Source organism: Sorangium sp. So ce128, assembly GCF_051525245.1.
GTDB lineage: Bacteria > Myxococcota_A > Polyangia > Polyangiales > Polyangiaceae > Sorangium > Sorangium cellulosum_B.
In genome coordinates, this window is sequence record NZ_CP150313.1 from 12,917,288 (window position 1) to 13,031,673 (window position 114,386).

The 114,386-nt window shown below is 72.4% G+C and carries 89 protein-coding genes (2 of these 89 running past the window's edge); 47 read left to right on the forward strand and 42 right to left on the reverse strand.

All coding sequences use genetic code 11. The annotated features are described in order from the left end of the window. Window positions 1-248: the beginning of a hypothetical protein gene (locus WME82_RS49030; protein ID WP_438040947.1), read on the reverse strand. 1,780 nt of this gene lie to the left of the window's left edge; only the first 248 of its 2,028 coding nucleotides appear in the window; it begins with the start codon at window positions 246-248; the stop codon falls past the left edge of the window. Between the two features lie 215 nt (window positions 249-463). Beyond that, window positions 464-2,383: a molecular chaperone DnaK gene (dnaK, locus tag WME82_RS49035; RefSeq protein WP_437743277.1), complete on the reverse strand. Its 1,920-nt coding sequence runs from the start codon at window positions 2,381-2,383 to the stop codon at window positions 464-466. A 566-nt stretch (window positions 2,384-2,949) separates the two neighbouring features. On the opposite strand from dnaK, the gene rpmE reads away from it, so the two are divergent. The 5 genes from rpmE to WME82_RS49060 all read left to right on the forward strand — a co-directional run bounded on the left by rpmE (window position 2,950) and on the right by WME82_RS49060 (window position 6,686). Continuing rightward, complete coding sequence (rpmE, locus tag WME82_RS49040; protein WP_012241637.1) at window positions 2,950-3,156, forward strand: 50S ribosomal protein L31; 207 nt, start codon at window positions 2,950-2,952, stop codon at window positions 3,154-3,156. Window positions 3,157-3,477: 321 nt separating this feature from the next. Further along, window positions 3,478-4,596 (forward strand): DUF1385 domain-containing protein, encoded by a 1,119-nt coding sequence (locus WME82_RS49045; protein ID WP_437914144.1) that lies wholly within the window; start codon window positions 3,478-3,480, stop codon window positions 4,594-4,596. 60 nt (window positions 4,597-4,656) lie between these two features. Next, window positions 4,657-5,751, forward strand: coding sequence for a peptide chain release factor 1 (prfA, locus tag WME82_RS49050; protein ID WP_437743279.1), 1,095 nt, complete (start codon window positions 4,657-4,659; stop codon window positions 5,749-5,751). Beyond that, window positions 5,751-6,338 (forward strand): hypothetical protein, encoded by a 588-nt coding sequence (locus WME82_RS49055; RefSeq protein WP_438040948.1) that lies wholly within the window; start codon window positions 5,751-5,753, stop codon window positions 6,336-6,338. Before prfA ends, WME82_RS49055 begins: the two co-directional genes overlap by 1 nt. Before the next feature lie 9 nt (window positions 6,339-6,347). Continuing rightward, window positions 6,348-6,686, forward strand: coding sequence for a histidine triad nucleotide-binding protein (locus WME82_RS49060; protein ID WP_438040949.1), 339 nt, complete (start codon window positions 6,348-6,350; stop codon window positions 6,684-6,686). Window positions 6,687-6,735: 49 nt separating this feature from the next. On the opposite strand, the gene WME82_RS49065 is transcribed toward WME82_RS49060, so the two are convergent. The 3 genes from WME82_RS49065 to asd are packed head-to-tail and all read right to left on the reverse strand — an operon-like array spanning window position 6,736 to window position 11,905. After that, window positions 6,736-8,790, reverse strand: coding sequence for an FAD-binding protein (locus WME82_RS49065; protein ID WP_438040950.1), 2,055 nt, complete (start codon window positions 8,788-8,790; stop codon window positions 6,736-6,738). Between the two features lie 20 nt (window positions 8,791-8,810). After that, the gene (locus WME82_RS49070) at window positions 8,811-11,183 is read right to left on the reverse strand and encodes a methyltransferase domain-containing protein (RefSeq protein WP_438040951.1); all 2,373 of its coding nucleotides are present in this window, start codon (window positions 11,181-11,183) and stop codon (window positions 8,811-8,813) included. Next, a complete protein-coding gene (gene asd, locus WME82_RS49075; RefSeq protein WP_437873965.1) occupies window positions 11,180-11,905 on the reverse strand; it encodes an archaetidylserine decarboxylase in 726 nt (241 codons plus the stop codon). Before asd ends, WME82_RS49070 begins: the two co-directional genes overlap by 4 nt. A gap of 546 nt (window positions 11,906-12,451) precedes the next feature. On the opposite strand from asd, the gene WME82_RS49080 reads away from it, so the two are divergent. After that, a complete protein-coding gene (locus WME82_RS49080) occupies window positions 12,452-13,294 on the forward strand; it encodes an MBL fold metallo-hydrolase (RefSeq protein WP_437743285.1) in 843 nt (280 codons plus the stop codon). Between the two features lie 56 nt (window positions 13,295-13,350). Beyond that, window positions 13,351-14,832, forward strand: a complete 1,482-nt coding sequence (locus WME82_RS49085; protein ID WP_437743286.1) for a sigma-54-dependent Fis family transcriptional regulator — start codon at window positions 13,351-13,353, stop codon at window positions 14,830-14,832. A 93-nt stretch (window positions 14,833-14,925) separates the two neighbouring features. Here the strand turns inward: WME82_RS49085 and WME82_RS49090 are convergent, their stop codons facing one another. From WME82_RS49090 to WME82_RS49105, 4 genes are all read right to left on the reverse strand, one after another. After that, window positions 14,926-15,531 (reverse strand): hypothetical protein, encoded by a 606-nt coding sequence (locus WME82_RS49090; RefSeq protein ID WP_438040952.1) that lies wholly within the window; start codon window positions 15,529-15,531, stop codon window positions 14,926-14,928. A 143-nt stretch (window positions 15,532-15,674) separates the two neighbouring features. Further along, window positions 15,675-17,240 (reverse strand): hypothetical protein, encoded by a 1,566-nt coding sequence (locus WME82_RS49095; RefSeq protein ID WP_438040953.1) that lies wholly within the window; start codon window positions 17,238-17,240, stop codon window positions 15,675-15,677. Continuing rightward, complete coding sequence (locus WME82_RS49100) at window positions 17,237-20,101, reverse strand: DUF4175 family protein (RefSeq protein ID WP_438040954.1); 2,865 nt, start codon at window positions 20,099-20,101, stop codon at window positions 17,237-17,239. Before WME82_RS49100 ends, WME82_RS49095 begins: the two co-directional genes overlap by 4 nt. A 78-nt stretch (window positions 20,102-20,179) precedes the next feature. Continuing rightward, complete coding sequence (locus tag WME82_RS49105) at window positions 20,180-21,466, reverse strand: GNAT family N-acetyltransferase (protein ID WP_438040955.1); 1,287 nt, start codon at window positions 21,464-21,466, stop codon at window positions 20,180-20,182. A 170-nt stretch (window positions 21,467-21,636) separates the two neighbouring features. Between WME82_RS49105 and WME82_RS49110 the strand changes: the two genes are divergently transcribed. The 3 genes from WME82_RS49110 (at window position 21,637) to WME82_RS49120 (ending at window position 26,468) form a co-directional block, all read left to right on the forward strand. Then, window positions 21,637-23,631 carry a DsbA family protein gene (locus WME82_RS49110; protein ID WP_438040956.1) on the forward strand — a complete coding sequence of 665 codons (1,995 nt, stop codon included), beginning with the start codon at window positions 21,637-21,639 and terminating at the stop codon, window positions 23,629-23,631. Window positions 23,632-23,792: 161 nt separating this feature from the next. Further along, the gene (locus WME82_RS49115) at window positions 23,793-25,001 is read left to right on the forward strand and encodes a hypothetical protein (RefSeq protein ID WP_438040957.1); all 1,209 of its coding nucleotides are present in this window, start codon (window positions 23,793-23,795) and stop codon (window positions 24,999-25,001) included. Between the two features lie 135 nt (window positions 25,002-25,136). After that, window positions 25,137-26,468 (forward strand): phosphoribosyltransferase family protein, encoded by a 1,332-nt coding sequence (locus WME82_RS49120; protein ID WP_437743293.1) that lies wholly within the window; start codon window positions 25,137-25,139, stop codon window positions 26,466-26,468. An 80-nt stretch (window positions 26,469-26,548) separates the two neighbouring features. Here the strand turns inward: WME82_RS49120 and WME82_RS49125 are convergent, their stop codons facing one another. Further along, window positions 26,549-27,982, reverse strand: coding sequence for a hypothetical protein (locus WME82_RS49125; RefSeq protein WP_438040958.1), 1,434 nt, complete (start codon window positions 27,980-27,982; stop codon window positions 26,549-26,551). 361 nt (window positions 27,983-28,343) lie between these two features. Here WME82_RS49125 and WME82_RS49130 point away from each other — a divergent pair, with 361 nt between their 5' ends. The 5 genes from WME82_RS49130 to WME82_RS49150 all read left to right on the forward strand — a co-directional run bounded on the left by WME82_RS49130 (window position 28,344) and on the right by WME82_RS49150 (window position 36,568). Continuing rightward, window positions 28,344-28,886, forward strand: a complete 543-nt coding sequence (locus tag WME82_RS49130) for an inorganic diphosphatase (RefSeq protein ID WP_272096779.1) — start codon at window positions 28,344-28,346, stop codon at window positions 28,884-28,886. A gap of 672 nt (window positions 28,887-29,558) precedes the next feature. Beyond that, window positions 29,559-31,292 (forward strand): DUF1592 domain-containing protein, encoded by a 1,734-nt coding sequence (locus WME82_RS49135; RefSeq protein WP_438040959.1) that lies wholly within the window; start codon window positions 29,559-29,561, stop codon window positions 31,290-31,292. Between the two features lie 51 nt (window positions 31,293-31,343). Next, the gene (locus WME82_RS49140; RefSeq protein ID WP_438040960.1) at window positions 31,344-32,666 is read left to right on the forward strand and encodes a DUF1552 domain-containing protein; all 1,323 of its coding nucleotides are present in this window, start codon (window positions 31,344-31,346) and stop codon (window positions 32,664-32,666) included. A 100-nt stretch (window positions 32,667-32,766) separates the two neighbouring features. Beyond that, window positions 32,767-34,056: a DUF1552 domain-containing protein gene (locus WME82_RS49145; RefSeq protein WP_438040961.1), complete on the forward strand. Its 1,290-nt coding sequence runs from the start codon at window positions 32,767-32,769 to the stop codon at window positions 34,054-34,056. Window positions 34,057-34,192: 136 nt separating this feature from the next. Continuing rightward, window positions 34,193-36,568: a methyltransferase domain-containing protein gene (locus WME82_RS49150; RefSeq protein ID WP_438040962.1), complete on the forward strand. Its 2,376-nt coding sequence runs from the start codon at window positions 34,193-34,195 to the stop codon at window positions 36,566-36,568. Window positions 36,569-36,580: 12 nt separating this feature from the next. On the opposite strand, the gene WME82_RS49155 is transcribed toward WME82_RS49150, so the two are convergent. Continuing rightward, the gene (locus tag WME82_RS49155; protein WP_437743299.1) at window positions 36,581-37,033 is read right to left on the reverse strand and encodes a nuclear transport factor 2 family protein; all 453 of its coding nucleotides are present in this window, start codon (window positions 37,031-37,033) and stop codon (window positions 36,581-36,583) included. Between the two features lie 502 nt (window positions 37,034-37,535). On the opposite strand from WME82_RS49155, the gene WME82_RS49160 reads away from it, so the two are divergent. Beyond that, window positions 37,536-38,267 (forward strand): hypothetical protein, encoded by a 732-nt coding sequence (locus tag WME82_RS49160; protein ID WP_437856827.1) that lies wholly within the window; start codon window positions 37,536-37,538, stop codon window positions 38,265-38,267. 69 nt (window positions 38,268-38,336) lie between these two features. On the opposite strand, the gene miaA is transcribed toward WME82_RS49160, so the two are convergent. The 3 genes from miaA to WME82_RS49175 all read right to left on the reverse strand — a co-directional run bounded on the left by miaA (window position 38,337) and on the right by WME82_RS49175 (window position 41,985). Beyond that, window positions 38,337-39,215, reverse strand: a complete 879-nt coding sequence (gene miaA / locus WME82_RS49165; protein ID WP_438045013.1) for a tRNA (adenosine(37)-N6)-dimethylallyltransferase MiaA — start codon at window positions 39,213-39,215, stop codon at window positions 38,337-38,339. A 62-nt stretch (window positions 39,216-39,277) separates the two neighbouring features. Further along, a complete protein-coding gene (gene mutL / locus WME82_RS49170) occupies window positions 39,278-41,317 on the reverse strand; it encodes a DNA mismatch repair endonuclease MutL (RefSeq protein WP_438040963.1) in 2,040 nt (679 codons plus the stop codon). After that, window positions 41,314-41,985 carry a hypothetical protein gene (locus tag WME82_RS49175; protein WP_437856841.1) on the reverse strand — a complete coding sequence of 224 codons (672 nt, stop codon included), beginning with the start codon at window positions 41,983-41,985 and terminating at the stop codon, window positions 41,314-41,316. The genes mutL and WME82_RS49175 overlap by 4 nt, the downstream gene beginning before the upstream one ends. A 145-nt stretch (window positions 41,986-42,130) precedes the next feature. On the opposite strand from WME82_RS49175, the gene WME82_RS49180 reads away from it, so the two are divergent. Further along, window positions 42,131-43,414: an RNA polymerase factor sigma-32 gene (locus tag WME82_RS49180; RefSeq protein ID WP_438040964.1), complete on the forward strand. Its 1,284-nt coding sequence runs from the start codon at window positions 42,131-42,133 to the stop codon at window positions 43,412-43,414. Between the two features lie 3 nt (window positions 43,415-43,417). Continuing rightward, window positions 43,418-44,296 carry a 16S rRNA (cytidine(1402)-2'-O)-methyltransferase gene (gene rsmI, locus WME82_RS49185; RefSeq protein WP_438040965.1) on the forward strand — a complete coding sequence of 293 codons (879 nt, stop codon included), beginning with the start codon at window positions 43,418-43,420 and terminating at the stop codon, window positions 44,294-44,296. A gap of 5 nt (window positions 44,297-44,301) precedes the next feature. Here the strand turns inward: rsmI and WME82_RS49190 are convergent, their stop codons facing one another. Further along, on the reverse strand, window positions 44,302-45,444 hold the full coding sequence (locus WME82_RS49190; RefSeq protein WP_438040966.1) for a mannose-1-phosphate guanylyltransferase: 1,143 nt from the start codon (window positions 45,442-45,444) through the stop codon (window positions 44,302-44,304). 79 nt (window positions 45,445-45,523) lie between these two features. Next, window positions 45,524-46,348 (reverse strand): undecaprenyl-diphosphate phosphatase, encoded by an 825-nt coding sequence (locus WME82_RS49195; protein WP_438040967.1) that lies wholly within the window; start codon window positions 46,346-46,348, stop codon window positions 45,524-45,526. Window positions 46,349-46,516: 168 nt separating this feature from the next. On the opposite strand from WME82_RS49195, the gene WME82_RS49200 reads away from it, so the two are divergent. The 4 genes from WME82_RS49200 to WME82_RS49215 are packed head-to-tail and all read left to right on the forward strand — an operon-like array spanning window position 46,517 to window position 49,327. After that, entirely contained in the window at window positions 46,517-47,038 is a 522-nt protein-coding gene (locus WME82_RS49200) for an NADH-quinone oxidoreductase subunit A (RefSeq protein ID WP_438040968.1), read from the forward strand. Then, window positions 47,035-47,583, forward strand: coding sequence for an NADH-quinone oxidoreductase subunit NuoB (nuoB, locus tag WME82_RS49205; protein ID WP_012241670.1), 549 nt, complete (start codon window positions 47,035-47,037; stop codon window positions 47,581-47,583). The genes WME82_RS49200 and nuoB overlap by 4 nt, the downstream gene beginning before the upstream one ends. Before the next feature lie 32 nt (window positions 47,584-47,615). Then, window positions 47,616-48,164, forward strand: coding sequence for an NADH-quinone oxidoreductase subunit C (locus tag WME82_RS49210; RefSeq protein WP_438040969.1), 549 nt, complete (start codon window positions 47,616-47,618; stop codon window positions 48,162-48,164). Then, window positions 48,161-49,327 (forward strand): NADH-quinone oxidoreductase subunit D, encoded by a 1,167-nt coding sequence (locus WME82_RS49215; protein WP_438040970.1) that lies wholly within the window; start codon window positions 48,161-48,163, stop codon window positions 49,325-49,327. The genes WME82_RS49210 and WME82_RS49215 overlap by 4 nt, the downstream gene beginning before the upstream one ends. 96 nt (window positions 49,328-49,423) lie before the next feature. On the opposite strand, the gene WME82_RS49220 is transcribed toward WME82_RS49215, so the two are convergent. The 4 genes from WME82_RS49220 to WME82_RS49235 all read right to left on the reverse strand — a co-directional run bounded on the left by WME82_RS49220 (window position 49,424) and on the right by WME82_RS49235 (window position 52,797). Next, window positions 49,424-49,852: a hypothetical protein gene (locus WME82_RS49220; protein WP_438040971.1), complete on the reverse strand. Its 429-nt coding sequence runs from the start codon at window positions 49,850-49,852 to the stop codon at window positions 49,424-49,426. Then, complete coding sequence (locus tag WME82_RS49225; protein WP_438040972.1) at window positions 49,846-51,045, reverse strand: hypothetical protein; 1,200 nt, start codon at window positions 51,043-51,045, stop codon at window positions 49,846-49,848. The genes WME82_RS49220 and WME82_RS49225 overlap by 7 nt, the downstream gene beginning before the upstream one ends. 118 nt (window positions 51,046-51,163) lie before the next feature. Beyond that, window positions 51,164-52,174 (reverse strand): hypothetical protein, encoded by a 1,011-nt coding sequence (locus WME82_RS49230; protein WP_438040973.1) that lies wholly within the window; start codon window positions 52,172-52,174, stop codon window positions 51,164-51,166. After that, window positions 52,174-52,797 carry a hypothetical protein gene (locus WME82_RS49235; RefSeq protein WP_438040974.1) on the reverse strand — a complete coding sequence of 208 codons (624 nt, stop codon included), beginning with the start codon at window positions 52,795-52,797 and terminating at the stop codon, window positions 52,174-52,176. Before WME82_RS49235 ends, WME82_RS49230 begins: the two co-directional genes overlap by 1 nt. A gap of 6 nt (window positions 52,798-52,803) precedes the next feature. On the opposite strand from WME82_RS49235, the gene WME82_RS49240 reads away from it, so the two are divergent. Further along, window positions 52,804-52,977, forward strand: a complete 174-nt coding sequence (locus WME82_RS49240; protein WP_437983453.1) for a hypothetical protein — start codon at window positions 52,804-52,806, stop codon at window positions 52,975-52,977. 123 nt (window positions 52,978-53,100) lie between these two features. On the opposite strand, the gene WME82_RS49245 is transcribed toward WME82_RS49240, so the two are convergent. Beyond that, on the reverse strand, window positions 53,101-54,558 hold the full coding sequence (locus WME82_RS49245; RefSeq protein WP_438040975.1) for a fibronectin type III domain-containing protein: 1,458 nt from the start codon (window positions 54,556-54,558) through the stop codon (window positions 53,101-53,103). Between the two features lie 163 nt (window positions 54,559-54,721). After that, complete coding sequence (locus WME82_RS49250; protein ID WP_438040976.1) at window positions 54,722-56,788, reverse strand: hypothetical protein; 2,067 nt, start codon at window positions 56,786-56,788, stop codon at window positions 54,722-54,724. Window positions 56,789-57,203: 415 nt separating this feature from the next. Here WME82_RS49250 and WME82_RS49255 point away from each other — a divergent pair, with 415 nt between their 5' ends. The 11 genes from WME82_RS49255 (at window position 57,204) to WME82_RS49305 (ending at window position 72,462) form a co-directional block, all read left to right on the forward strand. Beyond that, entirely contained in the window at window positions 57,204-57,560 is a 357-nt protein-coding gene (locus WME82_RS49255; protein ID WP_438040977.1) for a hypothetical protein, read from the forward strand. Window positions 57,561-57,648: 88 nt separating this feature from the next. Further along, window positions 57,649-58,965 (forward strand): YcaO-like family protein, encoded by a 1,317-nt coding sequence (locus WME82_RS49260; protein ID WP_438040978.1) that lies wholly within the window; start codon window positions 57,649-57,651, stop codon window positions 58,963-58,965. Next, on the forward strand, window positions 58,943-59,683 hold the full coding sequence (locus tag WME82_RS49265) for a hypothetical protein (protein ID WP_438040979.1): 741 nt from the start codon (window positions 58,943-58,945) through the stop codon (window positions 59,681-59,683). The genes WME82_RS49260 and WME82_RS49265 overlap by 23 nt, the downstream gene beginning before the upstream one ends. Then, the gene (locus WME82_RS49270; RefSeq protein WP_438040980.1) at window positions 59,680-61,497 is read left to right on the forward strand and encodes a SagB family peptide dehydrogenase; all 1,818 of its coding nucleotides are present in this window, start codon (window positions 59,680-59,682) and stop codon (window positions 61,495-61,497) included. Before WME82_RS49265 ends, WME82_RS49270 begins: the two co-directional genes overlap by 4 nt. After that, entirely contained in the window at window positions 61,484-62,263 is a 780-nt protein-coding gene (locus tag WME82_RS49275; protein ID WP_438040981.1) for a nitroreductase family protein, read from the forward strand. Before WME82_RS49270 ends, WME82_RS49275 begins: the two co-directional genes overlap by 14 nt. Beyond that, entirely contained in the window at window positions 62,260-64,809 is a 2,550-nt protein-coding gene (locus WME82_RS49280; protein WP_438040982.1) for a lantibiotic dehydratase, read from the forward strand. The genes WME82_RS49275 and WME82_RS49280 overlap by 4 nt, the downstream gene beginning before the upstream one ends. Further along, the gene (locus WME82_RS49285; protein ID WP_438040983.1) at window positions 64,806-67,415 is read left to right on the forward strand and encodes a thiopeptide-type bacteriocin biosynthesis protein; all 2,610 of its coding nucleotides are present in this window, start codon (window positions 64,806-64,808) and stop codon (window positions 67,413-67,415) included. Before WME82_RS49280 ends, WME82_RS49285 begins: the two co-directional genes overlap by 4 nt. Before the next feature lie 55 nt (window positions 67,416-67,470). Further along, complete coding sequence (locus tag WME82_RS49290) at window positions 67,471-68,754, forward strand: YcaO-like family protein (protein ID WP_438040984.1); 1,284 nt, start codon at window positions 67,471-67,473, stop codon at window positions 68,752-68,754. Further along, window positions 68,751-70,157, forward strand: a complete 1,407-nt coding sequence (locus WME82_RS49295; protein WP_438040985.1) for a TfuA-like protein — start codon at window positions 68,751-68,753, stop codon at window positions 70,155-70,157. The genes WME82_RS49290 and WME82_RS49295 overlap by 4 nt, the downstream gene beginning before the upstream one ends. After that, window positions 70,154-71,116, forward strand: coding sequence for an ABC transporter ATP-binding protein (locus WME82_RS49300; protein WP_438040986.1), 963 nt, complete (start codon window positions 70,154-70,156; stop codon window positions 71,114-71,116). The genes WME82_RS49295 and WME82_RS49300 overlap by 4 nt, the downstream gene beginning before the upstream one ends. Then, window positions 71,113-72,462 (forward strand): ABC transporter permease, encoded by a 1,350-nt coding sequence (locus WME82_RS49305; RefSeq protein WP_438040987.1) that lies wholly within the window; start codon window positions 71,113-71,115, stop codon window positions 72,460-72,462. Before WME82_RS49300 ends, WME82_RS49305 begins: the two co-directional genes overlap by 4 nt. Before the next feature lie 48 nt (window positions 72,463-72,510). On the opposite strand, the gene WME82_RS49310 is transcribed toward WME82_RS49305, so the two are convergent. The 4 genes from WME82_RS49310 to WME82_RS49325 all read right to left on the reverse strand — a co-directional run bounded on the left by WME82_RS49310 (window position 72,511) and on the right by WME82_RS49325 (window position 75,080). Beyond that, window positions 72,511-73,005 (reverse strand): SRPBCC family protein, encoded by a 495-nt coding sequence (locus tag WME82_RS49310; protein ID WP_437857006.1) that lies wholly within the window; start codon window positions 73,003-73,005, stop codon window positions 72,511-72,513. Next, the gene (locus tag WME82_RS49315) at window positions 72,989-73,321 is read right to left on the reverse strand and encodes an ArsR/SmtB family transcription factor (protein WP_438040988.1); all 333 of its coding nucleotides are present in this window, start codon (window positions 73,319-73,321) and stop codon (window positions 72,989-72,991) included. Before WME82_RS49315 ends, WME82_RS49310 begins: the two co-directional genes overlap by 17 nt. A 226-nt stretch (window positions 73,322-73,547) precedes the next feature. Continuing rightward, a complete protein-coding gene (locus WME82_RS49320; protein WP_438040989.1) occupies window positions 73,548-74,015 on the reverse strand; it encodes a hypothetical protein in 468 nt (155 codons plus the stop codon). 132 nt (window positions 74,016-74,147) lie between these two features. Then, window positions 74,148-75,080: a LysR family transcriptional regulator gene (locus WME82_RS49325; RefSeq protein ID WP_438040990.1), complete on the reverse strand. Its 933-nt coding sequence runs from the start codon at window positions 75,078-75,080 to the stop codon at window positions 74,148-74,150. A gap of 102 nt (window positions 75,081-75,182) precedes the next feature. Here WME82_RS49325 and WME82_RS49330 point away from each other — a divergent pair, with 102 nt between their 5' ends. Then, window positions 75,183-76,067 carry an NAD-dependent epimerase/dehydratase family protein gene (locus WME82_RS49330; RefSeq protein ID WP_438040991.1) on the forward strand — a complete coding sequence of 295 codons (885 nt, stop codon included), beginning with the start codon at window positions 75,183-75,185 and terminating at the stop codon, window positions 76,065-76,067. Between the two features lie 176 nt (window positions 76,068-76,243). Here the strand turns inward: WME82_RS49330 and WME82_RS49335 are convergent, their stop codons facing one another. The 6 genes from WME82_RS49335 to WME82_RS49360 form a co-directional block, all read right to left on the reverse strand. Further along, window positions 76,244-76,759, reverse strand: coding sequence for a hypothetical protein (locus tag WME82_RS49335; RefSeq protein ID WP_438040992.1), 516 nt, complete (start codon window positions 76,757-76,759; stop codon window positions 76,244-76,246). A 229-nt stretch (window positions 76,760-76,988) separates the two neighbouring features. Next, the gene (locus WME82_RS49340; RefSeq protein ID WP_438040993.1) at window positions 76,989-77,447 is read right to left on the reverse strand and encodes an MmcQ/YjbR family DNA-binding protein; all 459 of its coding nucleotides are present in this window, start codon (window positions 77,445-77,447) and stop codon (window positions 76,989-76,991) included. A 131-nt stretch (window positions 77,448-77,578) separates the two neighbouring features. Further along, entirely contained in the window at window positions 77,579-78,094 is a 516-nt protein-coding gene (locus WME82_RS49345) for a hypothetical protein (RefSeq protein ID WP_438040994.1), read from the reverse strand. Window positions 78,095-78,363: 269 nt separating this feature from the next. Beyond that, entirely contained in the window at window positions 78,364-79,230 is an 867-nt protein-coding gene (locus WME82_RS49350; protein WP_438040995.1) for a helix-turn-helix domain-containing protein, read from the reverse strand. A gap of 62 nt (window positions 79,231-79,292) precedes the next feature. After that, a complete protein-coding gene (locus WME82_RS49355) occupies window positions 79,293-80,429 on the reverse strand; it encodes an SUMF1/EgtB/PvdO family nonheme iron enzyme (protein WP_438040996.1) in 1,137 nt (378 codons plus the stop codon). A gap of 83 nt (window positions 80,430-80,512) precedes the next feature. After that, window positions 80,513-81,058: a TlpA family protein disulfide reductase gene (locus WME82_RS49360; RefSeq protein WP_437743330.1), complete on the reverse strand. Its 546-nt coding sequence runs from the start codon at window positions 81,056-81,058 to the stop codon at window positions 80,513-80,515. A gap of 228 nt (window positions 81,059-81,286) precedes the next feature. Between WME82_RS49360 and WME82_RS49365 the strand changes: the two genes are divergently transcribed. From WME82_RS49365 to WME82_RS49395, 7 genes are all read left to right on the forward strand, one after another. Next, window positions 81,287-83,977 (forward strand): HEAT repeat domain-containing protein, encoded by a 2,691-nt coding sequence (locus WME82_RS49365; protein ID WP_438040997.1) that lies wholly within the window; start codon window positions 81,287-81,289, stop codon window positions 83,975-83,977. 281 nt (window positions 83,978-84,258) lie between these two features. Further along, window positions 84,259-84,639: a hypothetical protein gene (locus tag WME82_RS49370; RefSeq protein ID WP_437548004.1), complete on the forward strand. Its 381-nt coding sequence runs from the start codon at window positions 84,259-84,261 to the stop codon at window positions 84,637-84,639. Beyond that, entirely contained in the window at window positions 84,636-86,810 is a 2,175-nt protein-coding gene (locus WME82_RS49375) for a M20/M25/M40 family metallo-hydrolase (RefSeq protein WP_438040998.1), read from the forward strand. The genes WME82_RS49370 and WME82_RS49375 overlap by 4 nt, the downstream gene beginning before the upstream one ends. Next, window positions 86,807-87,997, forward strand: coding sequence for an SUMF1/EgtB/PvdO family nonheme iron enzyme (locus WME82_RS49380; RefSeq protein WP_438040999.1), 1,191 nt, complete (start codon window positions 86,807-86,809; stop codon window positions 87,995-87,997). The genes WME82_RS49375 and WME82_RS49380 overlap by 4 nt, the downstream gene beginning before the upstream one ends. Before the next feature lie 200 nt (window positions 87,998-88,197). After that, complete coding sequence (locus WME82_RS49385) at window positions 88,198-88,677, forward strand: hypothetical protein (RefSeq protein ID WP_437743334.1); 480 nt, start codon at window positions 88,198-88,200, stop codon at window positions 88,675-88,677. A gap of 705 nt (window positions 88,678-89,382) precedes the next feature. Beyond that, the gene (locus WME82_RS49390; RefSeq protein ID WP_438041000.1) at window positions 89,383-90,006 is read left to right on the forward strand and encodes a hypothetical protein; all 624 of its coding nucleotides are present in this window, start codon (window positions 89,383-89,385) and stop codon (window positions 90,004-90,006) included. A gap of 473 nt (window positions 90,007-90,479) precedes the next feature. Then, window positions 90,480-93,833, forward strand: coding sequence for a protein kinase domain-containing protein (locus WME82_RS49395; protein WP_438041001.1), 3,354 nt, complete (start codon window positions 90,480-90,482; stop codon window positions 93,831-93,833). 272 nt (window positions 93,834-94,105) lie between these two features. On the opposite strand, the gene WME82_RS49400 is transcribed toward WME82_RS49395, so the two are convergent. The 6 genes from WME82_RS49400 to WME82_RS49425 all read right to left on the reverse strand — a co-directional run bounded on the left by WME82_RS49400 (window position 94,106) and on the right by WME82_RS49425 (window position 101,987). After that, entirely contained in the window at window positions 94,106-95,428 is a 1,323-nt protein-coding gene (locus WME82_RS49400; protein ID WP_438041002.1) for a hypothetical protein, read from the reverse strand. A gap of 411 nt (window positions 95,429-95,839) precedes the next feature. Continuing rightward, on the reverse strand, window positions 95,840-96,952 hold the full coding sequence (locus WME82_RS49405; protein WP_438041003.1) for an RHS repeat-associated core domain-containing protein: 1,113 nt from the start codon (window positions 96,950-96,952) through the stop codon (window positions 95,840-95,842). A gap of 1,148 nt (window positions 96,953-98,100) precedes the next feature. Next, window positions 98,101-98,391: a KGG domain-containing protein gene (locus WME82_RS49410; protein ID WP_438041004.1), complete on the reverse strand. Its 291-nt coding sequence runs from the start codon at window positions 98,389-98,391 to the stop codon at window positions 98,101-98,103. 401 nt (window positions 98,392-98,792) lie between these two features. Then, window positions 98,793-99,200, reverse strand: coding sequence for a kelch repeat-containing protein (locus WME82_RS49415; protein ID WP_438041005.1), 408 nt, complete (start codon window positions 99,198-99,200; stop codon window positions 98,793-98,795). Window positions 99,201-99,338: 138 nt separating this feature from the next. Then, window positions 99,339-101,306: a RecQ family ATP-dependent DNA helicase gene (locus tag WME82_RS49420; RefSeq protein ID WP_438041006.1), complete on the reverse strand. Its 1,968-nt coding sequence runs from the start codon at window positions 101,304-101,306 to the stop codon at window positions 99,339-99,341. A 108-nt stretch (window positions 101,307-101,414) separates the two neighbouring features. Then, the gene (locus WME82_RS49425; RefSeq protein WP_438041007.1) at window positions 101,415-101,987 is read right to left on the reverse strand and encodes a hypothetical protein; all 573 of its coding nucleotides are present in this window, start codon (window positions 101,985-101,987) and stop codon (window positions 101,415-101,417) included. Between the two features lie 387 nt (window positions 101,988-102,374). On the opposite strand from WME82_RS49425, the gene WME82_RS49430 reads away from it, so the two are divergent. The 3 genes from WME82_RS49430 (at window position 102,375) to WME82_RS49440 (ending at window position 106,019) form a co-directional block, all read left to right on the forward strand. Continuing rightward, on the forward strand, window positions 102,375-102,857 hold the full coding sequence (locus WME82_RS49430; protein ID WP_438041008.1) for a hypothetical protein: 483 nt from the start codon (window positions 102,375-102,377) through the stop codon (window positions 102,855-102,857). A 417-nt stretch (window positions 102,858-103,274) separates the two neighbouring features. Then, a complete protein-coding gene (locus WME82_RS49435) occupies window positions 103,275-104,576 on the forward strand; it encodes a trypsin-like serine protease (protein ID WP_438041009.1) in 1,302 nt (433 codons plus the stop codon). Window positions 104,577-104,906: 330 nt separating this feature from the next. Then, window positions 104,907-106,019 carry an ABC transporter substrate-binding protein gene (locus WME82_RS49440; protein WP_438041010.1) on the forward strand — a complete coding sequence of 371 codons (1,113 nt, stop codon included), beginning with the start codon at window positions 104,907-104,909 and terminating at the stop codon, window positions 106,017-106,019. Between the two features lie 65 nt (window positions 106,020-106,084). Here WME82_RS49440 and WME82_RS49445 read toward each other — a convergent pair whose 3' ends face one another. Together WME82_RS49445 and WME82_RS49450 are read right to left on the reverse strand one after the other, a co-directional pair. Further along, a complete protein-coding gene (locus WME82_RS49445; protein WP_438041011.1) occupies window positions 106,085-107,443 on the reverse strand; it encodes an ADYC domain-containing protein in 1,359 nt (452 codons plus the stop codon). 155 nt (window positions 107,444-107,598) lie between these two features. Continuing rightward, entirely contained in the window at window positions 107,599-109,962 is a 2,364-nt protein-coding gene (locus WME82_RS49450; protein ID WP_438041012.1) for a hypothetical protein, read from the reverse strand. 381 nt (window positions 109,963-110,343) lie between these two features. Between WME82_RS49450 and WME82_RS49455 the strand changes: the two genes are divergently transcribed. Next, a complete protein-coding gene (locus WME82_RS49455) occupies window positions 110,344-111,783 on the forward strand; it encodes a sigma 54-interacting transcriptional regulator (protein WP_438041013.1) in 1,440 nt (479 codons plus the stop codon). Window positions 111,784-111,862: 79 nt separating this feature from the next. Here the strand turns inward: WME82_RS49455 and WME82_RS49460 are convergent, their stop codons facing one another. After that, window positions 111,863-112,714 (reverse strand): ketopantoate reductase family protein, encoded by an 852-nt coding sequence (locus WME82_RS49460; RefSeq protein WP_438041014.1) that lies wholly within the window; start codon window positions 112,712-112,714, stop codon window positions 111,863-111,865. A 227-nt stretch (window positions 112,715-112,941) separates the two neighbouring features. Here WME82_RS49460 and WME82_RS49465 point away from each other — a divergent pair, with 227 nt between their 5' ends. Next, the gene (locus WME82_RS49465) at window positions 112,942-113,517 is read left to right on the forward strand and encodes a TetR family transcriptional regulator (protein WP_438041015.1); all 576 of its coding nucleotides are present in this window, start codon (window positions 112,942-112,944) and stop codon (window positions 113,515-113,517) included. Between the two features lie 108 nt (window positions 113,518-113,625). On the opposite strand, the gene WME82_RS49470 is transcribed toward WME82_RS49465, so the two are convergent. Further along, window positions 113,626-114,386 carry the 3' portion of a hypothetical protein gene (locus WME82_RS49470; RefSeq protein ID WP_438041016.1) on the reverse strand. 1,675 nt of this gene lie beyond the right edge of the window, so the window shows 761 of its 2,436 coding nt (coding positions 1,676-2,436); its start codon lies beyond the right edge, outside the window — the gene reads right to left on this strand; the stop codon is at window positions 113,626-113,628.

Here is a 114,386-nt window from a genome sequence, read left to right on the forward strand (position 1 = left end):
GGAGGCAGCCCCGCGCACGTCGCGATGCTCGACAGCGTGGCGGCGGGGTTGCTCCAGCGGAGCACGCCGACGATGTCGGCCGGCTCGGCGACCGGGGATAGATCGAACGCTGGGCTGGCGGCGACCTGGGCAGGCCCGGCCTTGACCTCGCCTTGTCCTGCGGTCGGCGCGACAGGCGCGGGGGACGGCCCGCAGGCGAGGGAACCGGCCATCAGGACCAGGGGGGCGATCGGCAGGAGAGTTCGCATGAGCGCCGGTTATACGGCTCCCGGACATCCGAGTCGACGCCCAAGGGAGCGCGCCGCGCAGGCGACGGTTGCATGCGCCGCGTCCCGCGCGGCGGCCGCTCCAAATGCGAACGAGCGCGGACGAATCCGCGCTCGTTGCGCTTGGCCCTTGCCGAACGCGCGCGGAGGAATCCGCGCTCGTCGCACACCGTCGAGGAGCGGGCTCCTCGCGGCGATCAGTTCGACTCTTCGAACTCCGCGTCGATGACCGAATCCTTCCCCTTGCCGCCGGCGGGGGGCGGCGGCTGGCCTCCCGGAGCGCCGCCGGGCGCGGCGCCGCCGCCGTCCTGCGGCGGACCGGCCTTCTCGTACATGACGCTCGCGATGCGGTGCGCTTCCTTCTCGAGCTTCTCCAGCGCCGCGCTCACGGCCGCGTCGTCCTGCTTCTCGATGGCCGACCGCCCCTCGGCGATGATCCCGTTCAGCGCCGAGACGTCGCCCTCCGGCAGCTTGTCCTTGTTCTCGCTGATCGTCTTCTCCAGCGTGTAGCAGAGGTTATCGAGCTTGTTGCGCCGCTCGATCTCCTCGCGCCGGCGCTTGTCCTCGGCCTCGTGCGTCGCCGCCTCGTTGACCATCCGGTTGATCTCGTCCTCCTTCAGGCCGCCCGACGCGGTGATCGTGATGCGCTGATCCTTGCCGGTGGCCGTGTCCTTGGCGTGGACCGAGAGGATGCCGTTCGCGTCGATGTCGAACGTCACCTCGATCTTCGGCACGCCGCGGGGCGCCGGCATGATCCCCTCGAGGTGGAAGCGGCCCAGGGTCCGGTTGTAGCGGGCCTCGGTGCGCTCGCCCTGGAGCACGTGGACCTCGACGCTGGGCTGGCTGTCGGTCGCGGTCGAGAAGATCTCCTTCTTCTGGGTCGGGATCGTGGTGTTCCTCGAGATCATCACGGTCATCACGCCGCCGAGCGTCTCGACGCCGAGCGAGAGCGGCGTGACGTCGAGCAGCACGAGGTCCTTCACGTCGCCCGAGAGCACGCCCGCCTGGACCGCGGCGCCGACGGCCACGACCTCGTCCGGGTTCACGCCCTTGTGGGGCTCCTTGCCGAAGAACTTCTTGACCGTCTCCTGGACGAGCGGGATGCGGGTCGAGCCGCCGACGAGGACGATCTCGTCGATCTGCTGAGGCGACTTCTTCGCGTCGGCGAGCGCCTTGCGGGTCGGCTCGAGCGTGCGGTCGATGAGCGGCCGGATCATCTGCTCGAGCTTCGCCCGGGTGAGCTGCTTCTGGAGGTGCTTCGGCCCCGAGGCGTCCGCGGTCAAGAACGGCAGGTTGATCGTCGTCTCCTGCACGTTCGACAGCTCGATCTTCGCCTGCTCCGCGGCGTCCTTGAGCCGCTGCACGACCATCTTGTCGTTCGAGACGTCGATGCCGGTGTCCTTCTTGAACTCGGCCGCGAGCCAGTCCATCACGAGGTGGTCGACGTCGTCGCCGCCGAGGTGGGTGTCGCCGTTGGTCGAGATGACCTGCACGACGTTGTCGCCGACCTCGAGGATCGAGATGTCGAACGTGCCGCCGCCGAAGTCGTAGACGGCGATGACCTGCTCGTTCTTCTTGTCGAGCCCGTACGCGAGCGCGGCGGCCGTGGGCTCGTTGACGATGCGCTTCACGTCGAGCCCGGCGATGCGGCCCGCGTCCTTGGTCGCCTGGCGCTGCGAGTCGTTGAAGTACGCCGGCACGGTGATGACGGCCTCGGTGACCTTCTCGCCGAGGTAGTCCTCCGCGGCCTTCTTCAGCTTCTGGAGGACCTTCGCGGAGACCTCGGGGGGCGACATCTGCTTGCCGCGCACCGCGATCGAGGCGTCGTTGTTCTTGCCCTTGCTGACCGTGTACGGGACGCGCTTCGCCTCTTCCTGCACCTCCTCGTAGCGGCGACCCATGAAGCGCTTGGCCGAGTAGATGGTGTTGGTGGGGTTCGTGACCGCTTGGCGCTTGGCGATCTGCCCGACGAGCACCTCGCCCTTGTCGTCCCAGGCCACGACGGACGGCGTGAGGCGCGAGCCCTCCTCATTCACGATGACCTTGGGCTCTTTGCCCTCCATCACCGCGACGACGCTGTTGGTCGTGCCGAGATCGATGCCGATGATCTTGCCCATGACGTTGAACCCTCCGAGAACTGTTTGCGCGACGGCCTGATGACCACGGGGGGCGAGAAGACCCGACCGGCCAGCAGGGCTCAGCTGACAGCTGCCGCGAGCCGCCGCTCCAGAGCCGTCAAAACCGCTGGGAATCCGGATACTTTCGCCGAGTTTTCGCGAGCTCGCTGGCTCGCGACCGCGAAACTAACCATGTGCGCCCGAGCGTCAACGCCGCCCCTAGCAATTGCCGTGCGCGCGGGCTGGGGCTGCCCGCACCTTGACCGGAGCCCGGTCGCGCCGCACCTAAGGTGTCCGCGCTTCGCACCGCCAGCGTCTCGAGCCGGGGGCCTAGCTCCTGGGGGAAGCGCGGCGGGCTCGGCCGGCAACGTCAGGGCCGCCTCGCTGCGCGGCTTCGCGCAAACCCGGCGCGAACTCGCGCAAACTCGTGCAAACGATGTCGAGCGGGCCGGACGAGAACCGGACGAGACGAGAGATAGAAGAGCGGGCGCGTCTGAGGGGCTTCTTGCGGTCCAAGACGCGCTGAGCTATAGGCGCCCTCCCTCGCAACACCCGAAGGACTCACCATGAAGCCCGGCATCCACCCCGAGTACAAGGCCTCCACGATCACCTGCGCGTGCGGCGCCGTCGTCGAGACCCGCTCCACCCGCGGCAGCTTCACCACCGACGTCTGCTCCGCCTGCCACCCGTTCTACACGGGCAAGCACAAGATCATGGACGTCGCCGGCCGCGTCGACCGCTTCCGCAAGAAGTACGCGACCGCAGGCAAGTAGCCGGGCCGATCGTCCCTCTACGCCCGATATCCCTTCTTTCACCGGATTCGCCCGTCACGCCGCGCCCGCCCGGGGCGTGGCGGATGGGTTCGTTCGCCTAGCGCCCGCTAGCCCTGCGCGGAGCGTGAGCGGCCGAGACGTCGCGCGCGGCGGACCGCGCGGCGGACGCGGACGCGAACATGACAACGTCGGCACATTCACCTGTGCGGCGCTGGTCGGTCGGGCCGATGCGCTGGCCGTGTTATGCGCTAGATTGGAACGCGTATGAGCGATCAGCCTGCACGTCCGTATATCGGTGGCCAAGCGGTCATCGAAGGGGTCATGATGCGGTCGCCGAGCTCGGTCGCGATCGTCTGCCGGCGCCGCTCGGGAGAGCTCGTCGTGCGCGAGCAGCCGATGACCGCCGTCTCGAAGGGGCCGCGCACCTGGCCGTTCGTGCGGGGGGTCGCGACCCTCGTCGAGTCGCTCCGCCTGGGATCCCAGGCGCTCCGCTGGTCCGCGGACCTCTACGAGCAAGATCTCTCAGCCGAGGAGGCGGGCTCGGCCAAGGGGCCGGAGTCGAAGCGCCCGAGCGCAGGGCAGGCGGGCGGGGTGAACCTCACCTCCCTGGCGCTCAGCATGGCGGCGATCGCGGCGCAGGACGTGGAGCCCGCGCAGGTCACGGGCAGCCCCGCGCCGGGCGGCGGCGCAGAGGGGAAGAAGCGGGGCGGAGGGATGGGCATGATCCCGATCCTCTTCGCGGTCCTGCTCTTCGTGGCGGCGCCCCAGGCCGGCGCCGAGCTGGTCAACAAGCTCCTGGGCCTCGGTCTCGAGGTCACGTCGCCGGCGTTCCAGGCGATCACCGGCGTGGCGAAGCTCGCCATCGTCGTCGGCTACCTCCTGCTGATCCGCCAGATCCCCGAGGTTCGACGCGTTTTCCAGTACCACGGCGCCGAGCACAAGGCGATTTCCACCTACGAGGCGCACGAGGTCCTCGAGGTCGAGAACGCGCGCCGGAAGACGGCCATGCACCCCCGCTGCGGGACGACGTTCCTGGTCATGGTGGCGCTCGTGTCGATCGTGGTGTTCTCGGTGGCCGGGGCGTCCCTGGGCGCGCTCCTGCCCAAGCTGCCTGGTGGCCGGCTCGTCGAGAGCGTCACGTTCTTCCTGATGAAGCTGCCGTTCCTCCCGCTGATCGCCGCGGTCACCTTCGAGATCCAGCGGATCTTCGCGCGTTATTGCACCACCGGCCCGCTCCGCGCGCTGCTCTGGCCGGGGTTCCTGGTCCAGAAGATCACGACGGCGGAGCCCGAGGATGCGCAGCTGGAGATCGCCCTCGCGTCGCTCCGTGCGACGCTCTGGCGCGAGGCCTCGGTGGCCGCTCCAGTCCAGCCCGATCGGGTGTTCGCCGACTACTCCAAGCTGCTGGCCGACCCCGGCTACGCAGGCGCCCACGGCTAGCGCGCCGGCTCCGCCGGGCCCCTCGCCGCCGTCCAACCCCGCGTCGTCTTCGGATTGCAGATGCTACCTATCGCGAAACTCGAGGCGGTTCAGCGCCGCTTTCAGGAACTCGAGCACCTCATGTGCAGCCCGGCGGTGCTCTCCGCGCCGGCCGAGCTCCAGCGGCTCAACCGCGAGCGGACCGAGATCGAGCCCGTCGTCGCCGCCTTCGCCCGGCTGCGGGACGTCGAGCGGCGCATCGCCGAGGATCGCGAGGCGCTGAGCGATCCCGACCTGTCCGAGCTCGCGCAGGCGGAGCTTCCCGAGCTCGAGATCGAGCGCGAGCGGCTCGCCGCCGAGCTCGAGGTGCTCCTCCTCCCGAAGGACCCCAACGACACGCGGAACACCGTGATCGAGATCCGCAGCGGCGAGGGTGGCGAGGAGGCGGCGCTCTTCGCCGCCGATCTCTTCCGCATGCTCTGCCGCTACGCGGAGACGAAGCGGTGGAAAGTCGAGGTGCTCAACCTGAGCGAGGCCTCCGCCGGCGGCTACAAGGAGGTCGCGGCGCTGATCACGGGGCAGGACGTCTACTCCCACCTCCGGTACGAGGGCGGCGTCCACCGCGTTCAGCGGGTCCCCTCGACGGAGACGCAGGGGCGGATCCACACCTCGACCGCGACGGTGGCCGTGCTGCCCGAGGCCGACGAGGTCGACGTGCACATCGACGACAAGGACCTGGAGATCTCGATCGCCGCGTCGGGCGGCCCCGGCGGCCAGGGCGTCAATACGACGAACAGCGCCGTGCAGATCAAGCACCTGCCGACGGGCATGATCGTGAAGTGCCAGGACGAGCGCTCCCAGCTGAAGAACAAGGCGAAGGCGATGAAGGTGCTCCGGAGCCGGCTGCTCGAGCTCGAGCAGCGCCGGCAGGAAGAGGCCCAGAGCGCCGAGCGAAGGACCATGGTCGGCACGGGGGAGCGGGCGCAGAAGGTGCGGACCTACAACTTCCCGCAGAACCGAGTGACGGATCATCGGATCGGCCTCACGCTGCACAAGCTCGACAAGATCATCGAAGGGGACCTCGACGAGCTCATCGGCGCGCTGCGCACGCACCGCCAGGCAGAGCTCCTGCGGCGCGGCGGCCTCTCGGGGCCCGCGCTGGAGCCCGCCACGTGATGGGGGCGCCGTCCATCGATAGAGGGGCGCCGCCCGTCGATCTGGAGGCGCTGCTCGTCGCGCTCGTGCTGGCGCCGTCGACCTTCTCGCGAAACCGCTTCTTCTCGCTGTACGCCGATCCGGAGGCGCGCCGGGTGCGGCGGCGGGCGGCGCTGCTCAGGAGCATCGTGCGGCAGCTGGTCGCGGGCGCGGACCGCGCCGGGCTCGCGCCCGCCGCGAGCGGCGGCGCGCTGCTCACCTACGACGTGCCGTCGCTCGGGTTGAAGCGCACCGCCGCGCTCGACGCCCTGGAGCTCGCGGTGCTCCGCATCGCGGTCGCGCGCGGGGCGGTCCCGCGGGCCGAGCAGCCGGGCGGCGGGGGCGCCGCGCCGAGCTCGGCGACAGGCGCCGCCTTGCCGCATGAGCTCCTCCCCGAGCCGGCGGACACGTCGCGGATCGAGCGCGCGCTCGCACGGCTGCTGCCCGAGGGGAAGGCCGGCGCAGCGCTGGAGTCTCCTGGCGAGGGGGAGCCGGGAGAGCCGGACCCCGGGACCAGGGCGCTGCCGCGTGACCGGGCGCGGCGTGACTCGCAAGCACCCTGGGAGTAGGAGGCGGCCATGTGCATCTTCTGCAAGATCGCGAACAAGGAGATCCCGTCGAAGGTCGTGTTCGAGGACGAGCACGTCATCGCCTTCCACGACGTGAACCCGCAGGCGCCCACGCACGCGCTCGTCATCCCGAAGCGCCACATCGCGGGCATCGCCCAGGCCACGGCCGAGGACGAGGCCGTCCTCGGCCGGCTGCTCCTCGCCGCGCGGCGGGTCGCAGAGCTCACCGGCATCGCGGAGGGCGGCTTCAGGACCGTGGTGAACAGCGGCGCGAACGCCGGCCAGACGGTCTTCCACATCCACGTCCACGTGATGGGTGGAAGGCCGATGGCCTGGCCTCCCGGCTGAACGCCGTCCGCGCCGTCCGCGCTCCGAGTGAGCGTCGCGCCGACCGCGCTCAGCGGACGCCGCGGGCGGCGCTCACCGCCGCGTCGAGCCACGCCGCCTCGTCGTCACGGAGCGACGGCTGCCTCGGCAGCGCGGTCGGCAGGGCGCGGGACCGCGACGCGCCGTGGGCGCGGAGGTGCGCGGACGTGATGGCGCCGACGCGCCCACCCACGCCGAGGAACAGCGCGAAGAGATCGGGGCCCACCGCGCGCCGCGGGGCGGGCCGCACCGCGAGCTCGGCGCCGGACGCGAGCCGCGCGGTGAACCCGGCGACGAGGTGATCGACCGGATCGCTCCACGGATCCGGGGCGCCGGGGGCGCCCGCCGCGATCCACGCGTCGAGCGTCAGCTCGGGCGAGGTCGCGCTGAAGTCGATCGCCAGCGTGAGGCCGCGCTGCTCGAGGGTGCGCTCGATGTCGCCGAGGCGATCGGTACCGGCGGCGTGCACGAGCATGGAGTCGCCGTCGAGCACAGGCGCCGCGGGCGGCGGCGGCAGCGGGCGGCGCGCGGCGGGGGACGCCTCGCGCGGGAGCAGGTTGCCAGGGTTCATGACGCCGGCGGGGTCGAAGACGCCGCGGAGCGCATGGATGACGTCGACGCCGAGGCCGAGCTCGGCGCCGAGCCGCGGCGCCTTGCTCCGGCCGACCCCGTGGTGATGCGAGAGCGTCCCGCCGGCGTTGATCGCGGCGTCGAGGGCCGCCCGCCAGGCCGCGTCGTACTTCGCCTCGGCCGCCGCGACGCTCGGCGCGCTGCCAGCGAAGGTGAAGTAGATGCTGCAGCCGTCCGGGTACGCGTGGGACAGGTGAGCCATCACGAACACGTGGCGCCCGAGCGCGCCGCGCACCGCGCGGTAGAGCCCGTCGAGGCGCGACCAGGGCGCGGCGACCTCCATGGTGTCGCTGAACGCGCCCGCCATGAACACGGGCGCCTGGCGGTAGCTCACGCTGTAGCGGTGCGCGAGCCAGTGGCGCGCGGGCTCCTCGCCGAGCGGCCTGGCCCCGCCGCGCTCCGCGATCGCCGCGGCGCGGGCGAGGTCGTCCGCGCTCGCGCGCGCCGTGCCCTCGAAGATGAGGATGAGCGTCGCGCCGCGGAGCACGCGCGACCCGACGCCGTCGACGATCTGGTTGAGGAGCCCCGGCGCGCGCAGCAGGCCGCGCAGCACCGCGGCGCCGGCCCCAGGGCCGCGCGCGCCGTGCCCCCGAGCGGCCGCCCCCTCGGAGGATTCATCGACTGCGCCGGCGTGGGCGCGCTGCCGGCGCACGGCGCCCAGCCGGGCCATGAAGGAGTCGAACGGGTCGTAGAGCCGCGAGACCGCCGGGCGGAGGCCGGCCTGGAACATCGCCCGCATCGCGTCCCATCCGGCCTCGACGCCGGGGAACGAGAACGCGGCGAACGCGCGCGCCGGCGGCGCCGGGTGCAGCCGGAGCGTCGCGGCGGTGACCACGCCGAGCACGCCCTCGCTGCCGATGAGGAGCGGCGTGAGATCCGGGCCTCGCGCGCGCCGATCGAAGCGGACGATCTCGCCGCGGCCGACGACGCACTCGAGCGACGCGACCATGTCCTCGATCTTGCCGTAGAGCCCGGAGCACTGGCCGGCGCTGCGCGCCGCGACCCAGCCCCCCACGGTCGAGCAGAGGATGGACGACGGGAAATGGCCGAGCGTGAAGCCCTCGGCGTTGAGCTCCTCCTCGAAGCGGATGCCGAGCGCGCCGGCCTCGACCTCGACCGACGGGGCCTGACGATCGAGCGAGCGGCGGCGGGAGAGCCGCTTGAGGTCGAGCACGACCGTGCGCTCGTCCGGCAAGACGCCGCCGCACACGCCCGAGCCCGCCCCGAAAGGCACCAAGGGGAGCCCCTCGTCCGCGCAGAAGCGCACCACCTGGGCGACCTCCTCCGCGGAGGACGGCCAGACGATCATCCCGGGCCGGTGCTCGGCGATGCGGCCCTCCGTCACCGCGAGGTGATGCCGCGGCCAGAGATCGCGGGCGTAGGCGATCTGATCGACGGGGGAGGCGCTGCGCGGGATCCCCGGCAGCGCGCGCGCGATCGCGGCCTCGAAGCTCATTCGCGGGGAGCCCTAGCGCCTCAGCTCCGCTCGGCAAGGACGATGAGCCGTGGCGACTCGGAGCCGAAGAAGACGCCGGGGTGCGCAGGGTGTCCGGTCACCTCGGTGACCTTGAAGCCCGCTTCGTGGAGCACCTTGCCGAGCTCGTGCAGCCCGTAGAGGCGGAGCGAGTAGTCGAGCTCGCGCGAGCGGCCGTCCTCGAACATGACGGTGCGCTTCACCTTGAGCCTGCTCGTGAAGAAATCCACATGCATTTCATCCATGCAGACGCAGCCGTCCCCCTCGAACCAGACAAGGCTCGGCTGGCGGGACGCCACATAGTCGCGGTTGACGATGTCGAGCAGGAGCATTCCGCCGGGGCGGAGGGCGCGGCGGATGCGGGCGAGGACATCCGCGTTCTTCTCGTCGTCGAAGTAGCCGAAGCTCGTCGACCAGCAGTAGACGCCGTCGAAGGTCTCCTCGAACGTCATCTCGCGCATGTCGCCCTGGAGGAAGTTCAGCTTCTGGCCGCGGTCCTGCGCTTCGTCGGCGGCGCGGGCGAGCATGGCGAGCGACAGGTCGTAGCCGACAACGCTGTAGCCGCGGCTGGCGATCTCGATCGCGTGGCCGCCTGCGCCGCACGCGAGATCGAGGATCACCGCGCCCTTCTCGACGCCGAGCCGCTCCTCGATGAAATCGACCTCGCGGCGAACCACCTTGCTGTCGATCTTGTCGAGCGTGCGCAGGAAGTCGTCGCCGAAGAGCTCCTCCCACCACGGGCGTTTCCGGCGCGCGGCGGGCTCGGTCGAGGGGCCGGAATCGTGCTCGACCTGCTTCGCCGCGGGCGCCGCGGCGGGCGCCGCGGGCCGCGCGGACGCGGACGGCTCGCCGTGCGACGAAGGCGCCGAAACGGGCGGCGCCGACGCGGGCGGCGGCGGCACCGAGCTCGTGAACGTCGCGAGATCCGGCGATGCCAGCGCCTGCGCGCGCGGGCGCCGCGGCGGCAAGGGAGGCGGCGGTGGCTTCTTGGGGTGCGTGGCGTGCGGATCGGCCTGCGCGGCCGAGCCCGGGTCGGCGAGCTCGGCGTCGCGCTCGGGCTCGACCTCCTCGAGCTCGACCTCGGTGCTCCTCGGCGGCACGGTGATGCGCGTCGCGTCGCCCTGCGCCTGCTGGCCTTCGCCGCCCGCGGGAGAAGCGCCCGACAGCTCGGCCTTCGCCTCGGCGACGGGCTCGGACTCGGGCTCGAGCTCCGCGACCTCGTCCGCGCCCGCCCCCAGCGGCCAGTCCAAGGGGTGCGCGTCGATCTCCGGCGCAGAGGCCTGCCTCCTGGGCCGCCTTCGAGGCTGCGGCTGGAGGGCGTCGAAGGCGGCGTCGCGCGCCGTCGGCGGGCCCTCGGAGAGGCCTTCCGGGAACGACTCGAGGCCCATCCCGGTCGGGACATCGTCCGGCCGGATCCTGAACTGGAGCGGCGGCCACTCGTGCTCCGCCGGATCGGTCAAGAGCGGCGGTCTGGCGGGCTCGATGGCCAAGGTGACCGGCGGCACCGGCGGCAGGTCCGACTCGATGTTGACAATCTGCAGCGGCCGGATCACCGCGACCGAATCGGGATCGATGATGAGCCCGCTCGGCGCCGGCGTCGGCGGCATGCTCGAGGATTTCGGTGACGGGCGCGGGACCGCACGGGGCGCGACCAGCTCGGCCAGGTTCGCCGCCGCCGCCGTCGCCGCCGCCGGCTTGCTGGGGGGCCTGGATCCATCCAGCGCGGGCTCGCTGGGATGCCTGGGGGCATCGAGCGTCGGGTAGCTGGGCCGCCTCTCGGAGGCGCTAGGCCACCCGTCGTCGTCCGCCTCGTCGCGCGAGCGCTGCGCCGCGGCATCCTCGGGCACGGTGGCGCGGTCGTGCGTGGCGACCTGATCGTCGCCCTGCTGCGCTGCGTCTCCAGACACGTTCACGAGCCGCCGCGAGCGCCGTCGCCCGGTCTTCGCGCCCTCGCCGCGCTCCACCTCCGCCGCCCGCTCCACCTCCGTCGCGAGCGACTGCCAGGACCGCCTGGAGCTGGGGTTCGTCGGCAGGGGAGCGCCGTGCCGCGAGCGCTCCGTGGGCGGTCCGGCGATCCGTGGGTCGAGATCGAGGTCCGGGATCTCCGCGATCTGCCCGCCGGAGCTCCCGTCCGCGATGCCCGCGATGACATCGAGGCGCGGCAGCGGCGTCGTCGTCGCGAGCTGCGGGCGCGCGCTGGGCGAGCGCTCGGGCCGTGGAGCGGACGCTCGCGCGAGGAGCGAGCCCTGCTCTCCCTGCGGCGCCGGTGCGGCCGCGTTCCCTGCCTCGCCCGGCAGCGGCGCGCCGGGCTCTCCGGAGGCGCCGCCTTCCTGGGCGGGCGTAGCCAGGGGGTTGCGCGGCCGCTCGCTCGTCATCGCTGGCCCCCTCCGTCCAGCGGCTCGCCGTAGAGGATCGGCCCAGGAGCCCTGCTCCAGGGGGGCGCCACCCCGCGCTCCACGAACATGACCGCGGTGGATCCGAGGTGGAACTTGCCGATCTCCTCGCCGCACGCGACCGGAAGTGCCGGCGAGATCGTGTGCAGGCCGAGCGGCACGTCGCGCGCGTCGACGGCGCTCACCGTGATCCGTCCGACGATCATCGCGCCCACCATCACCACCGTAACGCGCCCCTGGCGCTCCGTGTCGATCACGATCGCGACGCGCCGGTTGCGCGCGAAGAGGCCCGGGACGTGGCGTTCGCCGATCGCGTTCACCGGGAACAGCTCCCCCGGCATCGAGCGGATGAGGCTCACCCGCCCGGCGACGGGCGAATGGACCCGGTGGTAGTCGCGGGGCGACAGGTAGACGATCGCGAACTGCCCGCCGTCATAGCGCGTGGCTTCTGCGGGGTCGCCCACGAGGTCTTCCACGCGGTAGGGCTGCCCTTTGATGGTCAGCCGCCCGCCCTCGGTCACGGGGCCGATCGCTTCGACCCGTCCGTCGGCAGGGCTGGTGATGGCTCCGGGATCGGAGCAGACAGGGCGCATCCCCTCGCGGAGCTTGCGCGTGAAGAACGCGTCGAAGCTCTCGTAAGGGCTCGTCAGCACCTCGGCGGCGTCCATGTCGACGCGGTACGCGCGCGCGTAGAGCTTCACCACCGTGCTCAAGACGGCGGCGGGTGCTCTGGCGTCGCAGAGGCGGCCAACGGCCCGGGTAATGCGCTCTCGCGGAAGCACCCGCAACAGCTGTGCGGCGGCGTAGGTGGCAACGGTCATTGTGCGGAGCAGCGGTAACGATGCGGGAAAGAGAGCGGTGCAGGAATGCTAGGCCTCAGGAAGGACCTTGGTCAACGCTCGGGTCAGACGAACCTTCCAGCGTCGGCGCGGTCCCCAACCAGCGAGGGAGCTCAGCCTTGACGCGACGCACAGCGCGATCCGAGGCGCGACGCCAGGCCCGTCCCCCGCGCCCCACGTTTCTCCACGTCGCTGCGAGCGCGTCAATCGCGAAGCGCCGCTCCGCGCAAATGGGGGCGCGAGGGCCCGCGGGCCGTCGGCTCGACGCGCTCCATTCTGAAGCGGCGATCCGGACCTCGCGCTGCAACTTCGATCGACCTCCGCGGGCGCAGCAGAAAAGCGGAGCGATTTCAAGGGCCTGCCTCCTGGCACGCCGCTCGCTGAAGAGGGCCGAGGAGGCTCGCAACAACGATGGAGATCAAGTTCTGGGGAGTTCGCGGGAGCATCGCTTCGCCTGGGCCGGAGACGGCTGCGGTGGGCGGAAACACAAGCTGCGTGGAGGTTCGCTGCGGATCGTCGCGGATCATCCTCGATGCAGGGACGGGCGTACGCAAGCTCGGAGATGCCCTGCTCCGGGAGGGACCGGTCGAGGCAACGGTGCTGCTGTCGCACCTGCACTGGGACCACATCCAGGGCCTGCCGTTCTTCGTGCCGGCGTACCTGCCGAGCTCGCGGCTGTCGTTCGTGGGCAGCGCGCACGGGGTCGGGAGCCTCCGCGAGGTGCTCTCGACGCAGATGGCCGCGCCGAGCTTCCCCGTCCGCATGGACGAGCTCTGCGCGCAGATCGCCGTGCGGGAGGCGCGGCCGGGCGAGGCGTTCGATGTGGGCGAGGTGCACGTGCGGATCGCCAAGCTCAACCACCCGGGCGGCGTCCTCGCCTACCGCGTCGAGCACGAGGGCCGCAGCGTCGTCTACGCGACCGACACCGAGCACTACGCCTGCGTCGATCCGGCGCTGCGCGCGCTCGCGGACGGCGCCGACGTGCTCATCTATGACGCGCAGTACACCCCGGAGGAGTACCGCGGCGACGGCGGGCGCTCGAAGGTCGGCTGGGGGCACTCGACGTACGTCGCGGGCGCGGAGATCGCGCGGGCGTGCGGCGCGCGGAAGCTCGTCCTGTTCCATCACGACCCGCAGCGGACGGACGCCGGCGTCGCGGAGATCGAGCGCCTCTCCCGCGAGCTCTTCCCTGGCTCGGTCGCCGCGCGCGAGGGGCTCTGCATCCACGTCGAGGCCCTCGCGCGGGCCGCGTGATGACGCGGATGACGACAAGCGCGGCGCCCTCTATGCTGGACGCTGCTCCGCTATCCATGTCGCGCCTCTCGCTGCTCGTCGATCTCGCCTCCCTCCTCGCCCGGGAGGTCGACTTCGACGCCCTCCTCGGCACGGCGTGCGAGCGGCTCGCGAAGGCGCTCCGCGCCGACCGCGCGACGATCTGGCTCGTCGACGCCGAGCGCGGCGATCTCGTGACGCGCGTCGCCCTGCTGCCCGAGCTCCCCTCGCTCAGGCAGCCGCTCGAGCGCGGCATCGCCGGGCACGTGGCCACGACCGGACAGGTCGTGCGTGTCGATGACGCCTCGCGCGACCCGCGCTTCGATCCGTCGGCGGACCGGGCGACGGGCTACACGACGCGCTCGATGCTCGTCGCGCCCATCCGCGAGGACGGCGCCGCGCCGGTCCGCGGCGTCGTCCAGCTGCTGAACCGCGCTGGCGCGCCCTTCGACGAGGAGGACCAGCGCTACCTCGTCGCCCTCGCGACGCAGCTCGCCCGCGCCCTCTCGCTGACGACGCTCCGCGCTGCCGAGGGCGGCGGCCCGGGGGTCGTGCTGCAGGGGCCGTTCAACCGGATCGTCGGCCGGAGCGAGCGGCTGACCGCCGTGTACGAGAAGGTCCAGCTGGCGGCCCAGACCGACGCGACCGTGCTGCTCCGCGGGGAGACAGGCACCGGCAAGAGCCTGTTCGCCCGGGCGATCCACGTCAACTCGCGGCGCCAGACGAGGCCCTTCGTCACCGTCGACTGCACGACGCTGCCGGCGCAGCTCGTCGAGAGCGAGCTCTTCGGCCACGAGCGGGGGGCGTTCACCGGCGCGGACCGGCGCGTACCGGGCAAGGTCGAGCTCGCCGAGGGAGGCACGCTGTTCCTCGACGAGCTCGGGGACCTGCCGCTCGACATCCAGGGCAAGCTCCTTCGCTTCCTGCAGGACCGCTCCTTCGAGCGCGTCGGCGGTCGCCAGTCGCTCCGCGCCGACGTCCGCGTCGTGTGCGCCACGCACTGCGACCTCGAGCGCGCGGTCGCCGAGGGGCGCTTCCGGAAGGACCTCTACTACCGCGCGCGCGTCGTCGAGATCGATCTGCCGGCCCTGCGCGAGCGCGGCCCCGACGACGTCGAGACGCTGGCGCGGCACTTCGCGGACGTCTACGCGACGAGGTACGGCAGGCCGTCGCCGCGCTTCGATCCGGACGCGCTCCGCCACCTCCGCGCTCATACGTGGCCAGGCAACGTGCGCGAGCTCGAGCACTGGGTCGAGAGCGCCATCGCCCTCGCGCCGGACGGCCGCATCTCCGCGGGGCACCTCCCGACGCGCCGGGGCGAAGGCGCCCCGCCGCACGCCGCCGCGGCGCCCGAGGGCGACGCGCGGGTGGCGCTGCCGCTGGGGCTCACCCTCGACGAGGTGACGCGGCGCTACGTCGAGGCGATGGTCCGGGCGTGCGAGGGGAACAAGACGGAAGCGGCGAAGCGGCTGGGCGTCGGCAGGAACACCCTGGCGCGCGCGCTCCGCGCGAAGCACTGAGGCCGCGCTGTGCGCGCGACCTCCTCCGGCCCGACGCCCGCGCCGCGCGAGGCCGGCGGAGACGCGGGCCGCGGGGCGCAGGCGCGACCCTTCTCACCCCGGGTCCACCGGGAACGTCAGGCCGATCCCGGCGATCGCCGCGACGGCCGATGTCTTCCACCGCGCGGCCGCGCCGGCCGTGAGCAGAGGGCGCGCCAGGACGACGTGCAGCTCGAGGAAGCTGCGCAGCTGGAGGTACCGCGCGATGCGCCACTCGGCGCCGCCGCGCGCGCCGGAGGTGAGCAGCCAGAGGACGTCGTCTTCCGCCTGGGTGACGCTCTCTGAGACGGGCGCGCGGACAGCGCCCAGCTGGAAGACGTTGCACAGGAAGACGTCGTCCCGGTGCCTGCAGAGCGACATGACCCCCAGCCCGACGCTGATGCGCCGCGGCCCGGCGCTCGGCAGATCGCTCGGAGGGCCGCCCAGCGCGACGAGCGCCCGCGCCTCGAGCGACACGGACACGTCGGACCAGCGGAGAGCGGCAGCGGGCGAGAGGCCGAGGCCCGCCGTCGGTGTCAGGCCAAATGCCAGCACGGACGACGCGCTGAACTCGCTGTGCACGCGCGGCTGCGGCGCGCGCTGCGCGCCGTGGGCGTAGGCCGGAGCCGGCAGGGCGAGGCCCAGCGCGATCATCAAGGGGATGCGACCAGGGTTCGGCATCCCGCGCACCGTAGGAGCGCGCTCCGGCGCGACGGAATCCGGAGCGGGCGCCCTCGCGAACAAACCGCCGCTCGCGCGCCATTGCGTCGAGCGGCGCTATTTCCTCGGCTCGCCGTCTTTTTTTGGATCTCGGACGCGACGGGCTAGCGCGCCCTGCGGCGCGCGGCCTCGCAGAGGGCCGAACGGAGGGGATCGCCGGGGAGATCGGGCGGCAGCTTCTCCTCGCAGGCCACGTCGGGGTTCAGCGGATCGAGCGCCGTGCCCGCCGAGAAGGCGCGGTCCCCGTCGGGGCCTCCGTGGAGCAGCCCGTGCAGCGACCACCACCGGCCGTAGCGGCTGTGCACGTCCTCCACCCGCTCGACGAGGGGCGACGCGCTCGCGCGCTCGCCCGACGCCAGCAAGGCGGCGGCGAGGAAGCAGCGCACCGCCGGCTCGTGCGGCGCGAGCGCCTGCGCGCGCGCGTGCTGGACCGCGGCGGCGGCGTGGTGGCCGCGGTCGTGGAGCAGCTGGCCGAGCCGCACCCGCTTGCTCACCTCCTGCCGGTGCGGCATGTCCGCGCCGGGCGCGAGGTCGAGCGGCACGTCGGCCGGCACGCTGGCGAGGTAGGCGCGCCAGCGCTTGTCCCAGGCCGCGAGGTCCGCGCCGGAGATCTCGGCGATCGCCCGCTCGAGGTCCGCGTCGCTGCTCGCGTCCTTGAGCCGGCGCAGGAGCTGCGGCAGCGCCGTGTCGCCCGCCTCCCTCGTCCAGTAACGGATGAAGCTCGCGACCTCGGCGAACACGACCGCCGCCTCCTCCGCGCTCGGGAGCATCGCGATCGAGGGGCCGATCTTGTCGAGCGGACGCCCGAGGCCCCTCTGGATGCCCAGGAAGGCGATCGCGTCCGCGGACGGTACGTCGTCCAGCGGGTCGGGCTCGCGCCAGCGGACCTCCTCGCGCTTGGCCACGCCCTCCTGCAGCCACAGCGGGGCGTTGTCGCGCGTCCCGCGCGACAGGGCGAGGTGGGTTATCTCGTGCGCGAGCGTGTCCAGCCAGGGGTAGCCGCTCGGCGTGGCGCGCGGCGAGAGCATCGTCACCCGCCCCCACTTGGCGATGGCGACCGTGCCCGTCGTCCGCGCCGCGTCCTCGGGCAGCCCCGTCATGGCGGAGAGCGTGAACTGATCGCGGACGAGATCGATCCGCAGCGGCCGGAGGAGCTCGACGCCGAGGTCCTTCGCGAGCACGTCGCGCGTCCTCGCCGCGACGTCGACGAGGAGCGGCACGAGCGCGCGATCGTCGTCGTCCTGGAGCCGCACCCAGACGCCGCGCTCCTCGTCGTTCACGACGACCGTCGCCGCGGTGGCTCGGGCGCAGCCGCGCGCGATGTCCCCGAGCGCCGCGCCCTCGGCCGTCGCCGCGAGATCGGGGCGCGCGAGGATCGCCGAGGCGGCGTCGCAGTCGCCCTCGTAGATGGCGAGGCGGCCGCGCTCGAGCGCGAGCGCGAGGTCCGCCGGATCCGCGTCCTTCAGGGCGTCCCGCGCCGCGGGGACGTCGATCTCCAGGATCGCGGCCCGGGCCCGCGCCGCGCGATCGAGATCGCCGACCGTGAGGCGTCCGGACGCGGTCGCCGACGCCGTCGCGAGCGCGGCGAGGATCGCCGCCCGGAGGCCGCGCCTCGCGATCGCCGTCGCCCCGCGCCGAGCCGTGGCCGCCCCACCGCCTGTGCGCGTCATTTCAGGAGCCCCTCCGCGTAACGCTTGACCGCCTCTCGCAGCCGCGGCTCCGAGGTCCCCCCGAGCCCCTCGAGCACGCGACGGCGGAACTCCTCGGGGCCCTTGTGCTTGTCCTTGTCCGGGATGTCGGCCTTCCTCGCCATGTTTCGATCCCCTTCCGACTCGGCGTCGCCGTCCTGACCCTGGTCCTCGCTGCGCGACATCTCGAGCAGCCGCTGCGCGTCGCGCTGGCGCTCGTTGCCGCCCTCGCCGTCCCCCTCGGCGAGGGCGCGCTGGGCGTCGCGCATCGCCTGCTCGGCCTCGTCGAGGCGATCGAGCATCTCCTCGGGCATGCGGCCGTCGCCGCGCTCGCCCCGCTTGCGGAGATCGCGCGCGCGGTCAGCGAGCGACCCCTCGCGCTGGCTCGACTTTCCAAGGCCGTCCCGCGCCCGCTCTGCCGCCGCCTGCCGCAGCTTGCGCAGCGCCTCCTCGGCCCAGGCCAGCTCCTCGGCGAGCGCCTGCTGCGCCTCGCCGGCCTCGCGAGCGGCGCGCTCCTCGGGGAAGAAGCTGCCGGCTTGCGCGCCGAGCCGCTTCGCGTCGCCCAGCGAGCGCATCGCGCCCCGGCCGCTCGTCACCGCTTCCTCGGGGCGGCCCTGCTCCAGCGCGCCGGCCATCGCCTCGGCCTGCTCCCTGCCAGCCGCCGCGGCGGACTCGGCCGAGCCCGGCGCCGCGCCCGGCTGCGGCAGGTCCCGCACGGCCTCTCGGATCGCCTCCGCGTGCTTCTTCGCCTCCTCCCGGAGCGCCGCGATGTCCTCGGGCCGCGACGCGCGCGAGAGCTCCTCGGCGACCGCGTTCGTCTCGGCGGCGTGATCGCGCGCGAGCTCCTCGAGATCCCGCTCGCTCTGGGCGACGCTCTCGTCGGCGTTCGACGCGTCCCCGGGGTCAGGCCCGCGCGGCGCGCCCGACTCCACCCCGCCGCGGCCGCCGCCGCCGAACGAAGGCTCCGGCCGCCTGAGCCGCGCTGCGAGGTCGCGCGCCGAAAGCTCGGCGTGCAGCCAGTCGCTGGCGCCGCGGGCGCGCGCGATCCGGCGCAGGTCGTTCGCGACGATCTCGCCGAGGTCGAGGCCGAGCTCGCCGAGCTTGCCGAGCTCGACCCCCCCGCCGCCCAGCACCGCGACGGCCGCCTCCAGGCGGACCTCGCCGCCCTCGCGGTCGCCGCTGCCCAGGAGCTCGGCCGCCGCCGCCGCCTCGTCCGCGACGTCGGCGAGCCGCTGCGCGACGGCCCGGGCGTCGCGGTGGCCCAGGCCGCGCAGGCCGGCGTCGAACGCGAGCAGCGCGCCCTCGGTCTCGTCGAGCAGCTCCTGGTGCGCCGCCCGGGTCGTCGACTTCCGCTCGGCGGCGAGCGCCGTGTCGAGCCGGGCCAGCTGACCTCGGGCGAGCGACGCGACGCGCCCCCGCACCCGCAGCCCGCCGTGATCCGCGGAGAGCGCCGACTCGACCGCCGCCTTGGCCGTCGCCTGCACCTCGGCCTCGTGCGCCGCGTGTGCCGCGTGCGCCGCGGCGCCGCCCGCCTCCGGCGTCCTCTGGTCGATGCGGTCGGCGAGCAGATCCGTGAGGGCGTCGCGCGCCTTCACGAGCGCGGCGTAGCGCCGCGCCTCGGGCTCGCCCACCTGCGGCGGGACGACCAGGATGGCCTCGCTCCTGCCCCACTTCGGGCCCTCGATAGGATCGTTGTCCCGCGCCTCGATCCGCACCTCGACGGGCACGTACGTCCTGCGGAAGAAGGGATCGCGCGCCCGGAGCTCGTAGCCTCCGCGGTCGACCTTCGCGTCCGCCGCCGGCCGCGAGAGCACCCGCCGCTCCTCCTTCGCTCCGGCGCGCAGGACGAGATCGACCTCGCGCAGGCCGTGATCGTCGGTGATCTCGTAGCGGAGCGGGATGCTGGGCTCGTCGAGGAGCTTCACCGTGCGCGGCGCGCCCTCGAGCGTGACGCGCGGCGCGTCGTCCGGGATCGACACGACGCGCTGCGCGTCGGCCTGCCGGACGCGCACCTGCCCGAAGCGCGCGGCCGCCTGGAGGGTCGTCGACTCGCCGAGCGTCCAGCGGGCGACGACGCTGCCCTTGCCGTCGTCGACGAACGGCACCTCGGCGCCGCCGTCCGTCAGCACGAGCGCGCGCCCCGCGCGGACGGGGCGGCCGCGCACCGTGATCACGGTCCCTCGGGGCTGCATCGTCGGGGCGAACGGCAGGAGCTCCTCCGCGCCCTGGTGCAGGTACTCGGGCGGCGCCGCCGTCATCTCGACCTCCTCGATCCACGGCAGATCGAGGGGAGCCTCGCCGCCGCGGGCGGCGAGGACGTCCAGCCCCTCGACGACGCGCGACGGCTCGATCGCCGCCGCCGCGAGCGCCGCCGCGCCGAGGGCGAGGCCCGCGCTCGCCCACCGCGTCGCCGCCTGGCGCGCGCGCTCGACGACGCGCGCCTGCGAGGCACGGCCGAGCAGCCGCCGGAGGTGCAGGCCGGCGAGCTCCGGCGAGCCGACGCGATCGTCGGCCGCGGCGCGATCCGCGAGCGTGAGCGCCCGCAGGGTGGCGGCGCCGAGCGCCTCGTCTGTGCGACCGATGATCTCGCGCACCGTGCGCCGGGCGTCGCCGCGCCGCCGCCGCACGAGGATGGCCCGCGCGGCGATCGCCGCGAGCAGCAGCGCGAGCCCGGCGCCGGCGAGCCCGCGGGCGAGCGGCGACCCCACGCGCGCCACGTGCGCCGCGCCGAACAGCCCTGCGCAAGCGGCCGCGGTGAGCGCGCGGCGCGCGGAGGGGCCTACCTCCGCATCCCAGACGGAGCGCAGCCGCGCGATGGACAGGGCCGGCGCCTCGTTATCCATGAAGAGGCAAGGGTAACCGGCGGGAGGAGGTGGTCCAGCGGATCGGTGGGATCCCCCGGGAAGCGGGAGCCCGGGCGATCAGACGTCGAGCTCGCCGTCGGTCATGAACCAGCTCTCCGCGTCGAGCAGCACGCGCCGCAGCTCGTCGGGGAAGGCGGGATCGAGGTGGACGATGAGCCACCGCGAGCCGACGTTCGGCGGGTGGGGGCGGGAGAAGAACCCGAGCGCCCGCAGGCGGGCGCTGAACGAAGGGGGCGTCACGAGGAGCATGCCCACGGAGACGTGCCCCTCTCGCCGCATCGCCTGGCAGAACTCGAGCAGCAGGGCGTCCAACGTGGGGCCGTTGTCCTCGCAGAACAGGTCGCTGATCTCGACCTTGTTGTTCCGCACCGAGTAGACGGCGTAGCCGAGCAGCCGCCCGTCGTGCCGGTCGAGCATGCAGAAGAAGCGGTATCGGACGTTGCCGAGCTGCGCATAGCGCCAGTTCAGGAACTGGGCGCTCCGCTCGCCGACGACCGGCCAGGGCTTCGCCCGCGACCACAGCGCGTCGAAGCGGTGATCGGCGGCGTCCACGAGCTCGGTGCGCACGCGGCTCCCCTTCGCGAGCAGCGCGGCGGTGTCCCGGAGCGCCATCGAGGCATCGAGGGCGCTGCCCGCGGCCCGGACCAGGAGGTTGTCCGGCTTCACCGTCGCCCGCTGGATGGCGCGCTCCGCCGCGGTCGACAGCGCCTGCGCGAGCGGGGCGGGCGGGGCGCCCGGCTCCGCCGCCTCCCAGAGCGCGCGCCAGCGAGGGTGGGGGACCGCCGACGCGGCCCGCTCGGCGACCCGCTGCACCACCGCGCTCACGATGTTCCGCTGCTCGCCTGCCGACGAGGCAGCGAGCTCGTTCAGCTTGTACGCGGCCATCAGGGGCCGGACCCAGATGATGGAATCGGCGATCTTCTTGTAGCCGGCGCGCTGGAAGATCGGGAATGAGGCCTTGTTGGGGAAGCCGAACACGAAATCGACCCCGGCGTCACGGCAGCCCCTCGCGAGCTCTCGCTGGATGCTCATGGCGGCCCCCGCGATGCGGTGCGCCTTGGTCACGCCGAAGTCGCCGAGCACGCCGGCCTTGAGCTTGCGCCCGTCGACAACCAGGTCGCGCGGATAGAACGAGCCGCTCCCGATGATCTCCCGCTCCGGTCCGTGAAAGCCCATCCAGGTCCGCGGGGGGCCGGCCGGGTTCTGCTCCTGGAACCAGCGCATCCGCCGCTCCACGAGCTCCTGCGATACCTCGCCGTGGGCGAGGTTCTCTTTCCAGAGCTGCGCGAGGACGTCCCTGTGCTCTTCCGGCTGGACGCGGGCGGCGCTGTAGACCTTCTCCATGGCTTTCCGGTGCGCTCTCCTGGCGCGGCAGAGCGGCGCGCCGCGCCCGTCATGGCCGAAGGCGGCGAGGGCGTCAATCGCGCCTGGCGGCGCGGCGAGGCGTTCCGCGCTGGGCACAGCGACGCCCGCGCGGCGAAGGCGTCATCGCGGAACCGGAGTACACTCGCGCGATGTCTCGCCGCGCCATCGCCGCCGTCGCCTGGCTCTCGTTGCTGTTCGCCCTGGCTTGCAGCTCCGCGCTGCCGCCGCCCCCTCCAGACGCCTCGCAGGCGAAGAGCAGCGGCGCCCCCGCGCGGCAGCCGGGCCCAGCCGCTGATCCGGGAGCGACGTTCGACGACGAGGTGATGGTCGCGGACGGCGACCCCGGTCCGGTGCCGGTGACCCGCGCGGATCCGGCGCGCGGCAGCCGGCTCGCGCCCGTGACGATCGTCGTGTTCTCCGACTTCGAGTGCCCCTTCTGCAAGCACCTGGGCGGCACGCTGAGGCAGCTGGAGCAGCGGTACGGCGCGGAGCGGCTGCGGGTCGTGTGGAAGAACTTCCCGCTCGCCTTCCACAAGCAGGCTCGGCCGACGGCCGAGGCCGCGATGGCGGTGTTCGCGCACGCCGGTCCCAAGGCCTTCTGGGCGTTTCACGACGCCATCTTCACGGCCGACGAGCGGCTCTCGCCGGAGGTCCAGGCCACCGCGCTCCGGCGGGCCGGCGTGACCCCCGGCCAGATCCCGCAGCTCGTCCAGCAGAGCAGGGCGGCGCAGAAGGTCGACGGGGACATGGCGCTCGCCGGGCGGCTCGGCGTGAACGGCACGCCGGCGGCGTTCATCAACGGCGTCCTCCTCGTCGGCGCGCAGCCGGCGGAGCGGTTCGCGGAGATCATCGACGCGCAGCTCGCCGCGGCGCAGGCGCTCCGCGCCGAGGGGACGCCGCCGGAGAAGATCTACGCGGCGCTCGCGAAGAAGAATTTCGCTCCTCCTGCCGAGGAGCCCGACGACGCCGAAGAGGAAGGCGACGGCGGCGTGGTGCACCTCGTGCCCGTCGGGGACTCGCCCGTGCGCGGCGCGGATACGGCGCTCGTCACGATGGTGCTGTTCAGCGACTATCAGTGTCCGTTCTGCAGGCGGGTCACGCCGACGGTCGAGAAGCTCAGGGCGCAGTACGGCGACAAGCTGCGCGTCGTCTGGAAGGACCACCCGCTCCCGTTCCACCCCCGGGCCGAGCCCGCTGCAGAGCTCGCGCGCGAGGCCCGCGCCCAGAAGGGAAACGACGCCTTCTGGCAGGCCAACGATCGCCTCCTCGCCGGCGAGGCCGCCCTCGACGACGCCGCCCTCGAGGCCGTCGCCGCGGACCTCCGGCTGAACGTCAACGCGGTGAAGCGCGCCGTCGCCTCGCACAAGCACGCCGCCAAGATCGAGGCCGACGTGGATCTCGCCGACGATCTCGGCGCCCAGGGGACCCCGCACTTCTTCATCAATGGCCGCAGCCTCGTCGGCGCGCAGCCGATCGAGAAGTTCCAGGCGATCATCGACGAGGAGATCGCCAAGGCGGAGGCGATGGTCGTGGCCGGGACGCCGCGCGCGAAGGTGTACGAGGCCATCCAGAAGCAGGCGGTCCCGCCGGCGCCGCCGCCGAAGGTGTCCGTCCCGCCGGCGCCCAAGGGCCACCCCAGCAAGGGCGCGGCTGCGGGCAAGGTGGTCATCCAGGTGTTCTCCGACTTCCAGTGCCCTTTTTGCGCGCGCGCCACCGCCACGATGGACGAGCTCATCAAGGCGTTCCCGGGCAAGGTCCGTGTCGTCTACCGCCACCTGCCGCTCCCCTTCCACCCGGAGGCGCAGCTGGCCGCCGAAGCGGCCATGGAAGCGCTCGCGCAGAAAGGGCCGGCCGGCTTCTGGAAGATGCACGACCTGCTCTTCAAGGCTCACGACGCATCGAACCTCGACCGCGCGGCCCTGGAGCAGCACGCCGCGAGCCTCGGGCTCGACGCGGCGCGCTTCGCAAAGGCGCTCGACGAGCACACCCATCGCGCCGCCGTCGAGGCCGACGCGCAGGCCGCGCGGAGCGCCGGCATCACCGGGACTCCCGGGTTCGTGATCAACGGTTACCTGGTCAGCGGAGCCCAGCCGCTCGCGAAATTCAAGAAGGTAGTTCGGCGCGCCCTCGGCGAAGCGAACTGAACACGACCTGAACACGCGCGACACGCGCGTCCCGGCGGCGCGCGCTCCGGCTCCGGGCTCCAGGACCTGCGCTCCGAGCGATCTGGCGCTCGGCTCACCATGTGCGTTTCCCGGGGCGCCTCCATCGATATTGCGCTTCGAGCTCGTGATAGCCTGTCGCAATGCCCAAACCGCGCGGTCGAGGGACATCGGCCGAACCCAGGCGCACCGTCAAGGCATCGAGCGGATCCGCGCGCGCGCGGCGTCATGGCAAGGCGGGCGAGCGCGGGGGCGCGAAGGCGGGCCCGCCGGCCGCGCTGCGCGACGGGCAGGAGCGGGGGGCGCCCGCAAGCTCGCGCGCCAGGCCCAGGAAGGCGAAGGGCGCGACCTCGCTCGTGGAGGCCGCCGTCGCGAAGCGACCGGCAGCGCCGGGGAAGCGCGCGGCGGCCGAGCCACCGGCGGCGCCGAGGATGCGCCCCCCGAGAGCGCGCGCTGGCGAGCAGGCCAGCGCCGCGCCGCCGAAGCGCCGACCCCGGAACGCGAAGGCGAAGAGCGGAGCGGATGACGCGGAGTTCTCGCCGCCCCGGCCGCCTGAGCTCGACTGGGACGACACGCCCTCTGAAAGCGCCGAGGAGGTCCTCGCCCAGCGCTGGGCGGCGCGGGGGGAGGAGCTCTTCCAGCAGCTCGAAGGCCACGGCGCCGCGCTCCACGAGTACCGCGCCGATCTCAAGGAGGGGCGCTTCGTCTGGATCGCGCCGAGCGGGCGCGTGTCCGCCGAGGCGAGCGCGCGCCTCCTGTGCAGCTGGTCGTGCGCGACCTCGGTCCTGGTCATGGCGTGGGCCGACCCGCTCGCCAGCGGCGCCGGGATCGAGCGCATCGACGGGATGCCCGCGGAGCAGGACGGCATCGACGAGCAAGGCGCCTGGCAGATCGCGATGAGGGCGGCCGACGCCTGCAACGCCGCATACCTCTATCGCGTGTCCTCGCCGCAGGCCTGGTACTTCCTTGCGCTCGACGGGCTGACGTTCTCACCGAAGCGCACTTCGTTCCATCCGGGCGCGCCGGTCTGCCTCGTGCTGCGCGCCATCGGCGAGGTGCGCGAGGCGATCGCGTCCCGCGCCGAGCCCGCCGACGTCGTCCGCGACAGGATCTCGGCGCTCAGCGACTCGCTGTTCCACCAGGCCAGGTATGCCTATCGCGACACCGATTGGGTCGCGCGCCTCGATCGGACCGGCTCGTGCCTCTCGCACCTCGCGAAGCGCATCCCACGCGCGGGCTTCAGCGCGATCGCCGCGGGCCAGCGCATCGACGAGTGGCTCGAGCGCGAGCTCGCGGTCGAGCTGATCAACGCGCTCTCGCTCATCGAGGACGAGTGGAGCCTGTTCGGTTGATGGGGCGCTGACGGGCGCGGTCGAGCCGTATCGCGGTCAACCCCCCGCCCCTCGTCGCGTCGCGCGCGGCCGAGCCCGCGCCGCGCGGCACCGCTCTTGAAGGGGTCGCAGGAGCGGACGTGAGGGGAGGGGGCGATGGGGCGAGCGAAGCTGTTCGAGGATCGCAGGGACGCGGGGCGCAGGCTCGCGCAGCTGCTCTCGGGGTACAGGAGCGAGGCGCCGCTCGTGCTCGCCCTGCCGCGCGGCGGCGTCGAGGTGGGCTACGAGGTGGCGCGCGCGCTGGGCGCGCCGCTCGATGTGTGGATCGTGCGCAAGCTCGGCGCACCCGGGCAGCCGGAGCTCGGCGTGGGCGCGATCGCCGAGGGCGGCGAGGTGTACATCGATCGGGGCCTCGTCGCGATGCTGGGGATCTCCGAGGCGGAGCTCGCCGAGATCGCGGAGCGGCAGGCCGCCGAGGTGGAGCGCGGGGTGCGCCGGTACCGGGGCGACAGGCCGATGCCCCGCGTCGAGGGGCGGACGGTGATCGTCGTGGACGACGGCATCGCGACCGGCGGGACCGTGCGGGCCGCGCTGCGCGACCTGCGCAAGCGCTCGCCGAGGCGGCTCGTTCTCGCCGCGCCGGTCGCCGCGCCGTCGAGCCTGTCGTCGCTCAGCCGCGAGGTCGACGGCATCGCTTGCATCGAGGAGGATCCGGGCCTCCAGGCGATCGGCGCCTACTACGAGGATTTCTCGCAGACGTCGGACGACGCCGTCGCCACGCTGCTCGCCGAGGCGCGGCGCGAGGTCCCGAGGCCGGAAGGGGCGGAGCGGCCCCTCTTCGTCGAGGCAGGGACGGCGGCGCTGCCCGGGGACCTCGCGATCCCCGAGAGGGCGGGCGGCCTCGTGATCTTCGCGCACGGCAGCGGCAGCAGCCGCAGGAGCCCTCGCAACCGCTCGGTCGCGGAGGCGCTCTGGCGGTGGGGGCTGGCCACGCTGCTCTTCGACCTGCTCACCGACGAGGAGGAGGCGGAGGATCGCCGGAGCGCCCACCTCCGCTTCGACGTCGATCTGCTCGCGCGGCGGCTGCTCGGGGCGACGGACTGGGCGCTCGCGCGCCCCGAGCTCCGTCACCTCGCGGTCGGCTACTTCGGCGCGAGCACCGGCGCGGCGGCCGCGCTCATCGCCGCGGCGGCGCGGCCGCGCGTCGTGGGCGCCGTCGTGTCGCGCGGCGGCAGGCCCGACCTCGCGGGCGCGGCCCTGGCGATGGTGCGCGCGCCGACGCTGCTCATCGTGGGCAGCGCGGACACCGAGGTGCTGGCGCTGAACCAGGCTGCCCTCGACGACCTCGCGGGCCCGCGCCGCCTCGCCGTCGTGCCTTCCGCGACGCACCTGTTCGAGGAGCCGGGCGCGCTCGCGGCGGTCGCCCGGCTCGCCGGCGAGTGGTTCGCGCAGCACCTGATCGCGCGAGGAGCCGAGGCGAGGGCGTGACGCGCCGCCGGCGGCCTGCGCAGGCCGAGGCGAGCGCGCCGCCGGCCGGCGCCCGGCGCGAGCGCTGGCCGGCGCGGCGCCTACCTGGAGAGCCAGACCGTGTACGCGTGCGGCATGAACGGCGCGTCGTCGGGATCGAAGGGGAGGCTGCGGATCATGCTCCCCGCGTTGACGCCCACGACGAGCAGCCCCGAGAGCCCGTCGAGCCCCACCACCGTGCGCTGCGCGCGGCTGCTGCCGAAGACGCCGGCCACGTCGACGCGGCCGGCCTCGGCGCCGTGCGCGTCGACCTTCACGATCGCCCAGCGGAACAGCGCGGGCAGCTCCCAGTCGGCCACGAAGGTGATCTCGGCCGTCCTGAGATCCGGCCGAGCGGCCGCGTTCTCCGCCGAGAGATCGAGCCAGAGATACGTCGCGCCGGTCGGCTCGATCGGGCGCAGGGGCGCGACCCGCCGCGGGAGAGTGGCGTAGGGCAGCGACCACTCGAAGCGAACCCGGCCGAAATCGCCGAAGCGCTCGGCGTCGGAGAGGTGCGCGCCGTCGCTGCGGCTGCCCAGGAACGCTCGCGCGATGGCGAACTCGAGGAGCAGGTCGTCGAGACCCTCGCCGCGCGATCGCAGGGACGCCCGGAGCGCATCGAACGTGTCGGGCTCGGCGTGGAAGCGCGCCGCGCCCGCGGGCGTGGACTGCGCCGCGATGGCGAGCAGCGACGTCGCGACCTGCGCCGGCGTCCCGGTGCCGTACGCGTCGTCGAGGTACCACGGAAAGAGCAGGCCGCCGTCGAGCGCGCCGAGCGCCGCGCCGGTGAGCGCCCGCTCGGGCGCCCGCTGGAAGGCGTCGACCGCGGCGAGCTCCTCGGCCGCGCAGGGCGCCGCGATGGCGGCGAGGTAGCTCGCCGTCATGGCGATCGCGCCCTCCTCCGCCCCGGCGTCGAGGCGCATGGCGACGGCGGCTCCGAGCGCGTAGGCCGCGTCGGACGCGCTCGCGCACCCGCCGCGCCCCGGCGCTGCGATGATGGCGAACGCGCTCGCGGCGTCGAACCGCTCCCCGAGCGCCCGCAGGTCGTGCCCCACGCGCGTCGGGCCGCGGCGCGGGCCGCGCTCCAGGTAGAGATCGTACGCTGGGCCGCCGCCCCGCGCGCCATCGGGGAGCGGGCGCGGCAGACCGAGCGCGTCGTAGGCCCGCATCGCGGCCTCCAGGTGGGTGAGGCTCTCGAGGAGGGCGGCGCCGGGGACGTCCGCGGGCGCGTGCACGCAGACGGGCAGCGTGAAGGAGCAAGCGCGTTGTTGGACGTCGCGGACATCGCGGAGGTCGCGCTCGTCCGGGCGCTGCACCGGCGAGACCACGGGTCGGCCCTCGGCCGGCGGGGCGGCGGCCGCTGAGGCGCCGTCGTCGGAGGGCGCCCCGGCCTGCGCGCTCGCGACGGGCGAGGGCGGCTTGGCCGACGTCGCGTCCGGCGCGCGCGCCGCTGCCGCGGGGGGGCCGCCGAGGGCCGCGCCCAGGGCGAGGACCACCAGCGCCCTGGGCGCCGTGCGTCGCAGCGCGGGCGCTCGCTCTGGTCGCGCGGCTGGGGCGCGTGTGGGGAACGGTCTCATGGGGAGCGCACTTGGTATCCGGAGATCCGCCGGCGAGTCTGACCCGGCGGCTTCGCGCTAGCTCATCGCACGAGCGACCGCCCTTGCCCATGCTCGCCAACGTCGGTCCTGCGCCCCCCGCCGGCCCGCGCCGGGAGGGCCCCGGCGGCGGCGTGGCTCATCTCGTCCCAGAGCGGGAATGCGGGGGTGTCTGGACCCCGATCTCACCGGATCGAACTCCTGGTATCGTGTGCGCCCCTCGCCCGCCTCCCGGGCGGGGGCGAAAGCCCAGGACGATTCAATGACCCATCCGCTTCACGACATCTTGCTCCCCGACAGCCGACACGACTTCTTCCCCGTGGTGATCGAGATCCCGAAAGGATCGAAGTGCAAGTATGAGCTCGACAAGAAGACGGGGCTCTTGATGCTCGACCGCGTGCTCTACTCGTCAGTGCACTACCCGGCCAATTACGGCTTCATCCCTCAGACGCACGCGGGCGACGGCGACCCGCTCGACGTCCTCGTCATCATGCAGGAGCCGGTCGTGCCGCTCACGATCGTGAGGGCGCGCGCCATCGGCGGCTTCTTCATGCGCGACGACAAGGGCGTCGACGACAAGATCATCGCGGTCGCCGTCGACGACCCCTCCGTGGCCCATTACCTGACCCACGAGGAGCTGCCGCCGCACGTGACCAAGGAGCTCATGCGGTTCTTCATCGACTACAAGACGCTCGAGAACAAGCTCGCAGAGGTAGATACGATGTACGACAGGAACCGCGCCCTGGAGGTCATCGAGGAGTCCGTCGCGAGCTATCGCTCGATCAGCGCCTGGTCCAAGGGCTGACGCGGCTGGCCCTGGGGGCCCGGTTGCAGCGGCGCACGGATGGATCGCGGAAGCGGTGGATCGCCCTTCCTGGACCCCTCGGCGTCCACCCCTCGCAACCTTCGAAAAAATCCAGAAACCGGGCATAGCGGCGCGAGGTAACCCCGCGAGAACACTCGGCACGAGGGTTGCTTTACCGCCCGCCGTGGATCGCTTCTCGACGCTCATGGACGACGAAGGCCTTGCCCAGCGGCTCGCCCAGAGCCCTGAGGTCGAAACGCGCCTGGCGATCCAGCGGCTCCGGCTCGGCCTCGGATCCGGTGGGGGGTCGAGCTCTCTGGCGTGGCGGGTGACACCGTGAGTCGGCTCAACGCGGAGCGTCGAACTCGACTTCGCTCCGGGGAGAGCCGCCAAGGGCCCACCATGACGCATACAGGCGAGCGGGCAGGGCAAAGACGCTGAAAACGACGCTGAAAACGATTCGAACGCGGCGAACGCAATCAACGCAAACAACACAAATGACGCGGACGATTCGGTGACAGGCCATTGAAGCGCGCGGGTATGCGCATGGATTATCGAGGCGACACCGCTTGATCGGGGCTTGACAACATGAGAGACATCAGCTTTTCTCAAGCAATGATGAGCACGCTTAATAGCTTAGTTTCGGCGAAAGCGTGTCGCCGCTACTCCGCAGTGGCGCTTCTCCTCGCCGGCCCGCTCGGTTGCCTGGGCAACCTCGGAAATCCCGACGGGACGCCCTCCGAGACCAGTAGCAGCGGCGACGGCACCGGCAACGGCAGTAGCAGCAGCGGCGGCGACGGCGGCGGCCCGCCGATCGGCGACCCGCCGGATGTGCCCCCGGAGATCCCGGAGGTGTCGGAATGCGAGGTCGCGGACAAGAGCACCCCGGGCCCGCGCGTGGTGCGTCGCCTGACGGTGGATCAATTTGAAGCCACTGTCCGCGATCTGTTCAAGGACCAGTCCGTCGCGCTTCCGAGCATCTTCAACGATCCGCAGGTGCTCGGGTTCACGGCCGACGCGAACGCGCTGGTGATTCGCGACCTGACGGCCCAGCAGATCATGGATTGGGCCGAGACGACCGCCGACTGGGCGGTGACGAACAAGCTCGCCAGCATCACCACGACGACGTGCAGGACCCTGGATGCGAGCTGCCGGACCGAGTTCATCCGCGACTTCGGCCGCCGCGCGTTCCGCGACAAGCTCACGGACGAGCGCGTCGCGTCCTACGACGCGCTGTTCGGGGCGGAGACGTCGTTCGAGGACGGCGCCAAGGTGGTCGTGGGCGCCATGCTGCAGTCGCCGTACTTCCTCTACCGCCACGAGATCGGGACCGAGGCGAGCGGCTCGGGCGTCTACGAGCTCACCCCGCACGAGATCGCGAGCAACCTCTCGTACTTGCTGACCGGGACCATGCCGGACGAGGCGCTGCTGCAGGCCGCCGACGCGGCTGCCGCCCAGGGCGCCAACCTGACCAGCGAGCAGATCGCCCAGCACGCGCTGCGCCTGCTGGAGGACTCGGCGACAAGGCCGCTCGCCGAGAAGGAAATGATGCGGTTCATGCGCGGTTGGCTCCAGCTGAACCGCCTCGTCACCGCGGTGAAGGACAACACGCTCTTCGATCTCACGGACGCCATGCGCAAGGACATGATGGCCGAGACGCAGGCGCTCGTCGTGGACACCGCGTTCAACCAGAACGGCACGTTCGCCAACCTCCTGCAGGCGGACTACACGTTCATCAACTCCAGCCTTGGTTCGCACTACGGCATCAACGGCGCCGGGGGCACCGAGCTGACGAAGGTGACGCTCACCCCAGGGCAGCGCGACGGGGGCATCCTGGCCCACGGCAGCTTCCTGACGGGGCATGGCAGCGCGAAGCTGTCCTCGCCGACCCAGCGCGGCAAGATGGTCCGCACGCGGCTCCTCTGCCAGCCGCTCGAGCCCCCGCCGCCCGGCGTGGATCCGAACGTCAAGCCCCTGGAGACCCCGGCGACCACGCGCGAGATGGTCGAGCAGCACACGAAGGCCGAATATTGCGCGGGCTGCCACAAGTTGACCGACAAGATCGGCGTCGGCTTCGAGCACTACGACACGTTCGGTCGATGGCGGAACGATGAGAACGGGATCCCCGTCGACGTGACCGGCACGGTCGTCGAGCCGCCCACCGGCGAAGACTTCAATTTCAGCGGTGTCACCGAGCTGGCCGACTACCTCGCGGCGAGCGAGGACGTCAAGGCGTGCATGGTCCGTTACTGGTCGTACTACGCGTTCGGCGGCACCTGGGAGCAGGACGGCTGCACGTACGAGAAGGTCCAGGAGGAGGCCGCGGCGGACGAGTTCCGTCTCAAGAGCGTGTGGCTCGCGCTGACGCGCGCGCCGCACTTCACCCGCAGAGTTCAAGGTCCGTGACCCCACGGCTGCAACCCAAGAACAGATCGGTAGCGAGTGAAAGGATCGGTCATGCGCAGCCACAGTCGTAGGAAGTTTCTCAAGGGTGTCGGGGCCAGCCTCGGGGCCAGTCTTCTGTTCTCTCCCTTCTATGATTCCATCGCCAACGCGGCTCCCGGGAAGAAGCCGAAGCGGCTCCTGATCTTCTTCACCATGGGGACGGCCCCCTCGATCTGGAAGCCCAAGAGCGTCTCCGGCGAGACCCCCACGTTCAGCGAGTCCACCTCGCCGCTCGAGGAGGTGAAGGAGCACATCGTGATGCTGGACGGCCTCCCCAGCGGGAGCCCCAGCAACAACCACGGGTCCGCCGACGGCCTCACCGGGATGGGCTATTACAGCAACGGCCCGTACGGGCTGATCTCGGTCGACCAGTACATCGTCGAGAAGCTGAAGGGCAGCGGGCTGTCGACGCCCATCCCCTCGCTCCTGCTCGGCGCCGCCGTCGAGGGCGGCAAGACGGGGTTCTACAAGGGGACCAACCTGTCGCCCATCGGCTCCCCCACGTCCGCGTACTCGACCGTGTTCACGGGCTTCACGCCGTCCAACAACCAAGGCAGCAACGACAACAGCGCCGCCGAGGCCCTGCTGAAGCGGCGCAAGAGCGTCCTCGACAACCTCACGAAAGAGCTCACGTCGCTCAAGGGAAACCTGGGGAAGGAGCAGCAGTACAAGCTGGATCTGCACCTCGAGTCGATCCGCCAGCTCGAGCAGCGGCTCTCGAACACCATGACCCCGGGAGGCGGAGGAGGGACGGGCACCTGCTCCGTCCCGGGAACGCCGAGCGGCGACATGACCAATGGCTTGAAGGCCAACCAGCTCCATCTGGATATCATCGTCGGCGCGTTCGCGTGCGATATCACCCGCATCGCCGCGATCCAGTGGGGCTCGGATCAGATGATGAACGCGAACCTGAGCGAGATCGGGCTCAGCGGTGAGGAGCATAACGGCATGATCCACACCGGCGCCCCTGCGCACCTCGACCTGATCAAGCTCGAGAAGTGGCTGCACCAGCAGTTCGTCGGCGTCATCAAGAAGCTGAAGGCGACGCCCGAGGCCGACGGCTCCGGGACGCTCCTCGACAACACGCTGGTCGCCTGGTGCCGTGACATGGGCGACGCGCCGAACCACACCCAGAACGAGATGAAGTTCGTCCTGGCGAGCGGCAACGGCGGCTATCTGAAGACGGCCCCTGGCGGCCGGTTCATCAAGAGCGGCGAGCGGCACGAGCGCGTTCTGCTCAGCCTGTGCGACGCGATGGGCGTCACGGACTTCTCCGGCTTCGGGGATCCGGCTCTGGGCAGCAAGTCGCCGCTCCCCGGCATCGCCGCGACCTGACACCGAGGGCGCGAGGCCGCTCGCCGCGACAGGTGCGCCCCCACGCACCTGTCGCGGCGAGCTCCGTTGGCGCGAGATCGGTAGCGTGAAAGGGTCGTTCATGCGCAGCAGTCGTCGTAGAGATTTCCTCAAGGGGCTGGGGGCCAGCGTTGGTGCCGGCTTCTTGTTCAACCCATTCCTCGACTCCATCGCCGAGGCGGCGCCCGGGCGGAAGCCCAAGCGGCTCCTTTTGTTCTGCACGATGGGGACCGCGCCATCGATCTGGAAGCCCACGAGCGTCTCGGGCGAGACCCCCACGTTCAGCGAGTCGACGTCGCCGCTCGCGGACGTGAAGCAGCACGTCGTGCTCGTGGACGGCCTCCCCAGCGGGAATCCGGGGAACAACCACGGCGCGCCCGACGCCCTGACGGGGCTCGGCTTCAGCGACCCCGCCAAGCTGATCTCCGTCGACCAGTTCATCGCGGACAAGCTGATCGCCGCCGGCACGAAGACGCAGATCCCCTCGCTCTTGCTGGGGGCCGAGAGCACGGTGAACGGCGGGAGATCGCCGTATTATCGCAAGGACAACCTGCCGGGCATCGCCTCTCCGACGTCCGCCTACTCCACCCTGTTCGGCTCGGCGATCCCGTCGAACACGTCGTCAGACGATCTCTTGCGCCGTCGCAAGAGCGTCCTCGATCACCTCAAGAACGAGATCAAGGCGCTCGAGGGGAACCTCGGCTCAGAGCAGAAGTACAAGCTGGAGCTGCACATCGACTCGATCCGGCAGATCGAGGAGCGGCTGTCCAACGCGTCGTCCGGCCAGACCGGCGGCTGCAGCGTGCCGACCAAGCCCTCCACCGATCCGGCCAACCCGCTCCAGGCCAACCTGCTCCACATGGATCTCCTCGTCGGCGCGTTCGCGTGCGACATCACCCGCGTCGGCGCGATCCAGTGGGGCTCGGATCAGGCCATGAACGTCGATCTCCCGGACATCGGGCTGAAGGGCGACGAGCACGGCGCCATGATCCACACCGGCGCACCGGCGCACCTCGACCTGATCAAGCTGGAGAAGTGGCTGTCGCAGCGGTTCGTCGACCTCATCAACAAGCTGAAGGCGATCCCGGAGGCCGACGGCTCCGGGACGCTCTTCGACAACACGCTGATCGCGTGGTGCCGCGACATGGGCGACTCGCCGAACCACAACCAGAACGAGATGAAGTTCGTCCTGGCGAGCGGCGAAGGCGGCTATCTGAAGACGGCCCCTGGCGGCCGGTACATCAAGAGCGGCGAGCGGCACGAGCGCGTGCTGCTCAGCCTGTGCGACGCGATGGGCATCACGGATTTCGCCGGCTTCGGCGATCCGAACCTGCGGTCCAAGTCGCCGCTCCCGGGCCTTTCGGCCAGCTGAGGCGGCCGGCGCGCCGCTTCCCGGCGCGCGCGCGCTCCGGTTCCCCGCGACCGCCGCGTCGCGCCCGGGCGCCTGCGCTCTCCCGGGCGCACGCCGCCGTCGACCCCCGTCCCGCGCCCGGCGTACACTCGTCACCATGACGACGCGCGCGCCGGCAGGATACGAGGCAGATCAACGGCGAGACGACCTGTCCGCGTACGCGCGGTACCTGTCCGCGATGGACGCGTCGATGCGCCAGAAGGTCGCGCTCACGGCAGCGCACCTCCTGTGCGAGGGCCGCGTCGCCGACATGGGCATGGGCTCGGGGCAGGGCAGCGCCGCGCTGGCCCAGCTCTACCCGCGCCTCGAGGTGATCGGCGTCGACATCGATCCGACGGTCGTCGAGCTCGCGCGCCGCGCTCATCAGCAGCCGAACCTGGGCTTTCAGCTGGGCGACATCGCCACGACGGTATTCCCGCCCGAGAGCCTCGACGGCGTCTTCGACTCATCGGTGCTCCACCACGTCACCTCCTACGGCGGTTACCGCCACGCGAACGCCGCGGAAGCGCTGGCGGCGCAGGTGGAGCAGCTCTCGCCGGGCGGGGTGCTCGTGGTGAGGGACTTCGTCGATCCCGGGCCGGAGGCGGTGTTTCTGGACGTGCCCGCCGAGGACGGCGACGACGGCCGCGATCCCCGCAGCGCCTCGACGGCGGCGCTGCTCGAGCGGTTCGCGGGCGAGTTTCGCTCGCTCTCGCCGGAGCCGGGGTTCCCGCTGGCGCGCGCCCCGCGCGAGCCCTCCGGCGCGCTCCCCGCGCCGCGCCCGGGGTGGCGCCGGTACCGGCTCGCCCACAAGCATGCTGTCGAGTTCGTGTTGAGGAAGGATTACCGCGCTGACTGGGAAGCCGAGGTCAAGGAGGAGTATACCTATTTCTCTCAAGCGCAGTTCGAGGCGCTCTTTGCCCGGCTCGGCCTGCGCGTGCTGTCGTCGACGCCGCTGCGCAACCCCTGGATCGTGCGGAACCGATTCGTCGGTCGCTTCGAGCTCCGGGACACCACGGGCGCCTGCCTGCCTTATCCGCCCACCAACTACCTGATCGTCGGAGAGAAGGTGAAGGCCGGTCAAGGGGTCGCGTTCCGGCTCGCGCCCGCGGAGGGCGCCCGGCAGTTCTTGCGGATCGAGCACCACCAGGATCGGGCGACAGGGCAGGTGTTCGACCTGGCGGCGCGGCCGCACCCCACGCTGGACATCGTGCCGTTCTTCTTCGCGGGGGAGACGGCGTATGTGCTGGCGCGGACCAGCTATCCGCGGCCGATCGCGCGCGCCTGCCGCGAGGAGACGCCTCCCCTCGACGGCAGCGGGCCGGCGGACTATCTGGCCGAGCCGATCGCGGTCGTGCAGACCGAGTTCCCGGTCGGGCACACGGTCGAGCATGCGCTGGAGCGGGCGGCCGGGGTGCGGGCGGCGGCGATCCTGCGCATGATCCCGGGCACGACGTACTACCCGTCGCCGGGCGGCATCCTCGAAGAGGTGCGCTCGATGCTGGTGGAGGTCGAGCCCACGTATGTGAACGCGCCCTCGGAGAACGTGTCGGGGTTCGGCACCTCGGGGCGCATCCGCGCCATCGAGGCGCGCCAGCTCCTCCGCGCCGCGCAGGTCGGCGGCCTGCCCGACGCGCGGCTCGAGCTGAACGTCTACGACCTCCTGGCGCGCTTCGGCCTGCCGTTCGGGCCGTGGATCGGCGACGAGATCCCGCTCGCGGCGGCCGGCGCGGGCGCTGCAGGCGTCCCTGGCGGTGCCGGCGCCGGCGACGACGCCGACGACGGCGGCGTGGCCGCCGTGCAGCCGACGTCGCTCGCCGCGCTGCTCGGGCGCCCGAGCCGCCGGAGGTTCTCGCGGGTGGACCCGAGCGCCAGCGCGGGGTTCCTCGAGGTACGGCGGGCGCGCTTCGAGGAGCTGACCGCAGACGGCGACGTCGTGGCCGCGCGGGAGCTGGAGTACGTGGTGCCTCGGCCGCTCGGGGTGCTCACGGTCTCGACGGCGCTGCTCGCGCGGGCGCCGTCGGGGGAGGTCGTGCTCGGCGTGGACGACCACGATCTGCCGGCCGCCCAGAGCTTCTCGGGCGACAGCGGCATCCTGGTCGCGCCGGCGTGGCGGCTGCCGCGGAGCGTGAGCGCGCTTTCGGCCGCCGAGGCGTTCGTGCGCGAGCGGCTGCAGGCCGAGTACGGCGTTCGGGTGGGGGCGGCCGTCGAGCTCGGCGGGGCCTACCGCCCTTCGGCAGGGCTGACCCCGGAGCTGGTCCAGCCGCTCGCCTTCGTGGTCACCGCGGCGCCTGCCTCGGCCGGCGCGCCCGCCTCGGCTGCCGCCGTGCCCGACCTCGCGCCTGGGTCCGATGCCGCTCGGCGGCTCTCGTGGGTGCCGCTGATCGAGCTCGTCGCGGGGCGAGAGCGCCTGCCGGACGGCCACCTCCGCGTCGCGGCCCTGCGCGCGGCGCACGCGCTCGGCCTGGCGATCGCGCCGCAACACCCGCGGTGACCCGCGGCGGGCTCACCTGAGCGCTTCCTCGAACATGTTCGTGTTGCCGGTCTGGTACGACATCTCGAACCTGACCTTGGAGATCTTCCAGCCGCCGGCGTGCCTGGCGAGCTCATAGCGGTAGTGGCCCGCGACCAGCCAGTCCTCGCCGCCCGGCGCGCGCGCGAACCGATGGTGGGCGCGGACATGGCACTCCACGGAGGCGTGCTCTCCTTTCACCTCGATATCGAGGGGGCCGAGGAAATGTTGTGATGCGTCGATCGCGTCGTGAAACTTGCTCCAGCCCGCGAGCAGATCGTCCGTCTTCTGCTCCTGCGGCTCGCCCCCGAAGACCGACGTGAAGTCGGCCACCACGACGTCGGCATAGAGGCCGCGGAGCTCGGTCCAGCGCCGCTTATCGATGTGGTGGGCGATCCGGACAACGACATTCTGGATCGCCTGCACGTCATTCAACTCTCGCGTCATGGTCGTCCTTTTTTCGCGTGGAGCAGGAGGCGCCGTGCTCCGTGGTGAGCTCTCTCGATCCGTTCCTTGTCGGAGGAGAGATGCGGTTAGCATGGACGTAAAAAGGCGAGAAGGGCCCCGCCCTCTCGCCCTCTGGGGTTCGACATCGTCCGAGGGAGGCTGTCGACCCGGAGCGGCGCGGCGCGGCGCGGCGTTGGGCGCGCGCGCGCGCCCGCGCCGCCGGGGTGAGCCCATGAAGCCCAGCGAGCTGCGGTGTCGATGACGCGCTGGTGGCCCACTGATGCTTGGACCCCGCAACCGCGCTCGGCGGACGGCGGTTTCGAGGCCTCAGCGGCGCCGCCGGCGCGCGCGAACATGCCGTTTCTGCGCGCGCCGCATGCGCGCGCGAGGAGATCCGGGCCTCCGCGGCGGCTGGCACGCCGGGCGCTTACCGCGCCGCACATCGCCGGTTCGCCGGCCGCTCCCCGCGGCGCACAGCGGGGCGGAAGACCCCATGGAACTCATGAGCAATTCCCTGAAGATCCCAATGGCCGGCGCCGCGCCGACGGACCTCGCGAGCCGGAGCAGGAGGCTCGGGTGGAGCGCGCGCGCCGATGCCGGGAGGGCCCGGTCGTTCGTCGCCCTGCGCGGGCGCATGCTCGCGAGCCCGAGCCTGGCCGGGGCGCTCCAGTTCATGCAGGTGACGACCCGCCCCTGGGAGCCGCATGAGCTCAGGGCGTGGCTCGGCGAGCACGTGATCGCTCCGGGGTGGATGAGGCCCCCGCGCGCGGTGCGCGAGCCGGGCGCGGAGACCGTGGCGCTCGGCGAGCTGGACGAGCGGCCCGAGGCGGTCGCGGCGCTCACCGCGCGCGCGCGCCGGCGCGTGGGGAGCGCGCTGCTCGACTTCGTTGCACCGGACCCCGAGGGGAAGTTTCTCCGTGCAGCGCTGTACAGCGCGCGCGTCCGCTGGACCGTGGTGGGCGACCGATCAGGCTGGCTGCCGGCGCCGTGCGAGAGCGACTTCCTGAGCGACGTCGTGCTCAGCCTCTTCGCCGCGGCGATCCTCTCGGGCCCGGACATCTATCAGCGCCACATGACCGTCTGCTCGCACTGCGGGCGCGTCGCGTTTGCCCAGGAGGCGCGGCCGTCCACCGCGGCCTGCCCGCGCTGCGACGGCGAGGTCCGGTGGCGCGTTCCCCTGGCCGGAGCGGGCCGGCGCCGCGGCGGCGGTGGGACCGGCGAAGAGCGCGCATGAGCGGCGCCCGCGGCGCCTCGCCGGCGGGTGGTTCTGGTGTAAGATATTGGAATTATTATGGTTTATGGCTCATGGCAGCGCGACGTACGCGATTGCCTGGTCCCTCAACCACGTGCGTTGCCGGCGCACGAAGGTGCGTGTGGCGCGCACGATCGCCGGCGCGAGCTCGTCGGCCGGCAGGCGCCCTTCCAGGTGCTCCCGCACCTGCCGGTAGCCGACGGAGCCCATCGCCCGCGCGTCGCCGTAGCCCCGGGAGAGGAGCGAGCGGACCTCGTCCACCCAGCCCTGCTCGAGCCACCCGGCGACGCGGGCCTCGATGCGGCGGTCGAGCTCGGCGCGGTCCCGGTGCACCGCGAGCAGGCGCGCGGCGTGCCGGCGCTCCCGGAAGCCGTGCTCCGCGTGCCACGCGCTCTGCGTCCGGCCCGAGCGCTCGTAGATCTCCAGCGCCCGGCTGACCCGCACGAGGTCGTTGGGCGCGAGGCGGGCCGCGCTCTCCGGATCCACGGCGGCGAGGCGCGCGTGGAGCGCGGCGCGCCCCTCGGCGTCGGCGATCGCGCGGTGGCGCGCGCGCACCTCGGGATCGGCGGGCGGCGCGGGCGACAGGCCGAGCACGAGCGCCTTCACCCAGAGGAACGTGCCGCCGCAGACGACGGGGACCCGGCCGCGGCCGCGGATGTCGTCGATCGCCGCCTCCGCGAGCTCCGCGAAGCGCTGGGCGTCGATCGCCTGGAGCGGATCGACCGCGTCGACCAGGTGGTGCGGCGCGCGCGCCCGCTCGGCGGGCGTCGGCTTCCCGGAGCCGAGGTCGAACTCCCGGTAGATCTGCACGCTGTCGGCGCTCACCACCTCGCCGCCGAACCGCTCCGCGATCCGGATGGCGAGCTCGGTCTTGCCGCTCGCGGTCGGGCCGACCACGACGAGCAGCTCACCCGGCGCCGGCGGCGCGATCGTCTCCCACGACGGCGGCGCGGCCGCGCCGGCGTCCGGGGCGAGGTCGAGCGCCGCCTCGCTCACCGCCTCCCCACGCGGTGCTCCAGCTCCGGCCAGCCGACGCGCATCACGATGGGCCGACCGTGCGGGCAGTGGCCGGCGAAGTCGACCTCGTCGAGCGCCGTGAGCAGCGCCCGCGCCTCCTCCGGCGCCACCGGGTCGCCCGCGCGCAGCGAGCCGTGGCAGGCCATCGTCGCCAGCGCGAGGTCCACCGCGCCCGAGAAGGCGCGCTCGCCCGAGTGGCTGAGCTCGTCCACGAGGTCGCGCACGAGGCGCTCGGGCGCCGCGCGGCGGAGCAGCGTCGGCACCGCGTGCACCGCGAGCTGCGCCGCGCCCGCCGGGCGCACGTCGAGCCCGAGCCGCGCGATCGCCTCCTGCGCCTCCTCGACGAGCGACACCTCCGCGGGGGCCGCCTGGACGATCACCGGGAAGAGCAGCTTCTGCGTCGCGACGTCGCGCCCGTCGTACGACGCGCGCAGGCGGTGGAACGTCACGCGCTCCGCCGCCGCGTGCTGATCGAGGAAGTAGATGCCGTCCGGCCCCTCGCACACGAAGAAGGTGTTGCGCACCTGGGCGAGGAAGCGCAGCGACCCCCAGGCGACCACGCGCTCGGCCGCGGCGAGCACCGGCGCACCGCGCGCCGGTAGATCCGGGTAGGGGACGGGCGGCGACCCCGGCGCGGGCACCGGCGGCTCGCCCGGCCCGCCGCGCGCCGGGAAATCGAGCGCAGCGATGTCGGCCCACGCCCCGAGCTGCGCCGGCGCTGCCGGCCCGGCTGGCGCAGCGTGAGGACGTGCCGGCGGGACCCCGCCGAGGTCGCCGCCGAGGCCCCATGGATCGCCCGGCGGCGCCTGCGGCTCGCCCGATGCGCCCGCCGTGGGCGTCGACGCGCCCGCCGCGGGCGCCTCCGCCGCGGGGCCGCTCGACCAGACCCAGGCGTCTCCGGGCGGGGACGCCGCGTCCTCGAAGAGCTTGCCCTTGCGGCCCTGGAAGCCGCCGGGGGCCGGCGCGGGCAGGCCGAACGCCGCGGCCACCTGCGCGGCGACGATCTTGTAGAGCGCGTCGGCGACGGCGCGGCCGTCGGCGAAGCGGACCTCGGCCTTCTGGGGGTGGACGTTCACGTCCACGAGATCGGCGGGCAGATCGATGAACACCGCGCCGATGGGGTACCGGCCCGGCTCGAGGACGCTGCCGTAGGCGAGCGCGATCGAGCGCGCCAGCGAGCGATCGCGCACGTGTCGGCCGTTCACGAACATCCACAGCCAGCTGGCGCCCGAGCGGGCGCGCTCCGGCCGCGACACGAACGCCTCGACCGTGAGCGGCCCGCGCTGGCCAGCGCACGTCGCGAGCTCCTCGCCCGCGAGCATCGCGCGCGCCCGCTCCGCGCGGCTCGAGGTGCGCAGCCACTCCCGCGCGACGCGCCCGTCGCGCGAGAGGATCAGCGTCACGCCCGGCTCGCCGAGCGCGACCGCCTGCGCGATCTCGGACACGTGCGCCGACTCGGTGCCGACGGCGCGCAGGAACTTGCGCCGCGCGGGGACGTTGAAGAAGAGATCGCGCACCTCGACCACGGTGCCGGCGGCGCACCCGCAGGGGATGGCCTGCGCCGCGCCGCCGCCCTCGATCCGGATCTCCGTCCCCTCGGACTCGCCGTCGCGCCGCGTCCGCAGCGAGAAGCGGCTCACCGAGGCGATGCTCGGGAGCGCCTCGCCGCGGAAGCCGAAGCTCTGGATGCTGCGGAGGTCGTCGAGCCGGGCGATCTTGCTCGTGGCGTGGCGGAGCACCGCGAGGGAGGCGTCCTCGCGGCTCATCCCGCGCCCGTCGTCCGCGACGCGCACCAGGCCGACCCCGCCCCCCTCGATGTCGACGCGGATGCGGCGCGCGCCCGCGTCGAGCGCGTTCTCGACGAGCTCCTTCACCACGCTCGCCGGCCGCTCGACCACCTCGCCCGCCGCGATCTGGTTGGCGAGGTCGTCCGGGAGGATGGCGACTTTCCGCTCCTCGGCCTGCGTGAGCGTCGATCGAGGATCCGCGCCGGCGATCCTCTCCGCGGAGCTCATGGCTCGTCGCCGGGGTCGACCGTCCGGGCGATCGCCTGGAAGTACATCTTGGTGCGCTCCCGCGTCAGCGCCACCGCGGCGGAGCCGAGGACGGCCAGCTCGAAGATCACGAAGCGCACCCGCTCGGCGGTCCACCAGAGGCCGGTGTTCGTGAGGCCCGCGCGCTCGGGGATGTCCGGCGGAAGGAGCGCCCCCGCCTGCGCCACCATGTCGATCCAGGCGCCGCGGACGCCCCGCGTGAGCGCGTACTCGACCGCGGCGAAGGCCAGGTTGGCGACGAGGACCTGGAGGACGAAGCCGCGCGTGCCGGGCCGCCCGCCGAGCGCCAGCCCGCTCGCGACGACGAGCAGCCCGCCGAGGAGCAGCTTCCCGATGCTGAGGGGGAAGGAGACGTCCTGGTACAGGCTCAGCGCGCGCGCCTGCGCGGCCTCGAGCACGAGGAACGTGAACTGGAACGGATCCCCCTGGTCGCGCGCTTGCTCGGCCACGGCCATGACGTCGGGGGCCATGCCGGCGCGCAGGTACATGGCCGTCCCGCACCCGGCCATGAAGCCGCGCACGCCGATGAGCCAGGTGAGCAGCATGGTGGCCACCAGGTACCAGGGGCGCAGCGAGCGCGGGCGCGGAGGGCGGTGCGAGTCCACGTGGAGGAGGCTGGCGTGTAGCACGTTCTCCGATCTCGCGCGCTCTCTTCCTTACCTGCGGATCGCGGAGCGGGTAGCCTCCGGATCGCGAAGCGCCCGCGCGCCTGCGCGCCGGCACAGGTGGCGCGGTGCGGCGGGGCTGTACTAGAACTTCGAGGACGAGGTCCGGGTGGCGAAGAGCAAGAGCGAGCCGCGAACGAAGCGAACGAAGGGGACCGGAGCGCCCCAGCCCGACGGGGTGGCGAAGGCGGGGCCCGAGGCCGGAGCGGACGATGAAGGCGCGGACGTCCGGCCCGACTCGGACGCGGCCCCCCGGCCTGCCGCAAAGCGCCGCGCGCGCTCCACCGCGAAGGACGGCGGGCGCGCGGGCGGCGAGGCGCAGCCCGCGGCGAGCGACGACGAGGGCGCGCGCGAGGATGACGACGAGGCGGACGGCGCGCCCGAGAGCGGCGCCGCGAGGGCGGGCGACGTCGACGAGGGCGATGTCGTGGAGGTCGTCGGCGAGGTGATCGACGACGCGAGCGTCGATCTGAACGACATCGAGCTGCCGCGCTCCGCGCGGGCCAGCGGCGGCGAGGGTCGCGGCGGCGGCGACGCCGCGCTGTCGCGCACGGACCCGCTGCAGGCTTACCTGCGCGAGGTGCAGCGCCACGCGCTGCTCACGCCGGACGAGGAGAAGGAGCTGACGATCAGGTACACGAAGACGCAGGACGTCGCGACCGCCGCGCGGCTCGTGACGGCGAACCTGCGGCTCGTGGTCAAGCTCGCGTACGAGTACCGGCGCGCCTACAAGAACATCATGGACCTCATCCAGGAGGGGAACATCGGCCTGATGCAGGCCGTGAAGCGCTACGACCCGTACCGCGGCGTGAAGCTCTCCTCCTACGCGGCCTGGTGGATCCGCGCGTACATCCTCCGCTTCATCCTCAACAACTGGCGCCTCGTGAAGCTCGGCACGACGCAGGCGCAGCGGAAGCTCTTCTTCAACCTCAACAAGGAGAAGGCGAAGCTCTCGGCGATGGGCATCGAGCCCACGGCGGCGGAGATCGCGAAGCGCCTGTCGGTCGAGGAGAAGGAGGTCGTCGACATGGACCGCCGCCTCGCGAGCGGCGAGGCCTCGCTCGACGCCCCGGTCGGCGACCTCGAGGGCCGGACGATCCCGCGCGTCGAGCTGCTCGTGTCGTCGGGGGCGAGCCCGGACACCGCGTACGAGGCGAGCGAGATGGGCAGGCTCGTCCACGATCGGCTCTCGAAGTTCCGCGAGACGCTGAAGGGCAAGGACGTGATCATCTTCGACAAGCGCATGGCCGCCGAGGATCCGCTCACGCTCCAGGAGCTCGGCAACGAGTTCGGCATCTCGCGCGAGCGCGTGCGCCAGCTCGAGGCGCGGCTCCAGTCCAAGCTGCGGACGTACCTCCAGGAGGAGCTCGGCGACGCCGTCGAGATGGACTAGGCCGTGCCGAGCGGCGGCGAGCAGGGCGGGTCGAGCGATCGCGGGTGCCTCTACGTCGTGGCGACGCCGATCGGCAACCTCGGCGACATCACGCTGCGCGCGGTCGAGACGCTGCGCGGGGCGGACCGGATCCTCGCGGAGGACACGCGGCGGGCCCGGGCGCTCCTCGGCCACCTCGGCGTCTCGGGCAAGCCGGTCGACCGGTTCGACGCGCACGCCTCGGAGGCGGACGCGGCGCGCGCGGCCGCGCGGCTCGCGGCGGGCGAGTCGATCGCCTTCATGACCGACGCCGGCACGCCCGTCGTGAGCGATCCGGGGACGGCGCTCGTGCGCGCGGCCACGGAGGCGGGGGCGCGCGTCGTGGCGATCCCCGGGCCGAGCGCGGTGATGGTGGCGGTGTGCGCGTCGGGGCTCGTGACGGGGGGCTTCCGCTTCGTCGGGTTCCTGCCCCGCGGCGGGCGCGAGCGGCGCGAGGCGCTGGCCCTCGTCACGTCGACGCCGGAGGCGGTGGTGCTGTTCGAGTCGCCGCGGCGCTTCCGCGAGACGCTCGCCGACCTCGCCGAGCGGATGCCCGGGCGGCGCGCCGTCGTCGCGCGCGAGCTGACGAAGGTGCACGAGGAGATCCTGAGCGGCAGCGTGGAGGAGCTCGCGGCGATCGAGCGGGAGTGGCTCGGGGAGATCACGCTCGTGCTCGCGCCCGCGGCGCCGGCCGCGGAGGGCGCGCGCCCGAGCGACGAGGAGCTCGACGCGCGCATCGATCGGGAGCTCGCCCAGGGGAGGCGGGCCAAGCACATCGCCGAGGAGCTGTCGGTGGAGCTCGGGCTACCGCGGCGCGAGATCTACACGCGGGCGGTGGCGCGGCGGGGGGAGCCGCGCGGGTAGGGCGCTCACGTGTGCCGGCCCTGCCCTCGCGCCTTCAGCTCGTCGACCGCGTGCTTCACCTCCTGGGCCCGATCGCGCGGCACGATGAGCAGCGCGTCGTCGGTCTCGACCACCACGAGGCCCTCCACGCCGACGAGCGCGATCACCCGGCGATCGTCGGGCGCGGCGCGCGCGCGAAGATCGACCACGTGGTTGCCGTGCGCGTCGATCAGCACCGACCCCGCGGGCGCGCTGTTGCCTCGTTCGTCCTTGTCGGCGAGCTCCCAGGCGCTCTGCCAGCTGCCCACGTCGCTCCAGCCGAAGTCGCCGGGCACCACGGCGAGCCCGGCGACGTGCTCCATCACGCCGTGATCGATGCTGACGGCCGGCAGGCTCGGGAACACCCGCAGGACGGCCTCCGCCTCGGCGCCCGGGCCCAGCGCGGCGGCGCGGTCGATCTCGTCGAGCCCCGCGGCGAGCGCCGGCAGGTGGGCGCGGATCGCGGCCAGCATGTCGCCCGCGCGAAAGATGAACATCCCCGCGTTCCAGAGGAAGCGGCCGCTCGCCACGAACTCCGCGGCGCGCTCGCGGCTCGGCTTCTCGACGAAGCGTCGCACGCGGCGGGGCTCCGCGGGCGCCGCGCCCTCCGCCCCGGCGGCCTCGTCCACCTCGACGTAGCCGAAGCCCGTCTCCGGGTGCGTCGGGCGGACGCCGATCGTCGTGATCGCGCCGCCCTGGGCCGAGGCGACGGCGGCCCCCAGCGCCTCGAGGAACCGCGGCACGTCGGCGATGTGGTGGTCGCTCGGGAGCACGACGACGACCGCCTCGGGGTCGTCGCGCGCGACGGTGGCGGCCGCCCAGCCGATGCACGGCGCGGTGTTGCGCGGCGCTGGCTCGACCAGCAGGCGCCGCTCGGACACCTCGGGCAGCGCCGCGCGGGTAGGCGCGACCAGGTGCTGGCCGGTCGCGATCCAGACGCGCTCCCAGCCCGCGCGCCCGCCGCGGGCGCACAGCGGGAGCACGCGGCGCGCCGTCGCGGCGAGGAGCGGCTCGCCGCCGAGCAGCGGCAAGAGCTGCTTCGGGCGCGCGGCGCGCGACGCCGGCCAGAAGCGGGCGCCCGCGCCGCCGGCGAGGATCAGGACATGGATGGAGGGGTCGGTCGGGGTCATCGGCGCTTCTCCGCGGTTGGACGTGCGGTCTGGACGACGAAGAGGGTCGCACGGTTGCGGTGCGGCCGCCGAGGGTCGCTCAGGCGAGGCCGGGCAGCGCGCGCGCGTAGGCCACCATCGCGAGGCCGAGGGGGACGACCCATAACGAGAGCGCGCCGACGCGCCGCCGCTCGGCGAGGGCGCGGAGCGCGGAGGCCGCCGCGGCCGCGCTCACGAAGGCGGCGAGGAGGCCGAGCGCCACGGCGCCCGCCCCTGGCGCCGGGCCGTGGAACGCGCGCGCCTCGGCGAGCGCAGAGACGAGCAGCGCGGGGAGGCTCAGCGCGAGCGCGAGCTCGACGGCGCGCGCGGGCCGGACGCCGAGCCAGAGCAGCACGACGAGCGCCGCCCCGACCCGCGACGCGCCAGGCAGCGCCGCGACCCCGTGCGCCGCGCCGGCCGCGAGCGCCCCGGCGATCGACGGCGCGTCGGTCTCGTCGCGGCCGTCCCGCCGCGGCGCGAGCGCGGTGCTGGCGAGCGCCGCGCCGGTGGCGAGCAGGCCGAGCCCCACCGCGAGCGGCGCGTCCCGCCACGGCGCGACGTACGGACCGAGCGCCGCCGCGACGATCAGGCTCACGGCGGCGCCCAGCGCGAGCCCCGCCGCGTCGCGCGCCGGCGGCGACGCCCTGAAGAGCGACGGCGTCGTGAGCGCCCGGGCGCCCTCGCCGAGCGCGTGGAGGAGCCGCTGCCGCACGGCGAGCGCGAGCGCCGCCGCCGCCGCGAGCGCCTGCGCGGCGATGACCCAGGCGTCGCCGTCGTCCGCGCGGAGCCAGAGCCGGGCCGCCGCGCCATGCCCGGTCGCCGAGATGGGCAGCGCCTGCGCCGCCCCCTGCACGGCCGCGAGCAGCGTCACGTCAACGAGACCCACGCTCGAGCGATATCCCAGCCCCGCGCGTCCTGTCGATCCCGAGCAGCAGCGCCGACGAGGCCGGGTCTGCTGGCTTGCCGCGGTTCAGCTTTTCACCTACATAACCACCCCTGGATCCGATCCCTCTCGCCTGAAACGAGGGGGGCGAGCCGAGCGAGGTTCCGCCCGATGTTGATGGCCTACGCCAGCGTTGCCGCGTTCTTCCTGGTGGCGATCGGCTTCATGCTCGGCTCTCTGCTGTTCGGGAAGCTGCTGCGCCCCAACAACATGTACGCCGAGAAGATCGAGACGTACGAGTGCGGGGAAGCGCCTGTCGGGCCCGCGTGGTTCAACTTCAACCCGCGTTTTTACATCATCGCGCTCGTCTACATCATCTTCGACGTCGAGATAGCGTTCATCTACCCGGTCGCGGCCGTGTTCAAGCGCTGGGTGGACCAGGGCAACGGGCTCTTCGCGCTGATCGAGATCTTCCTCTTCGTGGCCATCCTGATGCTCGGCTTCGCCTACGTCTGGGCGAAGGGCGATTTCAACTGGATCCGCTCCATCAAGGGGGATCCGCGCGGGGCTCAGAACGTGAGCGGCCGGGGCCAGCCGCGCGCACCGCACGCGCCGCTCGCGGGCGCTAGCGAAGGCGCGCCGGCGGGCCTCCCGGGTCAGGCGGCGGTCGCCGAGGGAGGTGCGGAGTCATGACATCGAACCTGAACCTGATGGCCCCGCCCCGCGGGTGGGAAGCGAAGTACGAGAGCGACGGCGGCGGCGTCATCACGACGAGCGTCGATCAGACCGTCAACTGGCTGCTCAACTGGGGCCGGTCGAACAGCGTCTGGTACATGCTCTTCGGCCTGGCCTGCTGCGCCATCGAGCTCATGCAGACCGGCGGCCCCCGCGGCGATCTCGAGCGCTTCGGGGCCGCGCCGCGGCCGAGCCCCCGGTCGAGCGACCTGTTCATCATCGCGGGGACGCTGACCTACAAGATGGCGACCCGCGTGAAGCGCCTCTATGACCAGATGTCGGAGCCGCGCTTCGTCATCTCGATGGGCAGCTGCTCGAACTGCGGGGGCCTCTTCCAGTACGCCTACTCGGTCTGCAAGGGCGTGGATCAGATCATCCCGGTCGACGTCTACGTGCCCGGCTGCCCCCCGCGCCCCGAGGCGCTGCTCGAAGGGCTCCTCAAGATCCAGGAGAAGATCAAGAGCGAGCGGGCCCTCGGCCGCCGCGGCGCGACGGGCGGCTGAGCCCTCTCCTCTCGACACCTCCCGGATCTCCCATGTCACCCGAAGCTATCTTCCAGGCGCTCCAGGCGAAGCTCGGCGAAGACGCGGTCTTCGACTTCCACCCCGTGTCCCCGAAGGATCGCGACGCCTGGCTAAAGGTCGAGCCCGCGAAGATCGAGCCCGTGTGCCGGCTCCTGCGCGAGGCGCCGGAGCTCGATTTCGATTACCTGGAGTGCATCACCGGGGTCGACTATCCCGATCTCGAGAAGATCGTCGTCGTCTATCACATCTACTCGTACGCGAAGAAGCACCGGGTCGTCCTCAAGGTGTTCCTCGACCGGGAGAGCCCGGCGGTGTCGACGCTCGTCGACGTGTGGTCGGCGGCGAACTGGCAGGAGCGGGAGTGCTTCGACCTGCTCGGCGTGCGCTTCGAGGGGCACCCGGATCTCCGCCGCCTGCTGCTGCCCGACGACTGGGAGGGGCACCCCCTGCGCAAGGACTGGCAGGAGAAGGCCGAGTACCACGGCATCCCGACGCAGCGGCCGAACCCCGTCGAGCTCTTCAAGATCAAGCTCCCGAAGAAGGACGCGGAGGCGTCATGAGCCAGGTCATCTTCAGCGTCGACCGCGGGGGCGCGCAGCCGGGCGCCGAGATGGAAGACGAGATGACCCTCAACATGGGGCCTCATCACCCGTCGACCCACGGCGTGCTCCGCTTCGTCATCTCGACGGACGGCGAGATCATCCGGAAGGCGGTGCCGGACGTCGGCTACCTGCACCGAAGCATCGAGAAGATCGGCGAGCGCTGCACGTACAGCGGCTTCATGCCGTACACGGATCGCGTCGACTACATCGCTGCGATGTTCGCCAACGAGGCATGGGCGAGCGCCTGCGAGAAGCTGATGGGCATCGAGGTGCCGAAGCGGGCGCAGTACCTCCGCGTCATCTCCTGCGAGCTCAACCGGATCGGGAGCCACATGATCGCGCTCGGCGCGATGGCGATGGACGTCGGCGCGGTCACGCCCTTCCCGTGGGCGCTGCGAGAGCGGGAGTACATCAACGACTTCATCGAGGAGCTGTGCGGCGCGCGGCTCACCTTCAATTACCACCGCATCGGCGGCGTGTCGTTCGACATGCCGAAGGGGTGGGCCGACAAGGTGAGGCACTGGCTCGACCGCTTCGAGCCGATCATGGTCGAGTTCGACCGGCTCATCAGCCTGAACGACATCTTCATCAAGCGCCTCGCCAACGTCGCCGTGGTCACGGCCGAGGAGGCGAAGGACTGGGGGCTCGTCGGCCCCAACCTGCGCGGGTCCGGCGTGAAATGGGATCTCCGCAAGGAGGACGCCTATTCGGTCTACCCCGAGCTCGAGTTCGACGTCCCCGTGGGCCGCGGGCGCTACGGGACCGTGGGAGACTGCTGGGACCGGTTCTACGTCCGTGTCGAGGAGTGCCGCGAGTCGGCGAAGATCCTCCGCCAGGCGCTCGACAAGATCGACGAGCACCCCGAGGACGACATCCTGGGCAAGCTGCCGAAGAAGATGCGGCCCGACGGGGAGGCGTACGCTCGCATCGAGAGCGCCCGCGGCGACATGGGCTGTTACGTCATCGGGCGTGGCGCGGAGGAGGCGTACCGGGCGCGCTTCCGGACAGGGAGCTTCACCGCGATGGCGATGATCGAGGCCAAGAGCCCCGGGCTGTTCCTGGCCGACCTCGTGGCGCTCATCGCGAGCTTCGACGTCGTGGCGCCCGAGATCGACCGGTAGAGCACCGATCACGCCGCGAGAACCCGAGAGAAATCGACAGGGAGACCGGGAGGCGGAGGGATAGAGAAAGAGAGCGCTCCCCTCGCGCGGGCGCTGTCATTCGTGCGCGTAGCGGAAGTCCGGGAACCGACACTCGCCGTCGACGCACGCCCACGCGCCGGCATCGCTGGGCAGGTACAGGGGGCAGTCCGCGGGGGTGGAGCACTCGATGGGTGTGCCAGTGCAATAGGGCAGCTCCACGCGGCGCGACGCGGACTCGTTGCATAGGAGGCCGGCGCCGCACGGATCGAACGTCGGCTCGACGATCGTGCACAGCTTCGCGCACGACGCGGTGCACTCGCCATCAGAGCAATAGGCCTCCTTCGGCGTGCAGCGCCCGACCTCCTCGGCTGCCGGCGACTGTAGGCACTCGCGGTGCGTCGTGCATGAATTGGAGCTGCACGAGCAGAGCCCCGTCCCGAGCGCGGCGACCGCCGCGAACGTCACGAGGCGCGGGAACCAGGTGCGCAGATGCTTGCTTACCATGAGACGTCCTCGCGATCGTTGTGCATGCTTGTTTTCGTGGATCGGATCGTCCAGCCATCGCCGTCCTCTGCAGTGAAGACCCGCAGATCGAAGCCATCGTAATGGACGAAGCGCACTCGCGTGGGCGCTGGTCGATCCGCGATGAGCCTCACCCCGCTCGTGCGGGGCAGCGTCGGCCGCGAATAGCTGGGAGGCGCGGGCGCGCCGCGCCAGTTGAACTCGATCTTGGCCTGGCTGAGCACCTCGACACGCTCGCCGCAGCCGACGATGCGCGCGAGCTCGAAGACGCCATCGTCACCGCACCGCTCGACCGCGCCGAGCACGGGCTCCAGGCCGTCCCCGCCATGGACCACTGCGAACGTCGTCACGTCGCACGAGAGCGGGAGTTGCTCGGCGACGAACGAGCCGCCCGCGCGGCGGAGCGCGTGAACACGGCGCGGAGCGTCCCCTGCCTCCGGCGGGTACAGGCCGACGCCGAGCGCGAAGAGTTCGCATCCGTCCGGCACGAAGCTCGTAAGATGGTCGTACCCGATGTGCGGCTTGAGGGCCCCGATGAGCTCCTGAGGAACGTCGATGCGCGCCTCGATGGACGAGGCTGCTGCGGCCGCGCTCGCAGGCGTGAGCGCAAGCATGGTAAGAAACTCGCCTCGCTGGAACGCTACCTCGATACCTCCGGCGTCGAGGGGCGCGGTCGCCGCGAGGATATCGGAGGCATGCAGCGAGCTCATGTACGGCATGAGGAAGGAGAGGTCGATACGCTCCCAGGCGCCCCGGAAGCGGGCAACCGCGATCGCCCCCTCGTTGGACGAGACGATCGCGGGGCGTTCCTCTCCCGGTATCGGGATCGCATAGAGGTAGGGGTTCGGCGGCAGCGCGGGAAGCACATCCTCCCACGCTGCCGGACCGAACCCCCCTCCTTGCTGCCCGAGCGCGATCCAGTTTCCGCACGCGGGGTCCAGGATCAGCACGTCGTCGAGGCCGTCCGCGTTCACGTCATGGGAGGCAAGCGCCACCGGAAATCGCTTGCACCCTCCCTGATCCGGGGCGGACAGGGCGGTGATGGCCGGGCCAGGCTCTAGCGTGACGATCTCGACGGTCTGCAGCCCGTGCACCGCCGTCACGAAGGCCGCTTTCCGCGCAGGCAGCCACGCCAGGTCGACGCTCCGATGGATGAGCGGTCCGCCACCGCTCACCTCAACGTCGTGCCCGGTCGACGCACACCCTCCCGCGCCGAGACACAGCGCTGCGACGAGCCTCGCCGAGCCGTAATGCCGCGATCTTCGCCCACGCACGTGAACCATCTGTAACCCTTTATCTCCTCACATCGCCGGCCGTATCCGGATTCGCCCGCTCCGTATAGTCCTGCGCGGCAGCGCCTGCATCCTCGACCGAGTAGCCGATGTGCCGCCGCCGGGACAGGACTTGCTGGCCGTCCGAGATGGATTCTATCGAGAAGGCGAACACGTAGCGCGGCTCGATTGTACCCTCGCTGTTGTCCGGCATCACATACATCGGCTCCTCCCAGTGCACGCGGGCGGTCGGCCACTCCTGCATGAACCGCGCCTTGATCGTCTCGGTGTCCACCCTCCGCGTCAGCATCCTGGACTGCCCGAGCGGGATCTCGCCGGCGGGCGAAAACTCGGAGGCGATCTCCGCTCCGCCCGCGCGAATGGCGGAGAGCCGCCCGCTTCGGTGGACAGAGATGCTGAGGCCCGCATTGACGAACTCGGTGCCGTTGATCCTCCGGACCGAGCGAAACGTGTACTCAACGACCTCCGGGATCGCGCGCTCCGTCGCGGGTGCAGACCCGCTCAGGGTGCGGGAGAGCTTCGCCGAGTCCGGCTCGTACATCCGCGCGTCGACCAGCCCTTCGCCGACGAGCCGGTCGAACGCGGCCAGGAAGATGTCGCGTGCTGCGGCTTCTCCGATGTCCGCTCCCGACAGATCTGCTCGCAGACCGATATGGGAGACGCGCAGGTCGTCGAAGCGGGAGTCGAACCGGACGACCAGGTCCGGATCCACCTTGTGCGGACGCACCGTCCAGGGTCTGTTCGTCTGCCCCTGGGGCATGGCCTCGAGGACGTCGTCCACCTCCACGGCCTTGCGGTCGAGGACGAGCTTCGCGAGACGGGCCGCGCGCGAGGCCACCTCGATCTCGGAGCGCTTCGGCCATCGCGCCTCAAAGGTGGCAAGGTGCTCGGTCGAGAGCGCCGCATCACCACGCCCGAGCGTGCTTTCCTCCGCCGGTCCCGACGCATCGCTGGAGCACCCGGCGAGCGCTGCAATCACCATGCTTACCCCGACAATCGCCGAGCGTTTCATCAGCAACCTCCATTATCACGAAGCGTATAGCAATACCAGAACGAGGGTATCCCTTGCCCGCACGTCGGGCCTCCGGGCATCGGCGTCCAAACCGACATCGCGGCCCCGAGGAAGCTGAAGTTATGCTTGCTCGAGCAGTTCGATGAGTTGGTCCCGTGCGTCACGACTATCGGCGAATTGTCTCCGGTGAACCACCCAGGCCTGTCCTCAGTCTCGTCGAGCCAGGCGGTCGTGTTGTCCAGGGCGTCCGTTAGGTCGTAGAAGTTCGCTGGCTGATCGTCGCCCACGGAGGGGGAGTTGTGGTAACCGAACTGCTGGTTCACCCACTGGAAGTTCGCATGGCCTACCAGGCTGTCCTCGGCGAGCGTGCAGCTCGTGACGTACATGGCGTAGCCGGAGGATGCGCCCGCCATGGACCCGAGACGCATGTTGGGCTCGAAGCTGATCGTGCAACGGCCATTATGCGGGAACCCCCACTGGAGGAGGCCCTTATTCCCATGGCCTGCGTAGACCGTGAGCGAGTGCAGGTCCGAGGTGGCGGCGTCCAGCCCGCCGGACCCGAATGTCGTCGAGCACTGCTCGATGAAGTCATGCGGCCAAGCGAGACTGTTCGTGAAGGTCATCTTCAGATGAAGTGGCAGCGAGGGGAGGCGCGGCGGGCGGTGAGGGGCCGGCGGCCATTTCCTACTGCCGGGACGTCACGGCCCTCGTCGATCCAGGCCAAGAGCCCCGGGCTGTTCCTGGCCGACGTCGTGGCGCTCATCGCGAGCTTCGACGGCGTGGCGCCCGAGATCGACCGGTGAGCGGGGCCAGATCGAACGCCCCTGTCTCCACGGGTCGAGCCTGCCGCAGTGGTCGGTGTCGCCGTATCCCGAGGTGATGAGGTAGGCCAGCTCACTTGGGGCTTGGCATTCGCGCGAACTCGATCAGGGGCGCACGACCCGTGATTTGACGGCGCCCTCGAAGACCCCGAGCCCCGGTCGCACGCGGGGACCGGCCGAGCTCGGCGCGGCCTCGATCGAGAGGCCGCCCTCGGGGGTCACGTTGACGCGGCACTCCGCGCCGACGTCGAGCGTCTGCGAGAGCTCCTCCCAGGCTGCCTCCACGCCCCGCCGAACCTTGTAGTCCAATATCTCGAGCAGGCCGAGACCCAGGACCTCATAGTACCAATCGGAGTCCGCATCGACCTCGAGGTTGCTCGTGACGATGCTGAGCGCGCCGTCAGCGCACACGAAATCAAGATCGAAATCGACGTCCACCTCGGGGTCGGGCAGCCATGTGCTGTAGGCCAGATCGAGGTCGACGTGGGCCGTCGTGCACTCGGCTTCGCTCGCCGGGCAGCCGCGGGTGATCTCCACGGCAGGGCCGTACAGGTTGCCCCAGTACAGGTCCTCCCCGTGCAGCGAGTCACCGACCAGGGCCTCGACCCGGCTCACCAGCTCCTCATTGGGGATGCCGAACGCCAGCAGAAACTGGGCGGCGGTGTGATTGTAGCCCGCCCAGGCCGGGTGGGCGCGTAGCTCCGCATGGCTGACGGTGAGCGTCGGGGAATGGCCGCCGTCGGTGTCGAGCCAGTGGCAGCTGGATGCAGCCCCGAAGTCGCGATCGAAGACCTCCATGCCGTTCACAAGGAGCGAGAAGCCCTGCACGCAGAGAGCGTCATCGCCCTCCTTGGACAGGGTGATCTGCGTGATGTCCCCGATGTCGTCGATGGAGTCGAGGTTCAGGTCATACGTGAACGTGCTGCCGCGTTCGAAGTCGTCACGCCCGTAGTCCATGTACGTGATGTTGCCGGACGGCACGGCGCCGCCGTTCAGACGCGCGAACACCGCGTCATCCGTGTTGGCGTCGCTGCGATCGGCCACGCGCACCTCGAGCTGCGCCCGCCAGACTCGAAACCCCCGGCTGTCGCGCGAGAACGCGCAGCGCTCCGGCGAGAAGCGCTGGCCGTACTGGTTGTACGCGCGCACACGATAGCAATAGGGCGTATCCGGGGTGAGGCCCGAATCGGTGAAGCTGGCTGTCGCGCCCGAGCTCAAGGCGCCAAAGCTGCGCCGCGTTACCCAGCTGGTCGAGCCCCCGCCGCGCCGCTGCAGTTGATAGCCAGTTTCGTAGGGCGAAGAATCGCGGAAGGACAGCGCCACCGTCGTCGCTGTGCGCGTGCCGACGCTGATACCGGAAGGTGCCGCGGGCGGTTGTGTCGAGGGATCGACAGGGTCGAGCACCGGCCCGCCCTCGCCGGGCGGCGGCAAGGGGGGCAGGGCAAACGCGGTGCCCGTGAGGCTCAGCGCCGTGAGCATCAATCCCAGCGTGCGCGCAGCACGCCGTCCCTCCCGTGCTGACATGATGGAAACCGATCGGCTGACGTGCTGGTTCGAGAGCATGACGTAGTCCCCTTCTTTCGAGGATCGCCTCGTGCGACGCGAGAAGACCGTCCCGCTCCCCGTCGGCAACCTGGGCGATGCGATGCTCGCTGCTCATGCAAGCTCGAGACCAGCGAGCGTTGCGGCGCCGACGCGCCACGCCTGAACGAGCTTTCGCGGAGTCTCAATCCTCGCTGTCGGGCAGCGGCGGAGGCGGCGGCAGCGCGCGGGGGGGCTCGAGGCGCGTCGGCTCCGCCTTGCAGTCGATGGTGCGGCCGTCGCAGCCACAGACGTTCCCGCCCAGATCCTCGTAGACCGCCGGGGAGCGCTCATCGACGTACCTCACGAGGTCGAGCGGCTCGCACGTGAAGGTCGTCGACGCGAGCCGCACCGTCGCGCCGACGTTGTAGATGCCGGCCGCGGTGCTCCGCTCGATCACGCTGTCCCGGACGAGGGCGTCCGCCTGGCCTGTCTCGTTGTTGTAGGCGATGATGCCGTAGCCGTAGCCGTAGCCGTTCCCGCCGTCGAGCGTGCGCCCCAGGGTGTCCGTGATCGTCGTCGAGTCGACGGTCGCGTCCGAGTCGCTGAGGAAGAGGCCGCCGTCCCTGCTCGACTCGATAAGGACATTGCGCAGGTGAGCGCTCGCGCGCTCGCCGAGGTCGGGCAGCGACTGGACATTGACGCCCCGGCCGACTTCCTCGTTCGACGGCAGCGGCCTCGTGTCGCGCACCACGGTCGAGTCCAGGGTCGCGTCGGCCCCGAAGACGGCGATCCCCATCCCGTAACTGCCTTCCACCGCGCTGCCGCGCACCTGGGCGCTCGAGCGCCGCTGATCGTGCGCGATCTCGATCCCGGCGCCGTAGTCCGGCGCGCCGGGTAGGATCTCCCGCACGAGGAGGCCATCGATCTCGACGTCGGAGCCGTTGATGACGACCCCCCTCTCGCGGCTCCGCTCGACAAGGACGTGCCGCAGCGCCACGCGGGCGGGGCGGCCGTCGACGCGGCTCGGCTCGGTGTAGAGGCCCATGCCGTGGCCCGGATCGCCCTCCGTCGGCGCCAGGCCCGTGTCGCGCACGACCGTCGCCTCGATGGTCGCCTCTGCGCCGATCATCGCGATGGCGGCGGTGTGGTTCCGCTCCAGGACGCTGCTCCGGACCGTGAGGGTCCCCGGATCGAAGCCCGGGATATGGGTCGCCGTGAGCCCGGTGCCCGGCAGCTCCGCCGCGAGCCAGGCGACGTCGCGGACGACGCTGTCCTCGACGACGCCGTCCGCCCCGGAGAACCTGAACCCGAGCCCCCCGACGCGCTCGATAACGACGGATCGCGCCGTCACGCTCGCGCGGCGCTCGAACGACTCGACCTGCATCGCTATCGCATGGCCGTCGAACGGGTGCCCCGGGTCCCCGGTGGCGAGATCGATATCGCGCAGGACGGTGCCCTCCAGCGTCACGGCGGCGTCCGCCACGACCATGCCCGCGCCCGTGGTGTGCTCCACGAGCGCCCCGCGCACGGTCAGGCTCGTTTCGGACTCCAGGCCTGCGGCGAGGACGCCGACATCGCTGGTGTCGTGGATCCAGACCCGCTCGACCAGGACATCGCGCGCGTTCGCCACACCGAGGCCCATGCTCTGCCCGCGGACAGCGAGGTCGTGGATCTCCGTGGCGCTCGCGCCCCTGTCGACCTGGACGGCGATCGCCGCGGGCGGCCCGACGATCTCGACGCGCGCGGGGCACCGGCCCCAGAGCCGCACGGGCTGCCCTGAGATCAGCAGCTCTTCGACGTAGCTGCCCTCCGCGATCGCGATCACGGCGCCCTCGGCCGCGTGGTCGATCGCGTCCTGGATCGTCGTCCACGGTTTGGCCTCCGTGCCGTCGCCGTCCGCCCCGGCGTAGGCCGCGTCGACGAACTCGGTCGTCTCATCGATCGGCGCGCCGCCCCACGGGCCCGTCCCGCACGGAGCGACCTCACGCCACGCCGCCTCGCCGGGGACGGCCATCTGCCCTGGCGGGCCCGCCTCCGCCGGCAGGACGGGCACGCAGCCCTGCGCTCCATCGGGCGTGAAGCCGCTCCCGCACCGCCCGGGCGGGACCCCCGCCGGCACGCAGTCCGCGCCGGTCTCGACCGCGCCCGGTGGGCACGGGAACGCGGGCCCGGCGTCCGTCCCTGCGCCGTCGACCGGGTCAAGGCGCTGCACGCACGCCGCGAGCAGCGCGATCTGCAGGAGAGAAAGGGCGAGCCGGTCTTTTCGCATGGTGCTTCGGTGCCTCGCGGGAACGATACGCCCTCCTCGTCCCCGAGGCGCCTCGGAGATCTGCGTGCGCATGTTGAGCGAAACCCCGCTCACTTGCGCGCGTAGTTGCGCATCGAGGGCCGCATCCTGGGGATGTCGCCCGCGCCCTGGCCGGCGCTCCGCCGGTCCCGGGCTGCGGTCGTGAGCTCGGGCCCCGCGGCATGCGCGTTGCTTGAAGGACCGCGAGCTTCGGGGCTGGAGCGGGGCCGGAAGGCACGCTCGCTGTCCGACTCTCACGGGGTGTCACAGGCGACATGCCGCCTTGGACCTCAAGGACTCTTCGGAGCGCATCCGAGAGGGCGCGCGCGGTCGTTCGCGAATCCTCGCGAGCGACCGCGCGCGTCGATACGTAGTCAACGTCTGTAAGGAGATTGCCATGCTCACCATCCAGAATACCGAGTCGATGTTCGAGACGCAGACGACCGCCGGCGCGACCGACGTCGTCGACACGAAGGCCGGCGTGCAGCGTCTCGAGCTCACCCTCAAGAAGATCAGCGAGAAGAGCAACGAGACGCTTCAGGCCGTCCCGCTGAGCTCCGCCTGCTGCAGCGGGTGCTTCTCCTCGATCAGCTCGATCAGCGTCTCGTCGAACTCGTCGCTCGACGGCCTCGACGAGGGGCAGCTCGAGAGCGTCATCCGCATGCACGACAAGGCGCTCGACGTCATGGGCCAGGACGCCCTCGTCTCGGCCGCGATCGCCAAGGGCGTCGAGCTCGGCGCCGACACGAAGTGAACCCGTAGGCGCACCCTGGGCGGCCCGGACGCGCGTCGCGCGTCCGGGCGCCTGGGGCGCCGCCTGCCCCGCTCGAGGAGCCGCCACCATGTCGGAGATCTCGCTCATCGATCGCCTCGCGCCGCTCATCGACGAGCGCTGCGGGATCATCCGCCGTGTCCGGCGGTTCATTTTTCCCCCCGGCTTCGAGGGGCAGATGCACGGCTTCACCGCGTTCCTCGGCAGGCCCGCGGCGCTCCACCCGGGCCCGTCCAGCGTGGGCTCGAAGCTCGGGTCGCTCACCGGCTCCGGCACGGCCGTCGACGAGACCACGGCCCAGATCCGGGCCGTCTGCGAGGCCCTCGAGCGCTACTGCGGCGTCATGTACCCGACCGAGGGGGTGCTGCGCGCGACGCCGCGCTCGCTCGGCGATCGCGCGCTCGACCCCGCGCGGCTGCCGCGCTGCTCTGCGCGCGAGCGGGCCCGCGCGCCGTCGGCCTTCCGCCTGCGCGAGCCCGATCCGGATCGCGACGAGCTCTGGGTGCGCGGCTTCTCGCTCACCCACGAGCGCCCGATCTGGGTGCCGCTCACGGCGACGTACATGGGGTTGCCGCTGCCGATCCGCGAGCACGCGCTCTTCCCGCTCTCGACGGGGTTCGCGGCGGGCGCGAGCTTCCGGCAGGCGATCCTCTCCGGCCTGTGCGAGGTGATCGAGCGCGACAGCCTCGCGCTGTTCTGGCTGCACCAGCTCCGGATGCCGCGCATCGCGCCCGGGAGCGCGCGGAGCCCGCTCGTCGCGGCGCTCCTCCGCAGCGCCGAGGCCGCGGGCACGGAGACGGCGCTGCTCGATCTCACGACCGACGTCGGCGTCCCCGTGATCGGCGCCGTGCAGACGTGCGCGCACAGCGCGCCGCACGCGATCACGATGGCGGCCTGCCGCCCCGACGGCGAGGCCGCGGCGGCGCGCGTCCTCGAAGAGGTGGGGAGCCTGCGGGTGGCGCTGAGCGAGCCCGCTCCGCCGGTCACCCGGGCGTCGTTCTTCACCGACGCCGATCAGACACCCGAGTCGTTCGGGCGCCTCTACGCGGGACCCGACGGCCCGGCGCGGTTCGCGTTCGCCACCCGCGAGGCGCCGGTCGCGACCGCCTTCCCCCGCCCCATCGAGGGCGACGACCCGCTCGCGGCCATCGTCGCGCGGCTCGCCGCGCTCGGCATGGAGGTGGTCGCCGTCGACGTGACGATGCCCGAGGTCCGCGACTTCGGGATCGTCGTCGTGAAGGTGATCGTGCCCGAGCTCCTGCCCATCAGCTTCACCCACCACGCGCGGTACCTCGCGCACCCTCGCCTGTACGACGCGCCGGAGAGGCTCGGGTACGGCGCTCGCAAAGAGGAGTCGATCACCGATGATCCGATCCCGTTCGCCTGAGGAGAGCCCGGCCTCGGAGCGCGCCGCCGGCGCGCCCGCGGTGCACGTCCTCCGTGACGGAGAGCTCGGCGCTCGCTGCGCGGAGCTCCTGACCGGCGCGGGGGCGCGGGTCACGACGTCGGCGCTGGGCACGGGCGCGCCGGAGGCGCTGCCCGACGCGGTGATCGTCCTCGCGACCGATCGCCCCCGGCCCGCGGCGGCGCTCGCGCTCGACGCGGCGGCGTTCGCGGCGCGCGTCGCCTGGACGTCGGGCACGCTGCTCGCGCACGAGCTCCGCATCGGGCCGTCGATCGTCCCCGGTCGCACGCCGTGCTTCGCCTGCTTCTCGCGGCGCGTGCGCTCGGTCGCGCTGGACCTCGAGGCGCACGACGCCCTCGAGGCGCTCGGGGCCTCGGGCGACGTTGGCCCCTGGTTCCAGGGCGAGCTCGCGGCCGTCACCGAGCAGGCCGCGGCGCTGCTCGCCGCGGAGGCGCTCGCGCTCTTCAAGGAGCGCGGCGCGCCCGAGCCGCCCCGCGCCGGCGCCGCGCGCATGGGGCGCTTCTGGGAGTGCGACGTCACGTCGGGCGCGCTCCGCGCGCGGCGCTTCGCCCGGGTCGGGCTGTGCGGGCGGTGCGCCGCCGGCGAGCACGCGGCGGGGCGCGGGGCGTCGCTCGCGGGGTACTTCGCCGAGCACCCGCTCGCGATCGCCGGATCGTCCGGCGTGGGAGGTGACCGATGAGTCCGTCCGATGATGCCTACGAGGCCCGCGATCTCAGCCGCTTCGCCGAGCTTTACTGGGAGCTCCGCTGCCCGGAGCGCCCGCGCTTCGTCGAGGATCTCCTCCGCGTGACGCTCCCGGGCGGAGAGCTCCACGTCCTCGGCGGCGAGGCGCAGATCATCCAGGGAGCGTCGCTCCCGTGGGTGATGGAGAACCTCGTGCCGCTGCTCGACGGGACGCGCACCGTCGGCGACGTCGAGGCCGCGTTTCCGGGCGTCGTCGCCTCCGACCTGCGGGACGCGATCCACCTGATGCACATGCACGGCATGCTCGAGGAGGGCGAGGGCGCCGCGGCCGACGAGGCCGAGGAGCCGCGCCGGGCGCAGCGCGCGTTCTTCAGCAGGTACCTCCGCCGGACCGGGCGCAACCGCAGCCGGGGGGAAGCGCAGCGGGCGCTCGAAGGCGCGCGCGTGCGCGCGCTGGGGGACGGCGACGCGAAGCTCGCGGGGATGCTCGTGACGATGCTCCGCGAGGCGGGCGTCGCCGACGTCCGCCTCGCCGCGAGCGCCGGGGAGCTCGCGCAGGGCGAGGTCGATCTGGCGGTGGTGATCGGCGACCAGGAGGCGCTCGAGGCGGCGGCGCGCGCGTGCATCGCGGCGCGCGTCCCGATGCTCGCGGCGAACCCCGGCACGTGGACGATCGGGCCGCTCACGATCCCCGGGGCGTCCGCGTGCCCGGCGTGCGTCCGGCTCCAGATCGGCGCCGCCGCGGCGGATCCGGCGCTCGACGACGGCGCTCTTCGCGCGCTCTGGGGGCGCGCGCTCGTGAGCCGGGTCGCGCAGCACGTGATCTTCCACGCGAGCGGCCTGCTCGCGGTGGCCCCGCTGGAGCACGTCGAGGTGTGGCGGCCCGGCGCCGGCGAGACGGCGCTCCACCCCTTCATGACCAGGCTGCCCAGCTGCCCGCTCTGCGGCGGCGACGCGCCGCCGCGGACGACGACGCTCTCGTCCGGCCACGCGGAGAGCCTCGCGCGGATGTTCCACAACACGACGGTCGTCCAGCCGTGGCACATCGGCCAGCACGCGGGGATGCAGGCGCACATCAGCCCGGAGGTGCGGAAGCTGCAGAGCACGCCGGCCGCGCCGTCGCCGCGGCGGCCTCCGGAGGGCGCCGGCGCGACGAACGCCGCGCAGGTCGCCGCGCCGCTCGGCGGCGCGTTCGGCGCGCCGGTGGGGGCCGCGCTGTCGCGCCGGCGCGACGCGACGGGGACGCTCGACGCGGGCGCGCTCGGCGCGCTGCTCGAGCTGAGCTTCGGCGGGCGCGTCGAGCGCCGCGCCGAGGGCGAGGCGCACGTGCGTCGCACCACCGCGTCGGCCGGGAACCTCGGCTCGGCGGAGGCGTACGTCGCCGCCGCGCGGGTCCCCGGGATCGCGGCCGGCGTCCACCGGTTCGAGCTCGCCGCGCGAGCGCTCACGCCGCTCCGCGCCGGCGTGGCCGCGGGCGCCCTCGCGCGGGCCGTGCTCGCGGGCGGGAGCGCCGAGCACGCCGCGGCCGTGGAGTCCGCGGGCGCCGTGATCGTCGTCGTCGGCTCGGTCGCGCGGGCGTGCTCCAAGTACTACGCGCGTGGGTACACCTACGCGCTGCTCGACGCCGGGTTGATGGCCCACCGCGTGGAGCTCCTCGCCCAGGAGCTCGGCCTCGCGGCGGCGACGATCTGGACGTTCGACGACGAGGTCGTCGCGCGCGTGGTCGGCGTCGATGGCATCGATCTCGCACCGCATCTCCTCATCGCGCTCACGGGCGCAGCCACGGAGGCCCGCGATGTCTCTCGCTGATCACAGGATCTCGTCCACGCTCGCCGCGGCGATCCAGCCCCTGCGGGGGGTCGCCGAGCTCGTCGTCGCGAGCCGCTACCCCGGGGCGCGGCCGTCGCCGGAGCCGGCGCTCCCCGCGCCGTCGCCGCTGCCCGGGGACGCGGAGCGCGCCCTCTCGCTGCCCGCGCCGCGCGCGCTCGAGCCGGTCCAGCGCTCGCTCGCGTCGGTCATCGCCGCGCGGCGGAGCGGAAGGCTTTCGGCGGGAGCCCTCGACGCGGCGACGCTCGGGACGCTGCTCGCGGCCGCCGCGGCGCGGCCGGCAGGGCTCGCGGACGCGACGCTCGATCCGCTGCTGTTTCCGGTCGTCTTCGACGTCGACGGTGTCCCGCCCGGCGCGCACCGGTACGACCGCGGCGAGCACCGCCTCGCGCCGATCGGCCCGGCGCCGCGCGCGCGGATGGCCGAGACCGCGATCCTGCAGCGCGAGCACGCCATGGGCGCGGCGGTGCTCTTCCTGGTGGTCCCGATCGGGCGGTGGCTCGTGGCGTTCGGCGATCGCGGCTACCGGGGCGCGGCGTTCGCAGCGGGGTGGCTCACCGACCGCCTTTACCTCGTCGCGGAGACGCTCGGGCTCACCTACACGGCGACCGGCGGCTTCGCCCCCGCGGTCGTCGACGAGGTCCTCGGGCTCGACGGCCGCGATCATACGGCGTTCTTCGCGTTCGCCGTCGGAGGGCACCGCCAGCCGACCTCCCGAGAGGCGCCTCGCGGAGGGCAGCCGCGATGAGCCGCGGGCTCCAGATCGCGCCGTGGGGCGCGCTGCGCGTCGCGGGGATGCCGGCCGACGCGCTCGCCGGGCTCCGCCTCCGCGAGAGCCCCGCGGTCGAGCGCGAGCTCGCCGTGGCCGAGCTCGAGCTCGCGGCCGCGCGGGCGGACGCGGCGGCGCGCATGTTCGACGTCGTGCGCGGCTGCGAGGACGAGGCGCTGCGCCGCGCGGCGCTCGAGGTGAAGCGGCGGCTGTTCAACGGGAAGGCCGTGGCGGCCGGCGCGCTCGAGGGCGCGAGGACAGCGCCGCCGGAAGGGGCGCGCGCCGCGCTCGCGCTCGTCGACGCGCGCGCGGCGCGGTGCGCCGCGCTGGAGGAGCGCTACGAGGCGACGTTCGCCGCGGAGTGGATCGCCGCGTCGGAGCGCTTCCGGAAGACGCTCGGGAGCTCGCGCCTGCTCGGGGGGATCCTGCTCTCGAGCGCCGACCATTATACCACGGCGCAGAAGCTCGCGGAGATCCCGAGCGGCGCGCCGCTCACCTCGGCGCAGCAGATCCGCGAGGCCACGATCGCGCGTTACGTCTTCCGCGCGACGGCGCGGACGACGCCGTTCGCGGGGTTCGCGGGCGTCGCGCTGCTCGACCTCTCCGCGTTGCCCCCACGTGTCTGCGACGCGCCGCGCGCGCCGCGCACGCCCGAGGAGGCGCGGTGGCGCAGCCTCCCGCAGCTCGCGCTCGCGCACGCCGGGGAGCTCGTCGCGCGCGCGATGTCTTCTCAGCCGTCGGCTCACGCCCACGCACGCGCGCGCCTGCCGCTCCGGATGAACCCGCTCCGGCGCTTCGCGGCGGGCGCCGCGCCGTCGGTCGTGTTCTCGCGCGCCGGGTCGGGCGAGCTGATGTCGCTCGGGTGGACCCCCGCCGTCGCCCGCCTCGTCGAGGGCGCCGAGGGGCGCACGCTCGAGGACGCCGCCCGGGCGCTCGCGTCGGACGACGCCGACGAGCGAGCGTGCCGCGACGTCCTCGAGCAGCTCGTCGAGGCGGGCATGCTCGAGCCGGCGAGCGTCCCGATGGGGCCGACCCCTGCGGCGCTGCGCGCCGCGGCGGACGCCCTGGGCGAGATCGGGTGCGCGGGCGCGCCGGGCGAGCTCCGCTCGGTCGCGCGGCGCCTCGAGGACTACGCGACCGCCGGCGTCGAGGCGCGCGCGCGCCTCGCCGCCGAGCTCGGCCGCGGCCCTGGGCGCTCGTCCATGCTCGAGGATGTCATGGTGGACGGCGCCTTCGGCGCGGAGCTCCCTGCCGCACGCGGGGCGCTCGCCGAGGCGCTCGAGCCGGTCGTGCGCCTCGTGCGCGCGAGCGCCTGCGGGGCCGCGCACCGCCGGCTCTGCGCGGCGTTCGTCGAGCGGTTCGGCCGTGACGGCGTGTGCGACGACGTCGGCGGCTTCGTGACCGAGATCCTCGAGGACCCGCGGCGCGTCGCGGTCATCCGCGGCGCGTCCGAGCCGATCCGCTGGATCGACGCGGAGCTCGGCCGCGTCGCCGCCGCGGCGACGGGCGACGTCGTGCGCCTCGATCCAGGCCTCTTCGAGGGGCTCGCCGCCCCGGACGCGCCGTCGTCGATGGCGCTCTTCCTCCAGATCGCGCCTCCCTGCCCGCGAGACGGCGGAGAGCCGCGCGTCGTGCTCAACGGCGCGCAGGCCGGGCGCGCGAAGTACCTGTCGCGCTACCTCGCGGACGCCGAGGGGCGCGCCCCCGAGGCCCTCGAGGCGATCCGCCGCCGCCTGGCGCAGGAGGACGGTCCGCTCCCCGTCGAGCTTTCGCCCACGCTCGGCCTCAACTTCCAGGTGCACCCGCGCCTCACGGAGTGGGCGCTCGAGCTCCCGTGGGAGCCGAGCGCGCCCGGCGACAAGGTCCTGCCGCTCCGCGATCTCTCCCTCCGCTTCGACGCGGCGGCGGTCGAGCTCCGGCTCCGATCGCGGCGCCTCGGCCGCGAGATCGAGCCGATCCACCTCGGCTTCCTGCGGGACGCCGCGCTCCCCGATCCGCATTTCCTGCTCCGCGCGCTCTCGCCGCGGCTCCGCGACGACACGGTGGCGGAGCGGGCGGATCTCTACAACGTGCTCGATCGCCTCGATCTGGCCCGTGGCGTCGCGCTGGCCCCGCGGCGCCCGCGCCTCACGGTCGGTCGCGTCGTGGTGGAGCGCGCGCGGTGGGCGATCCCGGTGAGCGCGATCCCGCGCAAGGAGCCGAAGCAGCCGTACGCGTCGTACTTCCGCGCGATCGCGCGCCTGCGGCGCGAGCTCGATCTCCCGAGCCGGGGGTTCGCCCGGTACGTCGGGCGGGAGGTGGCCGGCTACGGCTTCACCGAGACGAACATGTACGTCGACTGGGAGAGCCCGTTCACGCTGATCGGGCTGGCTCGCCTGCTCGGCGGTCCCGGCGACGTGAGGAGCGGGTACCTCGTCTTCACCGAGCTCCTGCCGGAGCCCGAGGCGTCGTGGCTGCGCCTCGACGGGAGGCCGCACGCGGCGGAGCTGCTTGTCGAGATCGACGGCGAGAGGAGCGCGCGATGAGCTGGATCTACCGGAAGCTGTTCCACGATCGGGGCCTCGAGGGCGAGGGGACGGACGCGCTCCTCCTCGGGCTGATCGATCCGCTCGTGTCCGAGCTCGAGCAGCGCGGCGCGATCGATCGGTTCTTCTTCCTCCGGTACGCCGAGGGAGGCGACCACCTGCGGCTGCGCGTGCGCGTGGCGCCCGGGCACGACCCCGTCGACGTGGCGGCGCGCGTGGACGCCGCGGCGGCGTGCTGCACCGCCGTGTCGCGCACGGAGGCCGCCGCGTACGAGCCGGAGCTCGAGAAGCACGGAGGGCCCGCGGGGATGGAGATCGCGGAGCGGCAGTTCTTCGCGTCGAGCAGGTTCGCGCTCGGCTGCATCCGGAAGACGGCGGGGCGGCCGCGGGCGCGCGCCCTCGTCGCGGCGTGCGCGCTCGACGCGCTGCTCGCGCGCGCGGGCGTCGCGGGCGACGCGCGGCGGTCGTTCCTCGCGGGGTACGCGCGGCACTGGCGCACGTTCGCCCGCGCGATCTCGGGGATGGAGCTCGTCTGCGCAGCGCCGGACGACGAGTCGGTCGCGCTGGTGCGCGCGCTCGTGCGGGGAGAGGGGCTCGCCGCGCTCGGCGAGCTCGTCGACGGCGAGCGCGCGCTCCTCGCCGCGTTCGACGCCGATCTACCCGAGCTCGCCGAGGCGTCGCGGCGCGGAGCCCTCGGCGTGCCGCTGGCGACGGTCGCGCTCAACCTCGCCCACACGTTCCATAACCGCCTCGGGCTCACGCTCGCCTTCGAGGTGTGGGTGGCCGACGCGCTCGCCGAGGCAGGCGCCCCGCACGAGCCGCCGCGGGCTCGCCCGCCGGGCGTCTCGCCGGGCGAGGCGTGGCAGCGCCTCGCCCGCGCGGCCGAGCAGCGCCGGCCCGTCACCGCGCTCCTCGACCCCTGCGAAGGCGCCGCGCTCGACGCGCTCCGCGACGCAGCCCGCCGCGACGGCCTCCGGTTCATCGCGCCCGCCGCGCCCGCCGGCGGGATGTCCGCGCCCTTCGCGCTGCTGCGCGCCCTCGCGGACGCCCACCCGGCGGGCGGCGCGCTCCTCGCTGCCCTCGGCCGCATCGAGGCCGCGCACGACGCGCCGGAGTGCCCGCTGCCGCCCGACCCGGCTTCCGTGGCCGAGGCGCTCCGGGTCTTCCTCGCGGAGCACACGCTCGAGCCCACGGTGCTCGTCCTCCGCGACGTCGACGGCGCCGACGCCGACACGCAGCACGCCGTCGCGTTCCTCGCGCGCGCCCTGGAGACGGAGCCGCTCGCCCTCGTCATCGCCGCGAGCGGGCGCCCGAGCCCCGGGTGGGCCGCGATCGTCGCCGAGATCGAGGAGGGGCCGGGGCTCCTCCGCGTCGCGCCCGCGTCCGCGCCCGTAGGCGAAGCAGCTGCCCTCGCGGCGACGCCGGGGCCCGCGACGGTCGCGCGGGGCGAAGCGTTCTGCCGCGCCGGCGCGCTGCACGAGGCCGCCGCGATCCTCGGCGACGCCCTGGCGTCGCCCGGCCTCTCGCCCGCGGCGCGGGCCGACGCGCTCGTGGCGCTCGCGAGGACGATGCTCCGCATGTCGCGCCCCGCCCTCGCGCGGCAGGCGGCGGAGGCGGCGCTCCGCCTCGGCCTCCCGGAGCGCCGCCGCGCGCTCGCGCGGCGCGTCCTCCTCGCCGCGCTCCACAACCTGGGCGAGACCGCCGCGCTCGACGCGCTCCGGGACGAGGTCGCTCCGCGGCGCTTTGCGCCCGGCGCGTCCGCCGCGGAGCGCTGCTGGGCGGAGCTCGACGCCGCGCTCGCGTGCGCCACCGACGAGCGCCGCGCCGAGCACGAGGCGCGGCTCGACGCCCTGCTCGCCGCGCCGCGCTGCGACGCACCGCTGCAGTGCCTCGCCGCCGCGCACGCGTGGCGCGGCGCCGCGCACGCGGCCAGCGGCGAGCACGAGCGCGGCCTCGCGCACCAGCGCCGGGCGCTCGCCTTCGCCGAGGAGCTCGCCGATTTCCGCCGCGCCCTCATGGTGCGCGTGCGCCTCGCGAGCAGCGTCGCGGCCGCGGGCGAGCTCGCCGAAGCGGCGGCGCTCTTCGAGATCGCGGCCTGTCACGCGGCGTGGATCGGCCTCTTCGACCTCGCGTCGCTCGCCGCGCAGAACGCGATCTCGCTCGGCCTCGCGCGCCGCGACGCGGCCCCGGTCCGCGCGTGGCTCGACGGCGCGCGGCCCGCGCGCGCCCGCGTGTGGCGCTCGCCCTACGGCGAGCTCGCCGTGCTCTACGCGCGCGCCGAGTCGTCCCTCGCGCGGGGGGAGGCCGGCGCGGCGGGGGCGCACCTCGATCGGCTGCGCGCGCGCCTCGCCGCGCTCGGGGGCGCCGCCCCGCGGAGCGCGCCCCTGCTCGCGCTCGCCGCGGCGCACCTCGAGGCCGACGTCGCCGCCGCCGCGGGGGACGACGCCGGCAGGGCGGCCGCGCTCGCGCGCGCCGCGGAGCTCACCCCGGGCGTGCCGCCGGAGGAGCGGCGGCTCGTCACGGCCATCGCCCGCGCGCGGCGCGACGCCTGCCGCGGCGACGGCCGCCGCGACAGGCCGGTGGTCCTCGGTTTGCAGAGCACTTGAACGAGAACGAACTCGAGCCGCGCCCGCCATGGGCGCAGAGCGAAGGAGAAGCATCGTGGAGACTCAGACCAAGCTTCCGCCCATGCCGGGGCTCTCGGGCCCCGAGAAGAAGCGCTTCATGAACGGCACCCACCGCACGGCCTCGCCCGAGGAGACCTTGGATCGGATCAAGGGCTTCATGCCGGCGATGGGGATCACGCGGATCGCCAACGTCACGGGGCTCGACGCGATCGGGATACCGGTCGTCGTCGTCTGCCGCCCCAACTCGCGCTCTCTCTCGGTCAGCCAGGGAAAGGGGCTGACGCTCGCGGCGGCGAAGGTCTCGGGGCTGATGGAGTCGATCGAGGCCTATCACGGCGAGAACATCGTCCGGCCGCTGCTCCTCGGCTCCTCTCGCGAGCTCCGGCGCTCCCACGCGATAGCCGACGTCTCCGCGCTGCCGCGGACCTCGAGCGTGCCGCTCGACGAGGACACCCCGCTCCTGTGGGCCGAGGGCTACGACCTCATGCGCGGCGCGCCGGTGTGGGTCCCCTACGAGCTCGTGCACGTCAACGCCACCGCGGCGGGCCGCGTCAACGCGGGTATCTTCTGCTGCTCGACCAACGGGCTCTCGTCGGGGAACGGGCTCCTCGAGGCGGTGAGCTACGGTATCTGCGAGGTGGTCGAGCGCGACGCCACGGCCGTGTGGGGGGCCCTCACCGACGAGGAGCGGGACGCGAGGCGGCTCGATCTCGACAGCATCGATGATCCCGGCTGCCGCGAGGTGCTCGCGAAATTCTCGGCCGCCGGGGTCGCCGTCGGCGCGTGGGAGACCACCTCCGACGTCGGTATCCCCTCGTACGAGTGCCTGATCGCCGAGCGGACGGAGGACGCCGTCCGGGCGCTCCACGGCTCCGGCGGGCAAGGCTGCCATCCGTCGCGCGCCGTCGCGCTGCTGCGCGCCCTCACCGAGGCCGCGCAGACCCGGCTCACGGTCATCTCGGGCGCGCGCGACGACCTCCTCCGGAGCGAGTACGACCGCCACCGGAGCCCCGATCAGGTCCGGCACGTCCGCCGGCTGCTGACGGCGCGCGGAGAGCGCCCGTTCTCCGCGGGGCCGACGTTCGCGGGCGACACGTTCGAGGACGACGTCGCCTGGCAGCTCGAGCGGCTGCGCGCGGTCGGGATCGACAGCGTCGTCGCCTTCGATCTCACGAAGCCGGAGTTCGGCATCCCCGTCGTCAAGATCGTGATTCCCGGGCTCGAGGGGATCCACTCGTTCCCCAACTACATCCCTGGCCGCCGGTTCCGCCGAGCGCTCGAGCGCCGGAGCGCGGCGGGCCTGAAGGAGATCGTATGAGCATCATCGTCTTTGTCGGTCCGACCCTCTCGCTCGAGGCCGCGCGGGCGGAGCTCGACGCCCTCTATCTGCCGCCGGTCTCGCAGGGCGACGTCTACCGGGCATGCGCGAAGCGCCCGCGCGCCATCGCGATCATCGACGGCTACTTCGAGCGGGTCCCGGCGGTCTGGCACAAGGAGATCCTCTTCGCGATGGCGCAGGGCATCCACGTCTTCGGGAGCTCCAGCATGGGGGCGCTGCGCGCCGCCGAGCTCTCCGCCTTCGGCATGGAAGGCGTGGGCGCCATCTTCGAGGCGTACCGCGACGGCCTCATCGAGGATGACGACGAGGTGGCCGTCGTCCACGGCCCCGCGGACAGCGGCTTTCGCGCCGGCTCCGAGGCGATGGTCAATATCCGCAGGACGTTCGACGCCGCGGCGGCCGCGGGCGTGATCACCGCGGCCACGCGCGACGCGCTCACGGCGGTCGCAAAGTCTCTTTACTATCCCGACCGCGTCTATCCCGTGATCCTCGACGCCGCGTCCCGCCACGGCGTCCCGCAAAGCGAGCTCGCGTCGCTGCGCGACTTCCTCCCGAAGGGGCGCGTTAACCAGAAGCGCGACGACGCGATCGCGCTGCTCCGGCACCTCCGCGCGCGCGCCGAGGCGGGCTTCTCGCTGAAGACCGTCACGTACAGGTTCGAGGTCACCGAGTTCTGGTGCCGCGCCGAGCAGGCCGCCGGCGAGATGGTCGCCGCGGAGCGCCCGACCGCCGGCGACCCGTCGCCGTATGAGACAGTCGCCCTCGACGGCATCCTGGACGAGCTCCGGCTCGATGCGGCGGCTTACGGCCGGGCGAAGCGCGGGGCCATGCTCCGGTACCTCGCGCTGCAGGAGGCCGAGCGGCGCGGCCTCACCGTGGACAACGCCGCGCTGGAGCGGACGTCCGACGCCTTCCGCCGCGAGCGGCGGCTCTACGAGCCGGACGACGTGAAGGCGTGGATGGGTCGGTTCAGCGTCGGCTGGGGCGAGCTGACGCGGCTGCTCCGCGACGAGGCGCTCATCGGCTGGGTCGAGAAGGCGGTCGACGAGGTGGCGCAAGGCCACGTCCGCGACCACCTCTCGGTCTCCGGCGAGTACGCGGAGCTGCTCTCTCGGGCCCGCGACAAGCAGCAGCGCCTCGCCGAGCTCGGCCTGTCGAACCCCGCCTTCTCCGACGCGGGGATGGCCGAAGGCGACCTGATCCGGTGGTATTTCGAGCGATGCCTGGGCGCGCCCGTGCCGCCCGATCCGGCGAGCGCGCTGCGCTCCGCCGGCTTCGCCGACGCGGACGAGTTCAAGCGCGTGGCGCTGCGCGAGGTGTGTTATCGCCGCGCCGCGCACGGCGACCGGGCCGCGAGCGCCCCGGCCCCGGAGCGCCGATGACGCCCGCGATCTCGCTCCGCGGGGCGACGAAGGTCTTCGCGTCGCGCCGGGCCGTCGACGCCGTGTCGTTCGAGGTGCGGCGCGGCGGCGCCACCGCGCTCCTCGGCCGGAACGGCGCTGGGAAGACGACGACGATGCGCCTCGTGACAGGCATCCTCCTCCCCGACGAGGGCGCGGTCGAGGTGCTCGGGGGCAGGAGCGACAGCGTCGCGATCCGCGATCGCGTCGGCTACCTCCCGGAGGAGCGAGGCCTGTACAAGCAGATGCCGGTCGCCGAGCACCTGGCCTTCCTCGGCGAGCTCAAGGGCGTCCGCCCGCGCCGCGCGCGCGAGAGCGCCGCGCGGCTCCTCCGGTCGCTCGAGCTCGGGCACGTCGCGCGCGCGCGGATCGAGACGCTGTCGAAGGGCAACCAGCAGAAGGTGCAGCTCTGCGGCGCGCTCGTCCACGACCCGGAGATCCTCGTCCTCGACGAGCCGATGTCGGGCCTCGATCCCGTCAACGCCGTGCTCGTGAAGCGGCTCTTCGGGGAGCTCCGCGCCGCCGGAAAGACCCTCTTGCTCTCGACCCACGTCATGCCGCTCGCCGAGAGCCTGGCCGACCACGTGGTCGTCGTCGATCGGGGGCGCGTCGTCCTTTCGGGGCCCGTCGGCGAGGTGAAGGCGTCCTTCGCCGGCAACACAGCGCGGATCGAGTTCGACGGCGACGGGACCTTCCTCCTCGGCGTCGACGGCGTGGTGAGCGCGCGGATCGAGCCGGGCGTGGCGGAGCTCGTGCTGCGCGACGCCGGCGACGCGCAGCGGGCGCTCTCGGCGGCGCTCTCGCGCCTCCAGGTGCGGCGGTTCGAGGTCTCGTCGCCGTCGCTCGGCGAGATCTTCTCTCGCGTCGTCGGCGAGGGCGCCCCGCCGCCGCTCGCCCACAGGCCGCGCGCGGGCCGGGGCGCGGCGCTGGAGGCGTCGTGAGCCGCATCCTCGTCGTGCTGAAGCGTGAGTACGTCGCCTCGGTGAAGACCGCGTCCTTCGTCCTCACGACGCTCCTCCTGCCGGTCCTCTTCGCGGCGGTGGGCCTGCTCCCTGCGCTCATCGTCGCCGTCGGCGCCGGCGACCGCTCGGTCGTCGTGGTCGACGGGACAGGCCGGCTCCGCGGGGTCGTGGAGGCCGCCTCCGCGGGCCTCGCCGAGGAGGCGTCGGCGCGCTCCTCCGCGAGGTCGCTCGGCGCCGCGATGGGCAGCGCTGTGCTCCCGAGGGCCGCCCGGCTGCGGCTCACCTACGTGGCCCCCGGGGACGCCGCTGCCACGAGCGCGGCCGTCGCGGCGCTGCTCGACGGCGCGAGGGCGGGCGCCACGACGGGAGGGCACGGCGTGGACGGCGTGGTGGTGCTCCCGCCCGCGATGCTCGAGGACCCCGGCGCGCGGGGCGCGCTGTACGCGAGGGGCGCCGACCTCGAAGCCGTCGAGCACGCCGCGGCGGTGGTGGCGCGCGGCGTCGCCGTGGCGCGGTGGACGGCGCGCGGCCGCGACGCCGCCGAGATCGAGGGCCTCCTGTCGCCCCCTGCGTTCGATCCGGCGCCTCTCTCCTCGAGCGGCCCCGGGGGCCCCGGCGGAGACCTCGACCTGCTCGTCGCCTTCGGCTTCGGCGGCCTGCTCTTCGTCGCGATCCTCTTGAATGGTCGCGAGATCTTGCGCCGCATCGTGCAGGAGAAGTCGGACAGGATCATGGAGATCCTCCTCTCCTCGGTGACGCCGTTCGAGCTCCTGTCCGGGAGGATCCTCGGCCTCGCCGCCGCCGGCCTCACGCAGATCCTCGTGTGGCTCGGGATGGCGGCCGTCGCGGGCGTCGCGATAGGCGCGCTGGGAGGGCCGCGCCTCATCGACGCCGAGACCCTGCTTCGTCCCATGGTCGCCGTGTACTTCGTCGTGTTCTTTCTGCTGGGATACCTCGTGAACGTGGCTGTCTATGCCGTCGGGGGCGCGGCCGCGAGCTCCGAGAAGGCCGCGCAGCAGCTGATGAGCCCGATCTCGATGGCGCTCTCCGCGCCGCCGTTCTTCCTCGTGGTCATCGCCGGTCACCCCGGCTCGACGCTCGCCGTCGTGCTCTCGATGATCCCGATCTACGCCCCGATGGTGATGTTCGTCCGGGTCCTCGTCTCCGACCCGCCGCTCTGGCAGATCCTCGTCGCCATCGGCGGCACCGGCGCGACCGTGCTGCTCTTCGTCTGGGTCGCTGCAAGGATCTTCCGGGCAGGCGTCCTCTCCCATGGATCGACGCCGACCCTCCGCGAGCTCTGGCGCTGGGCCCGCGCCAGGTGACGCGGGCCGACGGCGCGAGCGGCTTTCCTGACGCGCAGTGCAGCGCTTTCAAGCTGCCGACAGCGTCTTGCCTGTCTCGAGCAGCGTCTTCAGATCGCTCAGGATATAGCTCCAGCCACCGCCGGCTTCCTTGATCACGCCCGAGGTGATGGCGGCTGTCTTGGGCGCGTCGCCGACCTCGTGGGTCACGGTCAGCGACGTGATGCCGTAGGGGCTCACCTCGATCTCCCACGTAAGTCGCCTGAAGCCTTCCTCCTTCATCTCGGGATCCCAGAGGATGCGCCACGTCTGAACGAGCTTTCGCGGGGGATCGGCCTCGATGACCTCTCCATCGATGATCACGTTGGAGCCGCCGTGCTGGGCCATCTCCGCGTTCGCGAACGCCTGGTATTTGCCGCCGGGGCGCAGATCGTACTCCGCGCGGGCGCAGTAACCGTACCTCTCGATCCACTCGGGCTTCGTGATCGCATCCCAGACGGCCTCGGGCGTCGCCTTGATGTGGACTCGGTAGATGTGGACCGGCTTCTCACTCTTCGTCGTCATTGTTCTTCTCCAGGTGTCTCTTCAGATCAACGAGCGCCGAAATGCGCCCCTCGGTGTACTTGTCGATCCAACGATCGTGGATCTGGCGAATGGGGACCGGGTTCAGGTAGTGAAGCTTCTTCCGGCCCGATCGAACCGTGACGACGAGCCCCGCGGCTTCGAGCACCCGAAGGTGCTTCATCACGCCGAACCGCGACATCTCGAGCTCGGACTCGAGCTCCGTGAGCGTGAGGCCATCACGCGCGAAGAGCCGGTCGAGGAGGGAGCGCCGGGTGGGATCGGCCAGCGCCTTGAAGACGCGATCGTCGTCCGTCACCTCCTTGATATGTTACCAAATGGTCACCTGTCAAGGTCCGGGATGCTCGGCCGGCGCGGGTCCGGGCACGGGCCGCTGCAGGTGTTCGGATGTAGGATGCGAGGAGCCGCGACAGCTTGACGCTCGCGCTCGACGACCGGAGGCATGGGCGCGAGGGGATGCGGTGACCCGGCTGACGTCGGCTGTGCAGCCAGATCGAGAGCGGCCAGCGGGGCGAGGGGCGACCTCAGAAGCCTTCGCCGTTTTCGAGGATCGACGGGCAGAACGCGCGGACGCCCACGCACTCCGCGGGAGGCTGCAAGAGGTCGAGGCTGGAGCCGCACGAGAGCGCCTTGAGGGTGTCGGCCATGGCGATCAGGCAGGTCTTGGCCTCCGCGACCGTGACGGTGCACCCCTCGAAGTCGTACGTGAAGCACCTGGTCGACGTCAGCGGTTCATTTGCAGAGATGAGGCACGCCCGCCAGATGGCCACGCAGTCCTCTATCTCAGAGGAGTTGAGCAGTCCGACGAGATCGCACTGGTCTGCTTTCGCGAGCTTCATCGGCTCTTTGACATCGTCGCACAATTGGGTGGCCTCTTCGGTCGTCAGCTCGCCGAGCTGCAGGTTCTCGTCGAGGGCGATCGCTGTCTCGCCCCCATCGTCAACGCACGCCGCGAGCGCGAGCCCAGCCGCCAGGACCTCGAGAAGCGTCATCCGTCTCATTCGAGCTCTCCTTGACAAGGAAGGTGCGTTCCTGGCCGTTCAGGACCCGCAGGCGCCCCGTCGCCCCGACGATACACGCGCCCCGCGCTCGTCGATGCGCCGGAGCGCCCACGCGTCCGCGCCTCAGGTCGAGGGCGCCTGGGCGGCGCAGAGGAGCGGCGCGCCGGCGAGGCCGTCCACCAGATGATCGACGAACGCGCGCACGCGGCGGGGGATCTGCCTGCCGCCGACGTAGACGGCGTGGATCAGCTCCAGGTCTCCGGGGTTGTACCGCTCGAGCAGCGGAACGAGCGCGCCGACCTCGATGTCCGCCGCGACGTGGAACAGGCCGAGCCGGGCGATGCCGACCCCCGCGAGCGCCATTTGCCGCATCGTCTCGCCGTTGTTCACCTGCAGATGCCCCGAGACGTCCTGCTCCAGCTCGAGGCCGCCCTCGACGAACGGCCAGCCCGCGCGCGAGCGCCGGAAGTTGAAGGTCAGGCATTCGTGGCTCGCCAGCTCGCGGGGCAACGTCGGTGTCCCCCGGCGCTCGAGGTAGCTCGGCGCCGCGCACACGACGCGGCGGCTCTGACCGAGCTTGCGCGCGTGCAGGCCGCTCTCGGGCAGCGTCCCCATCCGGATCGCCACGTCGGCTTTGCGTGCCACGAGGTCGACCATCTCGTCGGTGAAGCTCAGATCGACGGACAGCGCGGGATGGCGCTCGAGAAAGCTCGGGATGAGCGGCGCCACGAAGAGCGAGCCGAACGGCAGCGAGGCGCTGACCCGCAGCCGGCCGCGCACCGCTCCGCCGGCGGCCGCCTGCTCGGCGTCGTCGAGCTCCTGAACGATGCGCGCTCCGGCGCGGCGAAAGGCCTGTCCCTCCTCGGTCAGCGTCAGCGAGCGCGTGGTCCGCACGAACAGCCGCGCGCCGAGCCGCGCCTCGAGCCGCGCGATCAGCTTGCTGACCGCGGACGGCGTGATCTCCAGGCTGCGGGCGGCAGCGGAGAACGCCCCTTCCTGGACCACCCGCAGAAACACCTCGAGCTCACCCGAGCGCTCCATGGCGATGCGCGGCATTTGCGACCTCCGTTCACAGGTCCTGGTCTGGCGCAGGGGATAGTCCGCCCCCCGACCGAGGTCTAGCTTCGGAGCCGTCAACTCGAACGGCAGGAGCACGACATGAAGATCTTCATCACGGGGGCGAATGGCTTCATCGGCGGCGCGGTCGCCTCGGCGCTGGTCGCCGCTGGCCACACGGTGCGCGGCCTGGTTCGAAGCGCCGCCAAGGGGGAGGCGGTGGCCGCGCACGGCGTCGCGCCGGTCGTCGGCTCGCTCGACGACGCCGCGCTGCTCCAGGAAGAGGCGCGGGCCGCCGATGGCGTCGTCAACGCGGCCAGCAGCGATCACCGCGGCGCCGTGGAGGCGTTGATCGCCGGCCTCGAGGGCTCTGGCAAACCGCTGCTCCACACGAGCGGCAGCAGCATCGTGGCAGACGAGGCCATGGGAGAGCCGTCGGAGCGCGTCTTCTTCGAAGACACGACGTTCGAGCCGGAGCCAGACAAGGTGGCGCGCGTCGCGCTGGATCGGCGCGTGCTCGGCGCCCCCGGCGTCCGATCCGTCGTGCTGTGCAACACGATGATCTATGGAAACGCCCTCGGCGCGCCCGCAGAGAGCGTGCAGATTCCGGCGCTCGCGCGCCAGGCGCGAGCCTCCGGCGTCGCGCGCTACATCGGGCGCGGGCAGAACCGCTGGTCCAACGTCCACATCGCCGACGTGGCGGCGCTGTACGCGCTGGCCCTCGAGAAGGCGCCGGCGGGCAGCTTCATGTTTGTCGAGAGCGGCGAGGCCGCGCTCGGCGACGTGGTCCGCGCCATCGCCGCGCGCTTCGGACTTGGGGAGGCCCAGAGCTGGTCCAGGGAAGAGGCCGTCGCGGCGTGGGGGCGAGAGATGGCCGTGTTCGCGCTCGGCTCGAACAGCCGCGTGCGCGGCAAGCTCGCAGCGCGGCTCGGATGGTCACCCCGTCACCGATCGGTCACCGACTGGATCCACAGGGAGCTCACCTGAGCCGGGCAAGAGCAGGAGAAACGAGACATCGCCCAGCGAAAGCTCGGCCCGTCGATGAGATAACCGAACGATGGTTTGCCCGAGCAACGGGTCGTTGATGGCGATTCCCGCATGTACCAGTACGTCGAGAATGCCAGGAGGGATACCGCGCTACGAAGCGAGCTCGCTGGGCGACCTCAGGAGCCCGCGCCGTCGGTCTCCCCGGTGCTGAGGACCTCCGGGCACTTCTCGCTGAGGGCGGCGCAGCCTGCCGGGGGCTCTCCGGAGGTGTCGGGCGGCGTTGCACACGTGATCGCCTTGACGGCGTCGGCCTGAGCCTTCACGCAGGCCTTGTACTCCGCCACCGTCGCGGTACAGCCCGCGAAGCCCTCGGTGGAGCACTCGCCGCCGCCCTGCGAGGGCTGGTCCGGTTCGCTCATGCACTCGGCCTTGGTGGCCTCGCAGTCACCACCGAACGCGCCGGCGAACGCGCCGGCGACCTCGCACAGGTCTTCCTTCGTGACGGTGACCGACGCGGCGAGATCCTGGCACAGCGCCTGGGAGTCCGCGGCCGTCAGCTGGCCGAGCTGCTTGCCGTCGAGGTCACCTCCGCTCTGGCCCCCGGTGTCCCCGTTGCCCCCGTCGTCGTCGCCGCCGCATGCCGCGAGCGCGAGGCCAGCCATGAGCAATCCAAGAAGCTTCATCCGTGTCATCGAGCGCTCCCTCATCGAGAATGTTCACCTGAGTGTCCGCGCGGCGCTCGAGGACGGCTCCGCCGAAGGAAGCGAGCGGGCTGTATCGTCGATCGGGCAGGCGCGCGGGCCGAGCCTACTACGACCACGGTTCAATCTTTCTTCCTGCTGGGGAGAAAATAGAAAGCGGCCTCGGCGCGAGCCTTGCCGCGCGGTCGAGGCGCTCTCCGGCCGGGTGTCTCGGCGCCCGTCAGGGTGCCCGCCTACGTCTCCGCGGGCGTGAGGGTGCGCCCGGAGGCGCCGCCGTCTTCCCGCTGCGGCCGGCATCCCACTGCGCGACCACGCGCTTCGGCGCCACGCGACGCCAGGCGCCCACGAGCAGCTCTTCCAGGAGCGTCCGATCGACGCGGCGGAGCTCCACCCGGGTCCAGCCCTGGTGTCCCCACGGCGTCACGGAGAAGACGTCGGGCTGCGCCTGCACCAGGCTGTCTTGCTCCTCGAGGGACAGCTTGAGGACCGCGCGCTCCTCCGCCACCCAGTGGGTCGCGAAGATCTTCCCTCGCACGCGGAACGACGGTTTGCCGAAGTGGTCCTGCTCCTCGGCCTCGGGAAGCGACAGCGCGAGCCTCTGGAACTCTTCGGAGCGGAGCGCAGGAGGAACATGCGCGGGAGGCGGAGGCGTGGAAGGCGTGGGAGACCGGCTCGACATGGTGTTCGCTCTCCTTCGGAGCCTATCCTGGAGAAGGCGACGCCGGCGGTCTTGTAAAGATTTTACCCCGCCGCGGGCTCGTGCCAGCGAGACCGAGCCGCGCGGCGGGGCGGGCGCTGCGCTCAGGAGTGTTAACCCTCGCTCTCGTCTTCCTCTCCCCCTCCGCCCAAGGCCCCCGGGCACTTCTCCTCGATCGCGGCGCACGCCGCCGGCTTCTCCGCGAGGTCGGTGATCGTCGATTCGCACGTGAGCGCCTTGATGGTGCCTACCATGGCGTCCACGCAGGCCCTGACCTCCGCGACCGTGGCGGTGCAGCCGGTGAACTGGGACGCTCCGCACGCTTCGAGGTCGTCCGTCTCCTCGGGCTCCTCCGGAGCGCTGATGCATTCCTGCCTGGTGGTCTCACACTCCGTTCCGAACAAAGAGGCAAGCACCCCCGCGGCCTCGCACGCGTCCTCCTTCGAGATCGTCTTGGCCTGCCCGCGGAGATCGTCGCACAGGCCGTCGGCCTCCTCGGCCGTCAGCGAGCCGACCTGTTTGCCTTCGATGTCGCTCCCGCTACCTCCATCACCAGCACCCTCCTCATCGCCGCAAGCCACGAGCGCGAGACCAGCCATCAGAAACCCGAGAAGCTTCATCCGTGTCATGTCGAGATCTCCTTGAACGAACGAGGACGCTCACCTTGAGCGCGCCCGCGCGGCCCTCCGGGCGACGCCACAGCGCCTGGAAGCGCTGGGCGCGGGCGCCTTCCGGGCGACTGCGCTGCTCAGACCGGTCTACGTTCGATGAGAAGATTCCTTTCCTCCGTAAACGGCGCGCGCAGCTTTTCCACGCGAGCGCCGCCCTCGCCGCGTGCAGGGAGTCCCACGTTCCACCCGGCGCGCCCGACGCCCGAAGCCCGAAGAGCGCTCGCCCGTTACGGGCTCATGCCGGCGACGTCGATCAGCGCCGCGCGCGTCCGGGTCGGGGTCGTCCCGCTGAACTGCTTCACGTCCCGCGCGAGGTGCGCCTGGTCGTAGTAGCCGAACCGCTGGGCGAGCTCCGCCCAGGTCCCCGTGGCGCCCGTCTTGAGGTGCCGCACCAGCCGGTCGAAGCGCACGAGGCGCGCGAGGAGCTTGGGCGGGACGCCGACGTGCTCGCGGAACAGGCCGATCACGTGCTTCTGGCTGTAGCCGAGCTCGCGCGCGAGGGCGCGCATGTCGACAGCGCCCCCGCGCTCCTCGATGCGGCGGAACGCCCACGAGACCACGCCGACCTCGAGCCGCGCCTCGTCCACGCGCTCGCCGAGCGCCCGCTCGATCAGGTCGAAGCGCGCGTCCCAGGTCGGGAGCTCCTCAAGGCGCTCCGCCAGCCGGGCGTGCTTCCTGGGCAGCAGATCGCGCGCCGAGATCACGCGCCCGGTCAGCTCGTCCATGGGCACGCCGAAGAAGAGCCGCGCCCCGATGGGGGTGAGGTTCACCTGGAGCCCGCGCTGGAACCCGTCGTGCTCGGTGATCGTGAAGGTGGCGTCGAGGCCCGCGACGAAGCCGCCGGGGTGCGAGGAATGACGGCGATCGCTCCCCGCGTCGAACACGCGCAGCGGCGGTCCGAACTCGATGATCACGACGATCTGCGGCGCCGGGAGCTCGCGCCGCCGCAGCGGCCCGGGCGTCTCCTCCGTGTAGCCGCTGTAGTCGCGGACGTACGCGCGGAGGCGCGGCGCCGGGGGTCGCGTCGCGATCTCCCAGCGGCCCTCACCGGAGTTGCCGCGGGTGATCCGCGCGCGAGGCGCCAGCGCTTGCATCGCGGGGGAAGGGTACCCGTCGACGCGGGCGCGAGCCAGCCGCGCGCGCGGGGCGGAGCGCGTCAGCGGATCGTCTTACAGCACCTCAGCCCGAGGTGGTAGTTCGCGTGCCACGCGTCCTCCATCGGCTCGACGTGCCAGCGCGGGCTGTAGGCGCAGTGATCGGGGTAGGTCTCGCGGCCCTTCGGCCTCGGGGCGTCGTGCTCGCGGGCGACCTCGACGTAGAACCAGGCGCTCCCCTTGAGCTGGCTGTACAGCTTGCCGTCGTCGCGGTCGCGGCGGGTCATGATCTCGGCCACGTTGCCGTGCTGATCGAACACCCCGAACCGCGAGCGGCACGCGGGGAAGGACCCCGCAGGCTCGGTGTCGGTCGCGCAGGTCTGGTAGGCAGAGCGCGCGGTGTCGCCGTCGCACGGCTTGCCGTCGATGTCGCGGTGCGGCGTCCGCGTGTGGCAGGCGGCGAGATCGAGCTCGTCGCCGTAGGCGTACGTCCTCGGCTTGCCGCCCTCTGGGTCGCCGCGGCACGCGAGGCTCCACTCGTCCTCGGTGCAGAGGCGCTTGCCCTGGAGGCTGCACACGGTCGCCGCCTGCGTCGGGCTCGCCCAGACCATCGGCAGCTCGCACGGCTTGTTGGGGAACTCGAAGATGTCGATGCAGAACTCGGCCGACGCCGGCTTCCCGCGCCTGTACACGGGCACCATGTTCTCGTGGCCGCCGCAGCGGGCGCGCTGCTCCTCCGTCTGGAGGACGACGCCCCGGAGGCCCTCCAGGCACTGCTCCTTCGAGCGCGTGTGCCGCGCGAGCTCCTTGTTGCCCTGGTTGAGCCGGGCAGGCGAGCCGCCGCCGAAGTTCTTCTCCAGGAAGAGCTCGGGGTTCTTGAACTTCCGCTCTCGCTCCGAGAACTCCTTCAGCGAGAAGAGCCGCACCAGATCCTCGCGCGCCTCGTAGTGGGTCGCCATCGGATCCCTGACCGCCCCGGCGTCGCCGCCGGCCGCGTCGGGCGCGCCGGGCTCGCCAGAGGCCCGAGGGGCCGGCGCCTCCGGGGCGGAGGCCGCAGGGCCTGAAGGTTGCGCGGAGGCGCTGGCCGGAGGCGGCGCGCCGGCGTCGCGGCCGCGATCGGCGTCGCCGCGGGAGCAGGCGGGCGCGCCGGCGGCGAGCGCCGCCAGCACGAGGTGCAAGGGACGGGAGGGAGGAGGCACGTCGAGCTAGAGAGGCACGTGGAGCGAGCGGGGCACGTCGAGCCAGAGAGGCACGTGGAGCGAGCGGGGCACGTCGAGCGAGATCAGAGGGCCGCCTCGATGATCTCGGAGAGGCTCGCCTCGTCGACGACGCCCGTCAGGTAGGCCGCGACCTTCCCCTGCCGGTCGATCACCACGAGGCTCGGCAGCTTGTCCACCCCGTAGTGGGCCGAGGCCTCCTTCGCGTCGTCGATCAGGATGGGATACGAGAGGCCCTTCTTGAGCGCGTACTGGCTGGCCACCTGGGGCGGGTCGTCCACGTTGACGCCGAGCACCACGAGCCCCTTCTTCTCGTAGCGGCGCGCGATCCGGTCGAGGATCGGCGCCTGGACCGCGCAGGGCCCGCACCACGTCGCCCAGAAGTCCAGGATCACCGCCTGGCCCTTCAGCTCGGCGATCTGCATGCGCGCGCCGGGATCGCCGTTGGCCGCGACCGGCAGCGTCACGTCGGGGGCCTCCGCGCCGACCATGCCCGAGGCCCCCGGCGCAAGGCGCGGCAGGATCACAAGACCAAACAGCGCGCTCAGGGCGATGAGCAACGCGACTGCAGGATAGAGAATCTTGCCGGAATCGGGCTGGGGTTCGGCCATACGGGCCCTGGGCTTCATAGCAAATCTTTGGGCCTACGTCCGAGCGGCTCTGGTACGGTCCGGCGCCTCGACCGGCCGGGCGCTTTGCCGCCTGGCCCGGGGGCGGGGGCGCAGCGCGGCTCGCCGCGCGACGCCGCCGCCGCCGGGAGGGGTCGGGGGCGCAGCGCGGCTCGCCGCGCGATGCCACCGCCGTTCGGGTCACGTCGTCGCCCGCGCGCTGGAGGAACCATGCTCGATCGTCCGAATCTTTCACGAGAGAATCCCGCGGGGCCGCGCGGACGGCGCCCGCCGCCGGGGCCCCTTCCGGCCAAGCGGGCAGCCAAGTGGCCCCCCGATGACAACGATCTGCCCGGCGCCCCGCCGGCGCCCGCGGGCGGCGGCTTCGCGGACGACGGCAACTTCAAGCGCGGGCGGTTCAGCCCCGTGTCGATCGTGGTCGGCCTCCTCGTCGTGCTCGGCGCGGCGGGCGCCATCTGGTTCGGCGTCAAGCAGGACAGCCAGAAGATGACGGTCGACGCCGTCTCCAAGGAGAAGAAAAACATCTTCGTCCTGCCCAAGAAGGACCAGCTGCCCCTCTGGCGCAAGTGGGCCGCCGCGAGCGCCGAGCTGTCGCTCCAGCAGGAGGCCCTCATGCAGCTCGCGTGGGCCGACGACCCCGAGGGCGTCACGCACGCGCAGAACGCGCTCGCGCTCCCGGACCACCGCGTGAAGGGCGTCGCCGCGCAGGTGCTCGCGTACTACGGCTCGCCCAAGGCCGACGGCGCCAAGCACGCGCTGCTCGAGGCGCTCAAGGTCGCGGACGAGAGCGACCGGCCCCAGCTCGTCTGGGCCCTCGTCGAGCTCAAGGAGCCGGCCGCGTTCAAGGACGCGATGGACCAGTACAGGAAGGGGTTCCTCTCGAAGGTCGAGCGGCTCGGCGGCGGCATCGCCTTCGACCCCGAGAAGCTCGCCGGCCTCGTGTCGCTCGAGGAGCTCTCGAAGCTCGCGACCGACGAGAGCTCGTCGGTGCGGCAGCTGGTGGCGACGGTCCTGTCGCGCAACGCCGAGCCCAAATGGACGAGCGCGCTCATCACGCTCGTGAAGGACAAGGACGTCGAGGTCGCGCGCGAGGCCGCGAACGGCCTCGGGAGGATCGGCGACGAGACGGCGCGCGCCCCGCTCCTCGAGGCCCTCGCGAACGCCGACAAGGCCAGCCGCCAGCGCTTCCTCGAGGCGCTGCGCGACGGCATCGGCGGCGAGGGGCTCGTCCTCGCCCTCGACAGCGTGAAGCAGGACCCCGAGGAGACGACCTGGTTCCAGACGAAGCAGATCATGGAGATGCTGCGCGAGCTCGCCGACCCGCGGTCGGCCGACCCGCTCGTGAAGTGGATCGAGGCCAGGAAGCCGCCGCTGCACTGGCAGGGGGAGGCGGGGACGCGGCTCGCCGAGGTCGGCGACCTCCGCGCCGCCAAGTTCCTCGGCGAGCGGCTGCTGGCCGACCCGCTCAAGCTCTACAAGCTCGAGAAGTTCTGGGAGGCGGACGAGGGCGGGCACCTGTCGCGCACCGATCTGCCGCGCGTCGTCGGCGCCCGCATGCTCGCCGATCTCGCCACGATCCACGCGGACAAGGCCGCCGAGCTCAAGGCCGCGGCCGAGGCACCGGTCATCCTGTGGCTCAAGGATCGCCCGCAGCCGCACGCGAACGGCCTGCGCTTCCTCGCCACGGTCCGCTCCGAGAAGATCCTGAAGGACATGCGCGACTGGGCCTTCCCGACGGATCCGCTCCCCAAGGAGGGGCAGCTGCCGCCGTTCCCCACGGCCTTCGAGACCGCGCAGAGCGCGCTCCGGTACATCGGGCGCATGAAGGACGAGCCCTCCTACCCGCGGCTCCTCGAGCAGCTCGGCCGGAAGAAGGACCCGAAGATGGACATCACCCAGGACGGGCTCCAGGGCGCGGGACTGTCGATGCTGGGGATGGCGCTCCGCGCGGTCGCCTACGGCGCGTCGCAGGGGCTCGCCGAGTGGGGCGATCCGCGCGCGGTGGAGAAGCTGACGAAGCTCATCGAGGACGAGCTGTGGCACGAGGAGGCCCGCCAGGCCGCCTGCGAGTCGATCGCCTGGTGCGCCGACGACAAGGCGATGATCGAGGTGGCGAAGAAGGCGAAGGAGTTCGCGAGCAAGAAGGAGCCGCGCAAGCAGCTCATCGGCGCCTGTTACGCGTCATCGCTCGCGCTCCGGCCGGTGCCCGGCGCGGCCGCCGAGCTCGTCACGCTCCTCACGGCCGACGTCGACCCCGGGGTGCGCATGGCCATCGCGCGCGCCATCGGCATCGGCGGCTTCGACGAGGCGGTGCAGGGGCAGCTGTTCGAGAAGCTCAAGGACGTCGAGGTCCGGAACGCCGCGGCGCTCGCGCTCATCCTCGGCGGCACGAGCGACACCGCGGCGCGGACGGTCGCGATGTACGCCGACTTCGACAAGTCGGCGCTCGACGACCTGAAGGACCACTACTACCGCGCGTTCGGCTACTGGTCGGACGAGGACTTCAAGCGCGGCAACCTCTACCGGTACGTCGCGAACGCCGAGGCGATCACGCGGGTGAAGGTCGCCGACGCGCCGCAGGAGTGGGCGCGGCAGCGGCTCCAGGCCCAGTTCGACAACCTGAAGTACGACAACGGCCCGCACTCGGAGACCCGCGTCGTGCTGCGCTACCGGCTCTTCCAGGAGGCCAAGAGCGGCGACGGCGCGAAGAAGAAGGGCGCGATCGAGACGCTCAAGTTCATGAAGGAGAAGGGCGTGCTCATGGCCCTGCGGCACGAGCAGGGTGAGACGGGCGCGCTCGCGAAGCGCGCGTTCCACGAGCTCATGAACCCGAAGGCCACCGTGGCCGAGGACCTGAGCAAGTTCGCCCCGCCGAAGGCCGGGGGCGCCGACACGCCGTAGCGGCGCGCGGTCCGGCGCGGCCGGCCCGCGCACGAAGCCGCGGCGCACGATCCAGGGGCAGGGAGCCCGGGAGCGCTCGAGGAGGAGGTCGTCCTCTCCGGAGCTTCCGGGCTTCCTGTTTTTGTGCTGGCAGCGCGGCCGTTTCCGTCTCCGGCGCGCGTCGGGCTGGCCGGGGTGGTCGGGTGACCGGCGCGTGTCGGGCTGGACAAAACGCCCGTTTCGGAAGAGTGTTCGCGCCGAGGTGCACTGTGCCTACCTGGCGTGATGAGCTCATCGAAGCCGTGAAATCGAAGGCGGAGCGCGAGGCTGAAGAGCTCGCGCGGCACAAGAAGCGGGTCGCCGAGGCGCTCGCGGCCGCGGAGTCGGCCGTGTCGCTGGGGGCCGAGTCGCTGAAGTTCGCGCACGAGAGGCTGCAGGAGAAGGGGCAGCCCATCGCGTTCGCCCAGGAGCAGGACAAGCACCGGCTCGCGCTCGGCGATTTCAGCCTTTCCCTGGAGCTCCTGCGGGAGTCTGCGATCGTCCGGGTGACGTTCGGCGACGGCAAGCCGCGCGAGTTCGACTTCGCGAAGGACCGCCACATCGCGCCCGCCGACGTGGAGGAGTACATCGGCCGTCGCGCGCTCGAGCTGGTCCGCGCGGCGCAGAAGGCGTCGCCGTGGTGAGCGCCGGGCGCGCCGCGGCCCCGCTGTCGCCCCGCGCATGGGGTCTTCGCCGCGGCCTCGCCGCCGGCCTGCTCGCCGCGGTCGCGGCGTGCGCCCCGCCGGCCGCGCCGCCCCGCCAGCCTGACGCGCCGCCGGCCTCGAAGCCTGCCGCGCCGGCGCCCGCCGCGCCGGCCTCGATGGAGGTCGATCCTGCCGCGGAGGCGCGGATCGCGGCGGACGTCGCGTACCTCGCGTCGCCCGAGCTCGCGGGGCGCGGGACCGGCGAGCCCGGCGCCGATCTCGCGGCCGAGTTCATCGCGCGCCGGTTCGCAGAGCTCAAGCTCTCGCCGCTGGGCGGGCCGGGGAGCGACGCGAAGGCGTACAGGCAGGTGTTCGACGCGCGGGTCGGCGCCGACGTGGCGCCCGCGGCGCTCGCGGTGCAGCGCGCGGGCCGGAAGCAGAGCGTCGAGGCCGGCAAGCTGGTCACGGCCGACGGGAGCGCGAGCGGCACGGTGTCGGGGGCCGCGGTGCTCGTCGGCCATGGAGTGACCGCGTCGGCGCTCTCCTGGGACGACTACGCTGGCCGGGACATCGAGGGGAAGATCGCGATCGTGCTCGACGGCGTGCCCACGCTGGACGGCGGCCCGGGTGGAGCGGCGCAGGCCGGCGCGCACGGCGGCGCGGCGCCCGGGGGCCCGCACGGCGGCGCTGCGCCTGCCAGTCCGCAGGGCGGTGCAGCGCCTGCCAGTCTGCACGGCGGCGCTGCGCCCGCCCATCCGCACGGCGGCGCTGCGCATGCCGGTGCAGCTCCCGCCGGCGCGCACGGCGGCGCTGCGACCGCCGATCCTCATCATCATGCTCCGCGGCCGGCGGACGCGCTCCGCGATTTCGGCAGCGTCCGCTACAAGCTCCGCACCGCCCGCGAGCACAAGGCCGCCGGGGTGATCCTGGTCGCGGCGGGCGACGAGCTCCCGCGGGTGTCGGACGACGCGGCGAGCATGGGCATCCCGGCCGTGGTGATCACGCGCTCCGCGGCCCGCGCGCTCTTCCCGGCGGCCGGGCTCGCGCCGCCCGCGAAGCCGGCCGACGCGAAGCCGGCCGCGGCGAAGCCTGCGGCCGTGAAGCCGGCCGCGACCAAGGCCGCCGCGCCGAAGCCGCTCGACGGCACCACCGTCGAGATCACGACCAAGGTCACCGCGCGGATGGCGCCGGCGTCGAACGTGATCGGCCTGCTCCCGGCGCGGGACGGCTCGCCGCACGCCGGTGAGTACGTCGTCGTCGGCGCGCACTACGATCACCTCGGCTACGGGGGCACGTCGTTCTCGCGCGCGCCCGGCGTGCATGCGGTCCACCCGGGCGCCGACGACAACGCCTCGGGGACCGCGATGCTCCTGGAGGTGGCGCGGCGGTTCGCCTCGCTCCCCGAGCGGCCGGCCCGGAACCTCCTGTTCATCGCGTTCGGCGCCGAGGAGCTCGGCACCATCGGCTCGCGCCACTTCGTCGATCACCCGCCGGCGCCGCTCGCGGGCATGAAGCCGGTCGTGGCCATGATCAACGCCGACATGGTCGGCCGGATGCGGGACGACAAGCTCCTCGTCGACGGCCTGGGGACCTCGCCCGACTGGAAGCCGATCGTGGACGACGCCGCCCGCGGGCTCGGCCTCACGCTCCAGTTCGGCGTCGAGGGCTTCGGCGCGAGCGATCACGCGTCGTTCACGGCGTCGCGCGTCCCGATCGCCTTCCTGTTCACGGGCGTCCACGAGGACTACCACCGGCCGAGCGACACGGCGGACAAGATCAACGCCGCGGGCGTCTCGCGGTGCTCGGTGCTCGCGGCGCGGATGGCGCTCGCCCTGTCGCGGCGCGACGCGCGCCTCGCCTTCACCGACGCGCCCGCCGACCCGCACCGCAGCATGCGCGGCGGCTTCCGCGCGTCGCTCGGCACGATGCCGGACTACGCGTACCAGGGGCCCGGCGTGAAGCTCACGGGCGTGCGGCCCGACGCGCCGGCCTCGCGCGCCGGCATGCAGGCGGGGGACGTGATCGTGCGCATCGGCGCCCACGCCGTCACCAACATCCACGACTTCATGTTCGCGCTCGGCGATCTCGAGCCGGGCCGCGAGGTCGAGATCGAGGTGGATCGCGGCGGGACCCGGGTGCCGCTCAAGGTCATCCCCGCCCCCGGCCGATGAGCCGGCGCTCTCGCCGCGCCGCGCCGCCGGCCGCGCCACCTCGACGGCGCAGGGCTCCACGCGGGCCCTGCGCGGTCAGCCTCGCCTTCCTCTGCGGCCTCACGGCCGCGATCCTCGCCTGCGACAGCCCGCCGCCCGCGGGGACCGACGCCGTGGCCTCCGGAGGGCCCGAGCGCGCCGGCGCAGCTGCGGATGTCGAGCCGGCGCCGCCCGACGCCGTTGCGGCACAGCCGTCGGACGCCGCGGCGGAGCTGTCGTACACCCCGGCGGAGCCGCCGGACGCCGCGGCGGAGCTGTCGTACACCCCGGCGGAGCCGCCGGACGCCGGGGCAGCGATGTCGTACGCCGCGGCGGCAGCCCTCGACGGCGGCTCGCCGGACGCCGCGGCGGAGGCCCTCGACGGCGGCGCGCCGGACGCGGGGCTGCCCGGCAGCTCCGAGGGGTGCCCGGACGACATGGTCCTCGTCGAGGGCGACTACTGCCCCGTGGTCGACCAGATCTGCCTGAAGCACCACAAGGAGTACGAGAAGGACCAGGAGCGACGGGCGACGCCCTACAAAGAGGCCGAGGGCCCGACCAGCGTCAGCGAGCGGTGCCTCGAGTACAGGCGGCCGAGCGAGTGCCTCTCGAAGAAGCGCGCGCCGATGCGGTTCTGCGTCGACCGGTACGAGTGGCCCAACAGGAAGGGCGAGCTCCCGGCGCTGCTCGTCTCGTGGCGCCAGGCCGTCAAGGCGTGCGAGGGCGTCGGCAAGCGCCTCTGCACGGAGGACGAGTTCAACTTCGCCTGCGAGGGCGAGGAGATGCTCCCGTACACGTACGGCTTCGCCCGCGACGCGGCCAAGTGCAACATCGACCGGCCCTTTCGCCAGCGCGAGGTGACGCTCTACCACTACGAGCGGTGCATGCGGCACCCCAGGTGCAAGGCGGAGCTCGAGCGGCTCGATCAGCGCGTTCCAGCGGGCTCGATGCCGGCGTGTGTGTCGCCGTTCGGCGCCTACGATCTCAACGGCAACATCAACGAGTGGGTCGTCCGGCCGGGCCGCAAGTCGCCGGAGCGGAGCGGGCTGAAGGGCGGCTGGTGGGGCCCCATGCGCGGCCGCTGCCGCCCCACGGTGGGGTTCCACAAGGAAGAGGACTACGGCTACGAGCAGGGCTTTCGTTGCTGCAAGGATGCTGCGGCGCGGTGAGCGCGCGGTGGCGCGTCCTTTTTGAGGGGCGCGCGGCCGCCGACCGGGGGTACGCTCCTGTCCAGCGGGCCCGCGACGCGGCGCTCGCCGGCGAAGGGCCTGCGGTTCCTCCTCCGGGGGCCGGGGCTCAGATCTCAGCGGCGGGCCGTCACCGGCCCGTCGCTCACGCGGGGAGAGCCCCGCACCTCGAGGAGACCTTGATGAAGCGATCCATGTGGTTCACCAGCGCGCGCTCGGCCGCCTCGGTCGTCCTTGCCCTCGGAAGCCTCGGGCTCCTGACCTCCGCGTGCAGCCGGGGCCGAGACGCAGAGGATCCATCGGATCCGCAGTACAACGCGTACAACCAGCAGCAGCAGGGGTACCAGCAGCCTGGGCAGTACCAGCAGCCTGGGCAGTATCAGCAGCCTGGGCAGTATCAGCAGCCCGGGCAGTACCAGCAGCCGGGGTATCAGCAGCCCGGGCAGTACCAGCAGCCGGGCACGACCGCCCCGGCGACGACGGGGCAGCCGGGCCCGCTCGCTCTCCCGTGTACGAACGACATGGTCTGCGGCACGCACAAGTGCAACACGGCCGCGGGCAAGTGCGCCTTCCCCTGCGCGGCGAACACCGACTGCGCGGCGGGCTTCTCGTGCATGGGCGCGGGCTCGGCGACGGCGATCTGCGTGCCCGGCGGGCAGTAAGGGAGCGCCGGGGTCTGGCCGCGCGACGTGCGCGGCGGCCGCCGGACACCCTCACAGGAGCGCCACCTCGCGCGCCATCCCAGGGATCGGGGTCTCGTCGGGGCAGCTGGCAGCCTCCCCGAGGCTGGATCCGATCGTGGCGGGGCAGCGGGCAGCCTCCCCGAGGTCGGATCCGGTCGTGGCGGGGCAGCGGGCAGCCTCCCGGTAACCGGATCCGGTTTTGCCGGGGCAGCGGGCAGCCTCCCGGTAACCGGATCCGGTTTTGCCGGGGCAGCGGGCAGCCTCCCGGTAACCGGATCCGGTTTTGCCGGGGCAGCTGAGCTGCCTACCTGGAACCGGATCCGGTTGTGCGGGGGTAGCTGAGCTCGCGTTCCGGCACCGATCCGGTTGTGCGGGGGCAGTTGAGCTGCCTGCCTGGGACCGGATCCGCAGTCGGGCATGATTCGAGCGCCGACGAGTGGTGCTCAGGCTGGGCGCGTATTCGCGACCGAGCTTGCAGCCAATGCCGCACAGGTGGAGGCGAAGAATCTTCGCGGGATTCCCAACCCACGCTGGAAGAGGCGCGTATGTAATCGAATTTCAGCCAAAGCCTGGCGTGTTCTTCGAGGCAGGAAAGAACGTCAATGAACTGATCCATCGAGGCGCCCTCCGCTTCGGACGGCATGTCGAGATTACGTTCGCTGGTCCCAATCCGTACTGAGGATTATGAAAGATCTATTTACCGTGTCCGATGCCACTGAGATCATCGTTCTTCATAGGGCAGTGAACGAAGCCAAGCTTCCATTGCTCTCCTACGATGGAGATCTCTCTGCTAGCCCGATTCTGGCAACAATTGCGGAGCGTCTAACGGCAGCGCTTAGGGATATTCCCCAATGGGATAACGATTCCTGGCGATTGTTGTCCCCGCGGCACCCAGCATGGGAGCTCGCAGTCAACCGAGCGTTGTCAGATCAAGAGTATCTCCGAAGGGCTACGCTTCCCGAAAAACGAGAATATGTCCGTCTTCTCCTTGCGCCCTATCGTAACGACGATGCGAAGATTTCGGAGTTTATTGATTATGTCGATAGTGTCCTTGGCGAGCGAAGGTGGTACCAGCTCTGGCTGCGGAAAGCATCGCCTTTTGCCGGTGGAGTCGCGTTCCTGAGGGAGGGGCCGGACGGTCGTTTCGTCGCATGGGATGCCAATCATAATGAGATTGTATCCGGTGGTTTGGACGACGTCGGTGCGGTGCTTGTGGAGGGGAATTTTGAGCCGTTCGGTTACTTTGTCCACGACGTGCCGGAAACCCGCGTTGGCGACTCGCACCTATCATCATCCTCCTCGCCATAATCACGCCGTCATGTTCCATCGCCCACCAACCAGCTCGACGCCGGACGGATCCCGCCCCGACGAGGTTGAAGGCCTTCCGGATCGGTCATCGTGGCCCTCCTACCCAATCGCTCAGTCCGTGCGCCATCGGCCCGCCTGGTATTGTTGGGGTTGACCCTCGCCACCGACCGCTGACCATGCGTCAGGTGAGCAGGTCGAAGACGGGGATGGTGAAAGCCTGGAGCCCCCACGGAAAGTCTCACGGACCAGCCCTGCGCTGCGAGGCCCCAATGCTGCCCAGCACCATGGGGTAGATCCACTTGACTAGATCCGAACGTCCCTTGATGTGGTGTCCGCCCCCCCGGGCGACGTGGTGATATGGGCTGCGCCGAACACGCCAGCGGAGGAGCTTCCCGCAGAGCGTCAGCGGCCTGGCCTCTATGGACACGTTTCGCCGCCCGCGTGGCCGTGCCACCCTGTCAGCGCTTCCAACCATGCCGGCGCCGGAAGAAGACCCCACGCTCCCGCCGGAGCGCCCCGGCCCGCTTGCCGCGGGCCCGGCGCAGACGAGCGCCCCGGCGTCGACGACGATGCCGCCGGCAGACGCCTCGGCGACGACTCGGCCCCTCCCTCCGGCCGAAGGGGGGGCGCACGCGGCCGGCGCCGAGGCAGAAGGGGGCGCACCCACGCGCGGCGCCGCGGCCGGAGCGGCAGGGGTTCCCGTCGCTGCGTGGGGCCGTTACGAGCTCATCCGACCGCTCGGGCGGGGCGGCATGGGGGAAGTGGTCGAGGCGCGCGACAAGCGCCTGGGCCGAGCGGTCGCGCTCAAGTTCATTCGCGGGGCCGACCCCGACCGCGCCCTGCGCCTCTTGCAGGAAGCCCGCGCCCAGGCGCGCATCGACCACCCGAACGTCTGCAAGGTCTACGAGGTCGGTGAGGTCGCGGGCAAAGCGTACATCGCGATGCAGCTCGTGCGCGGCCGGAGGTTCGACGAGGCGGCGAGCGAGATGTCGCTGCCCGCGAAGGTGCGGGCGATGCGCGCGGTGGCCGACGCGGTGCACGAGGCGCACAGGCTCGGCATCGTGCACCGCGATCTGAAGCCCTCGAACATGCTGATCGAGCGGGTCGAGGACGGCAGCTTCCACCCGGTGGTCGTCGACTTCGGCCTCGCCTACGAGGCCGGCGGCGAACAGAGCCTCACCGAGACCGGGGCGCTCCTGGGCACGCCCGCGTACATGGCGCCCGAGCAGGCGCGCGGCCAGGTGCACGGCGCCGACCAGCGCTCGGACGTCTACGGCCTCGGCGCCACGCTCTACCAGCTCCTCTGCGGCGCGGCGCCGTTCGAGGGCGCCACCCCCGCCGCCACGCTCTTCAAGGTGCTGCACGAAGAGCCCCGACCCCCGCGCGCGCTCGCGCCCGAGCTGCCCGCCGACCTCGAGACCATCACCCTCAAGTGCCTCCACAAGGAGCCCGAGCAGCGCTACCCCACGGCGAGGGCCCTCGGCGAGGACCTCGGGCGCTTCCTCGACGGCGAGCCGATCCTCGGCCGGCGCCCCCGCCTGTCCTTCCGGCTGAAGCGGCTCGCGCGCAAGCACCGCGCGCTCGTGGCCGTCTCGGCCCTCTCGCTCGCGCTCATCGCGGCGCTCGGCGCCCTCGGCCTGCGCTCGCAGCTCGAGGCGCGGCGCGCCCGGGCCGAGGCGGCCGAGCGGGCGAGGCTCGGCGAGGAGATCGGACAGGAGGTCAAGGAGATCGAGTGGTTCCTGCGCGCCGCCTACGGCCTGCCGCTCCACGACACCGGCCGCGAGCAGGCCCGCGTCCGCGAGCGCATGGCGCGCATCGCGGCCCGCCACGTCGAGACGGGCGGCGCCGGCGCGGGGCTCGCGCGCTACGCGCTCGGGCGCGGGCACCTGGCCCTGCTCGAGTTCGACGAGGCGCGCGAGCAGCTCGAGCGCGCCCGTGCGCTCGGGGTCGACTCGCCCGAGCTCCACTACGCGCTCGGACGCGCGCTCGGCGAGCTGTACCGCCGGGCCCTCGAGGACGCCCGGCGCAGCGGCGGCGTCGCGTGGGTGGCCGGGCGGCGGCGCGCGCTCGACGAGCAGTACCTCCTGCCCGCGCTCGCCGCGCTCGAGAAGAGCCGCGGGCTCGGGCTCGAGTCGCCCCACCACCTCGAGGGGCTCATCGCCCTCTATCGCCGCGACCACGGCGCCGCCGCGCGCGCCGCCGAGCTCGCCGGCCACGAGGCGCCCTGGTCGTACGAGGCCCGCCGGCTCGCCGGCGACGTCGCCCACGCGCAGGCGGTCGATCGCTTCGATCGAGGGGATTACGACGGCGCGCGCGCCGATCTCGAGCGGGCGGTCGCGCGGTACGACGAGGCGCTCGAGGTGGGGCGCAGCGACGCGCTGGCGCACGAGGCGCTCGCCGTGGCCTGGCTGAAGCGGGCCGAGGTCGACGAGCGGCAGGGCAGGCCCCGCAAGGAAGCGCTCGAGCGCGCCCTCGAGGCCTCGGGCAAGGCGGTGCGGGCGGCGCCGGGGCGCGCTTCGGGCCACACCCGGAGGGCCCAGGTCCTGATGAGCTGGTATCAGCTCATGAAGGACGAAGGCGGCGGCCTCGAGCCCGAGCCCATCCTCGATGCGTGGCTCGCCACCGCCGCGCGCGCCATCGAGCTCGACCCGAGCGACGTGTACGCGCACGACGCCGCGGGGCTGGCCCACTTCACGCGCGGGTTCGAGCAGGCGCGCGCCGGCCTCGACCCGGGCCCTGCCTGGGACGAGGCCCGCGCCCGGCTGACGCGGGCCCTCGAGCTGGAGCCCAACTACCCCTGGGCGCTCAACGATCTCGCGAACGTCCACCGCTGGAAGGGCAACCACCGGCGCGACAAGGGCCAGGACCCGCGCCCCGAGTACGCCGAGGCCGCGCGCTTCTATCGCCTGGCGATCGAGAGCGATCCGAAATACCTCTTCCCCTACTGGAACCTCGGCGACCTCTACAACGACTGGGCCTCGTACGACCTCGCGCACGGGTTCGACCCGCAGGACACGGTGCAGAGGGCGCTCGATACCGGGCGCCGGGCTCTCGCGCTCGACGCCCAGTTCTACCAGGCGCTCAACCAGGCCGCGGTGGCCGAGCTGACCCTGGCGCAGTACCTCGCCGCGCGCGGCGCGGACCCGCGCCCGCCGATCGAGCGCGCCTTCGCCCACCTCGACCGATCGCGCGCCATCAACCCCGCCGCGGGGCGGACCTCGTCCTACCGCGCCGAGGGCCACCGCCTGGCCGCGCTCCACGCCCTGCGCTCGGGCGGAGACCCGAGCGACGATCTCGAGGCCGGGCGGGCCGCGCTGGCCGAGGCCTACCGGGCAGAGCCGAGCTGCCTCGGCTGCCTGCTCGCGGGCGCGCAGCTCGGCGCGGTCGAGGCGCAATGGGCGCGGCAGCGAGGGCGCTCGCCCCTGCCCGCGCTGCGGCGGGCGCGCGACGACGCGCGGCGGGCCATCGAGATCTACCCCCACGCCGAAGGCCACGTCGAGCTCGCGCGCGCCTGCTGGCACCTCGCGCGAGCGTCGTCGCCGGCCGAGGCCCGCGGCGCCGCCGACGAGGGGCTGAAGCACGTCGAGCAGGCGCTGCGCCGCGACCCGCTCCTCGCGCACGCCCACGCCGTGCGCGGCGGGCTCTTGCTCTCGCGGGCGCGCGGGGCGGCCGACGCGCAGGCGCGCCGCGAAGACGCGCGAGAGGCCCAGGCCTCGCTCGGGCGCGCCTTCGAGCTCGACCCGCTGCTCCGGCGCGAGCACGCCGAGGCGGCGCGTGAAGCGGAGCGAGGAGCGGAGGGCGCCGCGCCGGGCGCCGCCCGGCCCTAGCCTCGACGTGGGCACAGCTGCCTGACACCGGGCAGCTGTGCCCACGTCGAGACTGGTATCGCGGCTCAGAAATCCCGCCAGAGAAACCGGTCGATGACGAGCGATCGCCGGAAACAGTAGCGATTTTCATAGTTTCCGCCTGTCTCCCCGTCGAGGGCAGCTCCGATGTGGCCCAGCGGGGCGCCCTCCGCCGCCGCGTCGTCAACGGGGCCGCGTTCATTCCACAGTCTGCGGCGGCAGGAACAGGGTGGGCCGCCGATGCCGGCGCTCGATCAGCGCGTGGCCTCGCTCCGCTCGATGCTCAGCTCAGGGTGGTTCGCCTGGATCCATGCGAGCGCCTGCTCGATCACCGCAGGTTCGTCCGCGTAGAGGATACAGGGGGACACGCAGAACTCGAGGTAGGCGGGCGTCGACCAGATCACCAGGTCGTCGCTCGTCCAGAACGACTGCGTCCGGTCGCTGAGCTCGGGTGCGCGCGGGACGCCGAGAGCCCGCGCCAGCGCCTCGCCCACGTCCTCAGAGAGGCTCGCGCGATGGCGGGCCGGCCACCCTGGGATCACGTCCGGAGCCTCGTGCCCCAGGGCGAACCGCTCCAGAAAGATGCGCCACGAATCGGCGAAGACGAAGCGCTCCACCACCCCGTCGTCGGCGAGGATCGCGCCGTCGGCGGCCATGAAGTACAGGCCCCTGGAGAAGGCGCCGATCGGCACCAACCCGTCGCGGGGCAGGACGCCGCCCTCGATCTCGAGCGCGGGGCCCAGCCAGGTGTGCTCTCCCTGGTCGCGGGAGACACAGAGGCCGCCCGCGTGCTGCTCGAACGCGAACAGTGGTTCGCTGGCCGCGACGCCGTGAAGTGCGAGCAGTTCCTCGAGGCGGGCGCGCGAGGCGGCGCGCTGCGGATCCCGGAGTACCCCCCGCGCGCGCAGGGCGTTTACCGCGCGGTCGGTGAGCACGCCCCGGAACCCCTCGGCAGCGAGCATCCATCGCGTGTGCGCGAGCCGGTCGCCCACCGGCGGGAGCTCGTGGCGCTCGAGCACACGCCCGCCGAAGTCGCGCTCCTGGACGAGGGAGACGCCTGATGCGGTGCGCTCGATGCGCAGCGCTCCCCGCTCCTCGGGCCGGTCCAGGCCGACGGGCACGAGCCCGCGGCTCGCTGGCGCAGGGGCTTCGCCCGGATCGCGAAGAGCCACGGTGACCTCGTCGCAGGCGATCGCCGCGACCGCCGGCGAGCCCGCGAGCGCTTCGACTGCCCGGGCGAGCCGCTCGACCGACCTGGCGAAGACGAGCGTCCGGTCCGGAGCGACGCCCGAGGGGTGCCCGTCGAGGATGACAAGATCCTCGGCGTCCCAGACCGTGTGGTAGGCATCGCTCGCCACCGCCACAGGCCGGGCGCCGAGCGCCTCCGCGAGCCGGGCGCCAGCGCGCGGGCGGGCTTCGAGGCGCAGGTGGTGGAGGCCGCGCTGCGCGATGTCGAGGAAGCGCGCGAGCTTCTCGACCAGGATCACGGGGGACGTTGCGTAGGGCACCAGTGCGTATCCCGTCGAAGAGCCCTCCACGGAGACGGTTCCGTCGTCGCTCAGCAGGACGTTGACCATTCCCAGCGAGCGTTCCGCGCGGTCATGTGAGACGTGCAGGTACCGATCGAGCCCCGCGAATGCTGCGAAAGGCGCGCTGATCCCGATGGGCCAATAGCCGGCGCGGGACAGCGCCCTCGTCATGTTGCGTTCCAGCAGCGCCGCTGGGCCGAGGAGGATCTCCCACCAATCTCGCGATGGGGGACCGAAGGAACCGCCGCTCGCAAGCTCCAGCGGGTCCCGCGCGCGGTCCGAGCCGGCGAAGCCGCCGATCGCAGCCTCGGCGGCGAACAGCGCTTCGTGGGTGGGAAGCCCGTTCAGACGCAGCAACTTTTCCAGTCGATCGCGTCCGGCCCGACGCGCCTCGCTGCGGACGATGCCACGGCGGGCGAGGGTCTCGATGGCGAAAAGGGAAATCTCCATGGTGGGCCCTCAGCGCGGCATCTGCACCCGCATGTTCGCTGCATTGCGTGGGTTCATGAGGCTCCTCGCGCTCCTCGTCGGCGCGCCCTGGTTCATCGCTTGTTGCCATCCGGGACTCGGATTGTCGATGCCCGGTGTGGTGCGGCCCACCAGGTCCACGAGCTCGTTCGGCGGTGCGCCCTGGTTCGCCTGATTCTGGAGGTTGCGGAAAAGCACGCCGCAGTTCGGGCAGGCGTTTCGCGCTCCGCCGCCCTGCTGCGTCGAGCTGATCCCATCGATCTCTCGGAGCGCACCGCGGAGATGCTGGTTGTTCGGATCGCTGGCCGAGCCGCATGTCCCGCGCGGCAAGTTGTTGCGTCGCTCATAATCATGGAGATGCTCGCTCAGCGCCGCCGGCTCGGAGCAGTTCGCCGGATGGCGCGTCGCCTGGGGGAATTGCCCGTTGGTCGAGCCGTTTGCGGCCTGAACGGGCACCTGCGGCGCCATGTTGTTCCAGACCGCGGGGTGGATGTCGACCGGGTTGTCGGGATCGCGCCCGCCTTGGCTCACACCGCTCGCGTTCGGCAACGGTGTGCGGCTGCCGTCCGGGTTGATCTGCGAGCGCTGGATGTTCGTGGTCATCGCTTGCAAGCCGTCGAGGTCCACCGTGTTGAGCGGCGAGTTGTCGGCGAAGCCGTAGCGGCGGACGATTTCGACGGGATCCGGGCTGATGTAGCGGCCAATGTCGGGGTCGTAATAGCGATGCCTGTTGTAACAAAGGCCGGTCTCCTCGTCCGCGTACTGGCCAGAAAACCGCAGCGGCGTGAAGGCCTCTCCCTGCACCGCGCCGAACGCGCGCGCCCGCTGCTCGGCCGCGATCTGCCCCGATGACGTCACGAGAAGATCGGGGAATCCATTCGGCGCGCTCACGTAGAACCGAGGCGCGCCGCCGTCATCGATGTGCGCCAGCGGGGCGAAGCTCCCATCCGGGAAAACGTACGTTCGCGTCTCGGTCACCGGGACGTCCAGGGACGCGTCGCGCACACGCACCCCCCTGCCCATTTCCGCAGCCGTGGGCCCCCTTGCCGCCGCCGTCAGGGTTGTTGCCGCCACGGTTAGCGCTCCCGCCCTGACCGTCTCCATTCCCGCTGCCGCCCCTGCCGCCCTTGCCACCACCGCCGCCTCCACCGCCCATGATCCAGACGCCAGGGTTCATTCCAGGGATCGCAGGGATGTTCGGGACCGGAGCCGTGCGCGCCATTCAGGCATGGTCCCCAGCGATTTTCACCCCTGTCAAGATGAGAACTCGGGTGCGCAGACGCTGCCCGGGGAGCCCGCGCGAGACGCTGGAGCATCATCGAACAGGATTCCTGTTAGAGTGGATTTCTCCAGTCTGTGTACGGCATGCATTGCCGCGGGAGACTCAGGCGATGACGGGCTACCCGCCCTGGGGGCGGGGGGTTCGATGTCGGCGCGCGGGTGGTCGCCAGCGCCGGACCCGGCGCCGGCGGGAGCCCTCCTGCTTGGAACGTCAACGGCGCTCGCTGCAAGCAGCTCGTCGGCGATGGCCCCCTCGTAGAACTGCTATTTCATATGGTTCTAGCTCGTTCGCAGCCGAGCGAGTCTCTGGCGTGGCCCAACGCGGGCCCGACGCGCCGCCTGTAGCCGTCGCGTCGCCCCCGTGCGGGCTGGCCAGCGTGGTCATAGACCGCGCCGGGTGCTTGGCCGTGCAGCGCGCGAGCGAGGGACGCGCCATCGCTCGGCGACGGCGAGCCTGCCTCCAGTCCCGCGGACGTGGGAGCACCTCCACCCCAAGGGCCGCCCTTGCCGTTCAGCTCGGGGATCTCGAAGCGCGCGCACAACATCGGGGGAGAGCGCCCAGGCGCGCGGGTCATCCGTCTTGTTCTCATCGAGCACAACGGCGCCGCGTTCGAGATCGGACGGCTCTGGCCTTCCAGGCTCGTCTGCCCGCATTCCCTCGTGGATCAGGAAACCATAATAGATTCGATTATGACACCATCCTCGTTGATCTCGAGAGGCGCGTCCCCATTGACCTGCTCCCCGACCGCACTGCCGATACGCTTGCACACTGGCTCAGAGAGCACTCCGGCATCGCCCTTGGCGCGTCCCCATTGACCTGCTCCCGAGCCCTGATCGTCATCCGCTGCGATGCGCCTCCGCTCCTTCGAGCGCACCGGCAAAGAAAAGACTCGGGGGAGCCACGGCTCCCCCGAGCATCGAGCTCCCTCATCGAGGGCGCTCTGCGCGCTAGCGCCAATCGCCAGGCGCTCTCAGCGGTTCTTGTGGCTCTGCTGCCCGGCCCTCACGTGCTGCTCGTGGCTGCCGCCGCGCTGGCCCTGTCCGCTCCCGCTGCGCCCGCCGTCGTTCTCCGCGCCATCGCCGCGCGCCTCGCCGCCCTTGCGGCCGATCTCGGCCATATGCTCGCGGTCCTGGCTCACGCTCTCGCCGCCCTTGCGGCCGGCCTCACGGGCCTCCTCAGAGCTGAACTCGTGGGCAGTGCCCTTCTCGTGCGCGGCCTTGCCGCCCGTGCTCGCGATCTCGCGCTGGCGGTCGTCATCCATTGCAGCAAACCCACGGTTGTTACCCTGATTCTGTGCCATGTTACACCTCCAGTGAGCTTTTTGCGACGCAGTCTCTGCTGCGTCTTGTTTGTTCCACGCCGGCGATGCCGGCGGGTTCACGACGGGCGAACTGCAACGGCGGTGCCAGAGCGGAGCCCGAGAGCGCGGCTGTCACCCGCGGACCCGACGAAGGAGGGCAACCGATCCCAGGGGACCACGCCGACGGCGGTGATGGAGTGATGAGGAGAGCGCGGCGTTCGATGGGAAACCACGCATCGTTGACGCGCGGGCGGCGCTCGACGAGGCGCCGTCAAGGGGACATCGCCGCGCGCCGCGCTCTGCCGAAGCGAGCCGTCACGGGCGGGCTCGCCGCGGGGCAGACTGCCTCGTGGGGTGAGTGCTCACGGGACATTGCGCCTCGCTTCATCTGGCCAACGAGCGCGACAGGACACGATGCATTCCCGTGGAGCGAGAGAGATTATCAATGGATCTTGTGCAAACGTCCATGAGGAGCTTTTTGTCGCGGTGTGCAGGTGGCGGGGCACGGGCATCGTGCCCGCGCTGGACCACGTGTTCGTCGCGGGATGGTAGAGCACGGCCTCCCTGAGCACGCTGTCATCGTCGCTGCCGCCCGTGCGCAGCACGAGCCCGCTCAGCAGCGGGGTCAGCGCCGTCTGGGCGAACTCCCACCCATGAACCTCCTCGCCGGGGGTGAGGGGGACGCTCGTCGTCGTGCCGGTGCTCGGATCGTAGACCAGCCCGCCTGGGCTGAAGAGCACCCTGCCGTCCTGCAGGGGCGCGGCGCCCACGGGGTACAGGGCATGGGGCAGTGCTCGGCCTCATCGGGGAGCTCGAGCTGCCGCCACATCATCAACCGCATGCTCTTCGGATTCTCGGCCAAGTGGCCGAAGGGCGGCGCTGCGGGAGGGGGGCGGCGCCGGCCTTGGTCAGGTCGCCGCTGCGGCGCCGGCGAGGCGGGGGAGCCCGGCGCACCAGTCGAGCACCTCGGCGAACCGGCGCGTGATGAGCACGCCGAAGAGCGGATCGCGCGCGAGCTTGGCCTGGGTGGTCGCCGGGCTCGAGAGGCCGCAGAGGAAACGCGCCGCCTGGCGAGGATGGCCCAGGGCGCCCCCGTGCGCCGCGCGCCGCGCCGTGAACGCGGCGACGTCGAGCCCCACCGGCATCGGCGGCGCGTGCGCCGGCTCCGGCAGCGTCACGGCGACGCCGGCGCGGCAGAAGGTGCAGCGCCCGCACGCGGCGTCGAGGCGTTCGCCGAAGTACGCGGCGAGCGCGGCGGCGTGACAGCGCTCCGAGGTGAGCAGCTCGATCACCTGCCGCACGCGCCCGATCTCGGCGTCCTCGCGCTTCGCGAAGCGCGCGAGGAGCTCGCCGACGAGGGCGCCCGCGTCGTCCATCGAGGCGACGCGCACGAAGCGGTGCCGGATGTCCGACACCTTGAGCTCCGCGAGCCCCTGCCGCTCGAGGTACTCGAGCGCGCGCACCACCCGCTCGCGCGGCTGCTCCAGCGCGGCGGCGGCGGCGGCCGGGTCGACCGTGTACAGGACTCGCCCCTTCTTCGCATGGCCGAAGAGCGCCTCGAGGAACCGCGCCGGCTCGCCCTTCACCGACGCGATGACCTCCTCGAGCCTGCGGTGGAGCCGCACCTCGTAGCCGGCGTAGTACGGCGTGAGCTGCCGGACCGCGCCCATCAGCTCGAGGTAGGTCAGCGCGGTGCGGAGCACGAGCGGCCGGACGTCGTGGCGCGTCCCCAGCGCGTGCAGGCCGAGCTCCACCTGGGGCGCGGCGAGCACGGCGCCGACCACCCCGTGGAGCGCGTCCTCGGTCGGCGTGTCGCCGTAGGCGAAGTTCTCGAGGACCGGCAGATCGTCGCCGCACACGAAGGCCTCGACCACCGAGCGCGCCTGATCCCTGCCGGCGCGGCCGATCTCCTGACTATAACTCTCGAGGCTCTTCGGGAGATTGTAATGGTCGACATAACGCACGTCGGGCTTGTCGATCCCCATCCCGAACGCAATGGTGGCGACCACGATGCCGCGGTCGCTCTGCATCCAGTCGTCCTGCACGCGCGCGCGCTCCGCCGCCTCCATCCCGGCGTGGTACGCGCGCGCCGGCAGCCCCGCAGAAGCGAGCTTCTCGGCCACGTGCTCGGCGGTCTTCTGGAGCGTGACATAGACGATGGTGGAGCCGGGCGGCCGGGATCGCAGGCGCTCGATCAGGACCCGGTCGCGCGCGGTCGCGCTCACCGCCGTCGCGCGGAGCTCGAGGTTCGGTCGGTAGAAGCCGGTGATGACCGTGTGCTCCTCGCGGATGCCGAAGGTGGCGCAGACGTCGCGCACGACCCCGGGCGTCGCGGTGGCCGTCAACGCGAGCACGCGCGGCACGCCGAGCGCCCGGGCGGTGTCCGCGAGCCTCAGGTAGTCGGGGCGGAAGTTGTGTCCCCACTCGGAGATGCAGTGGGCCTCGTCCACCGCGAAGATGGCGATCTTGAGCTCTTTCAGCAGCGCCATGAACCGCTCGCTCACGAACCGCTCGGGGGCGACATAGAGCAGCTTCGTCTTGCCCGAGCGCAGATCCCTGTGCGCCTCCGCCGCGCCGTCGGCTGACAGCGACGAATCGAGCCGGACCGCGGCGATGCCGCGCGCGCTGAGGAAATCGATCTGATCTTTCATCAGCGCGATCAGCGGAGAGATGACGATCGTGACCCCGTCGAGCAGGAGCGCGGGGAGCTGGTAGCAGAGCGATTTGCCGCCGCCTGTCGGGAAGACCGCGAGCGCGCTGTGGCCCGAGAGCAAGGCATCCATGACCGCGCGCTGGCCTGGGCGGAGCTCGCGGAAGTTGAACCGCGCCTCGAGGACGTCGAGCAGATCGGGGCCGGATGGTGTGGGCTGATTCAAGGGGGCATCCTACACCTCGCTCGCGCCGAGGAACACCCCGCCGTCACCTCAGCAGCCGCGTAGAGCGACAAGCCCGGGTCAGTGAGAAGCTCTCTTGCGGAGCCGACATCACACGACGCGGCGCTCGTCTCGCCGGCCTGGAGCCCTCGGCACGACGCTCGGCCATGTGAAGGCGAGCTCAGCGCCCACCGGCAGCTGGTTCCACAAAGGCGCCAGCTCTTCGAGCCGGACGACGACGCGATCGACTCGCCGGGCATCTTCGCCCGAGAGCGACTCGCGCGGCGCGGGCCGCGAGGCATCCGGGCGCTGCCCCTGGCGGCGCCTCCAGATCAGGTCGCAGACGGCGGCGAGGCGCTCCGACGTGACCATGTCGTGCTGCCTGCCCTCGTCCGCGTTGCGAAGCGATGTCTCCCGGCGCAGCTGCTTCCGCCGCTCGCGCGCCCGTTCGCGCGGGCTCCGGTCGCCCGGCGCGGCCGAGATAAAGGTGCCGCCGCCGCTCGCGGCACGACCGAAGACGCCCGACGTCAAGCCGAGCTCGGCCTCCACGACGTAGTGGACGAGGTCGTGCGGAATGTGGTCGTCGAACCCAGGCGCCGGATCCATCACCTGGGGCTGTTTGCCGGCGACCTCCACGACGACGGCGTACCGCCGCTCGCCGGTGCGTCGAAAGATAACGTCCATGATGAGACATCGGGATAGCACATTCGCGTCCGAAGACAACGTGCGACCTTGTCATGGTGACGTTCAAGGCGGCGATGGGCTTTGTCGCGACGGACGGCGCACTTCGGTGTTGATCAGAAGCCTGCCAATCTACCTGACAAGCATCTTGGCGTCTCATATGGTTTCTCGTTGTCTGTCCTGGGCTCGGGTCAGGCTGGTCGTGTAGAGCGCTGGATCGCCCGCTTTCAGCCAGCCGCGACTGACGGCGTGGTTCTGGGGCTGGAACCCGCACGAGCAGGCCGGTGACGGGACACGCGAGGACCGGCTCGTGGCCGTGGAGATCCTGGTGGCGTGAGATCGGGCCTTCCTGCTGTTCGCTCCGCGGGAAATCGCCCGTATCCTGTCGGCATGCACTGCCCCACGTGCGGCCGCTCGAACGCGGAGGCCCATGTCTTCTGCCCGGGCTGCGGCGTCCGGCTTTCCCGCGCCGCGAGCGCGCCCGTCGCGGATCCCGTCACCGAGCCCCACGCCGCGAGCGCGCCGGCGGAGCGCTCCCTCGAGGAGCGGGTGGGGCGGCTCGAGCGCGAGGTCCAGGCGCTGATCGAGCGGCGATCCGCGTCGATGCGCGACGAGCTCCGCTGCCCCGCCTGCGGCGCGAGGAAGATCCTCCACGCGCCCAAGGTCCTCGACGCGGACGCCGACGGGCGGAACGAGCTCGCCATCGCGCAGCCGAGCGTCTGGCGCAGCCGGAGGGTCGGCAAGCTCGAGGCGTACATCTGCGCGGGCTGCATGCTGGTCGAGTGGCACGTGAAGGACCTCGAGGGGCTCGACGAGCACGTGGACGTGTCGGCGCTCGATGGTGAGGCGCCGCGGCAGGGACCGTATCGTTGATCGATCGCGTCCGCCGGAGGTGACGTCCGAGGGGGTCAAGGTGTCGCTGGAGGCTGCCGGCGCGGGCGAGGTGCGGCGGGATGCCGCCTCGTTCCACGCCTCGAACGCGGCCGTTCCAGAGCGCCGCCTGGCGCCGCTCCGGGTAGCGCAGCATACTCTGGGCGCGATTCTTGAGCCGTCGCGGGCGGATTTCGTACGCCCGCCTCCGGGCCTGCCGCTCCGGCTGTCCCTTCACCGGTTTCAGCCTGGTGCCCCCAATGGGTCTGCTTGGAGATGCCGTCGCCGAGCCCGGCACGACGCAATCACAGGCCCCGTCACTCGGCTTGCTTCGGCTTGCTGACGAGCGCTGGCTCCTGGCGGAGGCGGACTCCGTCGGCGCGAACGATCGTCTGAACAGAATCATGATGTGGAGGCAGAATGAAGAAGAGAGAACTTGGTCATCAGCTTGGTCTCGCGGTGTGCGCGGGCGCCGCGCTCGGCCTCTCCACGGGCTGCTCGATTGAAGGCGCGTCCGACGAGACGCTCGATGCATTGGGGTCGCATTCGTCCGCGATCATCGGCGGCGAGCTCGCCGAGGCGAGCCCCTGGGCCGTGCAGGTCTTCGACGTGCGGAGCACGGGCGACTTCTACCAGTGCACAGGCACCCTCGTCGCGGCGCGCTGGGTGCTCACCGCGCAGCACTGCATCGCGGACGAGGGCGAGACGTCGGCCGTGCGCGTCGGCAGCAACACGTACCTCGCGGGCCAGCGCATCGCGGTCGACGCCGTCGAGGTGCCCTCGGCCGTGGCCGACATCGCGCTGCTCCACCTGACCGAGGACGCCGATGGCCCGTTCGTCCAGCTCGCCGAGGCGACGTCGACCTGGATCGACAGGGACGCGACGGCCTACGGCTGGGGGAGCGAGGGCACGCCGCTGGTGATGGCGCCGTCGCTCAAAAAGGCGACCCTCCACATCAATGGCTGGCGCTCCGACGAGGAGCTCCTGGGGACCGGCGTGACGGGCGCGGGCTGGAGCGGCGACTCCGGCGGCCCGTGGTTCGTCGACGGGCGCCAGGTCGCCGTGTTCTCGGCCACGAACGGACAGAACGGCACGAACCTGCACGCGACGGTCACCGGCGTCGACGTGGCGCGCCACCGGGCGTGGATCGACGCCACGATCGCCGCCGGCCCCACCGTCCACCCCAGCAACCAGGTCGTGCTCCACGATCTCTCGAACTTCTCCGGCATCTCGCAGGGCTTCGGGATCGGCCACCACAACCTCCTGAACACGACGATCATCGGCGACAACCGCGCGAGCGCCATCAAGGTCCCCGCCGGGCTCCGGGTCACGGCCTTCATCCACCACAACTTCGGGGGCGAGGTGCGCATCTTCACCTCGGACACGGATCTCGTGGCCGCGGGCTTCAACGACGTGCTCTCGGGCATCGTCGTCTCGAACGCCTCGGACCCGCAGCTGGACGTCGTCACCTTCTACGAGCACGCCAACTTCTCGGGCGAATCGTTCATGTACGGCGTCGGCTCCGCCGTCTTTTTCGGCGGCCCCTGGGCCCCCTGGGACCGGAGGGCCAGCTCCGTCCGCGTCCCCCCCGGCTTCAAGGTGACGCTCTACGACGGGCTCTTCCAATACTCGGCCCAGTCGCGCGTCCTCACGGCAGACGCGAACCTCGCCCCCCAGAGCTTCGACGACCAGACCCGGAGCTTCCTCATCGAGCGCTTGTAGGAGCGAGCGCGCGGAGCGGCCAGCGCTCCCCGCGTCGCGAGGCGAGCGCCGAATCACCCCCACGCCGGCCGCGCGAGGCCAGGACGGCGCGCTCTCGCGAGCCTCGCTCGGTGGGCCCCGTGCGGATCGAGCCCCAAGATGTGCTGGCCTACCCTCGTGGACACGGCGTCTGGCGTGGTCCACCGCTGGAGATGGTGGGCGGATGCAATGTCCGGCATGGTCACCCAGGTGCGCCCGCCACGGCGAAATGGATGGACCCGTGCTATCGGGCCTTGCTACTCTGCGTTGCAGGCATGGTGTAACGAATCGTTACACGGGTGACGCCAACGCATGAATACGCCACTGTCGCCACCTGGAGCGGTGCGGACCGACGGATCATCCGTCCAGATCGGCGCTCTTGTTCCGCTGACTCGGCCCGGCTGGGTCGAGGCAGGCCGGCACTTGCTCGCTGGACTCGAGCTGGCCGTTCGCGAGGTCAATGACGCCGGCGGGATCGTCGGAAGACCACTCGAGCTGGTGGTCCGAGACACCGCGGCCGATCCACAGAGGGCCGCGGCGGCCGTCGATGAGCTGGCTCGCCTGGGCGTGGCTGCCTTGGCGGGGGAGTATCACAGCGTCGTCGCTCGCGCCGCTGCCGCCAGGGCCGACGCCCTCGGCCTGCCGTTCCTCTGCTCGTCAGCGGTCCTCGACGCGCTCACCGAACAGCCAACGGAATGGGTCGCGCGCCTCGCCCCGGCGCAGTCCCACGGCTGGCGGATCTACGCGGACTTCCTCCTCCGCGCGGGCCACAGGCGCATCGCCGTAGCCGCCGATTCGAGCGTCTACTGGGCGTCTGGGGCCCGCGTTCTGCGGGACCACCTCGCTCCACGCGGCGGCACCGTCATCGAGCTCGACATGCGCGCGCTCGCCCCCGCGGCCGTGTGCGACGAGCTCGCCGGCAACCGCGCGACAGCCCTCCTTCTTCTGGTCGGCTACCCGGAGCCGGCGGTGTCGATCGTCAGGTCTGTCCGCCGCGACCAGCGCCTCGCCGAGATCATGATCGGTGCTCCGGCCGGGCAACCGGAGTTCGCCGAATGGGCGGCGTTGCTGGGCGGCGACAACGCCGCGATCCCGTTCTTGCGCTACCTGCCCGAGCGCCTCGGCCAACTCGGTGCCCGAGTCGAGACGGCCCTGCGCGAGCGGCTGGCCGAAGCGCCTTCCTTCGTCGCCTTCGAGGGCTACGACACGGTCGCCGTCCTCGCCGATGTGCTGCGTTCTCACGGCGCGGACCGGGCGCGCACCGCCGAATCCTGGGCGCGCGTCGCGGTCGAAGGCACCCGCGGGCAGATCCGGTTCTCCCGCGCGCCAGGCATCAGCGTTTGGCAGTGGGCTTGGCCGCCAGTCCAGGTCGTTGATCGAGATCCGGCGGAGCCCGATCGCATTCGGATCCTTCACGCCGGCTGAGAGAGCACGCAGGTCCGACTGCCGGAGGCGCCGCCCGGCCCTGACCCGCCCGCGAGGCGGCCTGCTCACCACGTCGAAGGGCCGGGCGGCCCGACGCGCCCCGTGGCGAACGCGCCGATGGTGGACCAGTGGGCCGTGCACGGGGGCAGCGAGGACAGCGAGGCCACATGGTCGTGGAACTCGGAGATGCGGAGGTTCTCCACGTTCAAGCACTTCGCGCCCTCGGGGCTCCAGATCGCTTCGAGGTGCGTCGGGTCGGCGCCCGGAAGGATGCCCAGCTTGTCGCGCACGACGATCGGGGTACCCGGGCGCGTGAAGCTGGTCGTGCGCTCCGCGCCGCCCGCGGGGCCCGCGAAGTAGGCCGCGCGCTTCGCGTGCAGGCAGGCGCCGAACAGGAAGCGGCCCTCGTCGGCGCTCGCCGTTTCGGTCCGCCAGGGGGCATATCCCCACGAGAGGCACGCGTCGATGGCCCCCGTCTCACAGCTCATCGTGGTCGCGCTCGCGTCGCGCGCGACGGTGGCGAAGAGCCCGTCGACCCTGCTCTCCCCCGCGAACGACGCGCGGAGATCGACGCGGGCCACGCTGCAGTGGCGGCGCCACCTGGAGGCGCTCGGATCGGCCCCGGCGGGGACCACCCGGTATTTGACGTTGTACCGTCGGAGCCAGGGGCGCGGCTCCGGATCCGGCGCCGGAGGCGGCAGCGGCGCCGGGCCCGGCGGCTCTACCATCAGCTCGTAGCGGAAGAACAGGCCCCCGGGGCCGGCCACCTCGAGCTTGAACGAGGAGAGCGCCGCTCCCCGGATGGGCGGGAACACAACGCCGTCGAGCGCATATTCGATCTCGAGCTCCATCCCGACGGCGCGCACGCTTCGCAGCACGACCGGGCGAAAGGCCGCCTCGCCGGGCAGCTTGCGCGACGCGCTCACGGCGGACGAGTACAGCGCGGTGGGCCTCGTCGCGCTGCGGAACTCGAGCTTGACGCTCCCCCCGGCGTTGACGAACCGCTCGGGGCAAAAGGACGGGACGCCTTGATCGTTGAGAAAGCAGTAGGTGCTATCGCTGGCCGCCATCACGTAGATACCCGGGCCGTTGCTGCCAGGGCGCTTCGTGGGGTCATAAGGCAGCAGCGCCCTGAGATCGGGGAGCTCGTACGTCGTGTCCCCCTCGGCGCCTCCCGTCGCCGCGCCGGGCGGCAGCGCGCCGGCGGGCTCGCCGGCGCCGCCGGCCTCGATCCCGGACGGGGGCGCGTCCGGCGCCGCCTGCGCTGCGTCTTCGGGATCCCCGGGCTCGGGCAGAGCGCAGGCGCCGCACGCGCCCGCTGCCAGGAGCGCCAGCATCGATCGCGCGCGCCACGCCGCCGAGGCGCCTCCGGCGGCCCGCACGCCGCGCCCACGTCGCTCGCCTCGCCAGGTTTCGTTTCTCATCGGTCATCCTCCTCGTCGCGCTCGTCGCGTTCGCCGCCCTCACCACCCCGGGGACCGCGGCCTCTGCTGGACACAGGCCCCCGTGCTCCGACAGCCCCGCAGGGACGCCCCGGGGCGGGAGGCAGGATGCGGCCCTCCGGCCCCGGGCGCCGCCTTCACTCGCAGCTCGGCGGGCGGATGGTCGTGCCGCCGGCGGTGACGCTGAAGGGCGGTCGATTCGGGCTGAAGGGCTTCGCGTGGTCGTCGCAGGCCTCGACGCCGAAGAGCGCTCGCGCCGCGCCTGCGCCGAAGGCGTCTTCGCACTGCTGCATCGCCTCGCTCACCGCCCTGGCCTCGGCGCCGATGGCGCTCGTGTCGACGCTGCCGTCGGGGTTGAAGCGAATGTCGGTCACGTGGTTCACGCTCGTCAGGCTGGTCTGCGTCGAGACAGGGGCGCACACGAGGCTGAGCTGGGCCTCGACGCACTTCGCCTGCGCCGCGCTGAACCCGCTGGCGCGCAGGGTGTTCGAGTACGAAGCCGGGTCGGCGCAGACGTTCGACGGGTAGGGGAAGCCGGAGACCGCCCGGCCCGTCAGGCAGATGTTCACGGCCGGGCGCGCGCCGCTCGGCGGATCGGCCTCGCAAGGCGGCGGCGTCGGCGGGTTCGGCGCCGTGTCGGCGAGGCAGGTGTTGACGTCGACGGGGAAGCTCGAGAAGGCGCCGTCGAGCGGCAGGTGCGACTGGACGTTCGGCTGCGTCAAGGGCGCGCCCGTGCCGGAGCCGGTGCCCATGCGGAAGCGGTTCGCCTCGGGCCAGTCGCCCGTCGTCGTCTCGGCCAGCGTCCCGCGGGTGTTGACGATGGGCACGTCGAAGCCGAAGGGCCCGAAGCGCAGGTGCAGCTTGATGGCCGCCGAGTACGTCGCGTTCACGAAGCCGCGGGGGGTCACCGAGAGCACCGTGACGGGCTGCTGGTTCTCGAGCGCGACCGCATCGCGCAGCACCTGCTCCTGGCCGCCGTTGACCCCGAGCCCGCCGGAGACGTCGAGCCACATGGCGAAGATGCCGATGTCGAACCCGGCGCCCGCCGTCAATACCGACTCCATGCCGACGCTGTGCCGCACCGTGAAGGTGTGATCGTCGTCCTGGATCATGCGCGCGAGCATCGGGTTCGTCACCGGCATCAGGCCCATGTCGCCCGCGCCCGAGGGCGACAGCAAGAACCAGCGCAGGCCCGACGCCGGCGCGACCGGCGTCGGCGTGGCGGCCGTGCCCGAGCCGAGCATCATCGGCATGTCGCCCCACGACACCGGGAAGGGCACGACGATCGAGCCGATGGGGCCCATCGGCCGCGGCGTCAGGCCGAAGGGCAGCGTGCCCGAGGTGTGGCCGAGCAGCCGTTCGTTCGGCGTGCTCAGCGTGCCGATGTCGGCGCGCGCGTTGAGCTCGAGGTTCACGTGCACGACGCCGATATCGAACAGCGGGAACCTGACGGGGGCGGGCCGCACGACCGCCCGGCGCGAGACCACCGCGTCGGCGTGCGTCACGGTCTGAAAGCGCCGGCGGAAGGCGCCCGTCGTCGGATCGAGCGACGCGTCGTTCACCACCTCGCCGTCCGCGCTGACGAAGGCGAGCGGCGCGCGCATCTCGCCGAAGCCAGGCAGACCCATGTTGCCGATCGGCGTCAGCTTGCCCCCCGCGAGGATGGGCACGACGAACGCCTGCGCGCCGTCGTTGACGCCCGAGCCGGTGAAGCGCTCGGGCCCGTCGAGCACCACCGTCGGCTCCATGACGAGCAGGTCCACCGTGCGGCCGAAGAGCCTGAGCTCGGCGAGCGCCCTCCGGCCCATCGACCGCTTGCCGCGCGCGCTCTGCTGGCGCTGCACCTCGCGGGCCGCGCAGAACAGGCGCGCGCCTCGCAGGCGCGCCTCGCCGAACAGGCGCGGGTCGGGGTAATTGAACGTGCCTGTCTTCTCGATCGAGCGCTTCAGCCAGCGGGCGCGCGCGGCGGCGAAGCCGTCGAAGTCCTGCGTCACGCTGGCCGAGAGTCCCCCGGGGAACATCGCCTCGAAATCGGCCAGCACCGCGCTGGCGTCGGCCTCGTCGAGCGCGGCGGCGACCTTCGCGTCCGCGCTCGCGAGCGCCTCGTCGAGGTGCGTCCTGAGCGCCGGAGGCGCCGAGAAGGGGTCGGCCGTGGCCGCGTTGCGCCAGGCTGCGCGGTCGCTCGTCGGCACGGCCGCGAGGTTCGCTCCGTTCGAGAAGCTCGCCAGGCGGATGGCGCTCCCGCTCGTGTCGCTGATCGGCGTGCTCGCCGGCACCGCGCTCATGCCGGCCGCGGGCAAGGTCGCGCTCGCGGTGGCGGGGCCGGCGACCGGCGAGCTCACGCTGACGATCGGCTGCTCGCCGGCGCCGGTGTCGTCCGGCGCTTCCGGCGCGGGCTCCGCGTCGGCGAGGCATCCGGCCGCGAGCGCGCCGAGCGCACCCAGGACGACAGGAGACAGGACCGAGCTGCGGCGGGCGCGCGTGTGGACATGATTCGACATGATTTCCTCCTGAGCTGGTTCGCGACGCCTGCGCGCGGCGCGCGGCGCGGCGTCGTCGACGGGTGGCCTCGCGCCCCCCGGCGCAGGGGGCGCGGCGTGGTGGCGTCGACCCGGCCACCGCGGAAGTCGGTGCCGCCGCGCGCGGCATGCTCCGCGGACGCGACGGCCTTTCGCGACGGCCTTTCGCGAAGGTGTTTAGCGAGGCGCGTGCCAGCCGCTCTGCCTCCGGCCCGGATCCAGCGCAGGCCCGCGGGCGCCGCCGCGGGACGCTGCGCCTCGTGTCGCCCCTCGGAGCCCCCGCCCCGGGCACCGGCTCGGGCACCGCTGTGGACACCCCTATGGGCACACCCGTCGGCGCCAGGCACCTATACTGACCGTGGGATGACGGACGACGGGTCGACCCTGCAGCCGAGCGGGCATCGCGCCTCGAGCAGCGGCGGGCCCGCCGCCGCGCCGGGCCTCGTCCGCGTCTTCGGCGCCGGGGTGACCCTGGCCAGCGCGCTGCCCTTCGAGGGCGAGGCGCTCGAGCTGGGTCGCGGCTCGGCGGCGCTCGGCGAGGCGAAGGACCCGCGCATGTCGCGGCGCCATGCCCGCTTCCGCTTCGATGGGCGGCGCTTCTGGGTCGAAGACCTCGGCAGCCAGAACGGCACCGTCGTCGACGGGGAGCCGCTGCCGGCGGGGGCGCCGCGCGAGGCGACGTGCGTCGTGCGCCTCGGCGACTCGCTCTTCGTGCCCTCGATCGACGTCGGCCCCCTGGCGCGCCAGGGCGTCGTGGCGCGCCAGGGGTTCGTGCGAGGCCCGGCGATGCAGCGGCGGCTCGCCGAGGCGGTGCGCGCCGCCGAGCTCGGGCTCTCGCTGCACATTCGCGGCGAGAGCGGCACCGGCAAAGAGGGGGTCGCCCGTGCCTTTCACGAGCAAGGCCCGCGCGCCGCCGGGCCCTTCGTGCCGGTCAACTGCGCCTCCATCCCGCAGGGCATCGCCGAGCGCCTGCTCTTCGGCGTGCAGCGCGGCACCTACTCGAGCGCCAACGCCGACGCGCAGGGGTATCTCCAGGCGGCCGAGGGGGGCACCCTCTTTCTCGACGAGATTGGCGAGCTCGACCTCGAGGTGCAGGCCAAGCTCTTGCGCGCGCTCGAGACGCGCGAGGTGCTCGCGCTCGGCGCGTCCAGGCCGAAGAAGGTCGACTTTGCCTTCTGCTCGGCCAGCCACCGCGATCTGCGCGCGCAGGTCGCGAACGGGCGGCTGCGCGAAGACCTCTACTTTCGCCTGGGGCGCCCCGCCGTCGAGCTGCCGCCCCTGCGGCGGCGCCTCGAAGAAATGGCCATCTTGATCGAGCAGCAAGTGCGGCAGCTCGCGCCCGAGCTGGGGCTCCACGTCTCGCTTGTCGAGGCGTGCCTGCTGCGGCCCTGGCCGGGCAACGTGCGCGAGCTCCTGGTCGAGGCGCGCGCCGCCGCCCAGAGCGCGCTCATGCAGGGGGCCTCGCGCGTCGAGGCCGCGCACCTCAGCCCGTGCGCCGGCGCCCTCTTCGAGCCCGACCCGCCCTCCGGCGCCCCGCCCGCCGAAGGCCGAGACAGCGCGCCTGCCGCGCCCCGAGCGCGCCGCGCGCTGCCCTCGCGCGCCCCCCCGCTCGACGCCGGCGAGCGCGCCCGCATCGAGGCGGCGCTGCGCGAACAAGGCGGCAACGTGCGGGCCGCGGCGCGGGCGCTCGGCATGCACCGGACGCAGCTTCGCCGGCTCATCGAGCGGCACGGCCTCGGGGCATCGACGGGCGCCGGCGAGCCCGACGACGCGCCGGGCTCTGTCGACGAGAGCCCGACCTAGCCCTGGCCAGTCGACATCCCAGGCGTCTTCAACGAGGGCGGGGCGCCTCGTGCCCTCGTGGATGGGCTCGCTGCCTTCTTCAGGGTCTGATCGCGAGCAGCGTCGGCGTTTGACCGGGTGCCGCGGCGGCCATCGCGTCGATCAGCGCGCGCGGCTCGCCAGGCCCGACGGCGCCCGTCTTGCGGACGGCGTCGACCCTGCTGAGCCCCCACAGGAGCGCGGCCGCCGCCGGCGTGGGCAGGCGGCTCACCGTCACCATCGGCTCCGGCGTGATGGTGTTTCCGAGGCGGCGCACCACGCGGAAACCTTCCTCCATGGCGCGCGCGAGGCTCATCGCCTCTGCCCACGAAACGCCTGCTTGCCGCGCGTGGGCCGTGACGATGGCGACCATCGCCGGCACGACGAGCGCCGCGTGCGTGCGCAGCCAGCTCTCCATGTCGGAGTGCACGACGGCGGGAATGCCGGCGTCCGTGAAGACCTTTGCCCAGGCCGCGTCGGTCACCGTGGTGACCATCCCTCGGGTGACGACCTTCGACGTCAGCTTGCCGTCCTCGAGGGTCGCCAGGATCGCAGGGAAGCCGAAGGCGAAGCGCGCCGGGCCCACCGCCTCTCGGAGGCGGCCCAGCGGCTCGAAGGTGTTGAACATGAACATCACGGACCTCGCCGCGCTCCCGGCCAGCGCAGGGAGCACGGCGTCCACCTGGAACGCGAGCACCGTCACGAGCACCAGATCCCACGGCGCCGTCGCGTCGAGCGCGGCGGTCACGCGCACCGCCGCGCGCTCGCCCGAGGCGCTCACGATCGCCTCGTCCCGCCGCAGCTGCTCCAGCCGCTCTCCGCGGGCGATCACCGTCACCTCGTGCCCCGCGCGCGCGAGCTGAAAGGCAAAGGTGCTTCCAATCCTACCGGCGCCGACAATGGCAATCTTCATGCGTTACACCGTAGCTCCTGTGGGAAAATCTCATAAATAACGGGCCGATTCAGAAGTACGGGCCGAGGCTCTCTCGGCGCCATCGTCATCGTCGGCGCGCGCTTCGGTGTTAAACCAACTGGATGGTTTAAATACTAGGGAGCGGCCTTGGCCGTGTCAACTGGGCGAGGCGGCGGTGCGCTGTCCTTGCCGCGCGCCACGGCGTGTGCTCCAGGAAGGATCCACCCATGCGCTACGATTCGGCGGCGACCAAGAAGAGGCTCCTCGACGCTGCGCTCGACGAGTTCGCCGAGCGAGGGCTGGCTGGCGCGCGCGTGGACCGCATCGCGGAGCGGGCCTCGGCGAACAAGCAGGCCATCTACGCCTATTTCGGCTCCAAGGAGGGTCTGTTCCGCAGCGTGCTCGAGGAGCGGTGCCAGATCGCGTTCGACGCCGTGCCCTTCGACCCGTCGGACCTGCCGGCCTTCGTCGCCGGCGTCTTCGATCACCTGGTCGAGAATCCGAAGAGCGTGAGGATGATGATGTGGAGGCAGCTCGAGCTCCCCGACGAGGCGCAGCACGACGTCGCGACCGCCAAGGTGCAGGGGCTCGCCGCGGCCTACGACCTCGGGGCGACACCGAAGCCGTGCGCCGAGGACCTGTTCGTCATCCTCCTCGGGCTGTCGATGTCCTGGTTCAGCTTCGCGCCAAACCAGCCGGTCGCGAAGGGATCGGCGGCGGAGCAGCGGCTGCACGCCTTCAGGCGCTCGCTGGTCACGGCGGCCGACGCGGTCGTGAAGGCGATGGCGAAGCAGAAGCGATAGCTGGTCCGTGCCGGGCCTGGGCGCCATTGGCCGCCGAGGATGCCGCCGGCGCGCTGCCAAGGCAGGCGGGCGGCAGTCCACGACGGCAGCCCGCGAGCACCGCGGCGCTCAGGGGAACCACGCCGCGACCTGCACCACCTCGCGCGCCGCGCCGGCCAGGCCTTCGTCGCCCGCGAGCGCCGCGATGAGCGGCGCGAGCTTGTCGAGGCTCACGCCGTCGCCCGCGAGCGCGGCATGGCGATAGTCGCTGGCCACCGCGTCGAGCAGGATGCCGAGCGCCGCGGCGGCGCCCTCGGGCGGGAAATGGCGGGCCAGCGGGACCAGGTCGAGCAGGCGGCTCGGCTCGTCGGCGCCGAAGCGCAGGGCCAGTGGGAGGGCCTGACGCGTGAACTCGGGGGCGTGCGCGGGATCGTGGCGCGCCAGGATGCCGAGGGCGGTCAGGCGGCCACCGTCGCTGAGCAGCGCGACCTCGGCGAGGAGCGCGTCGCTGTGGCCCGTCGCCGCGAACCAGGGGCAGACGTCGAAGAGCATCCAGCCGCGCTCGCGCGGCTCGGCCTGCTGGATGGCCTCGTCGATCCGCGCCAGCAGCCGCGCCGGCTCCGCGGCGAACGGGAGGCTGCGGGCCAGCGCCCGCACGCGCGCCGCTTCGGGCAGCGTCTCGAGCAGGTCCTCGGCGGGATCGCCCAGCGCCCGGAGGCGCGGGATCAGGCTCTCGAGGAGCTCGGCGGCGCGCTCGCCGAATTGGGGTGCGAGCGCTGCGGCGCGGCGGGCCTCTGGGGCGTCGAGGAACGGCACGAGCTCCGCGAGAGTCCGTTGCATCAGCAGGTCGTACGGGTTGACGTGCTGCTCCACCGCGGCGAAGGCGGCGC

What these genes read in the sequence shown, in the direction of transcription:
- WME82_RS49410 (WP_438041004.1), bottom strand. Translation starts at nt 98,391, where the DNA reads ATGGATGACGACCGCCAGCGCGAGATCGCGAGCACGGGCGGCAAGGCC.
- WME82_RS49275 (WP_438040981.1), top strand. Translation starts at nt 61,484, where the DNA reads ATGTCTCTCGCTGATCACAGGATCTCGTCCACGCTCGCCGCGGCGATC.
- WME82_RS49215 (WP_438040970.1), top strand. Translation starts at nt 48,161, where the DNA reads ATGAGCCAGGTCATCTTCAGCGTCGACCGCGGGGGCGCGCAGCCGGGC.
- WME82_RS49425 (WP_438041007.1), bottom strand. Translation starts at nt 101,987, where the DNA reads ATGGACGTTATCTTTCGACGCACCGGCGAGCGGCGGTACGCCGTCGTC.
- WME82_RS49120 (WP_437743293.1), top strand. Translation starts at nt 25,137, where the DNA reads ATGGGGCGAGCGAAGCTGTTCGAGGATCGCAGGGACGCGGGGCGCAGG.
- WME82_RS49150 (WP_438040962.1), top strand. Translation starts at nt 34,193, where the DNA reads ATGACGACGCGCGCGCCGGCAGGATACGAGGCAGATCAACGGCGAGAC.
- WME82_RS49430 (WP_438041008.1), top strand. Translation starts at nt 102,375, where the DNA reads ATGCACTGCCCCACGTGCGGCCGCTCGAACGCGGAGGCCCATGTCTTC.
- mutL (WP_438040963.1), bottom strand. Translation starts at nt 41,317, where the DNA reads ATGAGCTCCGCGGAGAGGATCGCCGGCGCGGATCCTCGATCGACGCTC.
- WME82_RS49455 (WP_438041013.1), top strand. Translation starts at nt 110,344, where the DNA reads ATGACGGACGACGGGTCGACCCTGCAGCCGAGCGGGCATCGCGCCTCG.
- WME82_RS49055 (WP_438040948.1), top strand. Translation starts at nt 5,751, where the DNA reads ATGGGGGCGCCGTCCATCGATAGAGGGGCGCCGCCCGTCGATCTGGAG.
- WME82_RS49365 (WP_438040997.1), top strand. Translation starts at nt 81,287, where the DNA reads ATGCTCGATCGTCCGAATCTTTCACGAGAGAATCCCGCGGGGCCGCGC.
- WME82_RS49345 (WP_438040994.1), bottom strand. Translation starts at nt 78,094, where the DNA reads ATGACACGGATGAAGCTTCTCGGGTTTCTGATGGCTGGTCTCGCGCTC.
- WME82_RS49280 (WP_438040982.1), top strand. Translation starts at nt 62,260, where the DNA reads ATGAGCCGCGGGCTCCAGATCGCGCCGTGGGGCGCGCTGCGCGTCGCG.
- WME82_RS49360 (WP_437743330.1), bottom strand. Translation starts at nt 81,058, where the DNA reads ATGGCCGAACCCCAGCCCGATTCCGGCAAGATTCTCTATCCTGCAGTC.
- WME82_RS49250 (WP_438040976.1), bottom strand. Translation starts at nt 56,788, where the DNA reads ATGCGAAAAGACCGGCTCGCCCTTTCTCTCCTGCAGATCGCGCTGCTC.
- WME82_RS49090 (WP_438040952.1), bottom strand. Translation starts at nt 15,531, where the DNA reads ATGCCGAACCCTGGTCGCATCCCCTTGATGATCGCGCTGGGCCTCGCC.
- WME82_RS49200 (WP_438040968.1), top strand. Translation starts at nt 46,517, where the DNA reads ATGTTGATGGCCTACGCCAGCGTTGCCGCGTTCTTCCTGGTGGCGATC.
- WME82_RS49385 (WP_437743334.1), top strand. Translation starts at nt 88,198, where the DNA reads ATGAAGCGATCCATGTGGTTCACCAGCGCGCGCTCGGCCGCCTCGGTC.
- WME82_RS49445 (WP_438041011.1), bottom strand. Translation starts at nt 107,443, where the DNA reads ATGAGAAACGAAACCTGGCGAGGCGAGCGACGTGGGCGCGGCGTGCGG.
- WME82_RS49220 (WP_438040971.1), bottom strand. Translation starts at nt 49,852, where the DNA reads ATGGTAAGCAAGCATCTGCGCACCTGGTTCCCGCGCCTCGTGACGTTC.
- WME82_RS49320 (WP_438040989.1), bottom strand. Translation starts at nt 74,015, where the DNA reads ATGACGCTTCTCGAGGTCCTGGCGGCTGGGCTCGCGCTCGCGGCGTGC.
- WME82_RS49270 (WP_438040980.1), top strand. Translation starts at nt 59,680, where the DNA reads ATGAGTCCGTCCGATGATGCCTACGAGGCCCGCGATCTCAGCCGCTTC.
- WME82_RS49330 (WP_438040991.1), top strand. Translation starts at nt 75,183, where the DNA reads ATGAAGATCTTCATCACGGGGGCGAATGGCTTCATCGGCGGCGCGGTC.
- WME82_RS49190 (WP_438040966.1), bottom strand. Translation starts at nt 45,444, where the DNA reads ATGACCCCGACCGACCCCTCCATCCATGTCCTGATCCTCGCCGGCGGC.
- WME82_RS49105 (WP_438040955.1), bottom strand. Translation starts at nt 21,466, where the DNA reads ATGGAGAAGGTCTACAGCGCCGCCCGCGTCCAGCCGGAAGAGCACAGG.
- WME82_RS49395 (WP_438041001.1), top strand. Translation starts at nt 90,480, where the DNA reads ATGCCGGCGCCGGAAGAAGACCCCACGCTCCCGCCGGAGCGCCCCGGC.
- WME82_RS49145 (WP_438040961.1), top strand. Translation starts at nt 32,767, where the DNA reads ATGCGCAGCAGTCGTCGTAGAGATTTCCTCAAGGGGCTGGGGGCCAGC.
- WME82_RS49465 (WP_438041015.1), top strand. Translation starts at nt 112,942, where the DNA reads ATGCGCTACGATTCGGCGGCGACCAAGAAGAGGCTCCTCGACGCTGCG.
- WME82_RS49060 (WP_438040949.1), top strand. Translation starts at nt 6,348, where the DNA reads ATGTGCATCTTCTGCAAGATCGCGAACAAGGAGATCCCGTCGAAGGTC.
- WME82_RS49070 (WP_438040951.1), bottom strand. Translation starts at nt 11,183, where the DNA reads ATGACGAGCGAGCGGCCGCGCAACCCCCTGGCTACGCCCGCCCAGGAA.
- WME82_RS49440 (WP_438041010.1), top strand. Translation starts at nt 104,907, where the DNA reads ATGAATACGCCACTGTCGCCACCTGGAGCGGTGCGGACCGACGGATCA.
- WME82_RS49460 (WP_438041014.1), bottom strand. Translation starts at nt 112,714, where the DNA reads ATGAAGATTGCCATTGTCGGCGCCGGTAGGATTGGAAGCACCTTTGCC.
- WME82_RS49085 (WP_437743286.1), top strand. Translation starts at nt 13,351, where the DNA reads ATGTCGCGCCTCTCGCTGCTCGTCGATCTCGCCTCCCTCCTCGCCCGG.
- WME82_RS49210 (WP_438040969.1), top strand. Translation starts at nt 47,616, where the DNA reads ATGTCACCCGAAGCTATCTTCCAGGCGCTCCAGGCGAAGCTCGGCGAA.
- WME82_RS49265 (WP_438040979.1), top strand. Translation starts at nt 58,943, where the DNA reads ATGATCCGATCCCGTTCGCCTGAGGAGAGCCCGGCCTCGGAGCGCGCC.
- WME82_RS49260 (WP_438040978.1), top strand. Translation starts at nt 57,649, where the DNA reads ATGTCGGAGATCTCGCTCATCGATCGCCTCGCGCCGCTCATCGACGAG.
- WME82_RS49435 (WP_438041009.1), top strand. Translation starts at nt 103,275, where the DNA reads ATGAAGAAGAGAGAACTTGGTCATCAGCTTGGTCTCGCGGTGTGCGCG.
- WME82_RS49300 (WP_438040986.1), top strand. Translation starts at nt 70,154, where the DNA reads ATGACGCCCGCGATCTCGCTCCGCGGGGCGACGAAGGTCTTCGCGTCG.
- WME82_RS49340 (WP_438040993.1), bottom strand. Translation starts at nt 77,447, where the DNA reads ATGTCGAGCCGGTCTCCCACGCCTTCCACGCCTCCGCCTCCCGCGCAT.
- WME82_RS49130 (WP_272096779.1), top strand. Translation starts at nt 28,344, where the DNA reads ATGACCCATCCGCTTCACGACATCTTGCTCCCCGACAGCCGACACGAC.
- WME82_RS49235 (WP_438040974.1), bottom strand. Translation starts at nt 52,797, where the DNA reads ATGACCTTCACGAACAGTCTCGCTTGGCCGCATGACTTCATCGAGCAG.
- WME82_RS49400 (WP_438041002.1), bottom strand. Translation starts at nt 95,428, where the DNA reads ATGGTCAACGTCCTGCTGAGCGACGACGGAACCGTCTCCGTGGAGGGC.
- WME82_RS49155 (WP_437743299.1), bottom strand. Translation starts at nt 37,033, where the DNA reads ATGACGCGAGAGTTGAATGACGTGCAGGCGATCCAGAATGTCGTTGTC.
- WME82_RS49245 (WP_438040975.1), bottom strand. Translation starts at nt 54,558, where the DNA reads ATGCTCTCGAACCAGCACGTCAGCCGATCGGTTTCCATCATGTCAGCA.
- WME82_RS49045 (WP_437914144.1), top strand. Translation starts at nt 3,478, where the DNA reads ATGATGCGGTCGCCGAGCTCGGTCGCGATCGTCTGCCGGCGCCGCTCG.
- WME82_RS49310 (WP_437857006.1), bottom strand. Translation starts at nt 73,005, where the DNA reads ATGACGACGAAGAGTGAGAAGCCGGTCCACATCTACCGAGTCCACATC.
- nuoB (WP_012241670.1), top strand. Translation starts at nt 47,035, where the DNA reads ATGACATCGAACCTGAACCTGATGGCCCCGCCCCGCGGGTGGGAAGCG.
- WME82_RS49450 (WP_438041012.1), bottom strand. Translation starts at nt 109,962, where the DNA reads ATGTCGAATCATGTCCACACGCGCGCCCGCCGCAGCTCGGTCCTGTCT.
- WME82_RS49405 (WP_438041003.1), bottom strand. Translation starts at nt 96,952, where the DNA reads ATGGAGACGGTCAGGGCGGGAGCGCTAACCGTGGCGGCAACAACCCTG.
- WME82_RS49080 (WP_437743285.1), top strand. Translation starts at nt 12,452, where the DNA reads ATGGAGATCAAGTTCTGGGGAGTTCGCGGGAGCATCGCTTCGCCTGGG.
- WME82_RS49230 (WP_438040973.1), bottom strand. Translation starts at nt 52,174, where the DNA reads ATGAAACGCTCGGCGATTGTCGGGGTAAGCATGGTGATTGCAGCGCTC.
- WME82_RS49285 (WP_438040983.1), top strand. Translation starts at nt 64,806, where the DNA reads ATGAGCTGGATCTACCGGAAGCTGTTCCACGATCGGGGCCTCGAGGGC.
- WME82_RS49350 (WP_438040995.1), bottom strand. Translation starts at nt 79,230, where the DNA reads ATGCAAGCGCTGGCGCCTCGCGCGCGGATCACCCGCGGCAACTCCGGT.
- WME82_RS49390 (WP_438041000.1), top strand. Translation starts at nt 89,383, where the DNA reads ATGAAAGATCTATTTACCGTGTCCGATGCCACTGAGATCATCGTTCTT.
- WME82_RS49240 (WP_437983453.1), top strand. Translation starts at nt 52,804, where the DNA reads ATGAAGTGGCAGCGAGGGGAGGCGCGGCGGGCGGTGAGGGGCCGGCGG.
- WME82_RS49140 (WP_438040960.1), top strand. Translation starts at nt 31,344, where the DNA reads ATGCGCAGCCACAGTCGTAGGAAGTTTCTCAAGGGTGTCGGGGCCAGC.
- WME82_RS49380 (WP_438040999.1), top strand. Translation starts at nt 86,807, where the DNA reads ATGAGCCGGCGCTCTCGCCGCGCCGCGCCGCCGGCCGCGCCACCTCGA.
- WME82_RS49100 (WP_438040954.1), bottom strand. Translation starts at nt 20,101, where the DNA reads ATGGATAACGAGGCGCCGGCCCTGTCCATCGCGCGGCTGCGCTCCGTC.
- WME82_RS49255 (WP_438040977.1), top strand. Translation starts at nt 57,204, where the DNA reads ATGCTCACCATCCAGAATACCGAGTCGATGTTCGAGACGCAGACGACC.
- WME82_RS49115 (WP_438040957.1), top strand. Translation starts at nt 23,793, where the DNA reads ATGCCCAAACCGCGCGGTCGAGGGACATCGGCCGAACCCAGGCGCACC.
- WME82_RS49335 (WP_438040992.1), bottom strand. Translation starts at nt 76,759, where the DNA reads ATGACACGGATGAAGCTTCTTGGATTGCTCATGGCTGGCCTCGCGCTC.
- WME82_RS49095 (WP_438040953.1), bottom strand. Translation starts at nt 17,240, where the DNA reads ATGACGCGCACAGGCGGTGGGGCGGCCACGGCTCGGCGCGGGGCGACG.
- dnaK (WP_437743277.1), bottom strand. Translation starts at nt 2,383, where the DNA reads ATGGGCAAGATCATCGGCATCGATCTCGGCACGACCAACAGCGTCGTC.
- WME82_RS49325 (WP_438040990.1), bottom strand. Translation starts at nt 75,080, where the DNA reads ATGCCGCGCATCGCCATGGAGCGCTCGGGTGAGCTCGAGGTGTTTCTG.
- prfA (WP_437743279.1), top strand. Translation starts at nt 4,657, where the DNA reads ATGCTACCTATCGCGAAACTCGAGGCGGTTCAGCGCCGCTTTCAGGAA.
- WME82_RS49295 (WP_438040985.1), top strand. Translation starts at nt 68,751, where the DNA reads ATGAGCATCATCGTCTTTGTCGGTCCGACCCTCTCGCTCGAGGCCGCG.
- WME82_RS49065 (WP_438040950.1), bottom strand. Translation starts at nt 8,790, where the DNA reads ATGAGCTTCGAGGCCGCGATCGCGCGCGCGCTGCCGGGGATCCCGCGC.
- WME82_RS49110 (WP_438040956.1), top strand. Translation starts at nt 21,637, where the DNA reads ATGTCTCGCCGCGCCATCGCCGCCGTCGCCTGGCTCTCGTTGCTGTTC.
- WME82_RS49160 (WP_437856827.1), top strand. Translation starts at nt 37,536, where the DNA reads ATGAGCAATTCCCTGAAGATCCCAATGGCCGGCGCCGCGCCGACGGAC.
- rpmE (WP_012241637.1), top strand. Translation starts at nt 2,950, where the DNA reads ATGAAGCCCGGCATCCACCCCGAGTACAAGGCCTCCACGATCACCTGC.